At 49.6% G+C, this 112,962-nt stretch carries 123 protein-coding genes, 3 tRNA genes and 1 riboswitch (1 of these 127 only partly in view); of the genes, 90 read left to right on the forward strand and 36 right to left on the reverse strand.

Going from position 1 to position 112,962, the window contains the following annotated elements; translation table 11 throughout:
• Positions 1-9 precede the first annotated feature (9 nt).
• Positions 10-303 (reverse strand): AgrD family cyclic lactone autoinducer peptide, encoded by a 294-nt coding sequence (locus tag RTU96_RS14750; protein ID WP_397356652.1) that lies wholly within the window; start codon positions 301-303, stop codon positions 10-12.
• Positions 304-349: 46 nt separating this feature from the next.
• Between RTU96_RS14750 and RTU96_RS07600 the strand changes: the two genes are divergently transcribed.
• The 3 genes from RTU96_RS07600 to RTU96_RS07610 are packed head-to-tail and all read left to right on the forward strand — an operon-like array spanning position 350 to position 2,950.
• A complete protein-coding gene (locus RTU96_RS07600) occupies positions 350-1,690 on the forward strand; it encodes an ATP-binding protein (protein ID WP_312635957.1) in 1,341 nt (446 codons plus the stop codon).
• Positions 1,687-2,382, forward strand: coding sequence for a LytTR family DNA-binding domain-containing protein (locus tag RTU96_RS07605; RefSeq protein ID WP_312635958.1), 696 nt, complete (start codon positions 1,687-1,689; stop codon positions 2,380-2,382). Before RTU96_RS07600 ends, RTU96_RS07605 begins: the two co-directional genes overlap by 4 nt.
• A 4-nt stretch (positions 2,383-2,386) precedes the next feature.
• A complete protein-coding gene (locus RTU96_RS07610) occupies positions 2,387-2,950 on the forward strand; it encodes an accessory gene regulator B family protein (RefSeq protein WP_312635960.1) in 564 nt (187 codons plus the stop codon).
• Positions 2,951-3,194: 244 nt separating this feature from the next.
• Here the strand turns inward: RTU96_RS07610 and RTU96_RS07615 are convergent, their stop codons facing one another.
• From RTU96_RS07615 to RTU96_RS07655, 9 genes are all read right to left on the reverse strand, one after another.
• On the reverse strand, positions 3,195-3,407 hold the full coding sequence (locus RTU96_RS07615; RefSeq protein ID WP_312635962.1) for a hypothetical protein: 213 nt from the start codon (positions 3,405-3,407) through the stop codon (positions 3,195-3,197).
• A gap of 34 nt (positions 3,408-3,441) precedes the next feature.
• A complete protein-coding gene (locus RTU96_RS07620) occupies positions 3,442-4,377 on the reverse strand; it encodes a MurR/RpiR family transcriptional regulator (protein WP_312635964.1) in 936 nt (311 codons plus the stop codon).
• Positions 4,378-4,711: 334 nt separating this feature from the next.
• On the reverse strand, positions 4,712-5,707 hold the full coding sequence (locus tag RTU96_RS07625; RefSeq protein ID WP_397356655.1) for a hydroxyacid dehydrogenase: 996 nt from the start codon (positions 5,705-5,707) through the stop codon (positions 4,712-4,714).
• Between the two features lie 182 nt (positions 5,708-5,889).
• Positions 5,890-7,041 (reverse strand): amidohydrolase family protein, encoded by a 1,152-nt coding sequence (locus tag RTU96_RS07630; RefSeq protein ID WP_312635967.1) that lies wholly within the window; start codon positions 7,039-7,041, stop codon positions 5,890-5,892.
• 22 nt (positions 7,042-7,063) lie between these two features.
• The gene (locus tag RTU96_RS07635; RefSeq protein ID WP_312635968.1) at positions 7,064-8,590 is read right to left on the reverse strand and encodes a tripartite tricarboxylate transporter permease; all 1,527 of its coding nucleotides are present in this window, start codon (positions 8,588-8,590) and stop codon (positions 7,064-7,066) included.
• Between the two features lie 13 nt (positions 8,591-8,603).
• Positions 8,604-9,074, reverse strand: a complete 471-nt coding sequence (locus RTU96_RS07640) for a tripartite tricarboxylate transporter TctB family protein (RefSeq protein ID WP_312635969.1) — start codon at positions 9,072-9,074, stop codon at positions 8,604-8,606.
• 83 nt (positions 9,075-9,157) lie between these two features.
• A complete protein-coding gene (locus tag RTU96_RS07645; RefSeq protein WP_312635971.1) occupies positions 9,158-10,195 on the reverse strand; it encodes a tripartite tricarboxylate transporter substrate binding protein in 1,038 nt (345 codons plus the stop codon).
• A 62-nt stretch (positions 10,196-10,257) separates the two neighbouring features.
• Positions 10,258-10,959: an RraA family protein gene (locus tag RTU96_RS07650; RefSeq protein ID WP_312635972.1), complete on the reverse strand. Its 702-nt coding sequence runs from the start codon at positions 10,957-10,959 to the stop codon at positions 10,258-10,260.
• A 937-nt stretch (positions 10,960-11,896) separates the two neighbouring features.
• Positions 11,897-12,142, reverse strand: a complete 246-nt coding sequence (locus tag RTU96_RS07655; RefSeq protein WP_294853180.1) for an AbrB/MazE/SpoVT family DNA-binding domain-containing protein — start codon at positions 12,140-12,142, stop codon at positions 11,897-11,899.
• A 207-nt stretch (positions 12,143-12,349) separates the two neighbouring features.
• Between RTU96_RS07655 and RTU96_RS07660 the strand changes: the two genes are divergently transcribed.
• Positions 12,350-12,934 carry a nucleoside recognition domain-containing protein gene (locus RTU96_RS07660; protein ID WP_312635974.1) on the forward strand — a complete coding sequence of 195 codons (585 nt, stop codon included), beginning with the start codon at positions 12,350-12,352 and terminating at the stop codon, positions 12,932-12,934.
• Positions 12,931-13,452, forward strand: a complete 522-nt coding sequence (locus RTU96_RS07665) for a spore maturation protein (protein WP_294853186.1) — start codon at positions 12,931-12,933, stop codon at positions 13,450-13,452. Before RTU96_RS07660 ends, RTU96_RS07665 begins: the two co-directional genes overlap by 4 nt.
• Before the next feature lie 69 nt (positions 13,453-13,521).
• On the opposite strand, the gene cdd is transcribed toward RTU96_RS07665, so the two are convergent.
• Together cdd and RTU96_RS07675 are read right to left on the reverse strand one after the other, a co-directional pair.
• Positions 13,522-13,911 (reverse strand): cytidine deaminase, encoded by a 390-nt coding sequence (gene cdd, locus RTU96_RS07670; RefSeq protein ID WP_312635976.1) that lies wholly within the window; start codon positions 13,909-13,911, stop codon positions 13,522-13,524.
• Positions 13,912-13,932: 21 nt separating this feature from the next.
• Complete coding sequence (locus RTU96_RS07675; protein ID WP_312635977.1) at positions 13,933-15,168, reverse strand: polysaccharide deacetylase family protein; 1,236 nt, start codon at positions 15,166-15,168, stop codon at positions 13,933-13,935.
• A 299-nt stretch (positions 15,169-15,467) separates the two neighbouring features.
• On the opposite strand from RTU96_RS07675, the gene nifS reads away from it, so the two are divergent.
• The 4 genes from nifS to RTU96_RS07695 all read left to right on the forward strand — a co-directional run bounded on the left by nifS (position 15,468) and on the right by RTU96_RS07695 (position 19,357).
• On the forward strand, positions 15,468-16,658 hold the full coding sequence (nifS, locus tag RTU96_RS07680) for a cysteine desulfurase NifS (protein ID WP_312635978.1): 1,191 nt from the start codon (positions 15,468-15,470) through the stop codon (positions 16,656-16,658).
• A 21-nt stretch (positions 16,659-16,679) separates the two neighbouring features.
• The gene (gene nifU / locus RTU96_RS07685) at positions 16,680-17,117 is read left to right on the forward strand and encodes a Fe-S cluster assembly scaffold protein NifU (RefSeq protein WP_294853198.1); all 438 of its coding nucleotides are present in this window, start codon (positions 16,680-16,682) and stop codon (positions 17,115-17,117) included.
• A gap of 217 nt (positions 17,118-17,334) precedes the next feature.
• Entirely contained in the window at positions 17,335-17,847 is a 513-nt protein-coding gene (locus tag RTU96_RS07690) for a putative ABC transporter permease (protein WP_312635980.1), read from the forward strand.
• Positions 17,848-18,037: 190 nt separating this feature from the next.
• A complete protein-coding gene (locus tag RTU96_RS07695) occupies positions 18,038-19,357 on the forward strand; it encodes an HDOD domain-containing protein (RefSeq protein WP_312635981.1) in 1,320 nt (439 codons plus the stop codon).
• Positions 19,358-20,324: 967 nt separating this feature from the next.
• Here the strand turns inward: RTU96_RS07695 and RTU96_RS07700 are convergent.
• Together RTU96_RS07700 and RTU96_RS07705 are read right to left on the reverse strand one after the other, a co-directional pair.
• A complete protein-coding gene (locus tag RTU96_RS07700; RefSeq protein ID WP_312635982.1) occupies positions 20,325-21,020 on the reverse strand; it encodes a hypothetical protein in 696 nt (231 codons plus the stop codon).
• A gap of 345 nt (positions 21,021-21,365) precedes the next feature.
• Positions 21,366-21,441: transfer RNA gene (locus RTU96_RS07705), tRNA-Pro, on the reverse strand.
• Between the two features lie 234 nt (positions 21,442-21,675).
• Here RTU96_RS07705 and RTU96_RS07710 point away from each other — a divergent pair.
• The 3 genes from RTU96_RS07710 to RTU96_RS07720 all read left to right on the forward strand — a co-directional run bounded on the left by RTU96_RS07710 (position 21,676) and on the right by RTU96_RS07720 (position 22,857).
• A tRNA-Ser gene (locus tag RTU96_RS07710) sits at positions 21,676-21,763 on the forward strand.
• A 38-nt stretch (positions 21,764-21,801) separates the two neighbouring features.
• Positions 21,802-21,892, forward strand: a tRNA-Ser gene (locus RTU96_RS07715).
• A gap of 215 nt (positions 21,893-22,107) precedes the next feature.
• Positions 22,108-22,857: a hypothetical protein gene (locus RTU96_RS07720; RefSeq protein ID WP_312635983.1), complete on the forward strand. Its 750-nt coding sequence runs from the start codon at positions 22,108-22,110 to the stop codon at positions 22,855-22,857.
• A 77-nt stretch (positions 22,858-22,934) separates the two neighbouring features.
• On the opposite strand, the gene RTU96_RS07725 is transcribed toward RTU96_RS07720, so the two are convergent.
• The 3 genes from RTU96_RS07725 to RTU96_RS07735 all read right to left on the reverse strand — a co-directional run bounded on the left by RTU96_RS07725 (position 22,935) and on the right by RTU96_RS07735 (position 25,136).
• Positions 22,935-23,093, reverse strand: a complete 159-nt coding sequence (locus RTU96_RS07725) for a hypothetical protein (protein WP_312635984.1) — start codon at positions 23,091-23,093, stop codon at positions 22,935-22,937.
• Between the two features lie 5 nt (positions 23,094-23,098).
• Positions 23,099-24,028 carry a hypothetical protein gene (locus RTU96_RS07730; protein WP_312635985.1) on the reverse strand — a complete coding sequence of 310 codons (930 nt, stop codon included), beginning with the start codon at positions 24,026-24,028 and terminating at the stop codon, positions 23,099-23,101.
• Positions 24,029-24,137: 109 nt separating this feature from the next.
• Positions 24,138-25,136: an FtsK/SpoIIIE domain-containing protein gene (locus tag RTU96_RS07735; RefSeq protein ID WP_312635986.1), complete on the reverse strand. Its 999-nt coding sequence runs from the start codon at positions 25,134-25,136 to the stop codon at positions 24,138-24,140.
• On the opposite strand from RTU96_RS07735, the gene RTU96_RS07740 reads away from it, so the two are divergent.
• Both RTU96_RS07740 and RTU96_RS14755 read left to right on the forward strand, forming a co-directional pair.
• The gene (locus RTU96_RS07740) at positions 25,129-25,581 is read left to right on the forward strand and encodes a hypothetical protein (RefSeq protein WP_312635989.1); all 453 of its coding nucleotides are present in this window, start codon (positions 25,129-25,131) and stop codon (positions 25,579-25,581) included. The genes RTU96_RS07735 and RTU96_RS07740 overlap by 8 nt on opposite strands.
• Positions 25,582-26,120: 539 nt before the next feature.
• Positions 26,121-26,348, forward strand: coding sequence for an IS3 family transposase (locus RTU96_RS14755; protein ID WP_397356699.1), 228 nt, complete (start codon positions 26,121-26,123; stop codon positions 26,346-26,348).
• Positions 26,349-26,494: 146 nt separating this feature from the next.
• Here the strand turns inward: RTU96_RS14755 and RTU96_RS07745 are convergent, their stop codons facing one another.
• Entirely contained in the window at positions 26,495-26,956 is a 462-nt protein-coding gene (locus RTU96_RS07745; RefSeq protein ID WP_312635991.1) for a nucleoside deaminase, read from the reverse strand.
• Positions 26,957-27,034: 78 nt separating this feature from the next.
• Here RTU96_RS07745 and RTU96_RS07750 point away from each other — a divergent pair, with 78 nt between their 5' ends.
• The 9 genes from RTU96_RS07750 (at position 27,035) to tuf (ending at position 33,649) form a co-directional block, all read left to right on the forward strand.
• Positions 27,035-27,298 carry a DUF2508 family protein gene (locus RTU96_RS07750; RefSeq protein ID WP_293009530.1) on the forward strand — a complete coding sequence of 88 codons (264 nt, stop codon included), beginning with the start codon at positions 27,035-27,037 and terminating at the stop codon, positions 27,296-27,298.
• Complete coding sequence (locus RTU96_RS07755) at positions 27,289-27,552, forward strand: pro-sigmaK processing inhibitor BofA family protein (protein ID WP_312635992.1); 264 nt, start codon at positions 27,289-27,291, stop codon at positions 27,550-27,552. The genes RTU96_RS07750 and RTU96_RS07755 overlap by 10 nt, the downstream gene beginning before the upstream one ends.
• A gap of 262 nt (positions 27,553-27,814) precedes the next feature.
• A complete protein-coding gene (gene rplM, locus RTU96_RS07760) occupies positions 27,815-28,246 on the forward strand; it encodes a 50S ribosomal protein L13 (protein WP_293009528.1) in 432 nt (143 codons plus the stop codon).
• Positions 28,247-28,260: 14 nt separating this feature from the next.
• Positions 28,261-28,665: a 30S ribosomal protein S9 gene (gene rpsI, locus RTU96_RS07765; protein ID WP_293009527.1), complete on the forward strand. Its 405-nt coding sequence runs from the start codon at positions 28,261-28,263 to the stop codon at positions 28,663-28,665.
• A 184-nt stretch (positions 28,666-28,849) separates the two neighbouring features.
• Positions 28,850-29,107: a ribosomal L7Ae/L30e/S12e/Gadd45 family protein gene (locus RTU96_RS07770; RefSeq protein ID WP_294853344.1), complete on the forward strand. Its 258-nt coding sequence runs from the start codon at positions 28,850-28,852 to the stop codon at positions 29,105-29,107.
• Positions 29,108-29,209: 102 nt separating this feature from the next.
• Entirely contained in the window at positions 29,210-29,626 is a 417-nt protein-coding gene (gene rpsL / locus RTU96_RS07775) for a 30S ribosomal protein S12 (protein WP_294853347.1), read from the forward strand.
• A gap of 126 nt (positions 29,627-29,752) precedes the next feature.
• Entirely contained in the window at positions 29,753-30,223 is a 471-nt protein-coding gene (gene rpsG, locus RTU96_RS07780; protein ID WP_293009524.1) for a 30S ribosomal protein S7, read from the forward strand.
• 11 nt (positions 30,224-30,234) lie between these two features.
• Positions 30,235-32,343, forward strand: a complete 2,109-nt coding sequence (gene fusA, locus RTU96_RS07785) for an elongation factor G (RefSeq protein ID WP_312635993.1) — start codon at positions 30,235-30,237, stop codon at positions 32,341-32,343.
• 100 nt (positions 32,344-32,443) lie between these two features.
• A complete protein-coding gene (tuf, locus tag RTU96_RS07790; protein ID WP_293009522.1) occupies positions 32,444-33,649 on the forward strand; it encodes an elongation factor Tu in 1,206 nt (401 codons plus the stop codon).
• 183 nt (positions 33,650-33,832) lie between these two features.
• On the opposite strand, the gene RTU96_RS07795 is transcribed toward tuf, so the two are convergent.
• From RTU96_RS07795 to RTU96_RS07820, 6 genes are all read right to left on the reverse strand, one after another.
• Positions 33,833-34,762 carry a nucleoside hydrolase gene (locus RTU96_RS07795; protein WP_312635995.1) on the reverse strand — a complete coding sequence of 310 codons (930 nt, stop codon included), beginning with the start codon at positions 34,760-34,762 and terminating at the stop codon, positions 33,833-33,835.
• Complete coding sequence (locus RTU96_RS07800; protein WP_312635996.1) at positions 34,759-35,715, reverse strand: nucleoside hydrolase; 957 nt, start codon at positions 35,713-35,715, stop codon at positions 34,759-34,761. Before RTU96_RS07800 ends, RTU96_RS07795 begins: the two co-directional genes overlap by 4 nt.
• 33 nt (positions 35,716-35,748) lie before the next feature.
• Complete coding sequence (locus tag RTU96_RS07805) at positions 35,749-36,717, reverse strand: ABC transporter permease (RefSeq protein WP_312635997.1); 969 nt, start codon at positions 36,715-36,717, stop codon at positions 35,749-35,751.
• Between the two features lies 1 nt (position 36,718).
• Complete coding sequence (locus tag RTU96_RS07810; protein WP_312635998.1) at positions 36,719-37,879, reverse strand: ABC transporter permease; 1,161 nt, start codon at positions 37,877-37,879, stop codon at positions 36,719-36,721.
• On the reverse strand, positions 37,872-39,443 hold the full coding sequence (locus RTU96_RS07815) for an ABC transporter ATP-binding protein (protein ID WP_312635999.1): 1,572 nt from the start codon (positions 39,441-39,443) through the stop codon (positions 37,872-37,874). Before RTU96_RS07815 ends, RTU96_RS07810 begins: the two co-directional genes overlap by 8 nt.
• Positions 39,444-39,609: 166 nt before the next feature.
• A complete protein-coding gene (locus RTU96_RS07820; protein WP_312636001.1) occupies positions 39,610-40,743 on the reverse strand; it encodes a BMP family ABC transporter substrate-binding protein in 1,134 nt (377 codons plus the stop codon).
• Positions 40,744-41,080: 337 nt separating this feature from the next.
• On the opposite strand from RTU96_RS07820, the gene RTU96_RS07825 reads away from it, so the two are divergent.
• The 4 genes from RTU96_RS07825 to RTU96_RS07840 all read left to right on the forward strand — a co-directional run bounded on the left by RTU96_RS07825 (position 41,081) and on the right by RTU96_RS07840 (position 45,444).
• On the forward strand, positions 41,081-41,611 hold the full coding sequence (locus tag RTU96_RS07825; protein ID WP_312636002.1) for an isochorismatase family cysteine hydrolase: 531 nt from the start codon (positions 41,081-41,083) through the stop codon (positions 41,609-41,611).
• 94 nt (positions 41,612-41,705) lie between these two features.
• The gene (locus tag RTU96_RS07830; RefSeq protein ID WP_312636003.1) at positions 41,706-43,307 is read left to right on the forward strand and encodes an MBL fold metallo-hydrolase; all 1,602 of its coding nucleotides are present in this window, start codon (positions 41,706-41,708) and stop codon (positions 43,305-43,307) included.
• Between the two features lie 40 nt (positions 43,308-43,347).
• Complete coding sequence (rlmD, locus tag RTU96_RS07835; protein WP_312636005.1) at positions 43,348-44,718, forward strand: 23S rRNA (uracil(1939)-C(5))-methyltransferase RlmD; 1,371 nt, start codon at positions 43,348-43,350, stop codon at positions 44,716-44,718.
• A gap of 399 nt (positions 44,719-45,117) precedes the next feature.
• Positions 45,118-45,444 (forward strand): hypothetical protein, encoded by a 327-nt coding sequence (locus tag RTU96_RS07840; RefSeq protein WP_154523866.1) that lies wholly within the window; start codon positions 45,118-45,120, stop codon positions 45,442-45,444.
• 90 nt (positions 45,445-45,534) lie between these two features.
• On the opposite strand, the gene RTU96_RS07845 is transcribed toward RTU96_RS07840, so the two are convergent.
• Genes RTU96_RS07845 through RTU96_RS07855 form a run of 3 tightly spaced genes read right to left on the reverse strand, consistent with a single transcriptional unit; the run spans position 45,535 to position 47,906 of the window.
• Positions 45,535-45,957 carry a hypothetical protein gene (locus RTU96_RS07845; RefSeq protein ID WP_154523869.1) on the reverse strand — a complete coding sequence of 141 codons (423 nt, stop codon included), beginning with the start codon at positions 45,955-45,957 and terminating at the stop codon, positions 45,535-45,537.
• Positions 45,954-47,483, reverse strand: a complete 1,530-nt coding sequence (locus tag RTU96_RS07850) for a DNA methylase (protein ID WP_154523872.1) — start codon at positions 47,481-47,483, stop codon at positions 45,954-45,956. Before RTU96_RS07850 ends, RTU96_RS07845 begins: the two co-directional genes overlap by 4 nt.
• Positions 47,484-47,525: 42 nt before the next feature.
• The gene (locus tag RTU96_RS07855; protein WP_154523875.1) at positions 47,526-47,906 is read right to left on the reverse strand and encodes a helix-turn-helix domain-containing protein; all 381 of its coding nucleotides are present in this window, start codon (positions 47,904-47,906) and stop codon (positions 47,526-47,528) included.
• Between the two features lie 547 nt (positions 47,907-48,453).
• On the opposite strand from RTU96_RS07855, the gene RTU96_RS07865 reads away from it, so the two are divergent.
• From RTU96_RS07865 to RTU96_RS07980, 24 genes are all read left to right on the forward strand, one after another.
• Positions 48,454-49,386, forward strand: a complete 933-nt coding sequence (locus RTU96_RS07865; RefSeq protein ID WP_154523881.1) for a DNA adenine methylase — start codon at positions 48,454-48,456, stop codon at positions 49,384-49,386.
• Between the two features lie 36 nt (positions 49,387-49,422).
• A complete protein-coding gene (locus RTU96_RS07870; RefSeq protein WP_154523884.1) occupies positions 49,423-49,860 on the forward strand; it encodes a hypothetical protein in 438 nt (145 codons plus the stop codon).
• A complete protein-coding gene (locus tag RTU96_RS07875; RefSeq protein WP_033165229.1) occupies positions 49,857-50,141 on the forward strand; it encodes an AbrB/MazE/SpoVT family DNA-binding domain-containing protein in 285 nt (94 codons plus the stop codon). The genes RTU96_RS07870 and RTU96_RS07875 overlap by 4 nt, the downstream gene beginning before the upstream one ends.
• Positions 50,142-50,144: 3 nt before the next feature.
• Positions 50,145-50,732, forward strand: a complete 588-nt coding sequence (locus RTU96_RS07880) for a hypothetical protein (protein ID WP_312636014.1) — start codon at positions 50,145-50,147, stop codon at positions 50,730-50,732.
• A 52-nt stretch (positions 50,733-50,784) separates the two neighbouring features.
• Positions 50,785-54,840, forward strand: a complete 4,056-nt coding sequence (locus tag RTU96_RS07885) for an S-layer homology domain-containing protein (protein ID WP_154523887.1) — start codon at positions 50,785-50,787, stop codon at positions 54,838-54,840.
• 29 nt (positions 54,841-54,869) lie between these two features.
• The gene (locus RTU96_RS07890) at positions 54,870-55,430 is read left to right on the forward strand and encodes a YodL domain-containing protein (protein ID WP_154523890.1); all 561 of its coding nucleotides are present in this window, start codon (positions 54,870-54,872) and stop codon (positions 55,428-55,430) included.
• Positions 55,431-55,593: 163 nt separating this feature from the next.
• On the forward strand, positions 55,594-55,827 hold the full coding sequence (locus RTU96_RS07895; protein WP_312636016.1) for a SpoVG family protein: 234 nt from the start codon (positions 55,594-55,596) through the stop codon (positions 55,825-55,827).
• Positions 55,820-56,215, forward strand: coding sequence for a SpoVG family protein (locus tag RTU96_RS07900; RefSeq protein ID WP_154523896.1), 396 nt, complete (start codon positions 55,820-55,822; stop codon positions 56,213-56,215). Before RTU96_RS07895 ends, RTU96_RS07900 begins: the two co-directional genes overlap by 8 nt.
• Positions 56,216-56,278: 63 nt before the next feature.
• Positions 56,279-56,509 (forward strand): DUF6133 family protein, encoded by a 231-nt coding sequence (locus tag RTU96_RS07905; RefSeq protein WP_024345959.1) that lies wholly within the window; start codon positions 56,279-56,281, stop codon positions 56,507-56,509.
• Positions 56,499-56,924 (forward strand): A24 family peptidase; A24 family peptidase; prepilin peptidase, encoded by a 426-nt coding sequence (locus RTU96_RS07910; RefSeq protein WP_154523991.1) that lies wholly within the window; start codon positions 56,499-56,501, stop codon positions 56,922-56,924. The genes RTU96_RS07905 and RTU96_RS07910 overlap by 11 nt, the downstream gene beginning before the upstream one ends.
• Before the next feature lie 155 nt (positions 56,925-57,079).
• On the forward strand, positions 57,080-57,907 hold the full coding sequence (gene cpaB, locus RTU96_RS07915; RefSeq protein ID WP_312636020.1) for a Flp pilus assembly protein CpaB: 828 nt from the start codon (positions 57,080-57,082) through the stop codon (positions 57,905-57,907).
• Position 57,908: 1 nt separating this feature from the next.
• The gene (locus RTU96_RS07920; protein WP_154523902.1) at positions 57,909-58,721 is read left to right on the forward strand and encodes an AAA family ATPase; all 813 of its coding nucleotides are present in this window, start codon (positions 57,909-57,911) and stop codon (positions 58,719-58,721) included.
• A gap of 50 nt (positions 58,722-58,771) precedes the next feature.
• Positions 58,772-60,145, forward strand: a complete 1,374-nt coding sequence (locus RTU96_RS07925) for an ATPase, T2SS/T4P/T4SS family (RefSeq protein ID WP_286173402.1) — start codon at positions 58,772-58,774, stop codon at positions 60,143-60,145.
• Entirely contained in the window at positions 60,142-61,071 is a 930-nt protein-coding gene (locus RTU96_RS07930; protein ID WP_312636021.1) for a hypothetical protein, read from the forward strand. Before RTU96_RS07925 ends, RTU96_RS07930 begins: the two co-directional genes overlap by 4 nt.
• Before the next feature lie 8 nt (positions 61,072-61,079).
• A complete protein-coding gene (locus RTU96_RS07935) occupies positions 61,080-61,949 on the forward strand; it encodes a secretion protein F (RefSeq protein ID WP_154523994.1) in 870 nt (289 codons plus the stop codon).
• A 15-nt stretch (positions 61,950-61,964) separates the two neighbouring features.
• Positions 61,965-62,624, forward strand: a complete 660-nt coding sequence (locus RTU96_RS07940) for a hypothetical protein (protein ID WP_312636022.1) — start codon at positions 61,965-61,967, stop codon at positions 62,622-62,624.
• The gene (locus RTU96_RS07945) at positions 62,621-63,016 is read left to right on the forward strand and encodes a DUF4320 family protein (RefSeq protein WP_154523997.1); all 396 of its coding nucleotides are present in this window, start codon (positions 62,621-62,623) and stop codon (positions 63,014-63,016) included. Before RTU96_RS07940 ends, RTU96_RS07945 begins: the two co-directional genes overlap by 4 nt.
• Positions 63,013-63,564: a hypothetical protein gene (locus RTU96_RS07950; RefSeq protein ID WP_312636064.1), complete on the forward strand. Its 552-nt coding sequence runs from the start codon at positions 63,013-63,015 to the stop codon at positions 63,562-63,564. The genes RTU96_RS07945 and RTU96_RS07950 overlap by 4 nt, the downstream gene beginning before the upstream one ends.
• A 99-nt stretch (positions 63,565-63,663) precedes the next feature.
• Positions 63,664-64,242, forward strand: a complete 579-nt coding sequence (locus tag RTU96_RS07955) for a DUF6550 family protein (protein WP_154523916.1) — start codon at positions 63,664-63,666, stop codon at positions 64,240-64,242.
• A 71-nt stretch (positions 64,243-64,313) separates the two neighbouring features.
• Positions 64,314-65,936: a hypothetical protein gene (locus RTU96_RS07960; RefSeq protein ID WP_286173392.1), complete on the forward strand. Its 1,623-nt coding sequence runs from the start codon at positions 64,314-64,316 to the stop codon at positions 65,934-65,936.
• 198 nt (positions 65,937-66,134) lie between these two features.
• On the forward strand, positions 66,135-66,461 hold the full coding sequence (locus RTU96_RS07965; protein ID WP_312636026.1) for a hypothetical protein: 327 nt from the start codon (positions 66,135-66,137) through the stop codon (positions 66,459-66,461).
• A gap of 199 nt (positions 66,462-66,660) precedes the next feature.
• Complete coding sequence (gene ltrA, locus RTU96_RS07970) at positions 66,661-68,547, forward strand: group II intron reverse transcriptase/maturase (protein ID WP_306569692.1); 1,887 nt, start codon at positions 66,661-66,663, stop codon at positions 68,545-68,547.
• Between the two features lie 226 nt (positions 68,548-68,773).
• On the forward strand, positions 68,774-69,235 hold the full coding sequence (locus RTU96_RS07975; RefSeq protein ID WP_154527390.1) for a hypothetical protein: 462 nt from the start codon (positions 68,774-68,776) through the stop codon (positions 69,233-69,235).
• A 90-nt stretch (positions 69,236-69,325) separates the two neighbouring features.
• Complete coding sequence (locus RTU96_RS07980; protein WP_154527324.1) at positions 69,326-69,664, forward strand: DUF3852 domain-containing protein; 339 nt, start codon at positions 69,326-69,328, stop codon at positions 69,662-69,664.
• Positions 69,665-69,833: 169 nt separating this feature from the next.
• Here the strand turns inward: RTU96_RS07980 and RTU96_RS07985 are convergent, their stop codons facing one another.
• The 4 genes from RTU96_RS07985 to RTU96_RS08000 form a co-directional block, all read right to left on the reverse strand.
• Positions 69,834-70,556 carry a DUF5131 family protein gene (locus tag RTU96_RS07985; protein ID WP_154527346.1) on the reverse strand — a complete coding sequence of 241 codons (723 nt, stop codon included), beginning with the start codon at positions 70,554-70,556 and terminating at the stop codon, positions 69,834-69,836.
• Between the two features lie 55 nt (positions 70,557-70,611).
• Complete coding sequence (locus RTU96_RS07990) at positions 70,612-70,818, reverse strand: hypothetical protein (protein WP_154527348.1); 207 nt, start codon at positions 70,816-70,818, stop codon at positions 70,612-70,614.
• 65 nt (positions 70,819-70,883) lie between these two features.
• A complete protein-coding gene (locus RTU96_RS07995) occupies positions 70,884-71,354 on the reverse strand; it encodes a VOC family protein (RefSeq protein ID WP_154527350.1) in 471 nt (156 codons plus the stop codon).
• Positions 71,355-71,357: 3 nt separating this feature from the next.
• Positions 71,358-72,245 (reverse strand): helix-turn-helix transcriptional regulator, encoded by an 888-nt coding sequence (locus RTU96_RS08000; protein WP_312636030.1) that lies wholly within the window; start codon positions 72,243-72,245, stop codon positions 71,358-71,360.
• Between the two features lie 245 nt (positions 72,246-72,490).
• Between RTU96_RS08000 and RTU96_RS08005 the strand changes: the two genes are divergently transcribed.
• From RTU96_RS08005 to RTU96_RS08035, 7 genes are all read left to right on the forward strand, one after another.
• On the forward strand, positions 72,491-73,036 hold the full coding sequence (locus RTU96_RS08005; RefSeq protein WP_154527354.1) for a DUF4259 domain-containing protein: 546 nt from the start codon (positions 72,491-72,493) through the stop codon (positions 73,034-73,036).
• A 203-nt stretch (positions 73,037-73,239) separates the two neighbouring features.
• A complete protein-coding gene (locus RTU96_RS08010; protein ID WP_024345943.1) occupies positions 73,240-74,145 on the forward strand; it encodes a conjugal transfer protein TrbL family protein in 906 nt (301 codons plus the stop codon).
• Complete coding sequence (locus tag RTU96_RS08015) at positions 74,142-74,702, forward strand: DUF4406 domain-containing protein (RefSeq protein ID WP_154527356.1); 561 nt, start codon at positions 74,142-74,144, stop codon at positions 74,700-74,702. Before RTU96_RS08010 ends, RTU96_RS08015 begins: the two co-directional genes overlap by 4 nt.
• The gene (locus tag RTU96_RS08020) at positions 74,699-77,050 is read left to right on the forward strand and encodes a DNA cytosine methyltransferase (RefSeq protein WP_312636032.1); all 2,352 of its coding nucleotides are present in this window, start codon (positions 74,699-74,701) and stop codon (positions 77,048-77,050) included. The genes RTU96_RS08015 and RTU96_RS08020 overlap by 4 nt, the downstream gene beginning before the upstream one ends.
• Positions 77,026-77,292 (forward strand): hypothetical protein, encoded by a 267-nt coding sequence (locus RTU96_RS08025; protein WP_154527360.1) that lies wholly within the window; start codon positions 77,026-77,028, stop codon positions 77,290-77,292. The genes RTU96_RS08020 and RTU96_RS08025 overlap by 25 nt, the downstream gene beginning before the upstream one ends.
• Complete coding sequence (locus RTU96_RS08030) at positions 77,289-77,879, forward strand: hypothetical protein (protein ID WP_312636033.1); 591 nt, start codon at positions 77,289-77,291, stop codon at positions 77,877-77,879. The genes RTU96_RS08025 and RTU96_RS08030 overlap by 4 nt, the downstream gene beginning before the upstream one ends.
• Before the next feature lie 86 nt (positions 77,880-77,965).
• Positions 77,966-78,250, forward strand: a complete 285-nt coding sequence (locus RTU96_RS08035) for a hypothetical protein (RefSeq protein ID WP_154527362.1) — start codon at positions 77,966-77,968, stop codon at positions 78,248-78,250.
• A gap of 67 nt (positions 78,251-78,317) precedes the next feature.
• Here RTU96_RS08035 and RTU96_RS08040 read toward each other — a convergent pair whose 3' ends face one another.
• Complete coding sequence (locus RTU96_RS08040; protein ID WP_154527364.1) at positions 78,318-78,785, reverse strand: GNAT family N-acetyltransferase; 468 nt, start codon at positions 78,783-78,785, stop codon at positions 78,318-78,320.
• A 188-nt stretch (positions 78,786-78,973) separates the two neighbouring features.
• On the opposite strand from RTU96_RS08040, the gene RTU96_RS08045 reads away from it, so the two are divergent.
• The 3 genes from RTU96_RS08045 to RTU96_RS08055 are packed head-to-tail and all read left to right on the forward strand — an operon-like array spanning position 78,974 to position 82,413.
• Positions 78,974-80,803, forward strand: a complete 1,830-nt coding sequence (locus RTU96_RS08045; protein WP_154527366.1) for a VirB4 family type IV secretion system protein — start codon at positions 78,974-78,976, stop codon at positions 80,801-80,803.
• Between the two features lie 37 nt (positions 80,804-80,840).
• The gene (locus tag RTU96_RS08050) at positions 80,841-81,893 is read left to right on the forward strand and encodes an amidoligase family protein (protein WP_154527368.1); all 1,053 of its coding nucleotides are present in this window, start codon (positions 80,841-80,843) and stop codon (positions 81,891-81,893) included.
• Positions 81,894-81,909: 16 nt separating this feature from the next.
• On the forward strand, positions 81,910-82,413 hold the full coding sequence (locus RTU96_RS08055; protein WP_154527370.1) for a gamma-glutamylcyclotransferase family protein: 504 nt from the start codon (positions 81,910-81,912) through the stop codon (positions 82,411-82,413).
• 32 nt (positions 82,414-82,445) lie between these two features.
• On the opposite strand, the gene RTU96_RS08060 is transcribed toward RTU96_RS08055, so the two are convergent.
• Positions 82,446-82,772, reverse strand: coding sequence for a helix-turn-helix transcriptional regulator (locus RTU96_RS08060; protein WP_154527372.1), 327 nt, complete (start codon positions 82,770-82,772; stop codon positions 82,446-82,448).
• Positions 82,773-82,893: 121 nt separating this feature from the next.
• On the opposite strand from RTU96_RS08060, the gene RTU96_RS08065 reads away from it, so the two are divergent.
• From RTU96_RS08065 to RTU96_RS08130, 14 genes are all read left to right on the forward strand, one after another.
• Positions 82,894-83,142: a hypothetical protein gene (locus RTU96_RS08065; RefSeq protein ID WP_024345866.1), complete on the forward strand. Its 249-nt coding sequence runs from the start codon at positions 82,894-82,896 to the stop codon at positions 83,140-83,142.
• A 63-nt stretch (positions 83,143-83,205) separates the two neighbouring features.
• Positions 83,206-84,714 (forward strand): peptidoglycan DD-metalloendopeptidase family protein, encoded by a 1,509-nt coding sequence (locus RTU96_RS08070; RefSeq protein WP_024345865.1) that lies wholly within the window; start codon positions 83,206-83,208, stop codon positions 84,712-84,714.
• An 82-nt stretch (positions 84,715-84,796) separates the two neighbouring features.
• Positions 84,797-85,642 (forward strand): DUF6329 domain-containing protein, encoded by an 846-nt coding sequence (locus RTU96_RS08075; protein ID WP_312636037.1) that lies wholly within the window; start codon positions 84,797-84,799, stop codon positions 85,640-85,642.
• Between the two features lie 19 nt (positions 85,643-85,661).
• Complete coding sequence (locus RTU96_RS08080; RefSeq protein ID WP_024345863.1) at positions 85,662-86,012, forward strand: DUF6103 family protein; 351 nt, start codon at positions 85,662-85,664, stop codon at positions 86,010-86,012.
• 30 nt (positions 86,013-86,042) lie between these two features.
• Positions 86,043-86,924, forward strand: coding sequence for a ParM/StbA family protein (locus RTU96_RS08085; RefSeq protein ID WP_024345862.1), 882 nt, complete (start codon positions 86,043-86,045; stop codon positions 86,922-86,924).
• 4 nt (positions 86,925-86,928) lie between these two features.
• Positions 86,929-87,213, forward strand: coding sequence for a hypothetical protein (locus RTU96_RS08090; protein WP_029695029.1), 285 nt, complete (start codon positions 86,929-86,931; stop codon positions 87,211-87,213).
• Between the two features lie 144 nt (positions 87,214-87,357).
• A complete protein-coding gene (locus tag RTU96_RS08095) occupies positions 87,358-87,537 on the forward strand; it encodes a DUF6103 family protein (RefSeq protein WP_024345860.1) in 180 nt (59 codons plus the stop codon).
• 195 nt (positions 87,538-87,732) lie between these two features.
• Positions 87,733-88,779, forward strand: coding sequence for a hypothetical protein (locus RTU96_RS08100; protein WP_024345859.1), 1,047 nt, complete (start codon positions 87,733-87,735; stop codon positions 88,777-88,779).
• A 384-nt stretch (positions 88,780-89,163) separates the two neighbouring features.
• Entirely contained in the window at positions 89,164-89,583 is a 420-nt protein-coding gene (locus tag RTU96_RS08105) for a hypothetical protein (RefSeq protein WP_024345858.1), read from the forward strand.
• 2 nt (positions 89,584-89,585) lie between these two features.
• On the forward strand, positions 89,586-92,609 hold the full coding sequence (gene mobP3 / locus RTU96_RS08110) for a MobP3 family relaxase (protein WP_312636039.1): 3,024 nt from the start codon (positions 89,586-89,588) through the stop codon (positions 92,607-92,609).
• Between the two features lie 626 nt (positions 92,610-93,235).
• Positions 93,236-94,513, forward strand: a complete 1,278-nt coding sequence (ltrA, locus tag RTU96_RS08115; RefSeq protein ID WP_312636041.1) for a group II intron reverse transcriptase/maturase — start codon at positions 93,236-93,238, stop codon at positions 94,511-94,513.
• A 149-nt stretch (positions 94,514-94,662) separates the two neighbouring features.
• Positions 94,663-96,102 carry a DUF3991 domain-containing protein gene (locus tag RTU96_RS08120; RefSeq protein WP_024345856.1) on the forward strand — a complete coding sequence of 480 codons (1,440 nt, stop codon included), beginning with the start codon at positions 94,663-94,665 and terminating at the stop codon, positions 96,100-96,102.
• 13 nt (positions 96,103-96,115) lie between these two features.
• Positions 96,116-97,933 (forward strand): VirD4-like conjugal transfer protein, CD1115 family, encoded by a 1,818-nt coding sequence (locus RTU96_RS08125; RefSeq protein ID WP_024345855.1) that lies wholly within the window; start codon positions 96,116-96,118, stop codon positions 97,931-97,933.
• 4 nt (positions 97,934-97,937) lie between these two features.
• Entirely contained in the window at positions 97,938-98,204 is a 267-nt protein-coding gene (locus tag RTU96_RS08130; protein ID WP_024345854.1) for a helix-turn-helix domain-containing protein, read from the forward strand.
• A 430-nt stretch (positions 98,205-98,634) separates the two neighbouring features.
• Here RTU96_RS08130 and RTU96_RS14760 read toward each other — a convergent pair whose 3' ends face one another.
• From RTU96_RS14760 to RTU96_RS08140, 3 genes are all read right to left on the reverse strand, one after another.
• Positions 98,635-98,877, reverse strand: a complete 243-nt coding sequence (locus RTU96_RS14760; RefSeq protein ID WP_353655286.1) for a YbaK/EbsC family protein — start codon at positions 98,875-98,877, stop codon at positions 98,635-98,637.
• 115 nt (positions 98,878-98,992) lie between these two features.
• The gene (locus tag RTU96_RS08135) at positions 98,993-99,742 is read right to left on the reverse strand and encodes a hypothetical protein (RefSeq protein WP_024345853.1); all 750 of its coding nucleotides are present in this window, start codon (positions 99,740-99,742) and stop codon (positions 98,993-98,995) included.
• A gap of 300 nt (positions 99,743-100,042) precedes the next feature.
• Positions 100,043-100,924 (reverse strand): LysR family transcriptional regulator, encoded by an 882-nt coding sequence (locus RTU96_RS08140; RefSeq protein ID WP_024345852.1) that lies wholly within the window; start codon positions 100,922-100,924, stop codon positions 100,043-100,045.
• 184 nt (positions 100,925-101,108) lie between these two features.
• Here RTU96_RS08140 and RTU96_RS08145 point away from each other — a divergent pair, with 184 nt between their 5' ends.
• The 15 genes from RTU96_RS08145 to RTU96_RS08215 all read left to right on the forward strand — a co-directional run.
• Positions 101,109-101,687 carry a LysE family transporter gene (locus RTU96_RS08145; protein WP_029695028.1) on the forward strand — a complete coding sequence of 193 codons (579 nt, stop codon included), beginning with the start codon at positions 101,109-101,111 and terminating at the stop codon, positions 101,685-101,687.
• A 101-nt stretch (positions 101,688-101,788) separates the two neighbouring features.
• Entirely contained in the window at positions 101,789-102,817 is a 1,029-nt protein-coding gene (locus RTU96_RS08150; protein ID WP_024345850.1) for an epoxyqueuosine reductase, read from the forward strand.
• 94 nt (positions 102,818-102,911) lie between these two features.
• Complete coding sequence (gene asd / locus RTU96_RS08155) at positions 102,912-103,997, forward strand: aspartate-semialdehyde dehydrogenase (protein ID WP_024345849.1); 1,086 nt, start codon at positions 102,912-102,914, stop codon at positions 103,995-103,997.
• 17 nt (positions 103,998-104,014) lie between these two features.
• Positions 104,015-104,104, forward strand: a riboswitch (cyclic di-GMP riboswitch).
• Positions 104,105-104,523: 419 nt separating this feature from the next.
• Positions 104,524-104,970: a sigma factor-like helix-turn-helix DNA-binding protein gene (locus RTU96_RS08160; protein ID WP_024345848.1), complete on the forward strand. Its 447-nt coding sequence runs from the start codon at positions 104,524-104,526 to the stop codon at positions 104,968-104,970.
• Positions 104,971-105,533: 563 nt separating this feature from the next.
• Positions 105,534-105,920 (forward strand): recombinase family protein, encoded by a 387-nt coding sequence (locus tag RTU96_RS08165; protein ID WP_024345847.1) that lies wholly within the window; start codon positions 105,534-105,536, stop codon positions 105,918-105,920.
• A 60-nt stretch (positions 105,921-105,980) separates the two neighbouring features.
• Positions 105,981-106,352 carry a hypothetical protein gene (locus RTU96_RS08170; protein WP_024345846.1) on the forward strand — a complete coding sequence of 124 codons (372 nt, stop codon included), beginning with the start codon at positions 105,981-105,983 and terminating at the stop codon, positions 106,350-106,352.
• A 33-nt stretch (positions 106,353-106,385) separates the two neighbouring features.
• The gene (locus tag RTU96_RS08175; RefSeq protein WP_024345845.1) at positions 106,386-107,192 is read left to right on the forward strand and encodes an LPD28 domain-containing protein; all 807 of its coding nucleotides are present in this window, start codon (positions 106,386-106,388) and stop codon (positions 107,190-107,192) included.
• The gene (locus RTU96_RS08180) at positions 107,189-107,926 is read left to right on the forward strand and encodes a DUF4314 domain-containing protein (protein WP_312636046.1); all 738 of its coding nucleotides are present in this window, start codon (positions 107,189-107,191) and stop codon (positions 107,924-107,926) included. The genes RTU96_RS08175 and RTU96_RS08180 overlap by 4 nt, the downstream gene beginning before the upstream one ends.
• Positions 107,926-108,693, forward strand: a complete 768-nt coding sequence (locus RTU96_RS08185) for a hypothetical protein (protein ID WP_024345843.1) — start codon at positions 107,926-107,928, stop codon at positions 108,691-108,693. Before RTU96_RS08180 ends, RTU96_RS08185 begins: the two co-directional genes overlap by 1 nt.
• Before the next feature lie 41 nt (positions 108,694-108,734).
• Positions 108,735-109,325: a hypothetical protein gene (locus RTU96_RS08190; RefSeq protein ID WP_024345842.1), complete on the forward strand. Its 591-nt coding sequence runs from the start codon at positions 108,735-108,737 to the stop codon at positions 109,323-109,325.
• Between the two features lie 171 nt (positions 109,326-109,496).
• Complete coding sequence (locus RTU96_RS08195; protein WP_024345841.1) at positions 109,497-109,877, forward strand: hypothetical protein; 381 nt, start codon at positions 109,497-109,499, stop codon at positions 109,875-109,877.
• Between the two features lie 36 nt (positions 109,878-109,913).
• The gene (locus RTU96_RS08200; RefSeq protein ID WP_195841212.1) at positions 109,914-110,075 is read left to right on the forward strand and encodes an SHOCT domain-containing protein; all 162 of its coding nucleotides are present in this window, start codon (positions 109,914-109,916) and stop codon (positions 110,073-110,075) included.
• A 78-nt stretch (positions 110,076-110,153) separates the two neighbouring features.
• The gene (locus RTU96_RS08205) at positions 110,154-111,761 is read left to right on the forward strand and encodes a recombinase family protein (RefSeq protein WP_024345840.1); all 1,608 of its coding nucleotides are present in this window, start codon (positions 110,154-110,156) and stop codon (positions 111,759-111,761) included.
• A 4-nt stretch (positions 111,762-111,765) separates the two neighbouring features.
• Positions 111,766-112,671 (forward strand): recombinase family protein, encoded by a 906-nt coding sequence (locus RTU96_RS08210; RefSeq protein WP_024345839.1) that lies wholly within the window; start codon positions 111,766-111,768, stop codon positions 112,669-112,671.
• A gap of 20 nt (positions 112,672-112,691) precedes the next feature.
• Positions 112,692-112,962, forward strand: partial view of a recombinase family protein gene (locus tag RTU96_RS08215; RefSeq protein ID WP_024345838.1) — the beginning only. It continues 1,373 nt past the right edge of the window; 271 of the gene's 1,644 nt are visible here — the first part of the coding sequence; it begins with the start codon at positions 112,692-112,694; the stop codon falls past the right edge of the window.

The raw sequence follows: 112,962 nt of genomic DNA on the forward strand, positions 1-112,962 counted from the left end.
AATCCGCGCTTACCGCAGTTTCCGGGGGACCTCGGGCTCATAAAAATGGCCACTACAGGGAGCCGCGGCAAAGACTGCTGCCAAAGCCGTCAAAAAGGCCCCGCTCGCATGGAGAATCCGTTTTCTCGCAACCCGCTTAAATTCTTTGTCCTGTCTTCTTTTCATTCGAAACAGCTCCTTCGTTTTAATTTTGAGATTTCTTACATCTCTATAGTCGAAGCTATCACAGAATTTGGAAAAAACAAGAGGTTTGGCGCGAGTTGCCTGTTTTCTGGCGTGAATTGCATCTAACACCCCTGTCATCCTCCGCTTTTTTATGGTAATATAAAAAATGTTACCGGTGGGAGGGGTGGATATTTACTTTATGCAATCTTATTTTTGGGAAATATTTGTCTGCCTGATTGAGGCGCTACTGATTACCTACCTGCTCTATCAAAAGATCGGCTTAAATGCCCGCAGTAAAATCAGGCTGTTTCTTTCGGTGGGTGTATTGACTTGCATACTGAGCTTATTTACCTTTCTGGAGATATCCTCCGGCCTGCGAATCTTACTCGATTTCTCCGCCTGTGTTCTGGCCGCATTTTGGATATTCAACGGGCTTCATCGCGCCATGTGGTATAAGGCGGTCCTGTGGCCGGGTATCTACTTTTTAATCGTGGCTCTGGCGGATAATATTACGTTTTCTGTCGCGGAAGCGATGGTTGGTGCATCGTTTGAGAAGTTGATGGAATTCGGCGACGCCAGAATCCAGTTTACCTTGGTCTACTTGTTTCTGATGGCTGCGATGGTATGGGTGGCTGCTCATCTGGGCGAACCGGATCCGGCGTTTCCATTGGCGGTTACGGTGGTTCTGTTCGCAATTCTGTCCATCGGCATTTTTGCGGAAGAGTCCATTTTAGATCTTTCCTTGGTGCTGGGAACCAACCCCGCAACCGCTGCGGAGGCACGGAAGCTGACGGTATTATGTTATATCCTATTGCTGATTCTTTTTACTCTGTTGGTCACATTTGAATGGCTGGGCGTAATTCTCAGAAAAAACAGGGAGCTGCAGCAAAAGCAGCAGTTGACGCTGGCTGAGCAGCAGCAATATGATCTGATGGTTTCCACAAGCGAATCCTTATCTGAGTGGAAACATGACTATCAAGGACAATTACGGCTGATTTCCGCCCTAATCGAACAGGAGAAATATGCGGAACTGAAGCAATTCTGCGAACAATTGGATTCCGCGCTGCCGGCTTCCGCTTGCATCTTGTGCAGTGGAAACCGCACGATAGACGCCGTCATTTCTCTGCGTATTATGGAGGCACGGCGACACAGCATTCGATTTGATACTGAGCTGTATCTGCCAAATGAGATTCCTTTAAAAGATGTGACATTTGCCTCTCTTGTAGGAAATCTATTGGACAACGCGATTGAGGCGTGCCGAAAAATTCCGGAAAACACCGCAATCCAGTTTAAAATCAGGCCATGGAAACAAATGATGTATCTCTTCTGTTCGAACTCTTCCGATGGAGCATATTTGCAGGGGACACAGGGGAGTCTGCTCTCCACAAAAAAAGAAGATCACCATGGCATCGGGATTCGGCGCATTCGAGAAATTGTCGAGCAAGCTGGCGGCACCTGCCAATTTCAGGCGGAAAAAGACCATTTCAACGTCAGCATCATGATTCCTCTGGAGGACGCAAAATGAAGGTCGCAATTGTTGAAGACGAGATGCCACACGCCGAGGCTTTACAGGAGCTGCTGCGGCAATGGTCTGAGGAACGTCAGGTACTAATCGATGTTGCGCTTTTCGGCAGCGGCGAGGCAATTTCAAGCGCCTGCGGAGATCCGTTTGACCTTGTATTTATGGATATTCAGATGGATGGGATGAACGGTATCTCTGTGGCACGTCAGTTGCGCCAGCAGGATTTTCATGGTCAGCTTGTTTTTTTAACGTCTTTCTCTGAATATGTATTTGACGGATATGAGGTGCAGGCACTGAACTATTTCATGAAACCCGTGCCCTACGAAAAAATTGCAAAATGCATGGACTATGTAGAGCAAAAGCTGCATGACGATCATTATACATTCCGAGATCATGATTTGGTGACGCGCATTGCCTATTCCAAAATCATCTATTTTTGCAGCGCCAACCACTATACGCAGATTATTACCACGGAAGGGGACTTCCGGCAGAGGGAATCGCTGCAAATCGTCTTTTCCCACCTGCCCAGCCGGTTCCTCTTTTGCCATCGGACAATCATCATTAACATGGAGCATATATCCAAGCTGAAAGGACGGGAATTGGTGCTGTCAAACGGCGTAATCGTTCCAATCAGCCAAACCTACTTACAGGATGTTCGATCCGCGCTGATGTCTTATGCGGACATGATGAGGTAATGGTATGATATCTGAATTTTCCAAAAAAATATCGGCGTATCTTATCGAAAACGGAGCCGATCATAATGAGGAAGAGGTCCTAACCTATGGGGCCGAGTGCTTTATAAACCTGCTGATTTCAGACGGTCTTTTGCTTGTGATTGGGCTTCTCACGCATCACGTTGTACCTTTATTGATCTGGGCGGCCAGCTTTTCTCTGTTACGGGCCAACCTCGGAGGACTGCATGCCCTGTCTCATTTTTGGTGTATTTTGATCGGTACGGGGATTGGCGTATCAAGCATGGCCGTCGGTCCTGTCTTGGCAATCCATCCTGTGACCGCAGTTCTCTGCACCATAGCCGCAGCAATGATCGCCATTGTCATAGCTCCGGTGCCACATAAAAACAAGCGGCATATTCAGGCGCACAGAGAGAAAATAAAAGTGAAAGTTGCCGTCACGGCCACCATTGAGTGCGTTTTGATATGTGTTTTCTACTTTGCTAATCCGATATACGCTGCTTATATTGCATGTGGGTTAATCATGGCTGTCGTACTGGGAATCGCAGGGGTCATGTGGAATCCTCGCTGAATAATTGATAATTGCAAGCGTATTTAGCAGCTATTTAAAAGTACAACTTAACTTTAAATAGTTGCTTTTGTGAAAATTCCAAAGAACAAATATCCATCTCGCGTAGCTTTGAAAAGTAACGCTTTAATTTTTTTCTTTGTTTGCAGTGCGGATTTTGAACTCTGGAAACTGCTCTGACCCACACGGAGAAAGGAGCGGGTGAAGACAAAGGATGAGGTCTCCGGCCTGAATTTGGATAGAAGCCTCAAAAGCCGCCGTTTTCTATAGAAAACGGCGGCTTTTTTAAGCTCCAATTAATTTCCTTAAAAATTTTGCCCACGCTGTGCCCAGCGGTGGTGTCAAGAATAATTTGCAAAGTACTTTGCAGCCTGAAACGGAATGGGCTCAACCAGCCAATATAACTTTGCCGGCCATAGCTTCCAAATGCCGCATATTCATATGCTTCTTGTTGCCCCATTGTGTGTCGGCAACATGCCGAAGCCAAGCTTAGCTTATTTATTCTTCAGGACCACATTGGCAACATGGATATCCGATTGGCTGTTACTGTAATTTTTAAGATTTGTCAAATGTAATTGCTTTCTGCTTCGTTCCAAGAGCTGCTGTCGATTTTGCTGCCATACGCCAATTTGCAGTGTTTGAAGAACTGCCAACTGACACATCGCAGTAGTAGAGATATTGAGTGTATTGCTAATATTACGAATGGCTGTAAACAGCACGATATCCGCATATTTACTCAATATAGAATCCTGCGCAGAGGTAATTAGGATTGTTGTCGCTCCGCATTCCTTTGCATAATATAGGCAATCGCCGGTGGATTTGGACGTACCGTTATAGCTTATGCCGATAACTACGTCCCCCTCTTTTAAGCAAGCAGCTGTTCGAAGCTGCAGCAACGTATCGCCTACGGACATCGCCATCATTCCAAGAGATAAAAACATTCCCGCTCCTGCCTGTGCGATTCCACTGGCGCTGCCGATTGCCGTGAACAGGATATGATTGGCGGTGGATAGAGCGTTAATGGCGGCCGCAAAAGAGGCATTGTTTGTATTTAAAATGCATTCCTCAATGGATTTTTGTGTGAACCGGATGGCTTTTTGTTTAAAGGTATTGATGGAATCAGTATCATCAATGCCAATATCATGTTCCGGCAAAACTACGCGTCCCTGCTGAATGTGAAACTTCAGGTCGGCAAACCCTTTGTAACCAATTGTTTTGCAGAAGCGAATAATTGTTGCCACACTGACGCTGATCTCACCCGCCAGATGATGAATGGATTGGGATGCAAATTCATCCGGATGAGCAAGCAGATAATCGGACACCAGAAGCTCCGCCTGACTCATTTTATCATGATTTATGCGGATTCGTTCCATGTACTCGCCGCACTCATCAAACGCAAGAGAGTAGTCTTCCTGGTTTACTCCAGTCATGTGTATCTCCTATCCTTGACCATAAAATATTTAAGTGCCAGCATGTTTGCTGGTATTCTAAAAATCCATTTGTAACATGTTTTACATTTTAGCGTACTTGGGGTCCGCTGGCAACTGTTTTAAAAAAAGTTCAGATAAAAAACACAAGGCATCGGCACAAAAGCAAAATGCTTCGGTTCCGATGCCTTTATCGTGTTATAATTTGCTTTTAAAAAGCAGCCTGTTCTGTCAGGATAAAATATGCTTTTTATTACTGCGAACCGGAATACTGCGTGCACTTATTTTGATAAGAAGATGCAGCCCATATTGTAGGATTTCACGAAGCAGGCATTGATCAAAAGTCAAACATGCCGATTGGCTTGGTACTTGGCTTTTTGGTATCAGTATAGACTGGTGCATTGACATAATCCACGTTGTGAATAGGCCATGTCGGTTCTTTACCTTCGTAAACTTCTTTTATCCCCATGGCCGCGAAATAAGACGCACGATGAGCGGCCTCTATGGTATTGCCCCCGATATGGGGATAGATAATGACGTTGTCTAGTGTTAGGAGCGGATTTGCAGGGTCCACCGGTTCCTTGCAAATAGCATCCAGTCCTGCTCCGGCAATCACGCCGGATTTACATGCCTCGTACAGATCCTCTTCCACCACGCAGGCCCCCCGGGCCGTATTGATGAGGAAGGCCGTGGATTTCATCATGGCCAGACGCTTGCGGTCAATCATATTTTTTGTCACGCTGGTGCTGGGTGTGTGAACAGAAACATAATCACTTTCTTTAAAAATACGATCAAGATTCCGAACGACTTCCACGCCATTCGGAAATGCCTTGGCAGGCTTATAGGGATCATAGGCCAGCACATTCATTTCCATTGCCAGCGCACGAACAGCCAGTCTGCTTCCGATGTTGCCGCAGCCAATAATCCCAATGGTTTTTCCGCTGAGGGTGTTTTTGCGTACCTTCAGCTTGGCCCTGTAATAGTCTTGAACCCATGTATTGTGCAGAACGGTTACATTGCGGCTGCATTCCAAAATTAACAGCAGGGCTGTCTCAGCAACAGAAGTGCTGTTGGCCACCGGCGCATACAGTGCCTGCACGCCATGTTCATGGCATGCCTCGACGTCCAACGTATCAAAGCCCGCCCCGTGCCGGACAATGACTTTGAGATTGGGATTGGCCTCAATCACTTCTCGTGTAATGGAGGTGATGCGAACGATCATAGCGTCCGGTTGATGCTCCTTCATATCTGCCAAAACATCCGCTGTTTCAAATCCGCGCCCATCTATAATGGTGTGGTCCGCATCCTCCAGCAGCTTACGGCCTTCATACATAATTTCTTGGGGGAGTAATATTTTCCAAGGCATAAAAAAGCTTCCTTCTTTTTGTTTTGGGGCAGTCTGCCCATCAATAAAACCCAATTATAATACTTAATAAAATGCAAGTGGTGATTTTAAGAACGACTGGTAAACGGAAGCTGACTTCGTTCGCCTAATGGCGTTTATTCAAATCATCTCTAGAATGAAATGTCACGATATACAACCTCGCCATTTTTGACGGTCAGGACAGGGCGAAACAGCTTCGTTCCTTTTCTCAGTTGGCATGTAGAATCAGGATATGGCCGATCTCCAAATTCCACCTCACCGGAAATCTGTTGAAATACTGCGATATCTCCGTTTGATGCCGGACTCAGGCATCCGATTTTTCCTTGTAAGTGCATATGTCGCGCCGGCTCACTGGTACAGGCGGCAAACAATTGCTCTATAGGAACTCCCAGCATAAAATACTTAGCCAGTTGATTTGACAAATTGAATGCGGTAGGACGCAGGTTCATGCTGAACTTGGTCAGATCTGTGGCAATGAAATCAGGATAAAACTGTTGGGCAATTGCCGGTTCGCTGACAGCAAAAGAAAAGTGTGCCCGCGCGTCGGCGGCTTCAAATAAGACGCCCCGCTCCCGCGCTTTCCAAGCCGCCTGAGAAACCACACCGCTTTGATCCAAAATGGTATCTCCCTTGTTCATATACATATGGGTCAAAACGTCCCCTCTTCGCAAGTAGCCCAAAAGCTCGTCCATTTTGCCGGGGGGATTGGTACAATGAACCATCACGGGCACGCCCAGATGTTCTGCCAGATTCACCGTTTCACGGAGAGGTTGGTATCCCAACTCTCCCACGATTTCACGGCTGGTTCGCAGTTTTAGGCCCTCCAGACGACTGCCATACTGAGCAAACAGCTCCGCTATTGCGTGTGGGTCATAGCTTTCTGGCGCAACCTCTTCCATCTTCTGGGGAAGTGAGGAAAGTCCCGTGGAGCACACATTCAGATAGGCACGAATGGTAAGCTTGCTGTGATCTATAAAGGGCAGATATTCTCGAAACGTCCGACACCCAGTGCTGCCCGCGTCCACCGCGGTCGTCACTCCAGAGCTGAAACACACCGCCTCGGCGGGAATTCCAATATTGGCCAGCGGATATAAATGCGCATGGTGATCAATCAGTCCGGGGGTTACAAGGCATTGCGCGGCATCTACCACCATAATAGCCGGTTCATCTTGATACTGCCCCACTCCGGCAACCTTCCCATCGACTACCGCCACATCCGCTTTTTGAAAAATGTGATTTTCCGGATCCAAAATGGTTCCGTTCTTCACAATCAATTGATACATTGCACGCCTCCTGCTTTTCGTCTCAGCCGTCTTCCTCCGCCGTGTCAAATGAAACTCCTCTGGTTTCCGCCATTTTTTTCTCTTTGAGATTTTTGCGGACGGTAATTGCGCAGAACACTACGGCAATGATTAAGAACGCACAGGAAATGGGACGTGTGAGGAAAATACTCCAATTGCCATGGCTGGCCTGCAGCGCACGACGCAGATTTTCTTCAAACATAGGTCCCAGAATAAAGCCGATAATCAGCGGTGTGCCGGGCAGCTTGAACGCTTTAAAGGAGAGCCCAATCAGCCCGAAAATCAATACACACTTTACATCAAACACCCGGTTGTCGCTGGAAAATGCACCCACACAGCACATAACCATGATAATGGGCAGCAGAATGTGTTTAGGGATATCCAGTAGCTTCGCAAAAACAGGCAGTCCCAGTCTTTCAAAGACAAACATAAAAATCGTGGAGACGATGAGTGCAAGATAAATTCCGTAGACGTATTGCCCGGACTTTTCAAAAATCAGGGGACCGGGGCTGATGCCATGGACAAGCAATCCGCCAAGGAAAACGGCGGCTACGGTATTGCCCGGAATCCCCATGCACAGCAAGGGCACCAGTGATCCGCCGATGACTGCGTTATTCGCTGTTTCTGAGGCAATTACGCCGTCGACAATGCCGGTTCCGAATTTTTCGGGATGCTTTGAGCGGTTTTTTTCTGCTGTATAAGCGAGCAGTCCGCCTGTGGAGCCGCCAATTCCGGGCAAGATTCCAATTCCGATGCCGATCGCGGAGGAAATTGCAAAGTTTGGGATTTTGGTCACAAGTTCTTTGACGGACATGCCATAGCCGCGCAAGTGGTATTTTTCCTTTTCGGCCCCCTTGCTTAAGTCGCGGCGTCCGAACCCAGCCGCAATGATATCCGTAACTGCAAATACGCCGATCAGTAAAACGGTGATATCAAAGCCGGACATCAACTGGTAATTCCCAAAGGTAAAGCGGGTGGTGGCATCAATGGGTGCCATACCAACCATGGCGATGGCAATTCCAAACAAGCCGGACAGCAATCCTTTCAGCATATCCTTGCCGGAGAGAGACGCAATGATGGTAAGAGAGAAGACGGAAACTGCAAAATATTCCGTGGCGCCAAAAAGCAGACAAACCTTAGCCAATGCGGGAGAAATAAACATGAGGGCAAAGATTCCCAGCAGCGATCCAATGGCCGAAGACAGGATTCCAACGCCCAGCGCGCGTCCGGCCTCGCCTTTATCCGCCATGGGCCCGCCATCGAACACCGTCGAGATGGAGGAGGGTGTCCCGGGAATTTTCAGAAGAATCGCAGAAATCAGGCCCCCGGAAATACCGCCCATGTACAAGCCAACCAGCAGCGCTAATCCGGCTGTTGGTTCCATACTGAAGGTTAAGGGCAGGAACAAGACCACAGCCATGGTGGCAGACAGACCAGGAATAGAACCAAAGATAATGCCAATCATGGTACCCGCCCAAATCAGAGCAAGACACAGGGGATTAAAGACGTTGGCAAATGCAGTAGCAAGCATAACGTACCCTCCCTTAGAAACCTAAGATGCCCTTGGGTAGCGGCATCTTGATTACAAACACAAATAGAAGACCAATTACCAGTGGTAAAACTACGCTGATAACGGCGAACATAAGGGGCTTTCGATTTTCCCGATTACTCATCAGCAGTATCTGGGCAAACAGATATACGATGCTGGACAGCAAAAATCCAACGGATTCAAAGCTTAACACATATGCTGCCATCAGCGCCACGGTGCCCACGCCGCCCAGAAGATCGTTGTTGGATGCTTTTGCGGTGGCAGCCGCAATGGGTTTTCCCGTCAGCGTAAGAATTAGCTTTGCGGCAGCAACTACCATGATGCAAATGGCTATAAATCTGGGAACAAAGCCGGAACCTACATCTGTTTCAATCATTTTGTTAATACCGAGTGAAAAGTACGCCATGGTAGAACCAAAAACAAGGAAGATTGTGGAACAGAGAATATCGCTTTTTTTACTGGTCATTCGTATCCCCTTCTCATAAGCTTCCGACACCGCAAATATTTGCGATGTCGGAAGCGAATTAGTTTTTTACAATCTGATTTGCGTTAACCGGCAAGTCCGGCTTTCAGCATCTCTACTTCAGCAGGGTCTTCTGTATTCATGGTGGCGGCATCGCGATAGAGAGGCTTGGCAAAGTAGGAAGCCAGAACATCCGCAAAGCTGGGGTCTGACACAACTTCCTCACAAGCGTCACTCAGCTTATCAATAATTGCCTGATCGGTCCCCTTGGGGAACTTGATTTCATACTTTTTGGCTGTAACTACGTTTGCATAGCCCTGTTCCACAAAAGTGGGGAAATCAATGCTGTCCACAGGTTCTGCCGCCATAACACCGAGGCAAACCAGATCGCCGCTCTCAATGTAATCCTTTACATTCATGTAATTAACCGCCAGCAAATCCACCTGACCGCCTAACAAGGCGGCCATGCGGGTAGCGGAATCGCTCCCCACGTCAATGTTATCAAACGTAACATCCGCGTCACGCTCCAGCATCTGCCCCACATACTGAGTAGTAGAACCAAACACCGTAGAATACCGAACAACGCCGGGATTTGTTTTGGCGTCCGCAATCATATCCTTCAGGGTTTCCCAGCCCCGGCTATACTGGCCATATTCTCCGCCCTGTGCCACAGCCACAAGGCTGTAAGTCTGGTCAATGGCAACTGTGCAGCAATTGGCAAAGTCTTCGGTATAAGAAAAGTCCACCGTACCGGTGGCTTCCTGAACCAAAGCCGCGCCCGTGTGGGTAAACAGCAGATTGTACCCGTCATTTTTCTTACTCATAACTTCCTTCGCTGCTACGACACCCGAACCACCAGTCAGGTTGGTAACCACAAAGGTCTGCCCTAGCTTTTCTCCCACGCGCTGGAACAGTGCGCGGCAATATGTATCCGTGTCGCCGCCGGCACTGTAAGGCAGCGTAACCGTCACCGTACCTGTGGGCCAATCCGTGTCACCCGATGCGGCGGAAGCCACGCCCGAGGCGCCTGCAGTAGAGCTTCCGGAAGATTGGCTGCCGCAGCCCGTCAACACCACGGTGCAGAACATTGCCAGAGCAAGTGCAAAAGACAAATACTTTTTCATGATCATTCTCTCCTCTTACTTTTTTGTTTTTTAATCAATTCTTAATTGCTATTTTAAAATACTTAAGAATGGTAAACGTCGTCAATAATTTCAAAATCCTTTTCATTCAAGGATTTTTCCACCCACGACCGATTTGCTGTTCCATTCTTGGCGGCAACCAGCTTCTTTTCGTCTGCCTCTTGAAACGTCTTTGCATTTTCAAGAACCACCGCCATATCTTTTCGAGGAATGACGATCACGCCGTCGGGGTCGCCCAGAATGATGTCTCCCGGATTGACACTGATGTTGCCGCAGGCAATGGGCACATTGATCTCGCCGGGGCCTTCCTTGTAGGGGCCGCCGGGTGTTGTGCCGGTACAGTAGACAGGAAAGTCCCACTTGCGAATCTCATCAATGTCTCGAATAGGGCCTTCAAGCACAATGCCTGCCACTTTTTTTGTGTATTTCAAATAGGCCATCATTACCTCGCCCATAAGAGCACGGCTGTCATCACCCTCGTTGGAAACAACCAGTACGTCGCCTTCCTGACAGAAGTTTAAGGCTGCATGGAGAGCGAGATTGTCTCCGGCCCGGGCCTTGACAGTGAACGCAGGGCCCACCATCATTTGCTCCAACGGACTGCTGACAAGATGAATGCGAGGATGCATCGCGCAGCTCCGCCCCATAACATCGGCGGTATTTGACGCGGGAATGGACTTGAATTGCATCATAAGCTGTGGATCCGGCAATTGACGCCTAAGGTAAATGCGCTTCCCAACTGGCATACGGAACTCCTCCTAAAAACCATAAAATTTTATATAAACAGCTCATGCTCGTTTATCGCACATATATAATCCCTGAATGTAACATGTTTTTATTTTAAATTAAATTTATGAAACTAATTATTTTATAGGCGATTTTTTATCTAAATGCAAGAGCATTTAGCAGAAATCTTCAAAAATCACAAAATGTTTAATTTTTATTGGAGGAAATGTCAAGGGCTCAATGCTGCTGCTGCATAAGAAGGGCTGCTAACAAAAAGAAAAAAGCCGCCTTAATCCATAAACAGGATCAGGCGGCATACAAATATAAGACGAATGCCTGCCATGCAGGCGTTGCTTTAAGAAAAGCGGACAGCGCCGCACGTTCCGCGCGGCTGCCATAACTACGGACGATATTTTATACTGGCCGCAGGCCACGGCGTTTTAGGGTAAGAACTCTGTGCCGGGAGAAACAGAACGAACCTGCCATAAGGTGGGTGCGCATCGAAAGGAAATCGCGGAACGCCCTTCCGCCGCGCCTGTCCGGCAGGGATATAAATGTCTGCTTTAAATATGTTCTCCTGCGGGAAGAGTTGGTTTACAATCCTGTCAACATAGCCATATGCTTAAGAGAGACGGCACAGGAACCGTGGCTGGCGGAAATGCTTTACACGTGAACGATGGAGCATCAGATGTCACCATTACGCCAAAGCACCGATAATAACTTGACATTAACCGGAAAAGAGCAGATGATGAATGATTATTTCAACATCTGCTTTTTTAATTTGGGGTCAACGGCAGTGCGATTTCCGGTATGTAACCTTTCCCACAAGAAACAAAGAAAATCGCATAGCATGTAAAAATCCGCAGCGACAACCGCTGCGGCTTTTCCGGAAAGGCCGAGTATAGCAAGGGATCTGTCCGTAGAAAGTGGCGGCGAGAGGGCGGATTTAAAAGGACATTACTGCAAATCGGTCAGCTCCCGCAGGCATTTTGGACAAATGTTTTTTCCCTTAAACTGAACAATGTCCTTGTTGCTGTCGCAGAAGATGCAACTGGGTTTGTATTTTTTGAGAATGACGGAGTTCCCTTCCACATAGATTTCCAATGCATCCTTTTCTGCTATGTCAAGCGTGCGACGCATTTCGATCGGAAGCACTATGCGGCCCAATTCGTCCACCTTCCGCACAATTCCGGTTGATTTCATAATTTATCTCCTTTTCTGCGATTGTTTCTGTAATTCTTTGGCTTTCTGACAATAACATAGAATGTAATATTTTGTCAATTCGTTTTAGAAACTTTTACAATTATTCATATTTATTTCATATATTGTCCGCCCTGCAAGGACAAAATTAGCGCATTTAAACACTTTTTCATTTTATGCGATTTTGCAATAAAAAGATGGAGGGAAAAAATGGCAATGGCGGTTCTATGGACCGGAATGGTTCTGCTATCCGTGATATTCGGACTGATCAACGGACGGATGGAAGCGGTTTCCGCCGCTGCGCTGGAGGGCGCGGGAAGCGCGATTCAGCTATGCATCTCCATGGCGGGCGTACTTTGTCTTTGGAGCGGTGTTATGGAGCTGATGAATCAAAGTGGACTGTCCGCCAAACTGGCGCGTGCATTTCGCCCAATTCTAAAGGCGCTGCTGCCGCGCGCAAGCCGGGATGAGAAAACACTGGCAGCAGTCTCCGCGAATGTCTCCGCCAATCTTTTGGGCCTGGGAAACGCCGCCACGCCTCTAGGTATTCAGGCGGCAAGGCGGATGGCCGTGGGACAGGAGGGGGTGGCCAGCGACGAGCTGTGCCTGCTGGTGGTGCTGAACACGGCCTCTATTCAGTTGATTCCCGCTACGGTGGCCTCTGTCCGGGCCGCGGCGGGAGCCGCATCCCCGTTTGATATTCTGCCCGCCGTGTGGCTTGCATCAGTGCTGAGCGTGATTGCGGGGCTGTCGGCGGCAAAGCTGCTGGCCTTTCTGGGCAGGAGGTGGACATGAGTCCCTCCGCCATGGTCATACCGGCCTTACTGGCCGGAACGGCCCTCATTGCCCTGTGGCGGCGCGTGGATGTATACGGCGCGTTGACCGCCGGCGCGGGAGAGGGTCTCAGCGTGGTTTTCCGGATTGCCCCCGCGTTGGTGGGACTGCTGACCGCCGTGGCCATGTTCCGGGCCTCCGGGGCCATGGAGTGGTTGTCTGGACTGTGCGCCCCGCTGTTGGAAAGGCTGGGGATTCCTCCGGAGCTGACGCCGCTGATGCTTGTCCGGCCCATTTCCGGCAGCGGAGCGCTGGCAGTGGGCAGCGAGGTAATGCAAACGCATGGCCCGGACAGCTATGTAGGCCGGGTGGCGGCGGTGATGCTGGGTAGCACAGAAACGACCTTTTATACCATCGCCGTTTACTTCGGAGCGGCGGGGATCACCCGCACCAGACATACCGTTCCCGCCGCGCTGACCGCCGATCTGGCCGGGTTCGTTGCTTCGGCTCTGGCGGTGCGCATTTTCTTCGGCACATAGACAAATTGTCCGGCCGCCTTTTTAGGCGGCCGGACAATGTGCATAAAAGCCTGAAAACAAGAGATGCTTTTACAGAAAGGACTGGTCAAAGCCGTGAGGCAGCAGCTCATCCATAGTAAAGGCCTGCTCTTCGCCCTTTGCGTTGAGGCAGATGACCTCCAGCTTTGGGGCAAACTCCTTCATAAACTGGCGGCACATGCCGCAGGGAACGCAGGGGCCCTCGCTCTTGCCCGCCACCACAATGCGTACAAAATCCCGGTGGCCCTCGCTGATGGCTTTGCCCATTGCGGTGCGCTCCGCGCAGGTACCCACGGGATAGGCCGCGTTTTCAATATTGCAGCCGGTGTATACCGTGCCGTCGACGCACTCCAGCGCCGCGCCCACAGGGAAGTGGGAGTAGGGACAATATGCCTTGTCCAGCATCCCGGTCGCCGCCGCTTTCAATTCCTCCCGCGTCATAAAAACCGCTCCTTCCAATTGTTACTTCCAATCCACCGCCCGTTGAGGGCGAACATCTACATCCATGATATCCTTGGCGTCGTAAAATTGCAGATACCGGTCCCGGGAGTGGCGCAGAGTGGTGCCGTCCGGGTGAAGCCGGTCGCAGATGACCGCGCAGATATCCTTTTTGATATAGCTGAAGCTTTCCACGCCCACGGAGGCGAACACACGGAAGCCTTGGCTCTGAAGATACTGAAACACCGGTCCGGTTTTGTTCCAGTCGTTCCCGTCGGGCCGCTCGCCGTGGGGATAGTACAAAATGGTGGTCTTTCCCACCAGACTGCCCACCTCGTCAAACCACCGCTTGGTGTCGGCCTGGACCGTTTCCAAAGACTTGGTTCCCAGACGGATGTGCCCCCAGGTGTGGCTGCCGAAGGTCCAGCCGGTGCGCTTCAACTCGGCGATAATGGGCTTCACCGCCGTAATTTCCTTTTGCCGCGCAGCTTCCTGCTCCGCTGTCCAGCTTTTGGTGTCCGTCTGGGTGCGATAGCCCAAAATTCCACAGTATCCCGTCAGGGATAAACTCCCCTTGGCCCCGAAGGGGGAGAAATCCGGATGCTCCCGGACAAACTTGTCCAGAATCGGCAGAGCGTCCAAATCCTGAGAGATGACCTCGCTGCCCTGCGGGTCCTTGCCCTCGCTCCAAATCAGGCCATCGTCCCCGATAATCAATTTATATGTCAGCCCGTCCTTGAGCATGTATGGATAATAGTTTACATCGTCATAGGACAGAATCAAAGGCTTTTTTCCCTCGGGCAGATACAATGTGTTGCGCACCATCACGGGCTCGCCGCTCTCATTGGTGGTTTCCCGCCACACGTCTCCGATATCCACCAGCACGTAGCCCTTGTCGTAAACGCTTTGCAAAATTTTGTTATACTCGTTCACAGTGACCATGAAATCGTCCAGACCGTCGGACTGCGCGTCGCCGTCAAAGGCAAGCTCTGGATAGGCGATGACCGGATGAAAAAACAGGTGCTCCACAATGCCGTCCCATGCGGTGTAAGGCACGCCGTCTACCGCGCCGCCCGCAGGCTCTACGGTGGGATCCGAAATGACATACGGCTCTATCTGCGGTGCCTCCGGCTCGGCGGAGGAAGAAGAAGCGGAAGAGGAGGCGGAGCCGCCGGAGCCCGCACCGCTTGCGGTTTGGCCACAGGCGGCCAGAGACGCAAGCAGAGAAAGCGCAAGGAAAAGCGGCAAAATTCGACGCATATAAATGACACCCTTTCTAAACGTTCAAGGCAGAGCCGCGAAATCCGCAGCCGCCGTTTTTTCTTATATTATATCAGTATATCAGGTTATCCGACAAAATAAAACACCAAAAAGTTACAAAATTGGCTGCCGCGTCAAATTAAGCCGTATCGAAGACACGTCTGATTTTTTAGCTTCGGAAAAAGGCGGCGGGGCACATAGAAAAATAGTAAATACCCAATTACCATACTTGACAAATAGGATAACTGTGATATATTCTAATCACAGTAAATTGATATGAATTAGGGGAGGTCCTAATAATGCGTGTATATGCGGATAACGCGGCGACCACCGCCGTGAGTGATACGGCGCTTGCGGCTATGCTGCCATGCTTTCAGGAGTTTTACGGGAATCCGTCCAGCCTGCATACGGTGGGGCAGGAGGCGGCGGAGCGGCTGTCTTTGGCCCGACAGGTATTTGCAAAAAGGCTGAACTGCGACCCCAGCGAAATCACCTTCACCTCCGGCGGCAGCGAGGCCGACAATCAGGCCCTGCGCTCCGCTGCGACCGCGGGCGCCAAGAAAAATAAGCGGCACATTATTTCCACAGAGTTCGAGCACCATGCCATTTTGCACACGCTGGAGCAGCTTTCTAAAGAAGGCTTTGAGGTTACACTGCTGCCCATTCCCAAGTCCGGCGTGATTTCGGCGGAACTGGTGCGTCAGGCCATCCGGCCGGACACCTGCCTTGTGACCGTGATGTTTGCCAACAACGAAATCGGCACCATCCAGCCCATCCCCCAGATTGGGGCGATTTGCCGGGAGCTGGGCGTCCCCTTCCACACCGACGCGGTGCAGGCGGCGGGACATCTTCCCATCGACGTGCGGGAGATGAACATTGATCTTTTAAGCCTGTCGGCTCACAAGTTCCACGGGCCCAAGGGCGTGGGTGTGCTGTACGTTCGGCGTGGGTCTCTTCCTTTGATGAACGTGATTTACGGCGGTGCACAGGAACGTGGCAAGCGGGCCGGAACCGAAAATATCGCTGGAATCGTGGGCGCGTCTGCGGCCTTTGACGAAATCTGCGACCATTTGGAAGAGAATGCCGCCAAGGTCACCGTCCTGCGGGATCGGCTGATCGACGGCCTGACGAAAATTCCCCACAGCATTCTCAACGGCGAGCAGGAGCGCCGCCTTCCCGGCAACGTAAACCTGTGCTTTGAGGGCATCGAAGGGGAATCCCTTCTTCTGCTGCTGGACCAGAAGGGAATCTGCGCTTCCTCGGGAAGCGCCTGCACCTCCGGGTCTTTGGACCCCAGCCATGTGCTGCTGGCGCTGGGCCTGCCCCATGAGGTGGCCCACGGGTCGCTGCGGCTGAGCCTCAGCGAGTACAACACGGCGGAGGAAATCGACCACATTCTGGCGGAGACGCCGGGGATTGTGGAGTACCTTCGGAATATTTCTCCCGTGTGGGACGAGCTGGAAAAAGGCAGTCTGAAGCACGTGATTTGAGCTTGAAAGGAGCGGTTGAATATGCTGTACAGTGAAAAAGTGATGGATCACTTTCAGAATCCCCGGAATGTGGGCAAAATGGACGACGCCGACGGTGTGGGCGAGGTTGGAAACGCCAAGTGCGGCGACATCATGCGGATGTATATTAAGGTGGACAAGGACACGCAGACCATCAGTGACGTGAAGTTTAATACCTTCGGCTGCGGTAGCGCCATCGCCACCAGCTCCATGGCCACGGAGATGATCATGGGCAAGCCGGTGAAGGAAGCCCTGACGCTCTCCAATAAGGCCGTGGTGGAGGCGCTGGATGGGCTGCCAACACATAAGCTGCATTGCTCTGTTCTGGCGGAGCAGGCCGTAAAGGCGGCGGTGAAGGACTATTACGACAAAAACGGAATCGCCTACGGCGACGAGCTGAACATCTGCGACCACGAGTGCGAACACTGCGCCGTGGAATAAGTCCGCACCAGCGGAGCTTTTCGATCAATTGAAGCGGGGGACCGGGATGACCGGCCCCCCGCTTTTTGGCGCTTTGCACGCTGTTATGGCGTTTGAAAAAGAAAACTGCATTCGGGGGGTGTCCTCCGGCATGACGGAGCCGAATTGCGCATAAGAGAACAGCAAGGGCATACCCGCAGCCCGAACCGCGGACAATTGGTGAAGGGGGGGAGCAGTGATGCGCAAGCGTGGAGACGTGATTTTGAGCGGGCTTCTGGCCTGTTTTGTGGGTAGCACGTATTTTTTAATCGAGGTGGTTTGGAAAACGGTTCAGGGCCATCCCGAGGGCATTAGCTGGACCATGCTGGTGCTGGCGCTGCTGCTGGGGCTTGTGCTGGAGCGGATGGGCGCAGAGCTGCCGTGGGATTGCCCCATCTGGGCGCAGGCAATTTTAAGCGGCCTTGCCGTCACGGCGGCGGAGTTTCTCACCGGGTGCATTGTCAATTTGTGGCTGGGTTGGAACGTATGGGACTATTCCCATATGCCGGGAAATATTTTGGGGCAGGTCTGCCCGCAGTTTGCGGGTTTGTGGTGCCTTGCCGCCGGGCCGGTAATCGTGGGGCTGGATTGGCTGCGTTACGCGGTGCGGGGTGGGGAGCGCCCGCAGTACATCTGGCGCCTTAAAAAGCGGAAAGCCCGCCGCCAAAGCGGAGGCCCTTCTGCCGGATTCGTCGGAAAGAAAAAAGAGTAAAATAGGGGTTCAAAACGCCGCGCCGAAAAAAATAAGGGCCGCGGGTTTCAGAAAAACACCGAAATTGCATGTAAATTTTGAAAAGCTATTATTTTTTTGTTGAAGTCTGCCGATAAAATCCTAAAAGACTACTCTATGATAAAGCGGGAGCGGAAAGATTTCGGGGCCGTCCCGCCGGAAGGAGGACACGGTGAGCAATAAGTATATTGTGCGGCAGCCGATCAAGGATGCCGACAGCAGCGTAATTGGCTATGAGCTTCTTTACTACGGCGAAAATCAGGCGTTTGGAGAGGATTCCGCTTCACCCGGCGGGACGGAGGGAGCCGCGCCCAATACGTCCGCCTCGGGAAACGACTTTGCGGCGGCCAACGCCATCTACAATTTTTTAACGCAGAATACCGATAAGGCGCTGACGGGAACGCTGAATTTTATGACCTTTACTCCCACGCTCCTGATGAAAAAAGCGCCCCGGCTCTTTAAGAAGCCTGAGCTTGTCATTCAGATTGAGGACAGCGTAATTATCCATCCTCTGGCCATGCACTTTGTGCAGATGTTCGCCAAGGAGGGCTATAAAATTGCGGTGAACGAATTTCAATTTGCCCCCCGGTATCTTGCGCTGATGGACAAAATTCATTATATCAAGCTGAATTTTGCATCCACCCCGGCGACCACGCTGGCCAACGTCATCGAGCTGGCCCACAGCATGGGGAAGAAATGCATTGCCACCAACATTACCGACGGGGTGCTGTACAACGCCGCCGTGGGATTGAAGGTGGACGCGCTGGAGGGTCCGTTTGTGGCGGAAAAGCTCTCCTGCAAGGCCCATACCAGCGGCTATTTGCAGGGAAACTTTTTCCGTCTCATGGTGGCCGTCACGCAGGACGAGCCGGACATCGACGAGATTGAGCGGATGGTTTCACAGGACGCATCCCTCGTCTTCGGGCTGCTGCGTATGGCCAACTCTGTCTATTTTTCCTCCTCACACCGGGCCACGACGATCCGTCAGGCCATTATGACTCTGGGACTGGGGCAGATTCGCCAGTGGATTTATCTTCTCAGTGCCAGCAATGCGGAAAACGAAATTGACCCAACTTCGGAGGAGTTTTTGAAGCTATCCTTCCTGCGGGCGAATTTTTGCAGCGATTTGATCGACTACACGCCCCGGGGCGTGCTCTCCATCACCAAGGCGGATGCCTACCTCATCGGCATGTTCTCCACTCTTGGCTATCTGGTGGACGCGCCCATGGAGGAGATTCTGGCCGAGGTTCCGGTGGTGGATGAGGTCAAGCGTGCGCTGCTTTACCGCGAAGGCTCCGCCGGAAAGCTTTATTCTCTGCTGCTCAGCTATGAGCGGGCGGATTGGGATCAGATCAGCGTTTTGGCAAACGAGCTGAATATTCCCACCAATCTGCTGACCAGCGTATACTTTGACTCTGTGGACCGGGCGAACCTCATCTGGGCACGCATCTCCGCGCCGGAAGCGCCCGATAATACGGAGGAATCCGTGTGATAAAGCGGTACGCTTAAAGTTGCGGACATAAGTTTTCCCTCCCCAGCAGAACCAGGAGGGCCAGAAGGTAATTTGGGGTTTTCCACTGACGTAAAAGTCTCTGGAAAGCCGCGGAAAAATATGATGCAGAAGCGCTCGAAATCCGTTCAAAACGCGGGTTTCGGGCGCTTTTGTGCGTCAATGATAAAAAAGTCGTCGCAAGAAACCTGCGCGGCGCTTGCGCATTCTTCAAAAAGCTTCGCGCTCTTTACGCATTTGCGTTTCAAACCGGAGCAAATGAGCGCTGGCTTAAAGTGCCGCTGGTTTTGGAGCTTTTTCCTATGGGCTGCTGACCTGCCTGAGCGGAGGCCTATACAGCCCCTATCTGTAGTACTACATTAGCTGCCTACTCATGATGCTCTCCCTGCGGCAAAGCATTCTGTTTACCGGTCTGGGCGTTCTGTGGTGTCTGCTGTGCGAGGCTTGGGCCACTTGGTTGGGGTGCGGGAGTCCGCAGCGGGACAGCCGGTTTATAATTTGGCCACCGGCGGCTACATTCTTTGAGCGGCGAGACGGAAGACTCGGGCTTTGAGGGGACGTACATAGGAAAGACGGCACTTTCCCGGAGCGTGCTGATTCGCCGCGGCGGATTTTGCGCTGAGACTTTCGTTCAGCTGTGCGTTCTCTCTGGAGCTTTCGGGATCGGTGCACATCAACACTGCCCACGGGGAAAGGCAGGAGGACTTTTCTTATGCCGTGGCCCTGCCCAAAATTCCACTTTGTTTGAGCTGCAAAAGCCTGAGCCGGTGAAACGATCCCGAGAAATTACAAAGACGGAGAAAACCCGCCTGACGCCCTCGGTTGAACTGCTGGCCGTCTGATACTGCGCCGATATGCGGGGACTGCCACAGGACGGGCTTTGCTTCGTGGTCACGCCCGAGTGCGTATATGAATACGGACTGCCAATCATCCACCTGTATTGAATGATTCAGCGAATACTAATCGTTGCATCATCCAAAAGGTCATTGGTCCGTGGGGCGCCATCCACCAAAGAAACCTCCATAATTTGCCATGTCATTCCCTCTTCATCAGGACGAAAGTCAGGGTGATAGTAGGAGAGACGAATGCTGTCCAGAGAGAAACATTCCTCCACTGCGGTGATGCAGTCAAGGGCAATCGGAGTGAGAATTGACTTCATCTGTGCCTCGCTGGGAAGGGTTGGGTTGTCATAGTCCGTATAGTCTATCCGCAGGTGGATGATGGGAGTCATCGGGTCAGCATGATCCCAGACAATAGAACAGGAGAGAAAATTTTGTGACTTTCCGGAAACATGGGTGCGAAACAGCTTGGAAATCACTTCCGCCGCTCCGGTGTCCTGCAAAAATGCGTCACTGCGATGACGGTCCCCCACAGTATCTCGATTGGGATTCGTGTAAATGGTAAAAGTCTCTTCTCCCACATAGACATCCGTGCTAAAGGCGTTGTCGACAGGATTAAACACTGTTTTTCCCAGAGATGCCTGAGGGTAAACCACCTGACAATAGTCCTGAACCAACTCCCGCGCCATCATCTTGCCAAAACCCAGCGGAAAGCCAATCACAGTGGACAGACCCAGATAAAGTATCAGGGAAATTGCACCGACGATAAAACGGGCCTTTCGGCCTTTTGCCTTGTGTATCTGCATAGCGCAACCTCTCATTTCTTATAAATCAATTATAAAATTAACTTATTCTGCACCACAATTGTGAATGAAGGTGGTTATTTCCATATTTAATATAACATAACCCATTACCATCGTAAAGCACATGATCATGGGGCCTTCAACCAGCGGGCGCCATTCACGGCAACTGCATCGGCGCGTTCTCGGTGCTGGATCGGGAGGATATTCCCGAGGTAGATGTTCTCATGGAAACGAGAAAAGGTGTAGTAGTCAGCTACATCCCGGAGCGGATTGCGTAATACACATTTTTGAGCACAAAAAAGCAAGGTGTTCTTATAGAATCCTCAGATACTATAAGAACACCTTGCATGGTCCGAGTGGCGAGACTTGAACTCACGACCCCTTGACCCCCAGTCAAGTGCGCTACCAACTGCGCTACACCCGGATACACTTGCTGCAAATCAGCTTATTTAGAATAGCATAGCATTGAAAAATTTGCAAGCATTTTTTTAAAGTTTCTGCAAAAATTTACTGCTCTCTTTCTGCCGCTTTTGCCGCGCCCGATTCCGGTGCAGTCATAAAGCGAGCCACATGCCGTTGCAGGGCAGAATCCTGTTGACAAACTTCTGACAGATGTGCTATGATATTCAGGTCTTCCGGAAAAAGTTGCTTTTCTGATGGAGAGATGTCCGAGCGGTTGAAGGAACCGGTCTTGAAAACCGGCGACACGCAAGTGTCCGTGGGTTCGAATCCCACTCTCTCCGCCACACTTTTTTCCATAAACGAAGGATATAACTTGACAGATGGAGAAGTACCCAAGAGGCCGAAGGGGCTCCCCTGCTAAGGGAGTAGGCGGGTTAAACCGCGCGAGAGTTCGAATCTCTCCTTCTCCGCCAAAGCATTGTAATCCGAACTCATTATCGCCAGTTGGCGAGGAGTTCGGATTTGTGCTTTTTATAGAGTAAAAAATGCGGGATAGCCTGTTACGGTTATCCCGCATTTGCTATTTTCGATTTATAATTATGTGTAAGCAGTTGCAAAACCGCATAAAAAAGCTATAATTAAACTCAAATAATTGCCTTAAAATTGAACCGTGGAGGAGGAAACACAAATGGCACTATATGCATATAGGGATAAAGAAAGAACAAAAGAAATATTGGCTCGTGATGCAGGGAAAGAGGATAAAAATCTGATATTCTATTGTCCCAATCAGAACTGTGGTGCCGAATTGCATATTTGCAATTTAGAGGGTGTTTCATCTTCGTATTTCAGGGCGGGGAAATTAAAAGGACATTGCAAGGGTTGCTCTTTTGGCTCGTCAAACGATTTTGACTCGAGCAAATATAATGAAGTGCAATTCAAGTTTGATAGTGCATTAGAATTACTAACTGTTGAAAGTAAGCAGCAGTCAAAAAAGAAAACACCAGCTGATCATAAAACCGGAGAACCTACGCCAAAGCCACCACATACAATTCTTCAAATATATAGAATGTGCAAATCTCTTCCTTGCAAAGAAAGCTATAACGAAGAAGTTATAGGACAAATGCTGCTGGATAATCGTAGTGCATATATGTATCCAAAGGGTGTATTTGGTTGGCGGCTCATTGAGGGTAAATGCAAAGCAGGCAAATTTTATGACCAAAGCAAAAACGAAATCTACTTAATTTTTGTGGCAGACAAAATAATATATAATTTCATCTTGCACTTTGCAGATAACAGCCCTTTTAAAGATTTAAGGAATAAACTGTACAATAATAGGGATAAATTAATTGTTGCTGCTTCAAAATGGGACAAGACTAAAATATTCAATGTGTTTAGTGCAGAGATTACAAGCAAGAAACAAATTGCAATAATCTCATAGACTTGTTTTAAAATACAGAGTATCATGCTTTTATTGAGCAAACTGCGGGATAGCCTTTTATGGTTATCCCGCAGTTTTTATGTTGTTTTCTTCACCGCCTGTGCCTCTTGCTGTTCCCGCCACGCCTTGAATTGTGCTGGGCTATCATAGAATGCTATTAGAGAGGGGTACAGCACCTCGGCGAGGGCTTCAAGCTCATATTGAGGAATAGCACACTTTTTCTTGTTTTTTGCCATGTGCGTTACCCCTCTGGCGGCTTTGACTTGCGCTTTTTGTTGTAATGGCGATAATTGATGATGCTACAGGTTTTGCCGCTATCATCAACAATCTTGATGGTTTTTTCATAGGTCAAAGCAGCATTGCCAATTTCTCGCATGGCTTCGGCTTCTGTGAAATCCTTAATGACTGGCAGGACTATTCCCCTACTTTTGCGGAAGAGCCGAAAGCCTTTTGGGTAGAGCCTTAACCTTGCGCCCTTTACAATCGCCTTAGACTGCCGTTTCCCGCTCTCGTCAGTAGTTTCTACCACCTTGAAGCTGTTACCGCTTGTGCCAACGCCTAACGCTTCTCCAAGCTCCATATCGCCCAAATACGCCGATAGATACGCCCCGATATTATCAATGTTCTTTAATGCTCGGATTTTTATAAATCCATGTCCCCAGATTTTCGCCAAATCCACGCTTGGAATGAATGGCGCTTTTTTCTGGAAAATAAGTAGCAAGTGAGCGTGTAAGCTGCCTCTTGCCTGTGGCTCTATCGCCACAAGGTATTCATATATCGGCAAGTGGTTTTTGCGAATGTAGTATGCAAGACGCATATTGAACTTGCGGAAATCGTTGTAAAGCCGTTTGGGGTCTTGCATATTTTCCGCATAGGTCAATGTGATAAACAATGCTTTTCGTGGGTCAATCACATTGGTATTGATGTACTCCCGCATATGCTTTACAGACTGCGCTACACTGGTTAGGTTGTCTGTTCTATGTTCGGTATGCTTAAACTCTTTGACCTCGCCTGTGCCAAGCTCTACAAAATAATCCTTGTTGAGCTTTTTAATTGGCATTGTTGGCGTTCGGCTCATAGAGCGAACCTCGTAGATATTTCCCATTTCTTTAAGCCGCACAAGTCCCTCGGCGTGAGGGCGTACATTCTCTTGCAGCTTATCAATTTTCATGAAATTCCCCTTTCTGATGTTATTTTACAATAATCAAGTTAATACCGCCTGCGGCGGTGGACGGTTCGGGCGGCTCTCGTTCCGCTGCACCGCCCGAACCGCCCAATTATCAGCGGCACATTGCTTGCCGAATGGTATCATTGAGGGATTCAAAATCTCTCATCGCCGCAATTTTGACACGCTCTATGCCTTTGCCATCAATGAGCATATACCCCTCACCCACGCTGTTGCGCTCGTTCATCTTATCCTTATAGTCTGAAAACAGCATTTGTCGTTGCTCCTTTGACAAATCCCCAAGACCAAGTATCGCCCGAAACTGGTCACGAGCACCAGCCTTAAAATGCTCACTATCAGCACGCTGCACTCCAATCAGAACACGCATGCCCAAGCTGCGCCCCATGAAAAGCATATTTGCGACCATTGATTTTAACTCATCAGCGGCTTTTTTGTCTTGTGCTCCGATTAGCGCTCCATATTCATCAATGAGCAAAACCCGAATATGTTTGTTACGCTCCTCGTCATTAATTTGCAGCCGTTCCGAAAACTCTTGATAAAACGCTTTTATGCCGTTGGGTACATCTTCATAGCCATAAAAATTGGGTGTATTCTCAAATTGAGCAAAGCTGCTTTTCTTATAGTCACAAACCGTGATACTGACAGTTGGAATGTACTTTGCATAAATGCCGAGCAGTACCGAGAGAGCATAGCTTTTTCCGCTACCAGTTTTTCCTACACAGAGTAGATTTGGCAGCTTGCAAAGCTCGTTTACAAAGGCTGCATTATCGTGTGAAATAATAGTGGGTCTAACATGCTTGCGTGGCGTGACATACAGCCTTGTGCGCGTGCTTTTTTTGCATAGCTCAATACGGTCAATGCGGAGATTTAAGGCTGTTTCGAGTTGTTCCGCTTTATCCTCAAAAGCGGAAACGGTCACTCCCTTATTGTCAATTTCCCAAATCAATCCGTAAAGTTTCGCTTTATCGCCACGAACAGAACGCAAACGAGGGTACTCACCCGAACAATTCTTTATGCTGTTGCGCTTATATGCTTGCTGAAATCGCTTTGAGCAAGTTTGGCGGGTGCTCTTTGATGATACTGCTATGGACAATTTAGCCGATTCCTTGATAGCATATCAGAACAGAGAAAACGTTGATCTGCCATTGCTCCAACAACAGCTTGCAGAAACAGAAAAGGGCATTCAAAATATGCTCAACGCCATACAGCAGGGTATTTTCACCGCTTCGACCAAGGAGCGCCTTGAAGAATTGGAAGATACCAAGAGCAATCTTGAAGTCAGTATTTTGCAAAACCAAATCAAGCAGCAGAATTTTACCAAGGACGAAATCTTGTTTTGGCTATACCAATTCAGAGAAATGGACATTGCCAACATGGAGCAGCGGCAGCGGCTGATTGATATTTTTGTGAACGCCGTATTTGTCTATGATGATAGAATTGTTTTCACGTTCAACTACAAGGACGGTTCAAAAACCGTTAGTTTAAGCGATATTCAGAGTTCGGATTTAGGCAGGGTATCTCCGCAAAAAGTGCTTTAAAACTGCTAAATATGTGGTTTTCAAGCACTTTTTATATTTAATTTGATAGGTATTCAAAATGAATTCTTTTTAAAAAACTACTAAAAAATACTCAAGAAAATTGAAAAAACCAACCTGTAAAGTACAAGTTTTATAAGTTGAAGCGCCACGCATATGCGTGGCGCTTCAACCCAGCTCGCCAGAGTCAGAGTTCGGCGTGCTAAAAGCTTGCAATTATTGATATAAGGTCTACACCGGAGATAACAGCGGAGAATATTCTTGACCGCAAATTTACTGCTGATAATCTCAACGAAAAGTAGCTTACCGATGTTACCGAGTTTAAGTACAACGGCGGTAAAGCTTACCTTAGTGCGATTCTTGATCTTAAGGACAAGGGCATCATCGCCTATGCCATCCGGCTGCAGCAACAATAACAAGCTTGTTTTTGACACATTCGATGCCGCCGTACAAAATATCCTGATGCAACATCCTTGTTCCACAGCGACAGGGGATTTCAGTATACAAGCAGGATGTTTAGAGCCAGGCTCGATGCGCAGGGGATGATACAGAGCATGTCCAGAGTGGGACGATGCATAGGCAACGGCCCAATGGAAGCCTTTTGGGGAACGCTTAAGGCCGAAATGTATTACCTCAGACACTTTGACAGCTATAATGCGTTAGTTCGGGCTATAGCGGACTACATCGCCTTTTACAATAACCGCAGATTTCAAGAGCGCCTGGGAGGATTAGCTCCTGCGGAGTACAGGGACATACTCTCCGCCGCATGAACAAAGACGGCGGCCTGAGCCGGGCTGCCGTCCTTGGATACTTGTTTTTCTTTTTTACCTGCCTACTTGACAGGGGGGAGGTTCGGACAGGATGGCGCCTGCTTTATTTCGTGGAATGCATGGAAGCGGACAAAAAAGAGGAGCCGTTATTTGCCATGATTGCCATTCCGGAGAGATTGGAAAAACGAGGCCAGAAGCGCACGGCACTCCTCTGCCAAAATCCCGCCCACCAGCGCCGGCGGGTTGGGAAAGCTCTCCATAAACAGATTTGTTACCCCGCCGCAGGCCCCAAAGATCCCGTCCCGCGCGCCGTAAAAAACTTTGGCAATCCGGGCGTTTAAGATTGCCCCGGCGCACATGGGGCAGGGCTCCAGCGTCACATACAGGGAGCAGTCCTCCAGCCGCCAGTCTCCAAGGCGGCGATTGGCGGCGGCAATGGCGTCCATCTCTGCGTGGGCGGAGGCAAGGCCGCGTTCCTCCCGCCGATTGCGGCCCTCTCCGACAATTTCGTCTCCCCGGACAATGACGCAGCCCACGGGAACCTCCCCGGCTTCCGCGGCCTCCCGGGCCAGCGCCAGCGCCCGGCGCATAAAATCCTCGTGCTCCATGAAAACCTCCGTATAGAATTTGGAATAATTGTCCAAACTCCCCGTAAGATATAGTGCGCAAAGAAACGGGGGAGTCATATGAAAAACGTATTCTTTACCAAGCGTCCTGTGCAGGAGTCCGAGCTGTCGGTCCTGCAAAGCGAGCTGCGCGCGGCCCAAGGCGAGCTGTCTCTGGCGTATCGACAGTTCGATCTGGCAACGGACCCGGAGCTGGTGGAGTCCTGCGTCTATCAGATCAGCGCGGCCAAAGCCCGGTGCAATTACCTGATCCGCGCCATCAAGGCCCGCTGCCCCGACACGGCGGCGATGACCCGGACAGAGGAGGCCGCCACATGGACTTAAGTCATAAAATTATTCTGGGAGTGCTGGCGGTGTTTCTGCTGGCGGCGCTGCTGCGTATTTTCAGGGCGCCGCTGAAGCTGGCCGTTAAGCTGTTGGCCAACACCTTTTTGGGCTTTCTCGCGTTGTATCTTGCTGGGCTGACGGCCCCGTGGACCGGCATCGCTCTGGGCCTGAACATCTGGAATGCCCTGGTGGTGGGGATTCTGGGCCTGCCGGGGTTTGTTCTTCTGTTACTGGTGCAGTGGATTCTCTAGCGGCTACATATTAAAATCAGGTGCTTGATGAAAGACGGGGGCGGAGAAGCGCCCCCGTTCTTTTTATAAAAATTAAAAATTGAATGAGCGATTTCGTGAGATATTAAGAGAAAAGAGAAGATAATCGAAGGTATTATATATCTAAATCAAATTTGTGTTGACATTGCCGAAATAGGGTGGTATAAATAAACGTGCTTTGATTTTACCCTGATATATCAGGTTTGTAAAGAAGATCAAGAATTTCATATACGGAGGAAACAACATGTCCACTTTTATGGCCAACGCGTCCAATATTGAGCGCAAGTGGTACATCCTGGACGCCGCCGGCAAGCCCTTGGGCAAGACGGCTGTCCGAGCTGCCGACATTCTGCGCGGCAAGACCAAGACCACCTTTACTCCCCATGCCGACTGCGGCGACTTTGTGGTGATCATCAACGCCTCCAAGGCGGTGCTGACCGGCGACAAGGGCAACCAGAAGATCTACCGGAGACATTCCGGCTGGATCGGCGGCCTGAAGGAGACTCCCTATCGCATCCTGATGCAGGAGAAGCCGGAGCTTGCCATGCGCGAGGCTGTCCGGGGTATGCTGCCCAAGAACAGCGTGGGCCGCTCTTCTCTGACCCGGCTGCACATCTATGCCGGCGAAAACCATGAGCAGCAGGCACAGATGCCCGTGGCGCTCGACGCGGAATAAGGAGGAAGAACAGAATGTATCAGTCTAAGAAGCCCTATCTGTACGGCACCGGCCGGAGAAAGTCCTCCGTGGCTCGCGTTCACCTGTTCCCCAACGGCACCGGCTCCATTGTCATCAATGGCCGGGACATTGACGAGTATTTCGGTCTGGATACCCTGAAGATGGTGGTCCGTCAGCCGCTGGAGTCCACCTCCAACACCGGCAAGATGGACGTTGTGGCAACCGTTGCCGGCGGCGGCGTGTCCGGTCAGGCCGGCGCTCTGCGCCATGGCATTGCCCGCGCCCTGCTGCTGGCCAGCGAGGACAACCGGCCCATCCTGAAGAAGGCCGGCTTCCTGACCCGCGATCCCCGCATGAAGGAGCGCAAGAAGTACGGCCTCAAGGCCGCCCGCCGCGCACCTCAGTTCTCCAAGCGTTGATTTTTCACGAAATCCCCGGAACCGCTTGGTTCCGGGGATTTTTGCCTAAAAAAGGCAGATGGAGATTTGTGCGCGAAAAAGGTCCGCCGGAAAGGAAATACTGGGAACAAATGCTTGACTGCGGCAAAAAGTCATGATATAATTCCATTCTGCGCGGATATTCCGCGAATTTTGCCATGCGAATGTGAGGGAGAACCCCGTGCTGGAGGAACTGACAGGAAAATCCAGAGTCGTGGGCGTGAAGCAGTCCCACAGGGCCATTGCGCAGGGACAGGCCGCAAAGGCGTTTCTGGCCTGCGATGCCGACCCGGCGTTGCTGGAGGCCCTTGCAAAAAGCTGCGAAGAGATGGGCGTCCCTGTTGAAGGGAAGCACACCATGGCGCAGCTTGGCGCCGCCTGCCGCATCAGCGTGGGCGCCGCCGTAGCCGTCCTTTTGAAATAGGATGGAACATTTCGGTTTTTTCGGAATAGCTTACCGGCTTTCCGCAAAAAATAAAGGCTGTGCGTTTTACAGTCAACTTATTTGACAAGAAAGGAGAACAGTATGCCTACTTTTAACCAACTGGTCCGTAAAGGACGGGAGCAGGCCAGCTACAAGTCCGCGTCCCCTGCGCTGCAGTTCGGCCTGAACACCCTGAAGAACCGGAGCACCGATCTGCCCTCCCCTCAGAAGAGAGGCGTTTGCACCGCTGTGAGAACGGCTACCCCCAAGAAGCCTAACTCCGCTCTGCGTAAGATCGCCCGTGTTCGTCTGACCAACGGCTACGAGGTCACCGCTTATATCCCCGGCGTGGGTCACTCCCTGCAGGAGCACTCCGTCGTCATGATCCGCGGCGGCCGCGTGAAGGATCTCCCCGGCGTTCGGTACCACATTGTCCGCGGTACTCTGGATGCGCAGGGCGTTTCCGGCCGTATGCAGTCCCGTTCCAAGTACGGCGCCAAGCGGCCCAAGTCCAAGTAAGGACAACTCACTGAAAGCTTTGCCGAATAGGTTTATATAGATCACCTCTTTGGCGGGCATTCACGGAAGGCAGAGATGCCTTTTGAGTACCTATGACATCATATTATTATGAAGGAGGGAAGCATCGTGCCGAGAAGAGGTAACGTTCCCAAAAGAGAGGTTTTGCCCGATCCCGTTTACGGCTCCATTCTGGTGACCAAGCTGGTCAACAGCGTGATGCTGGACGGTAAGAAGGGCGTAGCCCAGAAGGTGGTCTACACGGCCTTCGACCAGATCAAGGAGAAGACCGACAAGGACCCCGTTGAAGTGTTCACTCAGGCCATGGAGAACATCATGCCCAGCCTGGAGGTCAAGGCCCGCCGCGTGGGCGGCGCCACCTATCAGGTGCCCCTGGAGGTTCGTCCCGCCCGCCGTCAGACCCTGGGCCTGCGGTGGCTCACCGCCTATGCCCGCTCCCGTGGGGAGCGCACCATGGCGGAGCGCCTGGCCAATGAGATCACGGACGCATCCAACAACACCGGCGCCGCCGTCAAGAAGCGCGAGGAAGTCCACAAGGCTGCCGAGGCCAACAAGGCGTTTGCGCATTTCCGCTATTAAGGAGAAAGACTATGCCGAGAAAAAACTCGCTCGAAAACACCCGTAACATCGGCATCATGGCCCATATCGACGCGGGTAAAACCACCACCACAGAGCGCATCCTGTTCTACACCGGTGTGAATTACAAGATCGGTGAGACCCATGACGGCACTGCCACCATGGACTGGATGGCGCAGGAGCAGGAGCGTGGCATCACCATTACGTCCGCTGCCACTACCTGCCACTGGAAGGGCTCTAAGAGCCAGTTCCCCGATACCCGCATCAACATTATCGACACCCCGGGCCATGTGGATTTCACCGTGGAAGTGGAACGCTCTCTGCGCGTGCTGGACGGTTCTGTGACGGTACTTTGCGCCAAGGGCGGCGTGGAGCCCCAGTCCGAAACCGTGTGGCGTCAGGCTGACACCTACAAGGTTCCCCGCATGATTTACGTCAATAAGATGGATATCATGGGTGCGGATTTCTACAACGTTCTGCGGATGGTGGAGGATCGGCTCAAGTGCAACGCCGTCCCCATCCAGCTTCCCATCGGCAGCGAGGATACCTTTAAGGGCATCATCGATCTGGTGGATATGAAAGCGGACGTGTATTACGACGATCAGGGCAAGGACATGCGCGAGGAGGAGATCCCCGCCGACATGACTGATCTTGCCAATGAGTACCGGGAGAAGCTGATGGACGCGGTGTCCATGTTTGACGACTCCATTATGGAAGCTTATCTTGGCGGTGAAGCGGTTTCCGCGCAGAAGATCCGCGCGGCAATCCGCACGGCCACCGTCAGCAACGAGATGATTCCCGTCACCTGCGGCACGTCCTATAAAAACAAGGGCGTGCAGAAGCTGCTGGACGCGATTGTGGACTATATGCCCTCTCCTGTGGACATTCCCGCCATCAAGGGTGTGAATCCCAAGACCGAGGCCGAGGAAGACCGCAAGCCCAGCGACGACGAGCCCTTCTCCGCTCTGGCGTTTAAGATCATGACCGACCCCTATGTGGGCCGCCTGAGCTTTTTCCGGGTCTATTCCGGGCATCTGACGACCGGTTCCTCCGTGCTGAACAGCACCAAGAACCAGAGAGAGCGCATCGGCCGCATTTTGCAGATGCACGCCAATCACCGGGAGGATATTGATGAGGTCTTCGCAGGCGACATTGAAGCCGCTGTGGGCCTGAAGAATACCACCACCGGCGACACCCTGTGCGATGAAAAGGCTCCCATCATTCTGGAGTCCATGGAGTTCCCCGAGCCCGTTATCCGCGTGGCCATCGAGCCCAAGACCAAGGCCGGTCAGGAAAAAATGACAATGGCCCTGATCAAGCTGGCAGAAGAGGACCCCACCTTCAAGACATGGACCGACGATGAGACGGGACAGACCATTATCGCCGGCATGGGCGAGCTGCATCTGGACATTATCGTGGACCGTATGCTCCGCGAATTCAAGGTGGAGGCCAACGTGGGCGCACCTCAGGTGGCTTACAAGGAAACCATCAAGAAAAAGGTGGAGCAGGACACCAAGTATGCCCGCCAGTCCGGCGGCAAGGGCCAGTACGGTCACGTCAAGCTCCGTGTGGAGCCCAACGAGTCCGGCAAGGGCTATGAATTTGTCAACGCCATCGTGGGCGGCGCGATCCCCAAGGAGTATATCCCCGCGGTCGACTCCGGTATTCAGGGCGCTTTGAACGGCGGCGTGTTGGCCGGCTTCCCCGTGGTGGACGTGAAGGTTACGCTGTATGACGGCTCTTACCACGAGGTGGACTCCTCCGAAATGGCGTTTAAGATCGCCGGTTCCATGGGCTTCAAAGAGGCCTGCCGCAAGGCTGACCCCACCCTTCAGGAACCCATCATGAAGGTTTCTGTCACCGTGCCCGACGAGTATATGGGCGACGTCATCGGCGATTTGAACAGCCGCCGCGGCCAGATCATCAAGCTGGAGGCCCGTCCCGGCGCCCAACAGATTGACGCTCATGTGCCTCTGGCTGAAATGTTCGGCTATGCCACCGACCTACGCTCCCGCACACAGGGCCGTGGTCAGTATACCATGGAGCCCAGCCACTATGTCGAAATCCCGAAGAACATCCGGGACAAGATTGTGGCCACTCGCAACGGGAACAAGGCTGAATAATTGGGGATTGATTTTCCCCGCATTTTACTGTAAAATGGGGAGCACTGAATATAACTGCGCTGCCCGCAAGGATTTTTGAAATTGACAGGAGGATCATCAAATGGCTAAGCAGAAATTTGAGAGAACCAAACCGCATGTAAACATTGGTACCATCGGTCACGTTGACCATGGCAAGACCACCCTCACCGCCGCTATTACCAAGTGGCTGTCCCTGCAGGGCAAGGCCAAGTTTGAGGCCTATGATTCCATTGATAAGGCTCCCGAAGAGAAAGAGCGCGGCATTACCATCAACACCGCTCACGTGGAGTATGAGACCGATAAGCGGCACTATGCTCACGTTGACTGCCCGGGCCACGCCGACTATATCAAGAACATGATTACCGGCGCTGCCCAGATGGACGGTGCAATTCTGGTTATCGCCGCTTCCGATGGCCCCATGGCTCAGACCCGCGAGCACATTCTGCTGGCCCGTCAGGTGGGCGTGCCCGCCATCGTCGTGTTCCTGAACAAGTGCGATCAGGTGGACGATGCCGAGCTGCTGGAGCTGGTGGAGATGGAAGTCCGCGAGCTGCTGAGCAAGTACGAGTTCCCCGGCGACGATCTGCCCATTATCAAGGGCTCCGCGCTGAACGCGCTGGTTTGCGAGTCCACCGATCCCGCCGCTCCCGAGTATGCTTGCATCAAGGAGCTGATGGACGCGGTTGACGACTATATCCCCACCCCCGAGCGCAAGGAGAACATGCCCTTCCTGATGCCCGTCGAGGACGTGTTCACCATCTCTGGCCGCGGCACTGTGGCCACCGGCCGTGTGGAGCGCGGTATGCTGAAGCTGAGCGAGGAAGTCGAGATCGTCGGCATGGCGGAAGAGAAGCGCAAGACCGTCGTCACCGGTATCGAGATGTTCCACAAGCTGCTGGATTACGCTGAGGCTGGCGACAACATCGGCGTGCTGCTGCGCGGCGTGGACCGCAATGGCATTGAGCGCGGCCAGGTTCTGGCGAAGCCCAACTCCATTCACCCCCACACCAAGTTCAAGGGTCAGGTCTACGTTCTGAGCAAGGACGAGGGCGGCCGTCACACCCCCTTCTTCAACAACTATCGTCCCCAGTTCTACTTCCGTACCACCGACGTGACCGGCGTCATCTCCCTGCCCGAGGGCGTTGAGATGTGCATGCCCGGCGACAACGTGGAGATGGACGTGGAGCTGATCACCCCCATCGCTATCGAGAAGGGCCTGCGTTTCGCTATCCGTGAGGGTGGCCGTACCGTTGGTTCCGGCGCTGTCATCGAGGTTGAGGAGAAGTAAGAATTCTGAAACTCGCATTTGCGGGCTTTTGGAATAACTGAATTACTCAAAATATGGAGCGGTGTGCTTTAGGCACACCGCTCCGTTTTTTTATCGAGAGAGTCCGTTTATAGGGAATTTGACGCAAAGCAAGGCGGTTTTGGAGTCTCCCAAAAGCCGCCTTGCAATATTCCAATGTCGCCCTCAGTATTGCAGCAGCAGTTCCCGAACCTTTGCGGCAAAGCCGTCCCGATCCACATCCAGCACCACGAAGACGTTTTGCTGGGGGAACTGTCTGTCGCTCCACAAATCCGTGACGGTTTTGCCCAGTGTGAGATTCCCTCGGGTTTCCACGTAAACGCCCCCCGTCTCTCCGGAAAACAGTTCCGGACAGGCCAGAAACAGCACTGGGCAAGTGTCGTGGCAGCAGAGGCCGGGGCCGTTTAGCCGCTCAAAGAAGCTCAGGGCCAATTGGTTGCTCTCCCGTACAAAGCGGCACACCGGCGTGCCGTGCGCGCCAATCCTGTCCACTTCCTCAGGAGTGAGATAGGCCTGCATAGTCACGTCCAGTCCGCACATGACTACGGAAATGCCAGAGCGGAAGACCGCCTGCGCGGCATGGGGATCGCCGTAGATGTTAAACTCCGCCGCGGGAGTCACATTGCCGCCTTTCGCCGCGCCGCCCATGATAAGAATGCGCTTTAAAAGAGTTTTCAGCTTCGGGTACTTGCCCAGAGCGATGGCGAGGTTTGTAAGCGGGCCCACTGCCAAAACCTGAAGCTCGCCGTCGGCGGCTTCTGCCGCCTCGTACAGCGCGTCCCACGCGGGTTTGGTTTCCCTGATTGCGGGGGAGGGAGGAAGCTCCACCTCACCCACGCCGTTTACGCCATGGACCAGAGGGGCGGTGTGCAGCGGGACGAACAGGGGCTGCTTTGCGCCCGGATAGACGGGTATCTCAATACCCGCCAAATGGCAGACATTCCGGGCGTTTTCAAAGGTCCGATGCAGCTCTGCATTGCCCGCCACGGCGGAAATGCCCTTCAACTCAAGCTGAGGCAGCCGCGCCAGCACCAGCAGAGCCACCGCATCGTCCACGCCCAAATCGGTATCAAACCAGACAGGAATTTTATTCATACCGCAACCTCCCGTCCGTCGTAGGTTTTTACGGCCTCGGCCATCAGATCCACAAATTTTTCACGCTGAAGGTTTAAGACACACCGGGCATTGGGCGCACGGTGAAGCTTGCCCTGCGGGTCTCCCACTGTCGCGCCCCGGCAGTATTCTCCGCCGGTTTCAATGCCCACGTACATCTCCTGAATGGTAAACAGCTCCGGGTGCAGCAGGGCTGCCACAGCCACCGCGTCGTGGACGGGCGCGCCCTGATAGCCAAGGTCTCTGTGGAACTTGAAAAAGAACTCCAGCCAGTCTGCCACCACGCCCGCCACCTGATTGCCAACGGCACGGATGCGCTCAAAATCCTCAGGGAAAATCAGGGCCTGTTCCGTTACATCCAGCCCGGACATCAGCAGGGGAAGACCGGAGGAAAAGACAATTTCCGCCGCCTCAGGGTCCGCCAGAATATTGAATTCCGCCGCCGGAGTCCAGTTGCCGAAGCCCAGTCCGCCGCCCATGACGGAAATCTGAGCAATCTTGGATTTCAGCTCCGGATGAGACAGCAGCAGGGCGGCAACATTCGTCTCCGGGCCGGTGGCAATGATGGTCACGGGATCGGGACTTTCCCGCAGGGCCTTTGCCATCAGTTCCACTGCGCTTAAAGGGGAGAGCGGGTCTTCCGGACGAGGAAGACTGGGGCCGTCCAGCCCCGTTTGCCCGTGGATATTCCCGGCGGTGATAGGGTCGCAGAGAAGGGGCTTGGGCAGGCCCATAGCGATTGGCGCGGTAATTCCCAGCAAGGCGCACACGCGCCGGGCGTTAAAGGTGGTTTTCTCAATGGTTTGGTTCCCGGCGGCGGAAGTGACGGCAAGAATGTCAAGCTCCGGGCTGGCCTGCGCCAGCATCCAAGCCATGGCGTCGTCGTGGCCGGGGTCACCGTCCAGAATCACAGGGCGTTTTTTCGGACTTTTCATATGCGGTTTCCTTTCAGATAGGCTGTGTGCAGCTTACTTTCCGGCGGTGGAGGCCAACGCGGCGGCAGAATGACGATGCCGCGTGCGGCTCCGGGCCACCAGAGCGAAGATTACAAGCCCCAGAATGGTCACGAGATAGGGAATTGGGGAGACAAGATTGGAGTCCGCTCCCAGAGACGAAACCTTGATGCCCAGCGCCTGGGCAAGACCAAAGACCAGCGCCGCCAGCATGGCCCCGAAAGGCTCACCCGCGCCCATGGCCTGGGCCGCGAGGGCAATAAAGCCACGGCCCGCCACCATGTCTTGGGACCAGCCCATGGCGTAGTACATGGACATATACGCGCCGCCAAGACCCGCCATGGCTCCGGAGAAGCCGATGGCAATATACCGGATGCGCAGCACGCTGACGCCCACGGAGGCCGCCGCGTTGGGATTTTCACCCACAGAGCGGATGTTCAGGCCCAGCGGAGTCCGATACAGCATCACCCAAGTGAGAAACACCAGCAAAAAGGCAAGATAAGTCAACACGCTGTGGCCGGAGAGAATGCCGCCCAGAATGGGAATGTCCTTCAAAAGCGGAATGTTGATGGAGGGCGTCTGAAGGCTTTTGGTAATCAGGGAGGTGGTGGAGGCCATGGCGGAGCCCTCGGTGAGCTGGGTGATGACCTTCACCAGAAACAGCGTGCCGCCCGAACCGATCATGTTTACGGCCACGCCGGTGAGGATAATATCGGTTTTCAGGTTGAAAGAGAAAAAACCCATCAGAAGGGACACTAGAATCCCGATCAGCAGGGCCAGCAGAACGCCCACAAACCAGCTTCCGCTCCAATACGCGGTGAGAGAGCCGAAGAGGGCAGAGATCATCATAATGCCCTCAAGGCCGATGTTGGAAATGCCGGCCTTTTCTCCGATGACGGCGCCCAGCGTGGCGAAGAGGATGGGTGCAGTGATGCGCAGGACGGAGAAAAAGAAATCCATGGTAAAAATACGTTCCAGCAGCATATTACTTCACGCTCCCTTCCGCAGGATTTGCCTTTGCGGCCAGCTCCGCCTGCGTGTTGCGGACCACTAGCTTCTGCCGGTAGCGGGAGAGGAACTGCTCTGCCGCGAAGAATAGGAAAATCAACGCCTGAATAATGTCAATCAACTGGGCGGGAACACCGGAATAGGTGGACATCAGGTTGCAGCCCTTGTTGAGATATGCCATGAAAAAGGCCGCCAAAGGCACAAAGGCCGGGTTGTTTCCGGCGAGAATCGCCACGGTGATGCCGGTCCAGCCGTATCCCGGCAAAGCGCCCCAGGAGAAGGTGGTGTAGCGGCCCAGCATCTCAATGCTGCCGCCCATACCCGCGAGAACGCCGCCCAGCACCTGTGAAAGAATGACGATGCCGCCCACCTTCATGCCAGAGTACATGGCAAAGTCCTGATTGATGCCGATCATGCGGATGGCATAGCCCCAGCGGGTGCGGTACATAAACAGGGCGGTGATCACCACGAAGGCCAGCGCCACCACAAAGCCCCAGGAGAGCTTGGACCCGTTGTCCACCAGCTGGGGAATCGCGGCTCCTGCCTGAAAGGGGTAAGACTGAATCTGTCCCTTGCTTTTGTCGGCCAGATAGGTGTTCAGCAGATATTTGATGAGGTACATCACCACGTAGTTCAGCATCAAGGAGTTCACCATTTCGCTGACTCCAAGTTTTGCTTTCAGCACGGCGGGAATCAGCATCATCACGCCCACGGAGGCCGCCGCAATGAGCACACACACCACAGGCAAAAGCCCTGCGGGCAGATCCAGATAAATGGCGGCCAGCGCACCTGTAAAGGCGCCCAGCATGACGCCGCCCTCCGCGCCAAGGTTAAACTGGTTGGCCGAGAACATGACGCAGGTGGCAAGACCGGTAAAGATAATGGGAATCATGGAAGCCAGAATGTCGGAAAGGTTCTTGACACTGATGCTTCCGTTTGCCCGGAAGGCGGGGCCGATCAAAAGCTGGCGCAGAGCGCCCCCTGTCAGGGAAAGCTTGGCGGAGACAGCCGTGCCAAAAGCGGCGCCGTCCGGCGCATCGGCGGAAATAAAAATCAAGAGCGTTGTCACCAGCAGGGCGATCAAAATAGCCGCGCCGCCCCGGATGAGACTGAAGAGCATGCTTTGTTTCTTATTCATGGCAGACCCTCCCAATCTCTTCAGGGGCCTGCTGCTTCAGGCCCAGCATATATTCGCCCATCTCCTCGTCGGTAAGGCTGGACGTGTCTTCAAAATAGGCGGCAATCCGTCCGCCGTACATGACCATCAGACTGTCGGACAGTTCCATGACCTCGTTCAGATCCGCGGAAACCAGCAGCACGGCAATGCCCGAGCGGGAAAGCTCAACCAGCTTGCGGCGGATAAATTCCGTCGCGCCAACGTCGATGCCACGGGTGGGCTGGTCGGCAATGATGAGGGTGGGGCTGTTGGAAAATTCCCGAGCCACCACCACCTTTTGAATGTTGCCGCCGGAAAGCATTTTCACTTGCTGCGCCCCGGATTTGCACAAAACGGTGTAGTCGGCAATCAGTTGGTCGCACTCTTTGTGGATTGCCTTCATGTCAAACATGGGGCCACGGTTCAACCGTTTTGCTCCGGCCCGGTCGGAAATCAGATTTTCCTCAATGGTGCCGTCTCCCGCAATGCCATAAATCATCCGGTCTTCCGGAACCAGAGACACACCGAGTTCCCGAATTTTCCGCTGGGACTGGCCCAAAACGCTGACACCGCTTACTTCGGCAGAACCGGCGTTTGGCAGGTTCAGGTGGAACAGCATGTCCACCAGTTCCTTCTGCCCATTGCCCTCCACGCCCGCGATACCCAAAATCTCGCCCCGGCGCAGGTCAAAGGACAGCTTGTCCAGCATTTTTTTGCCCCACTCGTTGACGTATTCCAGATCTCGGACCCGCAGCACGGTGGCTCCCGGCTCCGCTTTGCCTTTTTCCACCTTCAGCACCACGTCTCGGCCAACCATCAGGCGGGAAATTTTCTCCGGGCTTACGTCCTTGGTTTCGTAGACGCCCATGGACTTTCCGCCACGAAGAATAGTCATGCGGTCGGTAATCTGCATAATTTCGGTCAGCTTGTGGGAGATAAAGATAATGGTGTAGCCCTGTTCTTTGAGATGGATCAGCTCCTTGAACAGCTCCGCCGTCTCCTGCGTGGTCAAAACGGCGGTGGGTTCGTCCAGAATCAAAATTTTTGCGCCCCGGACCAAAGCCTTGAGAATCTCCACCTTCTGCTTCATGCCCACGGGAATGTCGCATACCCGTGCGCTGGGGTCCACATGGAGATTGAACTTCTCCGCGTATTCCTTCGTAATTTGAACGGCCTTTGTCTCGTCAATCAAAAGGCCGGACTTTTTGGGTACCATCCCCAGCACCATATTCTCCGCCACGGTAAGGCTGGGTACCAGCATAAAGTGCTGGTGGACCATGCCCACTCCCTTAGAGATGGCCACGGCGGGGGCGGTAAGGGACACCTTTTCCCCGTTCAGCCAGATTTCACCGCCGGTGGGCTGCTCCAGACCGAAGAGCATTTTCATCAGCGTGGATTTTCCAGCGCCGTTCTCTCCCATCAGGGCGTGAATTTCGCCTTTGCGGATGTTTAGCTCAACGTCCTGATTGGCGGCGATGCCGTTGGGATAGACCTTGGTAATGCCAATCATCCGAACGACGTATTCCTCTTCCTTGTGCTCTTGCATATATGGGATTCCCCCTCTGCGTTTTTCTGCGGGTGGTTGAAACGGATTCCGGCGGACCGGCCTTCTGTCCGCGCGCGAAACGAGCGGCCTGCCACTCGCTCCGCGCCCGGGCGGGAGAGACAAAGAGGGGGCGAAGGCCCCCTCCTTGTCTAAAAAAGCGGGAAAATTACGGACGGACCGCCTCGCGCAGGGCGGCAACGCCGTCGCTGTCGGTGATGGCGGAGGGAACTGTGACAGCACCGTCGATAATGCTCTGCTGCGCGGCTTCCACGGCGGCCTTCGTCTCGGCAGAGGCATATTTGTCATAGTTCTTGTCGGTGACGATGCCGACGCCGCCCTCGGTGATGCCCAGCAGGATGTTCTGGCCGAAGAGGTCCTCGCCCGCGTCCCACTGATCGAAGAACCAGATCAGGGAGTTGCCGATGTTCTTCAGGCCGGAGGTGAGGGTGATGGCGGCCAGATCGGGAGAGAAGGTCAGCTCCTGGTCGGAGTCCACGCCCAGGAACCACGCCTTGCCGGTTTCCAGAGCGGCTTCCGCAGCGCCGTTGCCGGAGTTGCCCGCCACGCCCCAGATCACGTCGCACTTGTTGTCGTTAATCATGGAGTTGGCATATTCCTTGGCGATGGCGGTATCCACATAGTCGTTGGTATAGCGGGTGTCCACCTTCACGTCGGGGTTGACGCTCTGAGCGCCCAGAATGAAGCCGTACAGGAAGTCGTTGATGACGGGGCTGTCCACGCCGCCGACGAAGCCCAGCACCGCGTCCTCGTTGATGTGGTCCACGGTGGTGTCAACGGTCATGCTGGCGGCAAACACACCCATCAGATAGCCCAGATCGTTTTGCTTGTAGTTGATGTTCACCACGTTGGGCTGGCTGGACTCGGAGTCATAAATGAGGTAGTGCTGGTCGGGATATTTGGCGGCCACTTCGTCCAGATACTCGGGCATCTGATAAGTACCGCAGACAATCAGGTCGTATTCGCCGGAGTCGGACACCTCGTAGAGGTTAGACAGCCAAGTGGGCTGATCGGCATCGGTGCCGCCCATTTCAATGGTGTTCAGAGTGATTCGGCCGTCGGCCTTCAACTGCTCAAGTCCGGCGTTTGCAGAGTCAAAGAAAGACTTGTCCCCCAGATTGCCGTTGACAAGGTTGCACACGTTGTATACCTTTCCGGCGGGAGCCTCGGAGCCGGAGCCGGAAGAGGACGTGGACCCGGCGGGGGGAGTGGAGCCGCCTCCGCAGGCGGCCAGAGATAGCGTCATAGCCATTGCAAGAGCAAGCGCAAACAACTTTTTCATGAAAAGACCTCCAAAATAATTTAGCTCAAAGCTCCCCAAAAACAAAAGAATCTGTGTTAATTAGGAACTTTGAGCTGGCATAATTGTAGCGGTTTTGGTTTCAAAAGTCAATTTGCGAAGAAAGATTTTTCTCTTTTTCACAAAAAGATTCGGTAAATTCGGGCAAAACCGCCGCTTGGGCGGAAAGGGCAATAGATTTCCCTCCCGGAGGATTGGAAAAGGAGCAAGAACCCTTGGGTTTTTTATTGTGCATTTAAGAATTTGATGCTACAATAGCAGGAATAAAAGGTAAAATATAAGCGGCTGCGACTGGCAGCGGGAAGGATCGGGAATCGGTATGGACTGCCTGTTCGTCATCGACTACCAAAATGATTTTGTGGATGGAGCCCTTGGCTTTCCCGGCGCGGAAAAACTGGACGGGGCCATTGCCGCCAGAGTGCGGGCCTATGGTCCGGGCCGCGTTTGGTTTACCAGAGACACCCATTTTGAGGATTACCTTCAAACCCGGGAAGGGGCGCTTTTACCCGTGGCCCACTGCGTAAAGGGGACTCCCGGCTGGGAAAACTATGGGGAGACGGCCAAGGCCCTTGAAGATGTGGGGGCGGTTGGCATCGACAAGCCCGCCTTCGGCATGGATACCGGCGATCCGGCGGTGCTGGCGGCGCTCCCCAAGGAAGCAAAGCGCATCGAGCTTTGCGGGCTGGTGTCCAACATCTGCGTTGTCAGCAACGCGGTGGTGCTGCAAAGCCGCTATCCTCAGGCCCGCATCGTGGTGGATGCCGGGATTACCGCCAGCTTTGATCCCGATCTGCACGAAAAGACCATGGACGTGCTGGCGGGGCTTCAGGTGGAGATTTTGAACCGCTGACAGGTGCTGTAAAGGAAATAACACTGCGGGGCGGACAAGCCTTGCTCTGCAATATTATAAATGCGAAACTCTAAAAAATACGGGAGGACATTCCATGAAGCTGAGTTTTTTTGGCGCGGATCAGAGCGTCACCGGTAGCTGCCACTGTCTGGAGGTCAACGGCAAAACCATTTTAATCGACTGCGGCTTGCAGCAGGGGCGGGATGAGGTCTCCAACGAGGAGTTTCCCTTCAATCCCGCCGGTGTGGATTATGTGCTGCTGACCCACGCCCATATCGACCACTCGGGCCGGATTCCAAAGCTGATTCGGGACGGATTCCGAGGTCAGGTGGTTACCACCCGTCTTACGGCGGATTTGATTAACATTATGCTGCTGGACTCCGCCCACATTCAGGAGCAGGATGCTGAGTGGAAAAACCGCAAGGGCGAGCGGGCGGGCCGCGCGCTGGTGGAGCCGCTGTACACCGTGGAGGACGCCCAGAAGGTGGGGGAGTATGTGCACCCCTGCGAGTACAATCAGATCATTGACCTGTGCGAGGGCGTGCGGGTGAAGTTTCAAGATGCGGGCCACCTCCTTGGCTCCGCGTTTATCTGGGTGGAAATGACTGAGGCCGGTGTGACCAAGACCATTGTTTTCTCCGGAGATATCGGCAACGTGGACCAGCCCATCATCCGAGACCCCTCCACATTCCCGGGAGCAGACTATGTGGTGATGGAGTCCACCTATGGCGACCGGAACCACAAGGAGGTCTGGAGCTATACGGACGATCTGGCGAAGATTATCGACAAGACCATGGCCCGGGGCGGCAATGTGGTGATTCCCTCCTTTGCCGTGGGCCGCACGCAGGAACTTCTGTACTTTATCCGGGAGATCAAGGACAAGGGCATGGTAAAGTCCGTTCCCAATTTTCCGGTTTATATTGACTCGCCCCTTGCCAGAAAGGCGACGCAGGTCTTCACCGGCGACCTCAGGGGCTATCTGGATGAGGACGCGCGGGCGCTGGTGGCCGATGGGACCCATATGTTTAATTTTCCCGACCTGCGCATGACCGAGACGGTGGACGAGTCCCGCGCGCTGAACGAGGACCGTGCGCCAAAGGTCATCATCTCCGCCTCCGGCATGTGCGACGCGGGACGTATCCGCCACCATCTCAAGCACAATCTCTGGCGGCCCGAAAGCACCATCGCCTTCGTGGGCTATCAGGGAGAGGGGACTTTGGGACGGCAATTGCTGGACGGAGCGCAGACCGTCAAGATGTTCGGTGAGGAGATTACGGTCCGGGCGGAGATGGTGAACTACACGGGCCTGTCCTCCCACGCAGACCGGGATCACTTGATTGCATGGATTTCCGAGTTTAAGGCCCCCAAGCCCCAGCAGGTGTTTGTGGTTCACGGCGACCGGGATGTGGCGCCTTTCTTTGCCGAGACGCTGCGGGGAGTGGGCTTCGACGCCCACGCGGCGCAGTATACGGAGATTTACGATCTGGCCGCCAACCGGCAGATTGAAACCGGATATCTGCCCGAGCGCAAGACCAAGACTGTGGACGGGGTGAAGCTGTCGGCGGCCTATGAACGGCTGACGGCTGTGGGCAGGCGACTGGCGGAGGCCATTACCCGGGCCAGAGGCCGGGATAATAAGAGCGTGGGCAGGTTTGCCGACCAGCTCAAGCAGGTTTTGGACAAGTGGGAGGCGTAACGCCTGTCCGTTCCTGCCACTTTACAATAAGGAAACGATTATGGAACGTTTATTGCTGAATCAGGTATATACCGGCACGGTGGAGGGCTACTCCAGCGAGGGCTTAGGAATTGTTCGCATCAACGGCGCGGTGGTATTCGTACCCCGCGCCGTCCGCGGCGAAGAGGTGAGGCTTCGCATTGTCAAGGCCATGAAAACCAGCTACGCGGGGGAAATTGAAGAAATTCTGACCGCCTCGCGGTCGCGGGTGGAGCCGGACTGCCCTTATTTCGGGGAGTGCGGCGGCTGCGTTTACCGCCATATGACCTATGCAGAGGAGCTGCAATCCAAGCTGCAAAAGGTGAACGACGCGCTCCGGCGCATCGGGGGCCTTACGCTGTGTGCGGAGGAAATTTTGGGGGCCGATAACCCGCTTCACTATCGCAACAAAGCCCAGTATCCGGTGGGGGCCGACGGCGCGGTGGGCTTTTATCGGCGGCGGAGCCACCGGGTGATTCCTGTGGAGCGCTGCCAAATCTGCGCCCCCGCCGCGGACGAAACCGCCGGGGCCGTTGGCGCGTGGATGAAAAAATACGGCGTTTCCCCCTATGACGAAAAAACGGGGAAGGGCCTGGTGCGTCATGTTTATGTCCGAACCAACCGGGCGGGGGAGAGCCTTTGCTGCGTGGTGCTGAACGGGAAAAACGCCCCTCGGGAGCCGGAGCTGGCCGCCATGATTCTGGCCGCCGCGCCCAAGACCGTGGGGGTGGTGCTCAACGGCAACGTCAGCCGGGGCAACGTGATTCTGGGTGAGCGGTATCGGACGCTGTGGGGGCAGGACTTTCTGATGGACGAGCTGTGCGGGTTAGAGTTCAAGCTGTCCGTGCCGTCGTTCTATCAGGTGAATCGGAAGCAGGCGGAGGTGCTGTACGGCAAGGCCGTGGAGTTTGCGGGGCTGACGGGGACGGAGACGGTGCTGGATCTGTACTGCGGGGCCGGGACCATCACGCTGGCAATGTCGAAGGCGGCAAAGCGGGTAATCGGTGCGGAGATCGTGCCGGAAGCAATTGAAAACGCCCGGGAGAACGCGGAGCGGAACGGAATTTCAAACGCAGAGTTTTTTCAGGGCGATGCAGCGGATATTGCGGCGAAGCTGGAAAGAGAGGGCCTGCGGCCCGACGTGATCTGCGTGGACCCGCCCCGGAAGGGGCTGGCCCCGGAGGTGGTCGACAGCGTGGCCGCCATGGGGCCGAAGCGGGTGGTGTATGTCTCCTGCGACCCGGCGACGCTGGCCCGGGATTTGAAGCGGTTTGCCGAGCTGGGCTATCGGGCGGAGCGGGCCGTGGCGGCGGACTTCTTCCCGGGAACGGCGCATGTTGAAGCAGTGATAATGATGACGTATTGTGGTTCGGACAAGAATAACAAGGGTTAGACCACAATATATTGTGGTTTTCGGCTCAAAAACGACCGGTTTCAGAGCTCAAAAAATGCGATTTTTGACCCCGTTTTTTGCCCTTTCCACAGATGACATAAATGATTTTAAGAAAATACGATAGTTTTGGGTTAAGAGAAGGTAGCTAAAAAAACTGGAATAATATTCTTCGTAAGTGTGTCATACGACCATAATAAGATGATGAAATCACAAGACGGTTCAGAGCTTACACAACTGTGAAATGAAATTTTATATTGATTTGCAGAAGTGAATATATTATCAGTTAAAAATTAAGAGGCTAAGTTTCAGGTCAACTTTAATGACCTGCAGACTTAGCCTCTTTTTTGTTCCCATTTTTTATGACACAGAAAATATAAAATGTAGGAGGTCAAATTCATCATGAGCAAAATTTTTTCTATCATTGGTCTGGAAACCAATACAGGAATTCGCGATGCTGGAATTATGAGCGGTATTCCGGAGGTAGATGACATACAACGCTCCAATCTATACACGGAGCTTCTTGAGGACTGTGGTGCATCCGAGTACATCGCCGTGACCGTCAAATCTTTTCGTTACGGGCACGGTCCTCCTGAACCTGCCGGTGCGGAGGATTTAAATTGGATTGCTCTGCATCGTGAACTGATTGAAACTGGTGAAGCGGTAGAGCTGCAAACCTCTCGCCTCGCCATTCTCTATCCCGATCTAGGGATGCAACTCAATATGTAGCACCCAACAGTATGAATTGAAACTGAAGGGTGCTTTTTTTATTTCAGAGAAAGAGTGCAAGTCGTTGATTAGACTATCAGGTAGGTGATATTAAAGATATGCCAGAAAAAGTTCACCTTCGATTTCGATAATCGCTTCAATCGGTATCTTTGTCCCATCCATCATGAGAAGAACTCTCTCGTATTCATCGATCTTCTTTATTGTGCCGATTGAATTGATATATGCACCGCCGTCTTTTTTCGCATCGGCTTGGAAGTAAGTGATCTCGACCTCCGGATGGTTAAAAAGTTCATCCGACAGAATCCGCAGCTTCATTTCCAAAGCAGTCTTGGAGTCCTCATCCAGTTCTATCTGTTCATCCGTCAGCCGAGCAGTTTCTTTGACTGCTGCTTCATAACCAGTCAGAGCGGCAAAGGGAGAAAACTGTGCTGCTCGGTCGAGGGCAGGCATACGGGGACGGGTCGCAGAAACATGATGAGGTAAATTGATAATATCGTCATAAGAATTCTTCATGCCTTATGCCCTCCAATCTGGTTATTTCGGTCTATGGTCGTTGCACCTTCCTCCAAGTTGGTGCCTTTCAGGATTGCATTCTTTCCAAACTTTTTTTTGATCGCCAGCATCGCGCTCTGCATTTTCTTTTCCCGTTGGAGCTCGGCTTCTTCTTCCGCTTGCCTTTCACGGACTGCTTCATAGTCCGTAAATAAATCAAGCTGCTCAAAGGCTGCGGGTTTTGGCATTGACGCTTCATCAATCACATGGTTGGCAGTGATGTTGATTCTTCTGATCAGAAGTTTTTTGTCAACGATGCGGTCAAACAGTTCCATAACAGCCTTCATGATCAGTTTTGTCGAGGAAGTGTGTTTACCAAGATTGCCTGTGCCATGGGCGTGCTTTGGTATGGCGCGACCATAATGATCTGTGGTTACCTCGCCATGATAGGACTTCCTCAAATCCGGGTCCTGAAGGTTTTGAATGTCATAACCTATTGTTAAAACCAGCTGGTCGGTCACAAGCCCTTTGTCAACCAGATCCAGTACCAGCAGCTCGGTCATTTCACGAACAATCAGTTTTGCCTTGTCAAAGGAATAAGGACAATGCAGTACCTGACCAGATCCAATGCTGTTTGTGCTGGGCTTATATGCCTTGACGTCGGCCATGGTGCATGGCTCCCACCCCCAGGCATGATCGATCAGCAATTCCGCATTGATGCCGAACAGTTTATATAACAAGGCTTCATTGTAGTAATCAGTAGATCTACCAATGGAACATCGTGCAACGTCGCCCATTGTATAGAGTCCATATTCCTCAAGTTTTTTTGCATAGCCTTTTCCCACACGCCAGAAGTCAGTAAGAGGACGATGCGTCCATAGGGAGCGGCGGTAAGCCATCTCATCCAGTTCCGCAATCCGAACACCGTTTTTATCTGCCTGGATATGCTTTGCCCCAATGTCCATTGCAATTTTGCAGAGGTAGAGGTTTGTCCCAATGCCAGCGGTTGCTGTGATGCCAGTGGTGTCCAGGACATCAAGAATGATCTTCATGGCAAGCTCATGCGCTGTGAGCTGATAGGTATTCAAATATGCTGTAACGTCCATGAACACCTCATCAATAGAGTAAACATGGATGTCCTCGGGTGCAATATACTTAAGATAAATATTGTAAATGCTCGTGCTGTATTCCATATACACAGACATACGTGGAGGAGCAACGATATAATCAAGGGAGAGAGTTGGTGATGCTTTCAGTTCGGCATCATGATAAGATGCGCCAGTAAAACTGCGGCCAGATATTTTCTGTTGTCTTCGTGTATTGGCTTCCTTTACTTTTTGTACGACCTCAAACAGCCTGGCTCTTCCTGGAATGCCATATGCTTTCAGAGAAGGAGAAACCGCTAGGCAAATGGTCTTTTCTGTCCGGCAGGCATCAGCGACCACAAGGTTTGTGGTCATTGGATTAAGACCGCGTTCAATACACTCTACGGAAGCATAGAACGACTTCAGGTCGATAGCAATATAGGTTCTATTTTGTGACTTCATCGTTCATTGCCTCCTTTTAGCGTTTATCTACGCTGATTAAAATCAACCTGTTTTTATTACTCTTGATTCCATATAAACATCCTGCAATGCCTTTATAACTATATGCTTATCCTGCTCAGACAAAGTATCGCCAGCAAATAAACTGGCTAATCCGTCAATGAGCTCCTTCGCTTGCTTCATGCCCCGGCTTCCATACTGCTCAGTGGTGACGACAGTAAGCTCCTGATCCTCGGACAGCAGGTAGTTAACATCCACTCCGAAAAAGCTGGCAATCTTTTTATAGGCATCCCTGGAGCGGGGAAACGAGATCCCGGTTTCATATCGTGTGATCATGCGGCGGTTAATTTGCAGACCGTCTGCTGTTTCCTGTTGTGTTAAGCCAAGCCTGCTTCTTTCCTGCTTGAATTTATCCCCGAAGGTCATCCTGATGATCACTCCTTATACAATAAGAACACTGAACTGCTACAGCTTTCAATGAGCAGTTCAACTGCTCGTATTGTACGCATTATTTCGCTTTTTGTAAAGCGGTAACATTTGCATAGGATGTATGAACCTATGTTATCGTTATGATTTGGCTGCGATAACCCAAAGGTGCAGTGGAACACACCTCAATTTGTAGCGCCTTTTTAGTTTCACCTGAAACTGAGAGGGGCTTTTTCTTTTTCCCGAATCAACTATCATTAACAGAATAAGAAAACATGAGGCGTCGTCTTTGAAAAAAAGGCGGCGCCTTTTTTGTTTTCAGCGAAAGGAGCATAAACCATGAATCAAAAAGCAAATCCATTAGAAAAGCCGGGTGCGGGAGCAACCGGTCCCCCAAAACGTTATGGCGTGCCGCTCCCAGCCGAGCGTTCCCGATGCGATGGCTGTCCCTATCCCCGTGTCGGTTTCATTTGCTGGAGTCCGGATGGAACCTGTATGAAAACGGATGTTGATGCCATCAACCGCCGCAGTAAAGGCAGGTGAAAAAATGAACAGCATCATCAGCTGGGTAGGCGGAAAAAAAGCACTGCGGGAGCTAATCTATCAGCGAATGCCCAAAGAGTTCGGGCGGTACATTGAGGTTTTCGGCGGCGGGGGCTGGGTGCTGTTCGGTCGGCCGGTTGATACCGCCATGGAGGTGTACAACGATTTTAACTACGACCTCACGAACATGTTCCGGTGTGCTAAGGAGCAAACCCTTGCACTGATTCAGGAACTGAACTTTCTGCCGCTGAATGGGCGAGATGAGTTTGGTGTGCTTCGCAGATATTTGGAGAAGCAGGAATTCACCAGTGAGTATCTCGCAAAGGAGTTAGAGCTTGCCGAGCGATATCTCACCCCGCTTGAGCATGAAGACATCCGGCAGATTCTTACAGAGAAAGCAGTCATGAATGATGTGAAGCGCGCCGCCGCCTTCTATAAACTCATTCGATACAGTTACGGAAGCGGATGCACCAGCTTCGGCTGTCAGCCCTTTGATATCCGGAAAGTCTTCCACCTGCTCTGGCAGGCCAATGTTCGTTTAAAGGATACGGTCATAGAGAACAAGGACTTTGAAGACCTCATCCGACAGTACGACAGAGAAAATGCTTTTATTTATTGCGATCCTCCCTATTACCAGACAGAAGGACATTATGCTGTTGAATTCAGAAAAGAGGATCATTATCGTTTGCGGGACACGCTGACAGCCTGCAAGGGTAAATTTCTGGTCAGCTATAACGACTGCGAATTCATCAGGGAGCTGTATAAAGACTTCCAGATCGAATCGGTCAGCCGTCTCAATAATCTGGCGCAGCGCTATGACAATGGCAGTGAGTACGCTGAGGTGCTGATTTCAAACTACGACACTGAGGAACGGCTGCGAGATAGACCAACGCAAATGAATCTTTTTGATCCCGAACTTTTCTTCGGACAATCTTAACCCCGTAAGGGACAACTATGAAGGAGGAACTATTCTATGAAAATTATGAAAACAAAAGCGGTCGTCGATTCCCATGGACTTCTGACGCTTCCTGCAATTCCTGCAGGGCTGACACCCGGTGAACAGGTCGATGTCATTCTTGCATCCCAGGGGGAGGAATCAGCACCCTTGCTTTTACTTACCCAATCCGGCATCGATGTTGCCGTACCATTGTGTGCTTTGTCGGATGAACCGGATGATGAGGAAGAATCAGATGACGAGAACAGTTTGAATCTGCCGGCAGAGCTGCTGGAGGATGCGGGAATTGCTGCCGACAGCGCTCTGGAAATCATCTGTGGGGATGGTGCCATTGTCATTTTAGCCTCTGATATTTTAAATCAGCTGCCAGAGGAGCTGACCGGGCTCTTTCAAGAGCTTGGTATTCACCCCGATACCGTTCGGGAGGTTATGAGAAAGGAGGGTTACTTTGTATGAACGCCAAAAACACATACCGCATTATCGATAGTAAGGGCAGAGTGCTGATTCCCAAGGACATGCGCTCTGCATCCGGACTGGACTATGGCGATATCGTAAAGCTGAATGTCCGTCAAGGTGCAGTCAGCATTCAGAAGGTAGAGCTTATCGAGGTAGGCGACCAGTCACCCGAAGCGGTGGAAGCCTATGTTCGCGCCGCCATTAAGCGTATGCCGGATGACACGCAGCTAAGTCTTATAACCGATTTAACGGAGCTGCTCAAGCAAAGGAAGGAGAATTAATTCGTGGAAGAAAAAAAGCTTTTCACTTCGCAGGACTGCCGGCAGACAGGATATGATATCTCGCTGGAGGGAAAGGTGGTTGTACTGAGCTCAGCCGCACTGCCTGAATCCCATCGCAGTGCAGAGCATCAGTTATATTTCTGTACCGGTGGCTTTGGCAGCAAGCAAAATCCCAGTGGACGTGCGGTCTTTGCCGTATCTCTGGCAGATGGCGAACAGATACGCTGGAACCGCAGTGACATTCTCGGCATTGCGAAGCCTGAAATTCTTACGGACCATGCCAGACTCCAGCTGTCACAGCTTCGTCCGGCAGGAGCGCTGGACTTGAAAAATCATGAGCCTCAGTACAGCGGTTATTGTTTTCTGCCGGATGGTCGCTATACCTCTGGTGTGTGGCTTTGCAACCCCAAGGAGGTGCAGGACTACATCGACCTGCAGAAGGAATATCAGCATCGAATCATGGTCTGCGACAGGGATGATTTCTGCGTTCTTGAAATGGTGGATGGTAAACTCATCTATCCAACGCAGGAAATGCTGGATGCACATCGCAAAGAACAGGAACAAAATGGCGGCATGGAGCTGAAGCTGTAACGCATTGCAGATTTTGGCTCCTTTTATAAAAAACTGAAAGGAAGGTATTCTCATGGCAGAAAAGAAAAAGAGAAAGGTTGGCGTAATCGCCATTCTCATTCTCCTCCTGCTGCTGATCGGCGGCGGGATTTTTGTTTTTATGGAACAGCGACCCGATTTGTTTATCCCGGAGGATGAGATCCTCACCCGTGGTGAATTCGCCACTATTATGGTACGGGATATCCCGCTGGATACAAAGGATGTGGAGAAAGACCCGGCCAGCTTCCCTGATATTGACGGACATTGGTCAGAAAAGTACATTGAGGCGCTGATTGATGCAGGCATCATTGATCCTGCTGACTATCCGGATGGCTTCCATCCCGATGATCCAATCACCCGTGCCGAAATCATCAAAATGCTGGTGCGTATCAGCGGAAAGGATGAGGAAGCGAAAAATACCCAGGGACACAGCGGCTATGACGATGACAAGGACATTAAAGATGATGACAAGGGCTATATCATTATCGGCAAGGAGGAAGGTATTGCCGGAGAAAATTTTGATGGCAAATTGAAGCCGAATGATCCGGTTACCAAGGGTGAGGCCAAGGCTCTGATTGATAAAACGAAACCTCTTCCAACACCTACCCCCACACCGGAAATACCCAAGCCAACACCCGCGCCTAATACGCCCGATCCTGTGAAGCCGACACCTGTGAAACCAACACCGACACCCGGTGGAAATTCGGATGACGATGATGATTCAGGAAGCTCCGGCGGCTCCGGTGGTAGTTCAGGGAGCGGCTCCTATTCCTACCCGGATGCGCAGGTGCGTTTTGAACTTCTTGAAACCGCACATACCGATACTGAAATTAAGGTCATGCCGGTATGGAAATATATGCAGAGCTTTACATGGACGTTGAGTAAAACTGCCGTGGACGGCTCCGAGCAGACGGCAGAACTGACAGATGCCGGCACGCTCAGCCTGGAGGGCGGTATACTCCAGTTTAAGGAGCCGGGTAAATATACCCTGACCGCAACAGCGAAAAACGTCAGAGGAAAGGAAACCGTGCTATCCAAAACGGTGACGGTCTACCCGGTGGTTGACCTGACCTTCGCCCTGCCGGAAACCACTCACACAGACAAATCGGTGACCCTGTTCTATGCACCGGAAGTGCTCTATGGGCATGACATTGTGTGGACAGCAGAAAAAGACGGTGAAACAACAGCTCTTACCGATATGCTGGATGGTGCGCTTGGAAATGAGGGCGGCACCTTTGTGTTCAAGAGTTCCGGACAACAGACACTTACAGCATCCCTGACCGATGAAACTGGCCGCAGCTTTACCCATACGGAAAGTACAACAGTCTATCCCGTTGCAGAGATTACCTTTGGACTTCCTGAAGCAGCCCATACCGATACGGAGCTGGACATCTCTACCACACTGCTAAATGCAGATGATATGCCTGTGGTGTGGAGCCTTATGAAGAATGGAGAAACGGCTGAAATCGCAGAGGAACTGGAAGGCTCCCTGACCGATGAAGGCGGCAAAGTTCGTTTTAAGGACAAAGGCGTGTACCGTCTTACCGGAACGCTGACAGATGAAACTGGCAGAACCTTTGAAGCATCACAGGCCGTTACCATCTACCCGGTGGGCGCAGTTGGCTTCTATCTGCCGGAGATTTCCCATACAGACGAAAGTGTTCAGGTGCAGGCATCATTCCAACATCTTGGGACTGCTGAAATCCAGTGGTCGCTGACCCGAAACGGTGAAGCGGTCACGCTTTCGGATTATGTAGAAGGAACTCTGACCGGTACCGACAGCACCGTGCGCTTTAAGGAAAAGGGCGAATATATGCTGAAAGCCGCCTTTACAGACCCTGCTGGCAGAAGCTACAGCTATACTGCACCTATTAAGGTCTATCCGGTACTGCGTATCACCTACCAGCTGCCGGAAACTGCCCATACGGATACCCCCGTATCCATTATTCCAGAAATCTTGGAATTGGGGGATCTAAAGGTGGAGTGGCTGTTGGAGAACAGCTTTGGATTCCAGGATCTTGCAACTTATCTTGACGGTACGCTTACAAACAGCGGCGGCACCATCCGGTTCAAGCATGCAGGAATCTATGAGCTTATTGCCAGGATCACCGACGAAACCGGCCGTGTGTTCCTGTATGAGGACGGCGGAAGGATTGAAGTCCTGCCGGTGCTGACCCTTTCCTTCGAGCTGCCGGACGCCACCCATACCGACCGCACCCTTGACCTGCGTACCCGTGGCAATAACAATACGCTGCCAGTAGAATGGGTGCTCACAAAAGATGGGGAGCCGGTGGAGCTTACCAATGCATTGGAAGGCAGTTTGAATGCTTACGGCGGGAAAATCCGCTTTCAGGATGTCGGAACCTATACCCTGACTGCCTCCATGACGGATGCTCTTGACCGTGTATTCTCTTTCAGCGCAGCTACAACCGTCTACCCGGTACCTTCTGTTTCGCTGAGTGCGCCGCAAGTATGGTATGCAGGAGAAGCTGGAGCGGTTAGTGTCACCGGTACGGATCTAGAAAACCTCACAGCCAACTGGGCAGTCAGCAAGGATGCAGACGAAGCCAAGCCTTATGCTGCTTATGCTTCCGGTATGTTGACAGAAGAAGGTGGCTCCCTCGTTTTTCCTGCAAAAGGAACCTATGAGCTGACCCTGACCATGACGGACCCTGCCGGCCGTACCTACGAAAGAAAACGGAGCTTAACTGTCTATCCTATCCCAACCATGAACATCAGCGTTCCGGCATTGACCTACAGCGGGGATTCCATGGCAGTTACCGCTTCGGGCTCCGAGCTGGCGGAAACGAATATTGCTTGGCTCCTTTCTGTTGATGGCGGAGCCGCCAGACCATATGCTGAATATGCATCTGGAACTCTATCGTCCAACGGAGGAAATCTGCATATCTCGACCAATAAGACAATCTCTGTAAAGTTGATCGCAGAAGCAACAGATACAAACGACCGCAAGTTTACGTTTGTTTCAAATGCAGGAACAATCAAGCCTGTTGCCAGCTTCCCGTTTACCATTCCGTCCTCTGTTCATATCGGCGCTGGTTTTAATGTATCCCTGCCGGCAGCCACCGGACTGGATGGCAGAAATCTAGTGTGGGCGCTGACTAAGGGCGGCAGTCCGGCAGCTTACACCGGAAGTCTCACCAATAGTGGCGGCAATATCACCATCAGTGCCACAGGCAGCTATGTTCTGACTGCCAGCACCACAGACAGCACGGGACGCGCCTTTAGTTACTCTCAAAATGTCGCCATTACCAACAATGCACCGAACAAACCGACTGGAAGTGCTTCCGTTACCCGCACGGCTCAAAATGCCAAGCTGCGGGTGAATCTTACTGCATCGGCTACCGACCCGGATGGGGATGCTGTCACACTGGAATACTCCGGCAACACCGCCGACGGCTATTATGCCGTGGGAACTCACACCGTGAAGGTCCGTGCCAAGGATGCATGGGGGCTATATTCCGACTGGACGAATATCACCTTCACTGTAAGCAATTCTGCACCCGGCACCCCGGTGATTACCCGCACACCAAACGGCAACAGTATAGCGCCGGGCGTGTCCATCACCATTACCGCTTCCAGCAGCGATCCGGATGGAGATGCCATCACCTATATTTGGGAAGGGCGTCCCGCACAAACAAGTACTGCTTATCCGCTTGGCAAGAACATGGTGCGTGTGAAAGCCGTGGATTCCACTGGAGCCGAGTCGCCCTGGGCAGCAATCGTTTTCTTTGTAGCCGACCCGAATCGCGGCGGCGGCATGACTCTGACAGGCCCGGAATCAGTTATTCTGGAGCAGGGTATTTCCGGTGCGACCATTACCAATTACACCTTTACCGTGCCGCCTGTATCCGGGCATTCCGGCAATGACTACGGACGTGTCCGCGGATACAATACCTTGACCGGACAGTGGGATCAGCTCGACTACGGAACTACCACCAACGGTATCACCTTCAGCCGTTCCCTTTCGCCCGGCATCTACAGTCAATTGGAGATGTTTTATTATACAAATCACGACTGCATGTATAACAAATCAAACATTACCTACAGTGTGGAGTTTTACTTCCAATAATCAGCCTCACCTGGAAAGGAGGGCTTTTCATGAGTAACATTCAGATTAAAAACAACCGCATTCTGTACTACGGAAACACGGCAGGCTATCTCTCCGGGGAAAATGCTGTGGTCGATCCTATGTTCCAAACCGATGAACTGAAATCCTATCTCACAGAAAAAAAGGGACTGGAAGTGGAATGGACACCCGGCACCTTCGAGCGTCTGGCGGCGGGAACCCTCGATCCGGAGGGCAACGCTGCACTGTTAAGGCGCTGCCGTGTGTGGCAGATTGCACCTGAAACGGATGTGATGATGAAATTCATCAGCTATGATGACTTTACAAGACGTTTCGGAGAACCAGACCCTGCCAGCTATCAGGTAGTGTACGACGGCGAGGTGGACACCAATGATCTGGAAGCACTCTATACCAAATTTAATGTCGACCACCCACCCGACTATGAAGGGCACAGTCTGTCTATGTCAGATGTGCTGGAGCTGTATGATAAAAGCGGCAGCACCTTTCATTACTGTGATACCTTTGGTTTCAAGGAAATCTCATTTCAAGCGCCGGAGCAGGAACAAATTGAAGGGCCGCAAATGAATCTGTAGCCATAAACCATACAGCCATAGGGCTGTTTTTTATTGCCTGAAAATGAAGGAGGAAAACACATGAACCAGCAATTAACATCCATCAGAATCGATGCCCGTATCAATAAGATTCACTTAAATGGCAGAGTAAGAGCCTTTGCACCCATTACGCTTGCGGACTGCTTTGTTGTCCGGGGGCGTGAAGGTCATCGAAACACCCACCGGTCTGTTTGCTGCTATGCCCAGCCGCAGAAGTACCTCCGGCGAGTACCGGGACACCTGCTTTCCTATCGTAAAAGAGCTTCGGGAGCAGATCAACGAAGTGGTACTGGAAGCATACCGAAAGGCACTCTTGCAGGCCGGGGAGCAGACACTGCAAGTAGAAGAATCTGAAGAAGGAGGATTCCCCCATGAGTAAAACACAAACTGCACCGAAAGCCGCACCAACCGCCGCTGAACAGCCGCTCTCCATGAAGATCGATGTAAAAATCGGCTCCATTCGTCCGGATGGAAATGTCAGAGCGTATGCATCGGTCAACCTAAACGACTGCTTTGCTATCCGCAACGTTAAAATCGTGGACAGCACCAAGGGGCTGTTTATTGCCATGCCCAGCTATAAGGCGGGCAATGGCGAGTACAAGGATATCTGCTTCCCGGTCACCAAGGAGTTCCGCGAGCAGCTGAATCAAGCGGTTGTCGATGCCTACCAACAGGCACTGACACAGAGTCAGACCCAGGGCAGACAGCTGATGGAACAGGCTTCCCAGCCGGAACAGCAGCCCGGTATGCAGATGGCAGGGCTGTAGTCTTGCCTTGTCACCCATTCACCAATATTAAAAACCAAATCAAATAAAATGGAGGTCATTTCAATGAAAAAATTCGTATCCAAGGTAAGCAATAAGCTCACCACAAAGGCACTGGAAGCACAGGCTTTGCTCCGCAGAAAGGACGGGGAAAATTTCGTCGACACGGCCATCAAGATCCTTATGGCTGTTGTCATTGGGGCTCTGGTGCTGGCCGGACTGTATGCTCTGTTCGGGGAGACCGTCTTACCTACATTAAAACAGCGTATCGTTGATATGTTCAATTATGGTGGCTGATCCGTCGCTCCTGCTGCAGGGCGGCTTTTTTATTGTCCTGCTAACTGCGGTATCCGCTTGGGATATCTGCAAACGGATCGTCCCCGATATGCTGTGCCTATGCATCGTCCTGACCGCTCTGCTTGATTTTACGCCGGAAAAACTGCTTGGACTGATTCCCAGCCTCGTCCTGCTCAGTGCCGCCCTGTTATGGGGCGGCATGGGCGGCGGGGATATCAAGCTCATGGCGGCTTCCGGTCTGGTGCTGGGCTTTTACAACGGAATGACAGCGTTAGTGGCAGGACTTATCCTGCTTCTTCTGTTTCATATGCTGTGTTTTATCATCCAAAAACTGCGTGGGAGGACTGTGCCAAGGGCATACCCCCTCGCGCCTTTTCTATCCATTGGCTGTCTTGCAGCCTATTTTTTATTTTGAAGGAGGACTATCCCATGAAAAAAACATTAGTTACTGTCGCTTGTGTTGCCGTTCCGGTTGCTGCAGTTGCAGCACTGCTTATCCGCAGATTCCGAAACCGCCGCTTTTTTTAATTCTAATCCGAATGTTAATAGAAAGAAGGAGGAATTGTCTCTATGAGTTTTCTAAAAAACCGCACGATGCTGGGGGTACTCTGCATCGTGCTTTCGTTACTCATCTGCTTTGCGCTTACTCCGCTGTTTAACCAAAGCGTATCGCAGAAAACAAGTATTGTTCGGGTGGTAAAGGAGATCAAAGCCGGCGACCAGATCACAAAGGATACTGTGCAGACAGTGGAGGTGGGCGGATATAACCTGCCGGAGAACTTAATGCGCCAGCCTGAATCGGTGATAGGCAAATATGCCGAAGCGGACCTGTTTCCCGGAGATTATATCCTTACCGATAAGCTCTCTGACGTTCCAGCTGCTGAAAATGCCTATCTGTACAGCTTAAATGGTGACAAGCAGGCCATTTCGGTCAGCATCAAAAACTTTGCCCAAGGGCTTTCCGGCAAGCTCATCTCAGGCGATATTGTCTCGGTCATTGCACCGGACTATAAAAAACAGGGAGCCACAGTCATTCCCCCGGAACTGACCTATGTAGAGGTGATCGGCGTCACGGCCAGCACCGGCTATGACACAGATACCGGAGAGATTTCTGAAGAGGAAGATGAAAAGGAGCTTCCCTCTACTGTGACACTGTTGGTATCGCCCGAACAAGCAAAAATCCTTGCAGCGCTGGAAGCGGATGGAAAGCTCCACCTTTCACTTGTTTTCAGGGGGGCAAAGGAAAGTGCCGTTCAGTTTACTAAGCTGCAGGATGAGGTTATCGCCAAGCTGTATCCCGTACCGGTAGCATCGGACGATACTGAAGCGGCGCAGCCCTCCGGCACAGAACCCTCTGCTGAAACGGAGGCTCCTGCCACAGAAGCAGGAGGTGAATAAGATGCTGAACTTTATGAAGGGAAGCCTGTTCTCCCGAGATAAAACGGAAGCCCTGCCGGAGGAACCGGAACAGGATGTGCAGGTGCTGGCAGTATGGGGCAGCCCCGGCAGCGGCAAGACCACCGTTAGTGTGCGCCTTGCAAAATACCTTGCCGAACAAAAAAAGAACGTGGCACTTTTGCTGTGTGATATGACCGCCCCCATGCTTCCCTGCATCTGCCCTCCCGGTGACTTGGAGTGTGAACGCTCTCTTGGCAGTATCCTTGCCGCCACCCATGTAAGCGATCTGCTCATTGAACAGAACTGCGTGACCCATAAGAAAATCGGCAACCTGACCATGATCGGCATGCTCAAGGGAGAAAATGTGTTTACCTATCCGCCCTACAGCCAGGAGCTGGCGGCGGAACTGATCGACCACCTGCGAGACATCGCACCCTACATCATCATCGACTGTGGCAGCTATATTGCTCACGACATTCTGTCAGCGGTTTCTCTTCTGGAGGCGGACTCCGTTCTCCGTCTGGTAAACTGCGACTTAAAATCAATCAGCTATCTGTCCAGCCAGCTTCCCCTGCTGAAGGATCAGAAATGGGATGCAGATAAGCAGTATAAGGTGGCATCCAATGTACGCTCCAAGCAGGCAGGAGAGCATATTGAACAGGTGCTGGGCAATGTGGTATTTCAGCTCCCGCATTCCGATGAGCTGGAAAATCTGGCTCTCTGCGGAAATCTGTTTGGGGAGCTGAGCCTCAAGGATAGCCGGGGGTTTCGCAAGGAGATTGAAAAAATAGCAAAGGAGGTGTTTGGCGTATGAGCCGAAAGAAGCCTGGAAAAGCAGACCGGCAGACGGTATCTGCTCCAGTTATGAAAATAGATAAGACACGAACTGCGGCAGGCTCTCAGAGCCTGTTTTTTTCATCCTCAAATACCCATGAATTTGGTTCCGTCCTCCGGGAGGTGCAGGCGCATATTTCCTCCCATTATGCGGGACTCATTACGGATGGCAGTAACGGGGAGCGAAAAGAGCAGATCAAACGGTATATTGCCAAGTACCTCCAGGATAACCGGGTAGCAGTGGCGGGAATGACCGAGAACCAGCTCACTGACGCGCTTTATACCGAAATGGCCGAGTTTTCCTTCCTGACCAAGTACATCTTCGGGGAGGGCATTGAGGAAATTGACGTAAACGCCTGGGACGATGTGGAAGTTCAGTACAGCAACGGCATCACCAAGAAGCTTACGGAACACTTTGAAAGTCCCGAACACGCAATCAATGTGGTGCGCCGCATGCTGCATGTCTCCGGCATGGTGTTAGATAATGCCAGCCCTACTGCACTTGGGCATTTAAGCAAGAATATCCGTATTGCGGTTCTAAAGTCTCCAGTGGTGGATGAAGATGTTGGCGTAGCCGCCTCTATCCGTATTGTAAACCCGCAGTCCATGCAAAAGGATGACTTTACCGGAGGCGGCACAGCCACGGAGCCGATGCTGGACTTTTTATCGGAATGCCTGCGATACGGGGTGTCCACCTGTGTGGCTGGAGCCACCAGCTCCGGCAAGACCACGCTGGCAGGATGGCTTCTGACCACCATCCCGGATGGAAAGCGTATCTTTACCATTGAAAACGGCTCCCGCGAGCTTGCATTGGTAAGGCGCCAAGATGGGCAAGTCGTAAACAGTGTCATCCACACGCTGACCCGCGACAGTGAAAATGAACGGCAGCGGATTACGCAGACCAGTCTTCTGGATATGTCTCTGCGCTTTAACCCCGATTATGTAGTGGTGGGAGAAATGCGAAGCGCCGAGGCAAACGCAGCCCAGGAAGCAGCCCGAACTGGTATCACGGTATTGACCACTATTCACTCTAACAGCTGTGAGGCCACATGGCGCAGAATGGTATCCCTGTGCAAACGTGCGGTGGATATGTCTGATGAAACCCTCATGGCGTATGTGACAGAAGCCTATCCCCTTGTGGTGTTCTGCAAGCAGCTGGAGAATAAGGCCCGCCGCGTCATGGAAATTATGGAATGCGAGATCCTGCCGGACGGCACAAGAAACTTCCGTCCGCTGTTCCAGTACCACATCACCGAAAACCGTATGGAGAACGGGAAATTCATCATTGCCGGACACCATGAGATCGTGCAGGGCATCTCAGGAAGTCTGCAGAGAAGGCTATTGGAGAACGGCATGCCGCAAAGTACACTCAAGCGCATTCTTGCGATGGGAGGTGCCGCATGACAGGAATCCTTTTAACTGCCTGCATCGGTTTGATTGCAGGCAGTTTTCTCATCCTCGGCCTTTCTCCTCTGGAATTTACAGATGGTCTGTTTGGGTTTCTGACCCGAAAGGATCAAAGCATCCGTGCGCAGATCAATGAAAGCACGAACCGGAAAAAAGCCCGTTTTCTGCGCCGGGAGATCATTGAAGTGCAGGAGATCTTAAAACTCACCGGACGTGCAAGCCGCTTTTCCATGGTTTGCGCGGTATCGCTGTTACTTTTCGCGGCAGGGGCGGCCTTTGCTATTCTGCTAAACAACGTATTTCTTGTGCCAGTGCTGGCGGCGGGGCTGATGTCCCTGCCCTTTTGGTACATCCGGCTGACGTCAACTCATTACAAAAAGGCGGTGGCGGCCGAGCTGGAAACTGCGCTCTCCATCATTACAACCTCTTATCTAAGAAACGAGGATATACTCACCGCAATTGAGGAAAGCGTACAGTATTTGAATCCGCCGGTAAAAAACGTGTTTACAGAGTTTCTGGCACAAACGCAGCTCATTGACCCGGATGTGGAAGCTGCACTCCATGCCATGAAGCCAAAGATTCAGAACGATGTGTTCCACGAATGGGTGGATGCCATCAGCTCCTGCCGTTATGACAGAAGCCTAAAAACCACGCTGACGCCCATTGTCTCAAAGCTCAGCGATATGCGGATTATCAATGCGGAGCTGGAGTATCTGGTATCTGAACCACGCAAGGAATTTATCATTATGGCGATGCTGGTGGTGGGCAACATCCCTATCATGTACATGCTGAACCGGGATTGGTATCATACGCTGATGCACACCATGGTGGGACAGATTATTCTGGCAGTGTGTGCTGCCGCCATGTTTATCTCCACGGCCTTTGTCATTAAGCTGACCAAGCCCATTGAGTACAGGAGGTGACCGGGATGATGACACAGTTATTTTTTACCGGAATCCTTATTGCCGCGGGGTTATTTCTGATATTGGCAGATGTGCTAAAGCTTCCCGCCATGGGAGCCGGAAAGGCCATGCTGGGAGCCGGCAAGGAAAATAAGAAAGCTGCTAAAACAGTGGAAGCGTGGCTGATGACAGGTGCGGTAAAGCTCTCGAAATACATCCGGATGGATGAGTACAAGCGAAGCCGAATGGCAAATATCCTGAAGGCTTCCGGTATTTCCATGACACCGGAGGTGTATACGGCCTATGCCATTACCAAATCCGGAGCCATAGCACTTGGTGCGCTGCCGTGCCTGTTCCTGCTTCCGCTGCTGGCTCCGGTACTGTTGATTCTGGCAGTGCTGACCTATTTTCAGGAAACAAAACGTGCTGACGAGCAGCTTCGGGAAAAGCGAGAGCAGGTAGAAGGTGAGCTTCCCCGATTTGTGGCAACCATTGAGCAGACCCTAAAGGCCAGCCGGGATGTGCTGGCGATGATTGAAACCTACAAGAAGAATGCCGGACCTGCCTTTGCCCATGAGCTGGATGTGCTGACCGCTGACATGCGCTCCTCCAGCTATGAAGCGGCGCTCACCCGGTTTGAGTCAAGGCTTAATTCGCCCATGCTCTCTGATGTGGTCAGAGGTCTCATTGGCGTACTGCGCGGCGATGACAGCGCTGTTCATTTTCAGATGCTGGCGCATGATTTTAAAGCACTGGAGCTTCAGAGACTCAAGGGGCAGGCACAGAAGATCCCGCCGAAGATCCGGATATTCTCCTTTATTATGCTGATGTGCTTTCTTTTTACCTATCTTGCCATCATAGCCTTGGAGATTTTAAATTCTCTTGGAACAATGTTTTAGATTGGAGGTGTAACTTTGGAAAACAAATATCAAGCCCTGCTGTTTGACCGGATACAGGAAAATTACAATGCTTTTACCGCAGAATGGGCGGCACTTGCACCGGAGGAACTGATTGAAAAAGCAGAGGAAATCTATGCGGTTCAGATGACAAAAAAACACCTCATGAGCTATGTGGATGAGCAGCAGGCCGCATGGCTGCTGCGTTTTGAAAATCCGCTGGAGGTCGTGCGGGATAGATGGATAGCAGAGAACGGTATGGAGTTGGTGCATGATGAGGATTTCGCCCATGTGCTATGGGCGGTAATGGACAGCCAGGATACAGAAAAACTCTATGCATTGTCAAAAGGCGCAGAACCGTCTACAAACCGGGATCGCCCTGTAACTGTTCGGGAGTTCATTGAAAAGCACCAAGGCGTTGCCTATGATATGATGACGCCAGGCGGATATGTGTATCTTACACCAGAAAAGGCACAACTTCTGCTGGACGGGCAGAGCACAAAGGGGCATCCGGGAAGCCCAGAGTGTGCTGTGGAAATTCCTGCAGAAGAACTGCTGGAACAGGTGGTTGTAAATGCCCGTTTCAGTGATGGTGCATGGCATCTGCTCAGTGATTATATTTATGAAATGGATATGGAGCAGGAGCAGACACCCATGGAGGGGGTGACCCTGTGCTGAAGAAAATTCTGAAAAACAGGCGCGGTGAAGGTTATATTGACGTAGCCGTGCTGGTGTTGTGCGTAATGCTGGTTATTGCTGTGGCAGTCAGCGTCCTGCCTGTATTCGTTACAAAGAACAAGCTGGACACCTATGCTTCCGAGCTGTGCCGGGAAGCGGAAATTGCTGGGCGTGTTGGAAATGAAACGACACTTCGGGCGCAGGTGCTGACCGAAAAGACCGGAATTAATCCCAATATCTCTTGGTCAAAAAGCGGAAAAATCCAGCTAAATCAGGATGTTACTGTGACGGTGACCGTGCAGACAGACCTTGGATTATTCGGCGGATTCGGGAGCTTCCCTGTCACACTGAAAGCACAGGCCAGCGGGAAAAGCGAGGTGTATTGGAAGTGACAAATGGGAAAAAATATGATATTCTGAAAAATAACAAAGGAACCTCGTTTCCCTTAATTATTGCAGTAGCCTTGGTGCTGCTGATGGTGCTGTGCGGAGCCGCCGAATATATCCGACTTGCAATTATTGCCCAGGGTGTCCGGGACGCGGTTCAATCCGCTGTCATTTCCACCGTGAACGACAGCTATGACGATGTATATCACGGTGTCCGGGAGGGCTATGCCGGAGCATACATGCCATCTGCGGATGAATTTGAGGAAAGCCTCGACTACGGCGACATATATGGGTATCTGGACGAGCTGTTGGGGCTGCGCTACGAAGGCGGATATCATGTAAAATATGCCGGAGATGGCTTGGAATTCAAACTCTCACGACTATCTGTAAACTTAGAAAATATGCCGCTGGCACCGGGCAGCCCAAACAACAGCCGTGGATTTCTGGCTGATGCAGTGATTCGATTGGAGGTTCCGGTACGGTTTGGGGGCAAGCTGCTCCCGCCGATGGTGATTAACCTCAAAGCGCAGGCGAAATATATGCCTTTATTTTAGCTGTTTTCGGATTATCCATAGACTTCCGAAAACTTATGTAGTATGGTGTGTCATTGAAAAACATACCATCAACCATTCACGAAAAGGAGGTCATCCTACATGAAACTGACAGAAAAAACAAAACGCAGACTTACAGTTGCAGGACTCGGTGTTGTGAGCATCGCCCTTGTAATAGCAATTGCCTCACAGTTTAAAACAGAGGTTCCCAACGAACCGGAGATACTGCCAACGCAGGCGGTGTCCAGTGAGGTCACCCCCAGCGTAGATATTCCGGACCCTTCTACGCTGCCTTCGGAAACGCCGAAGATCAGCGTACCATCAATTGATCCGACAGAAACACCAGCAGTGACGGAGGGTGCGGATACCGGAAAATCCACCGGTACCGAGCAGAGTATCCAGGCAGAGCCTACGAAACCACCCGCACCTACAGAAGCACCTAAACCGGAAGCTTCCAAAGAAGAACAACCTGCCGCTAATCCAAGCAAGCCTCTTGAGAATAAGACGGAGGGAACGGTAAAGACAACACCGCAGGAACCCGCAGGTGGAGAAAAGAAAGATGGAAAGATATATGTACCGGGTTTTGGATGGATTGAAGATGAAGGCGGCGGTGTTAAGCAGGAGACTGTGGGTAATGAGGGCGATGAGCTGACAGGAAATAAAGTGGGGCAGATGGATTAGCCCACAAAAAAGAATATAACATAAAAAGCACCGATTATTCGGTGCTTTTTACTGTTTCAGGGAGGTATCATATGAAACGACATCTCAGTATTTTGCTTATACTGGTGCTGCTAGTTTCTGCGTTTTTGCCGAACACCGCCCATGCCGAAGGAGATGGAAACATTGATCATGGAGGTGGCGGCATGGGTAGCGGTACCAGCGAAAACTATTGGAATTCTGGCAATGAGGGTGTTAGAATTACCGTTGTTCGTGAAAGCGATAGAGCTACTGTAACAACCCCTATAGATTTCTCAAACAAAACCCCATCGGTCTCTGTGCATTTTGGAAAAGTTTCGAAAATTGCATATACCAACGGGCACGGGGTTTCGCCAACCACGTCAACGTACACTTGCTTAAAACCAGCTCTTTCCATGCCTCGAATAATAAGTTCAGGCAGTGGGCAGGCAAGCATTGCACAAATTAAAAGTTATTTTACAGATGAACTTGTTATCCGATATATCGCTCAAGTTACCGGTATGAACTATGATGTATTAATTAACGGCGAATACAAGCTTCTGCTGGAACCTATTGCCTATATTACATTTCAGGGTGTAAAAATGGCGATGACAGCCACCGAAGCAGCGCTTTACGATCAGAAGCTAGGTGGTGGACTGCGAAGCAAGATGGTTTCGCTTAGCCACAAAAACCTGCCTTTAGCAATGTTTTTAGAGGTATCGGATCTCGGTTATCCCGCATGGTCAGGCTCAAGATCATCATCGGCCTCTAATGTTGATATCATTTCATCCCTGGGAATCGGTGTTGTCAGGTTTAAGGAAAAACCTAACAAACCACCCGAATTGACTGCATGGGATTATGAGTATCGCGTTAATACCGATGTCATCACCGCAGTCACTGTTCGTGGCGGTCAGTCCGATCCTGACCATCCGGTAACAGTCCGATTCAACATAGGTGGCAGAACTTATACCGTCAGTGGCGTGTACTACCCAGAGGGGGATAGCCAACTGGTATGGGTACGCTGGAGGACACCCTCCACACCACAGACAATGACCATTGATGTGTCTGTATCAGGCAGCGGCTCTGCCAGTAAGGGTACCATTACAGCTAAAATCGTTGACCTATCCGGGAATGATCCGCCTAATCCTGTGGCAGATGACCGGAACGACGGATATACCAAACCATCCGTGCCGAGCAAGGAACAGAAGACCTCGGCCTCTTGGGGTGTCTGGCGCCCGTGGTGGCATGAATATTGGGTTTGGCACAGCGGTGATGAAGATGAAGATGGATGGTGGGAAGACGAAGGATGGTGGGAGTTCGATTGGGACGCTTATCATGCCAGTCTTTCTGCAACCATGCGCATCACGCCCGATGCAAAGATACCGACTGCCTCGGGAAAAACCATGGGAAGCGGTTACGGAATCAATCAAAGCACTACTGCAAATGTCAGTACCAATCAATCCTCTGCGGTGACTGATGCGCAGAATGCCGTTACCTATTTTCCAGAATTTCAATATCAGACGTACTGGCGGCTTTTAGAGCGTACCCAATACGGCTATAGCTCCAGGTTTGAATTTGCTGCCAACAAGTATTCTACCTACAAACGCAGAACCCACTTCACTCCCGTATGGATGCCAAACGGAAGCTACACTCCCTACACATGGCTGATAGATTGCTGGACGCGTGCGACTCGTTCGTAACTGAAAAGGTTACGCACAAGTCTGCATTATCTCTTAATAAAATATGTAATGCAGTTCTTGGAGAAGTGATATTTCAATGAGTGGAATGATGGGGTAACGCCTTGAAACGCTCACCCTGATACTCCGATATGCGTGAGCTTGGCAAAAAGCAAAGCGTATAAAGCTCGGTGAAGTCGGCTGAAAGCTACCGTAGCTTCAATGATTACCATTGAAAACGAAAGCTTCCCAGAGGTGAGAGGTGTAGCTGATAGGTCGGGGGTCTATAAAATGCCTATGGTTAGAATGTGTAAGACTAACACTGACGAAAATCCGAATGTACGGGTCTATAAGGCTGAACATATAGAAATGTATGTGAAACTACGGTTTGGCATATGGGGTAAAGTAAAACTGTCGTCCTATGAAATACCCTATACCGTTACAGGCGGTATCAAGTATGCAGGCTCAGAGGATTACCTAAGGGCATCATGTAAAGATAGGAATATCGGAACGAGGAAAGGTCAGAACGCAGAGAGTTGCCCTCTATGAAGCGTTGTCAAGGAAAGTGATTTTCACATAACTTGGCTTTATCTGACTGAGAGTAGTGGCATGACCTGTGAAGCGGTGATAATAAGCCGTGGAGGAATAGCCACAAGTCACTAAAATTACAAGAAAAACAAACACTAACAAATCAAAGGTTCGAGTATGACTAAGAAAAGCAAATCCATATTGAAAGGATTTACTGACTTTGACAGGACTGCGAGCAGCGAAGAAAGCATATCTGCGAAATGCTGAATATTATGACTTCCAGCAGGTTCTTGATGATTTATATGCAGAAAGCAAAGAGCAAAAGGTATTCTCAGATTTAATGGGATACATTTGTTCAGAGCAGAATATTCGATTGGCATATAGAAATATCAAAACCAATTCAGGGAGTAAAACAGCGGGAGCAGACAATAAAACAATTTCTCATTTAGAAAAATGGGAGACGGCAAAATTAATACAGCATATTCAGAAAAAGCTCGATTACTACCAGCCACAAAAAGTCCGCAGAGTGGAAATACCAAAAGGGAACGGAAAAACCAGACCGCTTGGAATTCCTACTATCATGGATAGGCTTATCCAGCAGTGCATTCTACAAGTGCTGGAGCCTATTTGTGAAGCAAAGTTCTTTGAGAGAAGCAATGGATTCAGACCAAATCGAAATGCAGAACAGGCAATGGCGCAAGCCTACAAATGTATACAGATTCAGCACTTGTATTTTGTGGTTGACATTGATATTAAAGGCTTCTTTGATAATGTCAGCCATGGAAAGCTGTTGAAACAAATGTGGGCTATGGGTATCAGGGACAAGAAGCTTTTATCAATCATTTCCTGTATGCTCAAAGCAGAGGTCGTTGGCATAGGGTTTCCAGAAAAGGGAACGCCGCAGGGTGGCATAATATCCCCACTCCTGTCAAATATTGTGCTAAATGAATTGGATTGGTGGATAGCCAGCCAGTTTGAGCTTATGCCTACGCAACGTAAATATAGCCTGCAAACAGCGAGAAATGGTACTGAAATCAGGGGTCATATCTACTCATCATTGCGGAAATATACAGAACTAAAGGAATGCTTTGTTGTTCGTTACGCCGATGATTTTAAAATATTTTGTCGGTACAGAAGCGATGCGGATAAAATGTTCATTGCAACAAAAATGTGGTTAAAAGAACGTTTGGGGCTTGATATTAGTCCCGAAAAATCAAAGGTAGTCAATCTAAAAAGAAGCTACTCCGAATTTCTGGGGTTTAAGCTTAGAGCCACTCCGAAAGGTAAACAGCCAAACGGAGAAACAAGGTATGTTGTTCAATCGAAATTGAATGAGAAATCCATGAAGAAGATTGCAGAGAAGCTGAAAAGTGCCATTAAGGAGATACAACGTCCTTCAAATGACACGGAAGAATACAAGGCGATTATGCGATACAATTCAATGATAATCGGCTGGCATACTTATTACAGAATTGCTACCGATGTCAATCTTGACCTTAATAAATATGCTTTCTTAGTACACCGAGCCTTAAAAAGAAGACTGAAAGACCGTTTGAAAAAGACCTCTGATGTTCCATTGTCTCCATTTATCAAAGTGAAATATGGTAAAAGCAAGCAGTTGAGATACGTGAAGAAGCACCCAATCCTTCCCATAGGCTATATAAAACACTCAAGTCCTATGTTTAAAAAGAAAAGTATTAACAAGTTTACAACCGAAGGCCGGGCTGAAATTCATAAACAGCTCGGAAATATCAACATGGGTGTTTTGCATTACCTTATGCTGAATGCTGATGCAAGCAAAAGCGTTGAGTACAATGACAATCGACTGTCATTGTACTGCGCACAGCAAGGGAAATGTGCTGTCTCGAAGAAATTGCTTGAAATTGATGATATTCATTGTCATCATAAAGTTTCCCGAAAATCAGGAGGAAACGATAAATACCAGAATCTAATTATTGTGAGTGAAGATGTTCACATACTTCTTCACGCTACCACTAAGGAGATAGTAGAAAAATATCTGAGGAAACTAAAACCCGATAAACGGCAGTTGAGTAAGGTGAATTCCTTGCGTAAGCTTCTAAATTTAGAAGTAATTCAGCAGTCTTGAAAGTTATGTGTATTGTGTAAATGAATTTTAGTGATGGAACGCCGTATGAGCTGAAAGGCTCATGTACGGTGTGGGTCGGGGGAAAAGACGGAGATTATATCAAGGTCTTACCTATCGACATCTTCGGGAATGCTTTCTATGAATCTGACCGACTCAGTAAACATCCAGGGAAGCGTTTGGGATGACTGGCACATTGCGCCTGTCAAACCGGATTGAGAGGTACAATATGGCATATGAACGCATTGAAAAACCGGAGGGCAGCCTATATCATTACACCAAAAAGGAACGGCTGGACAGCATTTTGCAGGACGGCAGAATACGCCGGTTTGGTGACCGGGAATGCTGGTTCTGCACTTCTCTGGAGGATACTTTGACATTGATGGAAAGAACGGTCATGCAGGAGGGTAAGCCCTATTATGATGTAAACGGTATACTCCAACGGTATCCAACCTTTGTGCCGGAGGATTATGTGATTCTCAGACTCACGCACCGATACCAGAATGGTGAATGGGTTCGCTGGAATCAGGAGATATCCCACGGCAGTCCTCCCGAGCTGCTGGCGGCGGCAAAGGAATTCAGCCGGTTAAAGGTCGGTTTCCGTAGTGACTTTAAATTTCAGGCAAATCCGGAGGTGATAGAGGTCGCTCCGTTGCTGGAGCAAAATCAGCAGCCCCGGCTTTCCATGTAGCAAACAACAGCAGAAAAGCAACAAGGCTGTGGAGTGAAAACTTCACGGCTTTTTTCTGCACCAAAACCAATAATGAAAGGTGGTAACCCTATGAAAATGAAACGAATCCTGTCTATGCTCTGTGTCATGCTGTTGATTATCGGACTGTTCGGTACGACAGCGTATGCGGCAGGTTCCGGCGATGTGGCGGGAGCGATTGAAGGAACATGGAACGATGCCTCCGGGCAAATCAAGACCGTGGTGAACAAGGTCGTTTTTCCCGCAATTGACCTGATTCTGGCGGTCTTTTTCTTTGCTAAACTTGCGATGGCGTACTTTGATTACCGTAAGCACGGGCAATTTGAGTGGGCCGCGCCCGCAATTCTGTTCGCCTGCCTCGTGTTTGCACTGACCTGCCCGCTGTACATCTGGACGATTTTAGGGATGTAGATACAGCAAGAGCCGTTGCATCTAAGTAAGGTGCAACGGCTCAATTTCGTGGCAAGTCAGATTTGATTGTGTAGGTGAACTTAGTCACCAACAGAGGGGTTTCTCATTTGGTTCGTTCAGAATATTCATGAAGTAAAATAGGCAATAATGCTTTGCTCCATTGATTTGATCAGAACAATCTTTTCCCATCTGAAATATCAATATCGAGCTCTTTTGCCACACTGTTTTGCTTAAATGGATTTATTTTTTCCACTACACCGTCACGTTTGAAAAGTGAGCCTGTATTCTTGAACCAAAAGGTTACATCTGCTTTTACGCATTGTTCACGGATATTAAGTACCCAATCATAATCGCACATACGGGCTTCTCGTCCTGTTTCGCCGCCAACAGTAACATGGTCTACTCCATGAAGATAGGGTGTTAAATCAATCGCTTCTAAAAGTGGGGAGCAAGCAATAAAACGCCGCTTAATCGGATAGGATAAAAAGAGTGGGAGTCTGTAATCGGCTAATTCTTGATTTTCGACAGTACAGCCAATATTCACATTGTCATAGCCTGACCCCCAATCAGACGGAAGCGATTGGGGGAAGCGGTCAATTCGCTTTGTCAAAATCAAAAAATCAATATCTGTTCTTTCCTTGATGATTGCCCAAACTTCTTTACGCCACTCATCCGCTTCGGGTAGGAAAAAGTCAGTCGCAAAGCAGGTTGCAAGAATTTTGTTTCCTTTAATGTTGTATTCGCCCTTTGCATTTTTCCTTACAGGCCAATCAAATTTATCTGTTTTTTGTATGGTGCTTTGACCGTAGCGTTTCGCATGTGGCCCGTAAAAATAGCAATTTGTACAGCCATCACTTATTTTATAACAGCCTGTCCATGGCTCCCAGTTCATAGTGTTCCTCCTCTTGGATGAGTGAAGCCGATGATAGAAGAAATGCAGCCGCTTGTCAAACGCAGCGTTTAAACGTCACCGTCTGTGCCTTCATGAAGATCTTACCCACCTCATAGCCGTAGGAGGGCAGTTCCTTCTTGAAGTTTAAAAAGGCATGGTCAATGGGAAAGCCCAGAATCTGTTCAATCTCGGCATAGGTCAGCGTGAAGCTGTTTTCCGTGCGTTGACCTATCGCCTTCCAGAGCGGCTCATATTTACTCATTCTCCCTCTCCTCCGATCTTGTTTGGAATAATATAGCGGCTTGGATTTACCAAAGCCGCCATGTGTCATATATCAAAGCACGACCCATACTGTTTTACGACTTCAAGGGGAAACATTGTGCGCTTGGACACTTCCTCAGCTGACATGCCCTGATTTAAAAAGCGTTTGATAACCGTATTCATATCCTCTGCAATCTCTACAATATGCTTATCGGGGTCATATACCCGAATGTCACGCTGCCCCCACGGGTATTCCTTTATTTCATGCACCCATTGTAAGCCGGATATACTTTTCATTTCGGCGTATACTTTGTCTAAATCTTCCACTTCAAAATAGACTTGAAAGTTGTGTGACTGCTCTTTTACGCTATCGACTGCCACACCAACAAGCTCGGCGTATCCTTGTTGCAGAGAAAAGCCCTCAAAGGTTACATGTACGCCAATATCCATTACAGCGTTTTGATGAAGCACATTTTCATAAAAATGCTTAGAAGCGGATATATCTTTAACCGCTAAAAGACAACCATGATATTTCATTTTTCAATCCTCCTTTGAGGATATTGTATCGTATATCTCTGTTCCGTCATAGTAAAAATCCGACATTGTTTTCATATACTTTTGAGGGGTAACACCGCTGATAGCCTTGAAGTCTTTATCAAAATGGGCTTGGTCGAAATATCCGGCTTGTTGCGACAATGCTGCAAAGAAGCAAGGCGATGTTTGAATGTGCTTTAAGACATAGTTAAAGCGGGTTAGGCGTGCAAAGTCCTTAATATTCATTCCTATTTGCGCAAGAAACAAGCGATTTAATTGTCGCTCACTGTAACCCGATTGCCGGGCAACTTCTTTCACTTGTACTTGTCCATGGCTATCAGAAATCACGGTAGACGCTAATAATAAAGCGTCGGAAATAACGTACTTTTCCATACGCCGGTATAAAATCTTTTCACAAATATTTGCTAAATCTGTTGCGGTTTTAGACATTACAAAGGCTTGATACAACGAATGAAATAGCTCGTTGTCAATGTCCTCAAGCGAAAGGCGCTTGTCTGCAAACTCCGCTTGGCTTTGGCGTGTGATTTGATACAAACCATAGGGCGAAAACTGGATAAGCAGCAGGACATGATAACTATTTGGTTCCATTCCTAACAAAACAGGGGTTAAAGATGCTCCCCATAGTTCGGCAATGACAGCGGTTCCATCAAAGGCAAGCGATAATGTTCCACATGCGTTCGGCATAAGCGTATAGTGCGCCGTAAATGTATCCTTCGATGGAAATACAATGTTGTAGTATTGAATATATTTTCTCAGCCCCACATGGGAGGGAAACATATTAAATTGCTTGTCGTTTTTAGTAATCAAATCGGTCCCCCTTATTTTCAGAGTGAAGTTTTCATGATGTTTATCCGCCGAATCCAAATCAAGCAAATATAAATACACCCCTTCGGGGTAATTTTTTCTTCACTGTCATTTCAAAATAGTTTTACTCAGTAAATATATGAAATAAGTTTACCATAGCAAAATAGAAGTTTCAATCAATTAAATATAGACAATAGGGATGAGTTTGGTGCTATGAAAATTAAAATCCGTTCACCGTCTTTATGCAAGCATTGACTGGCAGATCCTTGGTATGTAAGCCTATGGAAATAAAATAAAAAGGAGGAAATTAATTTATGGGATGCTGGGGAATAACGGCGTTCGAGTCTGACACCGGGTTGGATACAGTGGATTTCATCAGAAGTAAAATGCCGGAGAATGGAGTATTGGAGCTTGAAAAAATCATCGAGGAGATGAGGCAGAAAGAATGGTGTGTGGCCGAAGTCACGGATTTAGCATCGCACACTGGACCGATGGCATTGGCTGAAATGATTGTAAAATTCCAGGATGAGGATATTGGCGATATGGACTATGATGGGGAATGGGCGGCAAACCAAAACAAGTTCAGCAAGGTCAAATACTTTACCGTTACCGAGGAGTCCGTTCAATGGCTCCGGAATTATCTTGCTGACGCACTCGGCTGTATCAAGGAGGAAGCGGAGTTGGCAGCCAATTCTGATAGAAAATGGGGTGGCTGGTTTGAGGAAGAAGACTGGAACGGCTGGCAGAAGCATATGTCCATGCTGATCAGCCGTATGGATTCAATTCTTATGTCTCAGGAGGATGAACTGATCCCTTCTAAGGAGCAGACGAGCGGACCGGTTATGGGCGAGATAAGCTGATGAACGGTGGATGGCATTCGCTGTAGGCGCACTGGTTCAAATTTTTACAACTGATATAAGGGCAGGACAGCCACTATAAAAGATAGTTGTCCTGTTCTTTTGATTGGAGGAAAGATATGTTTTCCTCAAGGAACTAAATAAAAATCAGTAAAAAAGGTTTTCGTATTTTATGCGAGAGCCTTTTTTTATTGGAGGTGATGCCTATGTTTATATGGGATTTTGTAGCCGATACGGTCTTGGGCCAAATCCTTGATTGGATTTACGGCCAAATCATCGGCTTTCTTGGAAATTTCTTTTCCGCAATGGGCGGCATGGGAGCGGATCTGTTTGAAATGAGCTGGGTTCAATCCATCGTCCTGTTTTTTGTTTATCTGGCTTGGGCGCTGTATGGAACGGGGCTGGTGGTGTCTGTTTTTGAGTGTGCCATCGAATACCAGTCCGGCCGGGGCAGCATCCGGGATGCTGCGCTGAATGCCATCAAGGGATTTATGGCAGTGGGGTTATTCTCCACCGTTCCCGTAGAACTGTACAAACTGTCCGTTTCACTGCAGAGTAGTCTGACGGCGGGAATCACTGGCTACGGAAGCGGCTTGGATACCCTTGCCGGAAATATCATCAATGAGCTATCCGCAGCCGGTAATTTAGAAAGCGCGGGTAGCTTGAACGTCTTTGGCGGGCTGGGAGTGATCACCAGTCCGATTATGATGCTGTTTATCCTGATTCTGATGGGCTACGCCGTAATTAAGGTGTTCTTTGCAAATCTCAAACGCGGCGGTATCCTGCTCATTCAAATCGCTGTGGGGAGCTTGTATATGTTTTCCGTTCCCCGCGGCTACATGGACGGTTTCACCAGCTGGTGCAAGCAGATTATTGGGCTGTGTCTGACCGCCTTTTTACAAGCCACCATCCTCATAGCTGGACTGATGGTCGTGAAGGATCAGGCTCTGCTTGGGCTGGGGCTTATGCTGGCGGCGGGAGAGATTCCACGAATCGCCGGAGCTTTCGGATTAGATACCAGCACTAGGGCTAACTTTATGAGCGCCGTCTATGCCGGGCAGACTGCCATGAACATTACGAGGACGATTGTAAAGGCGGTGGCAGCAAAATGAAGCTGGTCTATATCTGTTCCCCCTATGCCGGGGAAATTGAACGGAACGTGAGGTTTGCGCAGGATGCCTGCCGCTATGCTATATCGCAGTGCTGTGCGCCGGTGGCTGTGCATCTGTTATACCCCCAACTGCTAAATGATGCTGTACCGGCAGAACGGGAAGCCGGCATTCAAATGGGACTTCGGGTATTGGCGGCCTGCGAGGAATTATGGGTGTGCGGTTCCCAGATCAGCACTGGAATGCGCTGTGAGATTGCGGAGGCTGAGCGGCTGGGGATTCCGGTCAAACGAGTATCCGCAGAACAAATACAAGGAGGACATACCATGGAGAAATACGGAATATGGGCGCGCAGGAGTGCTGCCTCCGTGTGCGGGGCATCGGAAGCCTGGGTAAAGCAGGACGGAGAGCCGCTGACCTTTGATACCTATGAGGAAGCAGCCGCCGAAGCCAGACGGCTGATAGAAAATACCCGCACACCTAATGTAGCCTACTTTGCAAAAGGAATGGACATCACGCTGGAGGAAGCGCCTTTCTCTGGCATGAAGCTGCAATATTGACTGAACCGCTGACCCTCGGCAGCCTGTTTGACGGGATCGGCGGCTTTCCGCTGGCAGGCGTCGGACAGGATTTTACGCCTGTCTGGGCCAGCGAAATTGAACCGTTTCCTATCGAGGTGACCCGGCTGCGCTTCCCTGAAATGTGCCATGTAGGCGATATTACAAAGCTTGATGGTGCGCAGCTTACACCTGTGGATGTGGTATGCGGGGGCTCACCCTGCCAGGATCTGAGCGTTGCGGGGAAACGTGCCGGCTTACAGGGAGAGCGCTCCGGCCTGTTCATGGAGCAGGTTCGTGTAATCAAGGAGATGAGAGCCTATGACAAAGCAAACGGAAGGTCAGCTGACGCTGTTCGACCTCGGTATATGTGCTGGGAAAATGTTCCCGGAGCCTTCAGCTCCTCTGAGTCAGAGGATTTCCGGGCGGTACTTGAGGAAACCTGCAGAATTGCGGACAGTACCGTATCTATACCTCGACCTCCGGGAGGGGTATGGAAATCTGCTGGGGCCATATTGGGAAATCAATTCTCCATTGCTTGGAGAGTATATGATGCTCAATACTGGCCCCGCACCCCCCAGAGAAGAAAACGTATATACCTTGTCGCAGATTTTGGAGGCCACACCGCATCACAAATATTATTTGAGCAAGACCGCCTGTTTGGGGATTCTGCGCAGAGCGAGGAAACGCGGCAAGGAACTGCCGCCTGTTCTGAAACGAGCGCTGGAGATCCAGGCGGAAGCTCCGGAGCCGTTGGAGGAAGATCTGGAGAATGCCTGACGCCATGGGATGTGCAAAGCCGCCGCATTTATGAAGGCGATGGTGTGTGGCCGTCTCTGTATGGCGGCGAAGGTGGAGGACATGGGTATATAACAGAAGAAAAAAGTGAACCTGTAACGATTCCAATCAATACACAGATAGCCACTAGGCATGAGCGTATGGGAGAAGGAACAGGTCTTGGGATAGGAGCCGATGATGATCCCGCTTTTACTCTCCAGGCATCGCACTCCCATGCTGTATTTCATTCTGCACCAGAAAGCGAAACCATCGCCTTTGCCTGTAACCAGCGGGATGAGGTACGAAATCTAAATGATGTATCCGGGGCAATTCAAGCTCAACCCGGCATGAAACAGCAGACCTTTGTGGCGCAGTTTTCGGAAGAATCCGGCGTTCAGCAGCCAAATTGCCTGACCCCATGGGATACCCAGCAGGAACGGATCTTTACAGAGGACAGCATTGCACCAACACTGGCCGGTGCGGATGGCGGCGGTGGAAGAAATCCGGGCGGGCTGGTGTTTTCGGCAGGTGTAGTTACCAAGGGAAATGGCGACTGCTTTCTGACCCCGGAGCAGCACACAACCCTCACATCGGGTGGCGGGCAGGCCGGACAGGGCTATCCCTGTGTTCTGACAGCTGGTTTCTGTGCAGGAGCCGGTCCTGCTGCGGGAGGGATTGGTTACAGTGAGGAAATTTCCCCGACACTGAAGGCATCGGAGAGCGGAACCAATATGGTGCCCTCCATCCTTTGCCTGAACGACCAGGGCGGCGGGCAGATGTACTGCTCCGAAAACCAGACCGGTACGCTACGAGCACTGGAGCATGGGCACCAGCCATTGATTCTGGACTCCCAGCCGGAGCTGTTTGAGAACCATGGCATTGAATCGCGCTATACCGGACCTCACCCGGTAGCTCCGACAATGTCTGCCCGTTATGGAACCGGCGGCAACAATGTTCCCCTGATTTCCCAGCCAGCTGTTCTTGCCGGGGAGTCCAGTGAAGCTTTGGCACATGATTCGACTTACTGTATTGCCGGAAATATCATTGATCGACAGGATCACAATGGGGGCAATGGACTTGGTGTTCAGCCGGACATCAGCTACACCGTGACATCCACCGACCGTCATTGTGTTTTTTCACAGCAGCGGAGCGATGAGTATGCGCCAAATGAGGTAGTCAGCACGCAAAGTGCCAGACAGTATAAGGATGCAACAGACCTTATATGCGAAGCGGATGTGGCCGGACTGGATTGCCGCAATGGAGTGGAAAACGGCGACTTAAGCGGAACACTGCAATCCAAAACGAATGGTGGCTATTCCCTCAACAATGTGCATCCCATCCGTATCGGTAAGCTGATCCGTAGGCTGACACCTCTGGAATGTGAAAGGCTCCAGGGTTATCCCGATTACTGGACGGACATCCCCGGCGCTTCGGATAGCGCAAGATATAAAGCGCTTGGCAATAGTGTGGCGATTCCCTGTGTGGTGCATGTGCTCCGGGGAATCGCTTATTTTTTACGAAAATTTAAATTGGAACAGGAGGAATCAGAATGTACATCTACCCCGACAACCTAAAATCCAAAGCCACACTGTGGCTTTGGCAGCTCCGGGATATCGGCATCATTGGCGTGGGGCTTTTAATCTCTGTGTTTGCGCTGGTGCAGCTGGGATTTTTGCCGCCCATTGTCATCACAGCCCTCTACGCATTTTTGACCATCCGGTTTGACGATACCAGTATCCTTGATTTTATCCAATATGCCTGCGCATTCTTTTTGACAAAGCAGCAGGTCTACGAATGGGGGTATCAGCCGAGATGAGTAAAACAGAAAAGAAAACAGAAAAACAGCGCAAGGTTACTCGCCAGCTCATTGGAACCAGAGAAGTGACAGATTACAGCCTGGATACCTATCGCGGCGACCGGCTTGTGTATTTTATGATCAAGCCCACCAATATCTCCGTGTTATCTGAGGAAAGTATCTCAGCACGGATTTATGCACTGATGACGGTTCTCAAGGGCATGGCGGAGCTTGAATTTCTGTGCTTGAACAGCCGTGAAAGCTACGAGGATAATAAGCGGTTTTTGCGAAGCCGTATGGAACAAGAAGACAATACGGCTGTGCGAAAGCTGTTGGAGCAGGATCTTATCCATCTTGACCGTATTCAGGTGCAGATGTCTACAGCCAGGGAATTCCTCGTCATCATCCGGCTAAAAAACGAAAAGGATAGCGAGGTGTTCCCCTACTTAAGCCGCATCGAGAAAACGCTGCGGGAGCAGGGCTTCATTGCCAAGCGTTCCGGCAAGGAGGACATCAAGCGGCTTCTGGCCGTCTATTTTGAGCAGAATGTTACAACGGAAAAGTTCGAGGACTTTGACGGCGAACGATGGGTTATTTTCGGGGAGTAAATGCGCCGGTTTTTGTTGGGTTTTCCATCTAGACTTATGTGAGGTATTCGTTTATTGTCATGTGTAATACATGGGAGGTGATGAGAATGGAATATGAGGAAATCATGGATATGGTGGTGGGAGAACTAACTCAGCGCGCACTCAGCCAGCAGCGAGAGGAAGATGAAAACCTCGATCAGCTGATTCTGCGGCAAGCTGAGCTAAGGGCTTCGATAGAGCAATATCTGGAAAAGCTTGATGAACCGGATAGACAGATTTTTCAGGAATACCTTGAACTCAATTTAGAGGTTTGGGGATTTCAGGAAAAGCACCTATACCTGCAAGGGGCAAAAGAATGTGTCCGGTTTTTGAAGGAACTTGGTGTTCTATGACCTTAAGCTTGCCACCAGGAGAATATAAAATGGGAAGCCATGGTTGTACATAGCTTTCCCATTTTGCTCATTTCACGAATTTTTTTTCCATAATAAAATTATTAAGTACTATATTACATCGAACCGCCGTGTTTTCTCGAACCACACGATAGCCTCGCTTTTCAAAGAACGGTTTAGCAGTTATTGAGGCATGCGTAGAAAAAAGAGTAACACCGTGCCGAACTGCTTGTTGTTCAAGTTCATTTACAATAGCCGTAGCAACACCTTTGCCTTGATAATCTTTATGAACAAAGAGCTTGTCAAGGTAGCCGTTATCGTCCATGTCACCGAATCCGACAATAGTTGTATTGATTTCGGCAACAAGAGTGTTGTGATTTAAAAAAGATCTATTCCAAGCTGATATATCTACATCACCCGTCGCCCAAGCATCGAGCTGGTCATTGGTATAATCCTTTGAGTTTATGGTATGAACTGTCTGAAAAAAAAGCTCTGCTAACGTAGTACAATCTTCCGATTTATATTTTCTTAATTCCATGAAACCTCCTATACAGAGTATATAAATAATGGGAACACAGCACTTGATTATGTGTGATGTGAAAAAAATTAAAGCGCTACTATAATAATACCATGTTTTCAAATATTAATAAACCGTTTTTACCCAGCCGTCACAAACTGTGGCAGCTTTTTCAATACCCAAAATCAAACTCAGAAAGGAAGAAGCTCATGACAAGAAAAGTGAAACCCAAAGCCCGGCCGCAGGAGGATGTGCGGATACAAGAATTTCTGGATATGATCGCCCCTTCGGTAATCAAATTTAATGGCGACCATTTTATCTGCGGCAATACCTACCGCTGTGCTTGGGCACTCCGGGAATATCCTACTGCAACCGATGAACAGGCTATTCTCCGGCACCTTGGGGAGAAGGATGGCGTCACCCTGCACCTTTATACCCGACATGTCACCCCGGTGGAGGAAAAGAAAATCATCACAAACGCTGCCAACAAAAACCGGATGCAGCGAACCAGTACACAGGATATCCAGCAGACCGTGACAGCAGAGTCAAATCTACAGGACGTGGCCACCATTGTGGCACAGATGCATCGGAGCCGGGAGCCTCTGCTCCATGCCGCTGTATACATTGAGCTGACATCCCATGATTATGACCAGCTGAAGCTCCTGCAGACGGAAGTCCTGACAGAGTTGGTACGCTCCAAACTTAACGTGGATCGGCTGATGCTGCGCCAGCAGCAAGGTTTTATCTGCGTCATGCCCTCCGGCTGGAATGTGTTTGGGGATCAGTTTGAACGGGTGCTGCCTGCCAGCTCGGTCGCAAATCTCTATCCCTTTAATTACTCCGGGAAAACAGACCCCAATGGTTTCTACCTCGGCAGGGATAAGTTTGGCAGCAATATTCTGGCCGATTTCAACCGTCGCGCCGATGACAAGACTAACGCCAATATTCTAATCCTTGGCAACTCCGGTCAGGGGAAGAGTTACCTGTTAAAGTTAATCCTGTGCAACCTGCATGAATCCGGCATGCATATTATCGGGTTAGATCCGGAAATGGAGTATGAGGATCTGACCATCAATCTTGGGGGCTGCTTTATTGACCTCATGTCCGGCGAGTTCATCATCAATGTGCTGGAGCCAAAAAGCTGGGATGAAAGTGGTGATCCCAAGGATATGGACGCACCCCAGGCATTCCGCCAGACCAGCAAGCTCAGCCAGCATATCAGCTTTCTAAAGGATTTTTTCCGCACCTACAAGGACTTTACGGACCGAGAGATTGACACCATTGAAATCATGCTGGGAAAGCTCTATGAAAAGTGGGGCATCACGGACCACAGCAATTTTGACCGCTTAAATCATTCACATTATCCTATTTTATCTGATTTGTACGACCTCATTGAAAAGGAATATAAGGGCTTCGATGAAAGCCACCGCCAGCTTTATACAGCGGACTCTCTTCGAGAAATCTGCCTTGGACTTCACTCCATGTGTAAAGGAGCGGAGTCCAAGTTTTTTAATGGCCATACCAATATCACCAGCAATGATTTTATTACCTTTGGTGTCAAGGGTGTGCTAAATGCAAGCAAAAATTTGCGTAACGCCTTGTTGTTTAACGTGCTTTCCTACATGAGCAACGAACTTTTGACTACCGGAAATACTGCAGCCAGCATCGACGAGCTATACCTGTTCCTGACGAATTTCACCGCCATTGAATACATCCGTAATTTTATGAAACGAGTCAGAAAAAAAGAAAGCGCCGTTATCCTGGCATCACAGAATCTGGAGGATTTCAACGTAGAGCATATCCGTGAGCTGACCAAGCCCTTATTCTCCATTCCAACCCACCAGTTCCTGTTCAATGCAGGCTCCATAGATGCAAAGTTTTACATGGATACGCTCCAGCTGGAGAAATCCGAATATGAGCTGATCCGCTATCCCCAGCAGGGCGTGTGTCTTTATAAATGCGGCAATGAGCGGTACAACCTGATGGTTCATGCACCAGAGCATAAGGCAAAGCTGTTTGGAAAAGCCGGAGGCCGCTAATGACCACCCGAAACATAGGGCGAAGGGAGGATAGTCTATGGACATGAGAGAGCAGCGCTTCGGCATTGAGATAGAGATGACCGGCGTGACCCGCGAACAGGCGGCAAAGGTTGCTGCGGAATACTTCGGGACCGACAGCCACTATGACGGAACATTTTATAATACCTACTCTGCTTTGGATTCGCAGGGACGGAAGTGGAAGTTTATGAGCGACGCCAGCATCACGCCCCAGCGTAAATCCGGGCGTCAAACCATATCAGCTTCGGATGAATACAAAACCGAGATGGTCAGCCCGATCTGCCGCTGGGAGGATATCGAAACTGTGCAGGAGCTGATCCGCAAGCTGCGTGACGCCGGTGCCATTACAAACTCCAGCTGCGGCATCCATGTGCATGTGGATGCCTCCCCCTTTGATGCCAATACCCTGCGAAACATCACCAACATCATGGCTGCCAAGGAGGATATGATCTACAAGGCACTGCAGGTAACCGTAGCCAGACAGCACCGCTGGTGCAAGCCGGTGGACAATCGTTTTCTAGAAGAACTCAATCGCCGCAGACCCAAATCGCTGGAGCAGGTCAGCCGTATCTGGTATGACGGAGAGGATGGCCGCCACGAGCATTATCACGATAGTCGTTATCATTGCCTTAACCTCCATAGTGTGTTCCAGAAAGGTACGGTAGAGTTCCGTTTATTCAACAGCACCACCCATGCCGGTAAGATTAAGTCATATATTCAGCTGTGTATGGCAATTTCCGCACAAGCCCTGAATCAGAAGTGCGCCAGCCGTACAAAGACCCAAAGCACCAATGAAAAATATACCTTTCGCACCTGGCTTCTGCGCCTTGGACTCATCGGGGATGAATTTAAGACGGCAAGGCTTCACCTGCTGGAACATTTGGATGGCTGTATTGCGTGGAAGAACCCTGCACAGGCTCAGCAGCAAAAGGAACGATTAAGGCAGAAAAAAGAAAAGGCTCTGGAGGAAGCAGCACATACACTATCACCGCAATTAGAGCAAACAATTGAAAATGAGCAGGAACAGGCCGGGGTTGATGAGCAAAGCCCCGGCCTTTCTATGTCAATGTAAAAGGAGGTATTCGAATATGAAAAATGAAACCCTGTATATTGCCTATGGCAGTAACCTAAATCTGCCACAGATGTCTTTTCGGTGCCCTACTGCCAAGGTGGTGGGGGTAAGCGAAATCAAGGACTATGAACTATTATTCCGCGGCAGTCGGAGCAGTGCTGTTGCAACGGTGGAACCTCTTGCGGGGTCCAGCGTTCCTGTGCTTCTGTGGAAGGTTCGCCCCAAGGATGAGCTTGCACTTGACCGTTATGAGGGTTACCCGAATTTTTACCGCAAGGAGCTGTTTCCCGTGGAGCTTGGCGGCCGATCTGTTAATGCCATGGTGTATGTGATGAATGACGGTCATCCGCTGGGTGCGCCGTCAGATTACTATCTTAACACGATTCTGGAAGGCTACAAATCCGCAGGCTTTGATTCGGATTTTCTGGAACAGGCGGTGGAAAAGTCTATTCGTCTGGCACAGGAACAGCAGGAAGCCGAGCCGGAACAGGGCAATTTGTTTGGGCAGAGATGGTGGTAAAAAACAAGCCGTACCTTTCGGTACGACCTGTTCTACTTCTCTTCCTTCTGCATTGCTTCCATAGTTGCGTACAGAATGCGCAACTGGCTTTCATTGCATTGTCGCATACGCCGCTCGGTTTTGCGAAAGACTTCATCCTCTCGTTCCGGGAAGAACAGAGCATCCAGCGAAAGGTTCAATGCCTGAACAAGACGATATAGCAAATCAATGGAAGGCTTACGGTGTTCACTCTCAATATGCTTTAAGTGTGTGGGGGTGATGCCAACCAGTTCGGACAGTGCTTCGTGGGTATAGTGCTGCTCCAGCCGTGCCGCACGGATCGCAGCGCCCAACGCCCCCTTTTCTAATTTAGTTTCCATCTCTATCAGCTCCTTTATTTATTAGCTTATAGTTTCCTGTTCTACTTGAAAATAAACTATAAGAGAATTATAATATCTCTTACAGCTAACTAAAAGAAATAAGAATGGAGGAAACGAAAGAATGACATCAAAGGAAAAAGCAAAGTTGATCAAGCAAGCAGGGCGGCTATACCTGCTGGGACACACGGTGGAAAAGCACAGAAGCGAGCTGCGCAGACTGGTAGAAGGAAAGGTACCCTATGATTCTCCGCAGATGGCAGAAGCTCTTGCAAAATTTGAAGAGGCGGACAGCGAATGGAAGCGTCTGGAGCAGGAGCATTTAGACTTTCGCAGCCGGCTTGGTATGAAACAAGATCAATTAATTGAATGAGAAAAACACATATGCCCTCCAGGAATTCTCCGGAGGGCATATGTGTTTGAAAGGAGGTTATCCATGGCAGATCCTGCAACTATCACACTTGCAGTCAAAGCGGCAATTGCGGCCGCCTCTGATAAACGAACATGGAAAGCGGTGGGTGTTCTCATCGCTACCATATTAACGCCCTTTATTCTAATTATCGTCATGATCACAAGTCTTTTGTCAGGAACCGCGAACCACAACAATGCCGCTGTTGCACTTTCCTTTCACGGTGGCGTTATATCCGGACAGGTGCCGGAGGACTATCGGCAGTACATTGAGGACATGCGACAAAGCTTCTCAGAGCTGGACACGGCAATCTCAGAAATCACTCCCCTGATAGAGGATGGAAGTCTTGACTCCACACAGGTCAAGGCCATTTTTTATGCTCTGTATTTCGGCGCAGATTCCCTGCGTGGGATGGATTACCAGGTATTTGCGGACTGCTTCGTCCGTTATGAAGAACGAACCCGCACCTGGACAGACGAGGATAAAGTGGAGCATAAGGAGACCTATACCGTAGCGGTTCCCCTTACCTCCCTGCCGGAAATTTATGCAAGACTGGAAGAAACGCTTGGTCTGTTTATTTCCTACGAGAAGCAGGCGAATGCATCAGAAATCTATTACCGGGCATTGCATGGAACTGGCGCACCCGGTGAAGGCGATGGTTTTGACCAGTGGGCAGACTGGCTGCCGGACCAGCTCTCTGGTCTGACCTATGATTTGCCTGTGGGTGAGACTGGAGCTGGGGCTGTTCAGCTTGCACTGTCCCGTCTGGGAGATCCCTATTCACAGGAGCGTCGTGGGCAGGGCGATTATACGGACTGCAGCTATTTGGTGCAGTGGGTATACCGCCAGTTGGGAGTTAAGCTCCCCGGTACCGCTGCCGAGCAAGGTAAATACTGTGTGAACAATGGACTTACCATTTCAAAGTCCAACCTGGCACCTGGTGATCTGGTGTTCTGGAGCCATAAGGTAAATGGACGTTATCTCAATATTACCCATGTCGGCATCTATGCAGGTGATGGCAAGGTAGTAGATGCCTCCTCCTCTCAAGGACAGGTGGTATACCGGAATTTGTTTGATGCAGATAAGCAGGTGCTGTATGCAAGACCCTATGTTGAAAATAAAGCTCAGGCATCTTCCTCTGGTTTGCACTCCCCGTTGGGAAACGGCTGGCGCTCCATGGTCACTTCGGAGTTTGGCGGAAGAACAGATCCCATCACCGGAGCATGGTCGGGACATTCCGGACTTGACCTGGGGGCGTCTAAGGGGACTCCGATCCGTGCAACTGCCGCTGGAACCGTACAGACGGTTAGCTATGGCAGCACCGGATACGGATATTATTTGACCATTGACCATGGCGGAGGAGTGGTCACTCTGTACGGACATTGTTCGGACTTGCTTGTTACGCAAGGACAGACGGTAAAGGCCGGGGAAATTGTGGCGAAGGTGGGCTCAACCGGACGAAGCACCGGGAACCATCTGCATTTTGAGGTGCGGATAAACGAAACGGCCCAAAACCCAAGAAGCTATCTGCCATAGGCAGAAAAGAAAGGAGTACGCTATGTTGAAGCTACAGGCAATATTTGAACGAAAGGTATCAGAGTTCCCCTTAAGGGAGTGTGTGATTGAAAAGGCAGTGGAGCTTCCGGAAGCGGAATACACCCGTTTCCGTTCCGGGTTGCTTCGGGACGCTCCCTTTATTTCAGAGAGTACCGATTCCATGTACATGGAGAAAAACGGAACATACCATTGTCTTCTGGTGTTGGGAGAAAACCAATCTGATGGTGTTCTTGTTGAAGCAGAGGGATTTGGCTATGCCAGGTATTCCAGTTATCTTCCGGGGGCAAGAGATTATCTGACCACCCAATTAAACGAGCTTGCGAACCAGATTATTCGGGAAGGTACTCAAAGCACCTCCAATGGCACATGGGCCATTTATTTTGATGAGATACAAGAGCAGTACGGTGTGAATCTAAAGGACAGTGAATACATCAGCACGTTGCTCTGTGACCTTCTCTCGGTTCGGCAGGAAATGGCTGAAATTGAACCATTGGAGGACGGTCTCGACATGACCTTCTATCTGGATTACTGCCCAAATCTGGAGAATGACACTTTGAGTGAAGTGGAGGCAGGAGATCAAACCCTGCGCTTAAAGGAGCTGATCCGTGTACCCTTTGAAAACCTCCATCTTGTGCATCACGAGGTGGATATGGACCCTTCCACCATTGTATATCTTGACTCTGCCACCTTGACAGAGGAAGGAAAACAGGCATGGGAAGATGTGCTGAATGCACAGGTGCTTAGAGTGTTTCACGGAATTTATGGCATGCAGGCGGAGTGTGCGGGAGTATCCTCTCAGCGCCTGACTGAATTCGCCCGGATGCTTGCAGGGGATTGTCCCTGTGAGGATTATGACCGCTGGGTCAGAGAGCCGGAGGATACTCCCGGCATGGAACTGAAATTGTAAAAGAAGGAGGAATTAACCCATGAGTACAACCGAATTGAAGCTGTCCTTTCCAACGGAAAAGCTGGAAGCCCTCCGCTTTTTCATGGATAAAAAGGAGCTTACCATTGAACAGGAGCTGCAGGATTATCTGGATAAAACCTATGAAAAGGCAGTTCCGGCGCAGGTGCGGGAATATGTGGAGAGCCGCATGGAGCAGACGCCCGTGTCACAGGAAACACAGGGGTCTCCCCCGGTTAGAGAACGTCCGGTACGCCAAAGCCGCCGCCAGCGGGAGCAGACTGCTGCAGAGTCTCAAATGGACGCTCCCCCTCAAGAAGAACCCTCGGAGGATTCGCCACAGGAAAATCAGTCAATGAACATGAGTATGTAACAACAGAAAAAGAACAAGGAGGTGTTAGCCATGATTAAGCTTGGCATAGACAACGGAAATTACAATACAAAATCCTCGGAGGGGATTCTTTATGCCTCTGGCTTTGCAGTCAGCGACCGGGAATTCATTACACCGGAAATGCAGCTGTTCTATGAAGGCAGCTATTACGCGATTGGAGAACGTCGCCTGCGCTTTCAACAGGATAAAAGCAGAGAGCAGGATACATTTATTCTTACCCTGCCGGCCATTGCGGAAGCCATGAAGCGCATGGGTGTGAGCAGTACCGACATTATGCTGGGTGTGGGGCTTCCCATTGACAGCTACGGCACACAAAAGGAGGCATTCCGCCGGTATTTTCTGCGGGAAAATGTCTCCTTTGTGTTCGAGGGGAGACCTTACCAGTGCCGTATTACAGACTGTAAGGTGTTCGCACAGGGACATGCGGCGTTGTGCCGCTATTATCCTCAGCTGAAGGAATACCGCAGCATTACCCTCGTTGATATCGGTGGTTATACGGTGGATGTTCTTACCGTCCATAATTTCAGACTGGATAGATCCAGCTGTGCCAGCCTTCGGATGGGAACCATCACCTTATACAGCCGCATTCAGGATGCCCTTCAACGAAGCGGCATCCTGCTTTCAGACACCTTAATAACTGATGCTATCCAGGGCAATATTCAGCATATTGCCAGCAGGCAGATCGAAGAAACTGTCGAGCAAGAAGTATCGGCCTACTGCAAAGAGCTGTTTAATGCACTCCGGGAACGGGGGCTTGATCTGCGGCTCCCCACTGTGTTTGCGGGCGGCGGTGCTGAACTTCTGGAATCCCGGCTGCGCGGGGATGGACTCAATACTGTGGCGGTGCTTAACCGGTTTGCAAATGCAGACGGGTACAAGCTCCTTCTGGGTTAGGAATATGCGCAAGCGTTACTATCTGTCCTTTGACATGGACGATCCCAGACACCGGGAGGCGGAGCGGCTGTTCACGCAGCAGGCCAGCCGCCAGCGCACAGAATTTGTGGTGTCCAGTATTCTCGCCTTAGAGCAAAATGTTCAGCTGGAACAAGTGGTGCGGCAGGCTGTTCGGGAAGAACTGAATCAGCTCCGGGTAACAGTCCCTTCTTCGACAAATGTGCCGGAGGCCGCTGTGCATCTGGAAGAGCTCCCTGACAGCCTGATCCACGCGTTGGAGGAATTGTAGCGGCTCCACTTCCCTGCCTAATACCTGTTAAGGTAAAAATAACTTGCACCAATTTGGCACAGTTTTTCGGTATGGGTGTAAACGGTATGCACCAACTTAGCTCACTTATTTATTCAAGAATTCTATGAAAAGGAGATGTTATCAATGAAAACAGCGGTAATTTCTGTTTGTTACAGCACAGAAAGGCTGGAGGCCCTCTGGCAGTATCGGACAGAAGCAGAGCTGCAGGAAGGACTGGAATCGGTGCTTCCCGCGCTTTATGAAAAGTATGTTCCCTCCGATGTGCGGGAACGAATTGAAGCAGCGGTGGAAGGCGGCGCGTAGTGTGAGTGCTGCCTCTTTTTTTCTCTGAGGTTCGCGCTGCGAAAATCAGTGTGTGGATGAAAGGAGGATCAAAACGAAAAGGTCTTTCTATCCCGGATTGAGAGTATCTGTGAATTCGGCTCTTAAGAATCCTCGCAGGGCGAAGAGCAGGTACCTGGCATGAATCTTAAACTCTGAAATGACAGGAGGATTGAAATGGGTGACGTATCAATCGAGCTTTGGCTCAATAAATACCAATATACCGCACTGTCGGATGTCCTTTATGAAAAAGGCACTGACATAAAAGCTATCATGCAGCAAAAGCTGGTGGAACTATATATACAAACTGTTCCCGAGCAGGAGCGAATTGAAATTGAGAACCGGATCAATGCAGAACGCCTTGCTGCTGAGCAGCGCGCACAGGAGATGCGACGGTTTTCCGTATACCATGTGACAGAAAACGGCGACAGCCATTGCTTCGAATCGGATTATTGCTTGGAGCTGATGCAGCTGGCGTTGTTGGTAAGCAGATACCAGCGCGGTGAGCTAAAATATCAGCCGGAGAGCTTTACAGCCCTGTTCCGGAATTCTGTTTCCATCAACGCCGTACAGTTTGAAGAAAACGTGAAAAAGCGGATGGACAATACCGGTCGGATTACCGGCGTGTTTGACATTGACTTTGACCGGCAAATGATTTCCGGAGTCAATATCATGGATGGTTGGAAGGCTTACTCCATGAAGGACACCGGCACTGCAGCCTATTATGCCTACCGTGCCAATTATCTTCCGGAGGATAAGCGCTGGCCTATTTTTCTTGAACGTCTCGAAGGCCGTGAGCTGACACAGCCGGCTCCACTGATCACGGCAGGCTGCCGCAAGCTGAAGGGAGGTGATATCTCCTTTTCAGACGAGATCATGGAAACGGATGGGCGCCTCAATTTTTATATCAATGTCCCCTTCAATGTGGACGAGATATTCGGAACTCATGTGGAAACAGCGAATAACGATGACTGGATCAATGTCTACGCTAACTATGATATCGTTCATGGACAGGTGTGTGATACCCTGGACATTGTCTTAAATCGTGGGGATGGCTCCTGCGAAGAGCTGGCCTATCAGCTGGATGATCATGAAAAGGAGCTTTTGCTGAGCAAAATGCAGGACTACTGCATGAAGCAGGAGGGTATGACGCTGGAGGATTACAGCCTCCAGCTGCAGGAGGAATCCGAGCCGCTGACAGGCACAAGCAATCAGCAGATGTAGATACGCCACGTTGCCGCCCGTGTGCCCCTGTGTTGCGTTCTTCCGGCTGGGGTGGCAGCGTTACACCATAAGAGAGCTGTAGCCCCTGTTGAAGCCGTGTGCGCACAAGCTTGACGGCTGGCGAAACAAGGAAAGTCGTGGTGAACCATGGGGTCGAAAACGATGCGGGTTAAAGGAGCGGGGTCGTAAACGCCCCGCTCCGGCTCACATCTCCCCGCAATGCGGGGAGAAAAGCGGTTTTTCATCGGGGTCGTAAAAACACCCAAGGAGTTGTCTTCGGGGTTGTAAGGAAAACAGAATACCGATAAAGGCAGGAAATAAAGACTTTTCATAGGTGTTGCAACAGGTGTTGCAGCTCTTTTTTGATAGAAATGGAGGTTTGCTATGTCAGAAGAAAAAATCAAAAAGAAGTTCCCTTTGTGGATGTATCCGGAAACCAGACAGCTGGTGGCAGACTGGTACAAAAGAGATAACTGCCAGAGCCAGAGTGAATTCATTGAAAAGGCGATTAAATTCTACTGCGGTTATATCTCAGCAGAGGAAGGTGTCCGGTTCCTTCCTGCCGCCATCACCTCGGCCATGACCGGCATGGTGGATGGTCTGGAAAACCGTATGGCACGGCTTACCTTCAAGCTGGCGGTGGAGATGAGCATGATGATGAATATCCTCGCCGTCAATGCAGATTACGATGAAAACACATTGCGCAAGCTCCGCGGCAAATGTGTGGAGGACGTGAAACGGTCAGTGGGTTCTGTGACCTTTGAGGATGTTGTGAGCTTCCAGAAGCGGGAAAGGCGTGACTGATTATGCCACGAATTATCTTTAAATGCCGCTACTTAAAAAATGCAGCGGCCCATGCGGAAAATCTGGTTACCTATGTTGCCACACGGGATGGTGTAGAGAAGCTTCCGGAGCGGATGCGAAACCGTCATGCCACGAATAAGCAAAAGCTGCTGGTATCAGATATTTTGGAGCAGTTTCCGGATTCCACCGGGCTGTTCGAGTATGAGGATTATCTGGCGAAGCCTACCATGGAAAATGCCTCTGAATTTATCTCCGCTGCTCTGGATCAGAATCTTGACCAACTGGCACACAAGGAAGTCTATGTCAACTATATCGCCACCCGTCCTCATGCTGAACGACTGGATACCCATGGTCTGTTCTCCGATGAGGATATTCCGCTGGTGTTGTCACAGACAGCGAAGGAGGTAGCGGAACATACCGGAAACATCTGGACGCCCATCATATCTTTGCGGCGGGAAGACGCCGCCCGGCTGGGGTACGACAATGCCGCCGCATGGATGGCGCTGCTGCGTAAGCAGCGAAATGTCTTTGCCCAGCAGATGAAAATCGAACCGGAGAACCTGCGGTGGTATGCGGCCTATCACGATGAGGGACATCACCCTCACTGCCATATGATTGTGTATTCGGTTGATCCCCGTGAGGGCTTTGTAACGAAGCCGGGCATTGAAGCCATGCGGAGCAGTCTGGCACGGGAAATCTTTCAGCAGGATCTGCTGCAGATTTATGCAGAGCAGACAGAGCGTAGAAATGCGCTGACATCGCAGAGCCGGGATGCCCTGCAGGTACTTCTGGTACAAATGCAGACTGGTGCCTGTGACAATCCCGTGCTGGAGGAACTACTTTCACAGCTGGCAGAACGTCTTCGGCACACCACCGGCAAAAAGCAGTATGGCTATCTAAAAGCACCGGTTAAGGAACTGGTGAACCGCATCGTGGATGAACTGGCACAGGAAGAACGTGTGGCAGCGGCTTACGGCCAATGGTGCGAGCTTCGCAATGAGGTACTGCGTACTTACAGGGATGAGCTTCCGCCACCACTCCCTCTTTCTCAGCAAAAGGAATTTAAACAGATAAAGAATATGGTAATTGCGGAAGCAGTCCGGCTGGGCAATCAGGAGTTCTCCTTTGAGGGAGATGATCAGGATGAACTTATCATGGAGGAAACGATCATTCCGGAGGATCTCGAAATGATGTCAGATGCGGTGCCTGACGAGGAATTGAATGAGGAAGCAGAAGACTTGCAGTCCGGGTTTGACAACGATCAGGACTTCGAATCGACCACGGGACATTCCGGCAGTGCGGATACAGCGTCATCCAGCGGGAAGCCACATATCGCATGGAACAGCCGCTATAATCAGGCCCGAGCCTTCCTATACGGCAGTGATCTTTTAGAGCCGGACTTTGAACAGGCCCTTGCCCTGTTCCTGCTGGAAGCGGAGGACGGCAATGCACTTGCGATGCATGACCTGGGAAGAATGTGCACAGACGGTCTGGGTACAGAGATGGAAGCAGATACTGCCTTTGACTGGTACGGAAAGGCCCTTGCCGCGTTTCTGGCGATTGAAGCCAAAAAGGAACATCGCTATGTAGAATACCGTATCGGTAAGCTGTATGCAGCGGGACTTGGCACGGAGCAGAACTACGCAGAAGCGGCAGACTGGTTTCAGCAAGCGGCTTCCAAAGGTCACAAATACGCCCAATACTCCCTTGGCGGTTTGTATTACCGGGGACAGGGCGTGGAGCAGGATTTTCAGACTGCATTCAGCCTGTACCAACGCTCCGCTGCGCAGGGAATGCCCTATGCGGATTATGAGCTGGCAAAGATGTATCGGGACGGAGTTGGAACAGCGCCAAACGCTGACGAGGCGGAACTGCACTTTGAGGCCGCCTTCCAGGGCTTTTTGCAGATGGAACGGCAAAGTCGTGATGACAAGCTGCAATACCGCCTTGGACAGATACTTTACACCGGAACCGGAACAGAAAAAGATGTGGACGAGGCTCTTCGCTATTTTGAAAAATCTGCCCGGCTGGGGAATGTCCATGCACAATATATGCTGGGAAAAATTTATCTGGATGCGGACAGCGGGCATTTTAACGCGGAGAAAGCCATCCAGTGGCTCATAAAATCAGCGGATAACGGCAATGCACTGGCACAGTATGCTCTCGGAAAGCTTTTCCGGGACGGAAATCATGTGGAAAAGGATATATCAAAAGCAATTGCGCTTTTTACACTGGCAGCAGAGCCGGATAATTCCTACGCCGCCTATGCGCTGGGAAAGCTCTATCTGCTGGGAGATGACACACCCAAGGATATAGATGCCGCATTAAAGTGGCTGACAAAATCTGCTGACCTTGGCAACCAATTTGCGCAGTATGCGCTTGGGAAGCTGTACATGACTGGCGAGGATGTGCCAAAGAACATTTCCAAGGCGCTGGAACTGTTTCAAAAGTCAGCGGAGCAAGGCAATCAATATGCACAGTACCAGCTCGGTAAGCTTTATCTGAAAGGAGAGGATGTTCCAAAAAACATGGAAGATGCCATTCGTTGGCTGACCGCTGCTGCCCAACAGGAAAATCAATATGCGCAGTACCAGCTTGGGAAGCTGTATCTGCTTGGCGAAGATGTTACTAAGAATATAGAAGTTGCCATACGCTGGCTGACCGCTTCGGCGGAACAAGGTAACCAGTATGCGCAATACGCCCTCGGTAAACTTTATCTGCTGGGACGGGATACCCCCCGTGACCGGGAGACCGCTGTGAGGTGGCTCACCCTTTCTGCGGAACAGGGTAATCAATATGCACAGTTTTTTCTTGACCATCTGGACTCGTTCCGCGACCCTTCCCTATTTCTGGCTGTCACCCGGCTCTTACATCATGCCAGCCGGATATTTCAGGAAGAAGCCAGAAGACTGCCAGGTGTTCCCGGTATGCACACGGACAGCAAACTGCGCAGAAAGCTTCGACAGAAAAAGATCGCCCAGGGCCATGCTCCGGACGATCACGAACAAAAATTCACAGCCTATTAAATATGAAGGAGGTTTCCATGCGAAAACAATCTCATGGGCAGACGAAACAGCTGCCCTCCATGCAGCAAAAACAATTGTATCCCAAGCCGTCCGTTCATCAGCGGGCGGCGTTTTTTTGTTCGCCCAGCATGGGCGAACTCTTACAGGTGAAAGTCCTGAGCATACCCTACGTAGTGGGAAGTGTATAGCCAAAAGCAAGGGTGTCCATCGTGAGGTGGAATCTGAAGGAAGCTGGAGGCAAACCTCTGGTCCGACGTACAGAAATCACATATAAGGCTTTTCTCCGAAGGATAAGCTTGCAAAACAGAGTGAAGTCCAATAACTACGACATTTGTAGGAGAGAGTAAATGTGGCGGATAGATGGAGGGAAGGAGTTCGTTCTTAACTGGGGAGGTCTCACATGTTACACCAAAGGCTTGCAGTGATGTAAGAATGATGTGTGAGAAGTCAGCAGAAGCCGTAGTAGTGATGAAAGCTGGTGAAAGCCAGAAGGAGCGAAGGGCTGAACAATCTTATCAGTTACTAAAATCGTGATTGCGTATCATTGCAACATCAGGTGTATATAGCATTCTACTGAAAAGTATGGCGATGGCAAAGATACCACGAGAAGAATGGAGGTAACGAACGTGAAAACTGATAACCTATTAGAGCAGATACTGAGTTCAGAAAATTTGAATGAAGCATTCCTGCAAGTCAAACGCAACAAAGGTGCAGAGGGAGTAGACGGAATGAAAGTCGGAGAACTCGGAGAACACTTAAAAGCGAATGGCGAAGTAATCAAGGAGCAGATAAGAGCCAGAAAGTATAAACCACAGCCGGTAAGACGGGTAGAAATACCAAAACCGGACGGAGGTATCAGGAACTTAGGTGTTCCCACAGTAACAGACCGATTTATTCAACAGGCGATAGCGCAAGTGCTGACGCCAATCTATGAGGAACAGTTCAGTGAAAGCAGTTATGGATTCAGACCAGGCAGATGTGCAGAAATGGCAATCATCAAAGGCCTTGAGCTGATGAATGAAGGTTATACGTGGATAGTAGATATGGACTTAGAAAAGTTTTTCGACAACGTAAATCACGATAAGCTAATGAACATCGTCTCTAAAACAGTTAAAGATCGGGATGTTATATCGTTAATTAGAAAGTACCTTGTAAGTGGAGTAATGATTGATGACGAATATAAGGAAACAATAATAGGAACACCACAAGGTGGAAACCTATCCCCATTACTAAGTAACATAATGCTCAATGAACTTGATAAAGAACTCGAAGAAAGGAACTTACCCTTTGTAAGATATGCAGACGACTGCATCATTCTGACAAAGAGTGAAAAAGCCGCAAACCGAGTGATGGTAAGTGTAACAAAGTTCTTGGAAGAAAAGCTGGGATTAAGAGTTAATGTAAGCAAGAGTAAGGTGGATAGACCTAATGGAATAAAATACTTAGGTTTTGGTTTCTACTGGGATGTATATAGCCATCAGTTCAAGGCAAAACCACACCAGATGTCAGTAAATAAGTTAAAGGAAAAGTTGAAACAGTTGACATCAAGAAAGTGGGGAGTCAGTACAACACACCGAGTTATAAAACTGAAACAGTTAATAGTAGGCTGGGTAAATTATTTTAAAATAAGTCAGATGAAAAAGCTGTGTATAAAGCTAGATAAACATATCAGATACCGCTTACGTATGTGTATATGGAAGCAATGGAAAAAAGTGAAAACAAGATATAAAAACCTTAGGAAACTTGGGTTAAAGCATCATGAAGCAATTCGATGGGCGAATACCAGATTGGGATATGCCCGTGTCGCTAATTCACCGATTCTGAGCACAACTATTTCGAACGAAAGATTAAAAAGATTCGGTCTAGTATCACTACTAGACCAATATCAGCTAGTTCACGTTTAGTTATAAGATTGAAACGCCGTATACGAGAACCGTACGTACGGTGTTGTGAGAGGACGGTAGGTGAAATAATCATCTACCTCCTACTCGATTGTGTCCGCCATGGGCACATGCGCTGCGGGAAACGCAAGCGATAAAGGAGGTGCTTTGGCATGGCATATGTGTATTTTACTGATGAACAAAAGCAGCGGGCCAATGCAGTGGATCTGGTGGACTTCCTCCAGCGGCAAGGCGAGCAGTTGGTTCGCTCCGGCCGGGAATATCGCTGGAAGCGGTATGACAGTGTTACTGTGCGGGGCAACGAATGGTTCCGTCATTCCCGCAAGGAGGGCGGCCGCGCCATTGACTTTGTTCAGCAATTCTACGATATGAGCTTCCCCGATGCAGTCTCTTTTCTGCTTGGTGGGGAATCCGGTGTGGAATGGAACCAGACAGAGAAGAGTGCCCCTCCGCCTCGTAAGGAATTTGCATTGCCGGAGGAAAACCCGGACATGCGGAGGGTTTTCGCCTATCTCATCAAGCAGCGTTTCATTGACCGGGACGTCCTGTCCCATTTTGCACACAAAAAGCTCATCTATGAGGATAAGCAGTATCATAACGCCGTGTTTGTAGGGCTGGATGAGAATGCAGTTGCCAGGCACGCCCATAAACGAGGTACTTATACGCAGGGTGAGCCTTACAAGGGAAATGTGGAGGGCAGTGATCCCTGTTATAGCTTCCACTGGATCGGGGAAAGTGACACCCTCTATGTCTTTGAAGCTCCGGTGGATATGCTGTCCTTTATTACCCTGAACAAGCAGGACTGGAAGCAACACAGCTATGTGACGCTGGATGGTGTATCGGAGCATGCCCTGCTGCGCCAACTGGAGCTGCATCCACATCTGAAAAACCCGGTGCTGTGTCTGGACCATGACGCGGCAGGGATTGAAGCCACTGGCCGACTCAAGGATATTCTCTGCGAGAAGAATTATTACGATCCTGCCTATATGGACATTTCCGTTCTCAGATCGGAGTTTAAGGACTGGAATGAGGACTTAAAGGCTCTTCATGGCATCGATCCCATTCCGGCACAAGAACATCCGAAGCTGGTGCTTCTGCCACAGATGTGTTCGGCAGTGCTGGAGGTTTGTCGAATGCAGTCTGTAAATCAGGACGCCAATGCCCGCCTGCTGAATGAATGTGAACAGCTGGCGCCCCTGTTGCGCTCAGATAGTCTCCAGCGAAACGTATTAGAGGAACAATGCGGCCAGACAGTGGCTTGTGCTTTGATTTCCATTCAGAACACCTGCCGGCAGATGGAAATTCCGGTATCCATGGAGCGTGTAGCAGGCTGGCTGCAGGCGGAATACAAGCCTCATGAAGATCGGGGCTGGCTGCGCTCCAAAGCGGAGGATATTCGAATTGCCGTGAGGGATGTGTCCAGCCGCATCCGTACTCCTGGTATCCGCACGGCAGACGAACAGAAGCTTTTTATGCGTTCCTGCCTTACACTGGCTCTTAGCTGTATGAAAGCGCAAATGTTCATCGTGCTGGAAGCGCAGGAGCAAGCACCCAGGCAGGAGCAAACTGTAAATTTTACCATGACGATGTGAAGGAGGGATGACTGTGCAAACATCGCAACTTGTAACGCTGCTTGCTGCCGGACTGACCATGTTCGGTGTGATCGGCTTTTTATCACTGCTTGCTCACTATTATACCTTAAACGGTATCAAGTCAAAAACCGTGGGTGATGGTCAGCATGGTACAGCAAGATGGGCCACCAAAAAGGAAATACAAACAGTATACACGGCAGTTCGGTATGAGCCGGAAAAATGGCGGAAGGGAGAGAATCTCCCGACGGCACAAGGGTTAATTGTGGGCTGGCAAAAGGCATCCCTATTCGATAAAACGGCTCCACACGGCTATGCGTTAGTGGATGACGATGATGTCCACTGTCTGATGATCGGTGCTGCAGGTGTCGGGAAGACTGCTAATTTTCTCTATCCCAACCTGGAGTATGCCTGTGCTTCCGGTATGAGCTTTATCACTACCGATACAAAGGGTGACCTTTACCGCAACTATGCGGGTATTGCCAAGGATTACTACGGCTACCAGGTGTCAGTCATTGATCTTAGAAATCCCACCCGCTCAGACGGAAACAATCTGCTTCATCTGGTAAACCGCTATATGGATTTATACCTTGCCCATCCAGAGAGTCTGGCGTATAAGGCCAGAGCAGAGAAGTATGCAAAAATAACCGCCAAGACCATCATCAGCTCCGGCGGCTTTGACAGCTCTGCCGCTGGACAGAATGCATTCTTTTATGATGCCGCAGAAGGACTCTTAACCTCTGTCATCCTGCTGATTGCGGAATACTGTGAACCGAAAGAGCGGCATATCGTGTCTGTGTTTAAGCTCATTCAAGATCTGTTAGCCCCCAGCGGTGTCAAGGGCCGAACACTGTTCCAGATGTTGTTGGCACACCTACCGGACGATCATAAAACAAAGTGGTTTGCCGGCGCCGCTCTAAACAGCGCAGAGCAAGCTATGCAGAGTGTCCTGTCCACGGCTCTGTCCCGGCTTAACGCCTTCCTGGACTCAGAGCTGGAACAGATACTGTGCTTTGATACAGCTATTGACGCAGAAAAGTTCTGTAAGCAGAAAAGTGCAGTTTTCCTTGTTATGCCGGAGGAAGATAACACAAAGTATTTTATCATCAGCTTAATTGTACAGCAGCTCTACCGTGAAATTCTTTCGGTAGCAGATGAGTATGGAGGTAAGCTCCCAAACCGTATCATGATGTTTTTGGATGAGATCGGAACCATACCAAAAATTGAGTCTGCAGAAATGATGTTCTCGGCCAGCCGCTCCCGCCGCGTGTCCATTGTCGCCATCATCCAGAGCTTTGCCCAGCTAGAGAAAAACTACGGAAAAGAAGGTGCCGCCATCATTATCGATAACTGTCAGGATACCGTATTCGGCGGATTTGCTCCTAACAGTGAATCGGCGCAGATTTTATCGAAGGCTCTCGGCAGTCAGACCGTTATGAGCGGTTCCGTCAGTCGGGGAAAGAACGATCCCAGCCAGTCCCTGCAGATGATTGAAAGACCACTAATGACACCAGATGAGCTGAAATCCATGCCAAAAGGAAGATTTGTTGTAACAAAGACCGGAACCTGCCCCATGCGAACCCGGCTAAAACTGTTCCTAGAATGGGGCATCACCTTTGGTCAGGCTTATGAAATTAAAGAGCAAGCTGCAAGAAAGGTAGCCTATGCCGACCGTCGCAAGGTTGAGGAAGAAATTATCCGGCGCAATGCTTCCTTTGAACCGGAGCCGGAGGAAACAGAGTATACATCGCCTCCTTCGGCAGGAATGGCACATACTCCGGCTCCCCCCATTAATCTGGAACCCATGGAGCAGAAGCAAAGGCCAGGGAGGTGAACCTGTGGCTTATTTTACATCAGTATACAACTCAGAGCTGCCGCATCGGGCAAAATCCGTCTATATGTATTTGCATGACAGGGCTGATAGGGATGGTAAATGTTATCCGGCTATTGGTACCATTGCCAGGGAACTGAACTTATCCCGCAGCACAGTAAAACGAGCCCTTACCGACTTGGAAATACAAGGTTATCTTCGCAAGGAACAGCGGTGGAGGGAAAATGGTGGCAAGAGCAGCAATCTCTATTTTTTGATTGCCCAGACGCAGTAATAAGAAAAAGGCAGACTGTTCCGCCAAGGAGCAGGTCTGCCTTTTGGGTGGACTGTGGCAGGGGTCACGATGAACCATGAAGGTTAAGCCCCCCACTCTAAAAGATCTAAACTCCAGAAAAAGAACATAGGAGTTATATGGATAATTGCTGAGTGAAGCGTTGCATCTATGCAGGATAAAGAACATCGCAGGAAGGTGGCTTGAGTGATTGCTTGTTTTTCTGAAAGTTCAGTTTGTTAATTTCTGAAGCAGAAACGGGTAGACGTAGTTACGGCATTATAAAACTTTGCATACATGCACTCATTCGATTGCATGTCCGTATTGAAATATCTCATCCGGAGATAGCTCAATGACATGACATGGGCTTGCGCAAGCCGGAAACAAAGTATCATATTGCCTGACTGAGATATCAATATAAACAGAAACAGCATCAGGAATAGCGAAGGTAGATACGCTGCCCAATCCCCGCATTGCCTGCCATAACCAACATCATACACCAATCTTCTTTGCGCAGAGTCAGGGTTTTTGCTATTCTTGAAGGTGCAACGCCAATGGTTTGTGCCGCTTCCTCGACTGTGGCGCAAGAATCACTGAATTCTTTGATTCGGTCACTTATACCAAGATTAAAAAATATTCTTTTACAATTTAAACTGTCATAACAACCTCCGTAGATTTATGATTTTAATATTTTACCGCAAGGCAGTTGCAGCAGCAAAAGTCTGCAGATTTGTTCGGCGTAGCTAGAAAGCCTGGGTGGAATAAAAACAGAAGAGGATAACGCCATTTGGCTATTCAGCAAAAGGTGGTTCATTTGCTATGGCACGAAGAATATCTCCCGCGACATCTACTTGCTCCTCAGTTCCGGATATACCAATCCAGCAGCAGCCCTCGGCACCTTTAATTCCTCCCGCTGCAATGAGCTCTGCAGAAACGCCGGTTAATAATTTGATCGCTTCTAATTCTGTAATAATGGTACCGCTAACTGGCAACATCCGTAAACCAGTGGAAGTCGGATCATTTAATTTGGCAGCGATTTCCCCGATGTTTCCGAATATCCGTTTTTCCAAGCCTACCGGAATAACCAGTTCTGTGCGCCTTCCGACAACAGCGGGCAGTATTGCTGCGCTGGTACCAAGGGCAGGATTACCAATTTGAATACCTGCCAGTTTTCTCTCAGGATCTACAGCATTGGCACCTTTTAAAATGATGTCATGCTGCCCTAAGAACGAAGCGACATCAAAAATTGTCTTCCCTTTTTGCCAAATTCCTTTTTCAATAACAATATCGGATTCGGAGTAATTTCCAGCTGTCGCTTTTTTATCAGGGCCCAAGTTAATGCCTCGCATAAACGACGCTTTTGAAAAATCTCCCGCTTGTCCAATTCCAGACAGAAGCTCTTCTGCAATGTACCCGTTGGTACTTCCTGAAATGATGACAATCGTGTGGTTCTCCAGTGCATCCTTGATTTGCGGTAACGACACGACAGCCTTAGCAATCAGTCGTTTACCTGCGGGTATTGTGAGCATATACTGTTTCATATCTTAATCTCCTTTATGTTTTTTCTAATAAGGATTTCCATCGTAATATTTTTATCAAAGCTTTGACTTAAAAACTTAGCTAAATATTGCTACAATTTGTTTTTAATGTTTATTGCAAATAAAATCCTTGTCAGTTAATTTTTCATTCTATCTTAGGTTGATATATTTGTTGTTTTTCTCAGTAATGGATTTATCTACAGGTAACGATCAGTTCATCATATTTCAATTCTGTAATAATTAAGCAGGAATAGCTAGTCATATCAACAGCAAGAGTAGGGGTGTTAATAAATTATTTAATGGCTATTTTGTAATGCATAAATCTATAAATGCTTGCATAAGTGGACTAATCCATTTGTTCTTATGATAACCGCATACAGCAGAGATTTGTGCACCGGATAAATCTGTTGGGATTTCCACCAATTCACCGCTGTCAAGTTCTTCTTGAACGGAAAATCTGGGGAGAAAGGATATGCCTACAGTGCTCTTAACTAAATTTTTAATTGTAGGAATACTCCATAATTCAATTGTGTGGTCAAGAAGAATAGATTTTTCACATATGTACCGTTCAAAAATCTGCCTAAAAATACAATTAGGTTCATTGATGATGAAAGATACAGGAATTTGTTGGTCAGGAGTGATAAAATCCGGATAGATTTCCTTTGTTTCAGGAGAAGCAACTAATATGACTGGAAATATTCCCATTGGCTGGGTTATTAAATTAGAACCATACCCACCTACGTCTTCATAAAAGATCCCTATATCAAGAGTTCCATTTATAAGCTCGTCGCGAATGTCATAGCAGTTCATGGAGCGAAGGAATAGACGAGCATTAGGAACTTGCTGATGAAATTCCTTAAGAATTGGCGGCATTTTATAACATAACTGTGTTTCTGCAATTCCTATATGTAAATCGCCTTGACATTCTGCTAAGTCATTTTCAAAGTAGCGCATTCTGTTGATAGATGTAAGAACATCATCTACATATGGTAAAAGCTGCTTCCCAGCTTTCGTCAATACCATTCGCCGACCGATTTTTTCAAACAGTTTTGTTGATAATTCTTGTTCCATCTGTCCCATCTGAAACGTAATAGTAGACTGCGTATAATTAAGTTTTGCTGCTGCTTTTATGAAACTGCCTTCCTCCACAATTGTCTTAAATGTATTAAGATATTTGAGATCCAAAGTCATCACCTCGCTAATTGTTCAGAAATATCGAATTCTAAATTCAAATATTTCAATTTGAATGAACTTTATTTAAATGTTATCATAGCACTGTGAGGACATAAATGCAACAGCGCATTTCTGAATTTAATGTCTTAAAATGCTGTATACATACAGTAAATTTTGCTTTTGGAGGGTACATATTATGAATTTCTCATCTTTTTTTTCTTACACATTTTTAACAGCCTATACGCCTGGGCCCAATAACATTATGTCTATGACGAATGCTGGGCGCGATGGCTTTAAGCGCTCTATTCCGTTTTTTTTTGGAATTTTTTCTGGGTTTATTATAGTAATGTCAGCCTGTGCCGCCTTTTCTACGTTGTTGTACGAGTATATTCCCTCCATTAAGCCGGCAATGATTTATATAGGAGCGGCTTACATTCTTTATTTAGCATGGACAGTATGGAGGGACAAGCCACATAAAAGTAACGGCATAACGCATGCTAATTCTTTTTTATCGGGAATGCTCCTCCAATTTGTTAATGTAAAAATCATACTGTATGGAATTACTGCAATGTCATCATACGTTTTGCCACATTACCACGATATAGCTACAATTGAGATGTTTGCATTATTGCTTGCAGTGATTGGCACCTCAGGCTGTCTTTGCTGGGCTGTATTTGGTGCAGTTTTTGAAAAATTATTTAACAAATATCGAAAAACTATTAATGCAATTATGGCCTTATTGTTAGTATATTGTGCCGTTTCATTATTTTTATAAAAACAGGAGACACTCCATTATAGCAAATGAGACAACGCCTTAGAGATAGCATTAATTTGCTTAATGGGTGAGACAATGGTCAAGGAAGGTATGAATCTAGCATGGAGATAGCACAGTTAATACGTCAAAAAGCTCTTAAGCTTGGTTATGAAAAATGCGGCATTATTCCCGTCGGTATGATGTCTGAATATGAGAACAAATTGAATGAACGGACGCAAAAGATACCGGAGTCGCAGCTCTTCTATCAAGGACAGCAGCGTCTTGTAAAATTTAAAGAGGAGTTTCCTTGGGCAAAATCTGTTGTAGTCTTGACGGTACCATATTCGAAATATCATGTTCCAGAATCAATGAGTGGGCATATTGCAAAAAAGTATTTATTAGATACCCGCATTGATGAAAATACAAAAGAATATCAAAATAGTGTGGAATTGGAGCAATATATAAGAGCTCTTGGGATGCGAACTTCCACCAACCGAAAGTTCGGTTTAGTTGGGCTGCGCTGGGCAGCTATGCAGGCCGGGCTTGGTATTATCAGGAGAAATAATTTTTTCTACACCGAATCTGGCTCGTATATTAGTATCGAAGCATTTTTGACTGATTATGAAATGAAACTGGTTGAAGAGCAGAAACTTTCCCCTTGCCCCAATAACTGTGACCGCTGTATTAAGGCTTGTCCTACCGAATCGCTGTGCGAAGCGTATACGATGAATCCATTGAAATGTGTTTCTTTTTTAACGACCTTTGGGGGAAGAGATCTTTTAAAAGATTCTTTAGCCACGCAATTTGGGGAGTGGATTTACGGCTGCGATGTTTGTCAAGATGTATGCCCGATGAATCGTGGAAAATGGATAGGAAAAGAGAAATTTCCTCAATTAGAAGCGCTGTCAGACATTTTAACTGCAGAAAGCATTTTAAAAATAGATGAGAAAACCTACAAAGAGAAAGTTCAACCCAAATTTTTTTACCTTACTCCAGATGAGCTATGGAAATGGCAGGTAAATGCACTAAACTTTATGGATAATCACTTTGATAAAAAATATAGGTCCTCTATTATAGAATCCTGTAATAGCAGCTACTCCAAAGTGCGGGAAATGGCAACTGCCATATGCATCAAAAGAGGACTTAAATAGAATTATTAGAATTTATTATAAATGTAATTGTATAAACTATTTTCATTTCATAAAAATTAATAATGTGTTAATGCGTTTATTGGAGGGAACTATTATGGCTGATAAAATACGAGTTGGTATATTAGGTGCTACTGGTACCGTGGGACAAAGATTTGTATCTTTGCTTTCTAATCATCCATGGTTTGAAATTTCTGCGCTAGCTGCCAGTGAACGATCTGCTGGAAAAACGTATCAGGAAGCTTTGAGAGGACGTTGGAGCATGGACACACCTCTATCGGAGCGGTTAAAATCTATGAATATCTATAATATTTATGATATAGATTGTATTTCCAATCAGGTGGATTTTGTGTTCAGTGCTGTTAGTATGCCAAAGGAAGAAATTAAAGTAATTGAAGAAGAATATGCAAAACATGAAACACCTGTTGTTTCTAATAACAGCGCTCATAGATGGACGGCAGATGTGCCGATGATTTTACCGGAAGTTAATCCGCATCATTGTGAATTAATTATAAAACAGAGAGAGCGACTAGGCACACAGCGGGGATTTATTGTTGTAAAACCAAATTGCTCTATTCAAAGTTATACCCCTGTATTAACAGCATGGAGAGAATTTGAACCATTTGAAGCGGTGGTGACAACATATCAGGCAATTTCCGGGGCGGGTAAAAATTTTAATACGTGGCCTGAAATGATTGAGAATATAAATCCGTTTATCCCAGGTGAAGAAGAAAAAAGCGAACAAGAGCCTTTGCGGATATGGGGCGGTATTGAAAACGGATTAATTGTGCCAGCAAGGGAGCCGAGAATTACTTGTCAGTGTATTCGCGTTCCTGTTTTGTATGGACATACTGCTGCAGTATTTCTTAAATTTCGCAATAAACCAACAAAGGAGCAATTAATTAATAAGCTCTTGGAATTCAAAGGTGAGCCGCAACTCATGAATTTGCCCAGCGCACCAAAACAGTTTATTCAATACCTCTATGACGAGAATCGACCGCAAATTAATTTAGATGTAAACTACGAAAATGGTATGGGAATAAGCGTTGGAAGAATCCGCCCAGATAGTATATACGACTGGAAATTCGTTGGACTTTCCCATAACACCTTACGTGGTGCAGCTGGGGGCTCTGTTTTATGTGCTGAACTACTTACGATGAAAGGCCTCATTGGAAAGCATTGAGATAAAAATAACTTGAATACAATTTAGGGCAAACCCATTGAAAGATGGGGGCGCAAAGCCACAGGGTCTAAGGTGCTTTCAAGTACTATGATAGCCTGGATGCCAAAAAACGAGCAGGAGCCTGCCCTCTTTATTGGGCAGGCTCTTGCTCATTTTATCGGCTTTTTACGGAATATTGGTGTATCGGGATACAGGGCTTTTGCCGCTCTCCATGATAAAGGAGGACACTGTATGACCCCATGTCCCTTTTGTTTCGGGAGGTCAAACTCATGACAACTCTTTCCGGACACAGCACCCGATATTCACACAATTTCATATCCGGAAACCTATAAAGTCAGTATTTTGCTTACAGCAACGTACTGGCTTTTTTCTTTCGACAAGAAAACAGATACAACGACGGAATTTTCCAAAAATCAGATACCGAACTGATACCTTAAATGTAAGTAAGATAAAACCACACTGCCGCTCCCCGCCGCTTGTTCTTCATTTTTTGATTTCAAACATCACGAAATGGAGGACAAGCCTTATGGCAAAACGAATAAAAATCAATTATCGGAAGAGGTACCCTGAAGCAAGCGATATGGTCATTGAAGTCTTAGAAAAAAGCGACCGTAAAATGGAATATCAGCAATATGACCTAAAGGTTGAGCGATGTCACATTGACAGCTTAAATAGAACGGTCACCTACATACCTAGCCGGGAGGATTCCTATGAACGGTTGATGGGAGAAAATCGACAGTTTGTGGCAGATCAAGAAAGTGTAGAGGATGCAGCTGTCAATGCTTTATTGATTGAAAAGATGCTTTCTAGTTTGAAATTGCTTACGCCACAAGAACAAGAGCTGATATCAGAATTGTTTTTTATTGGCAAAAGTGAGCATCAACTGTCAGCTGAAACAGGTATTCCACGTATGACGATCCACAACCGTAAAAGACGAATACTGGCTCACCTGAAAAAACTTATGGAAAAGTAAAAATAATTTGGTCCAACCCCCTCGCTTAACGTGGAAGTAAGTGAGGGGGTTTTTTCTACTCTCCCTTTTGCTCCTTGAAAATTTTATATCCGGCAGCATCAATACATGATCTGTCCAGCCGTGTGAAAAGCGGCAGCGACCTTGACGGGCGCGCCAAAACTGCCTGCGGATTGGATAAGGTGGTATATATACCATTTTATCCGTCCGTCGAACCGATGGCATCGAAGGTGACGAGCGAGAACGCCCGGTCATAAAACAGCTTGTGGTGAGCTGTATCGCAATGAAATGGACAGTGCTAACGCTACTTCCGCCCAGCCACAGACATCGCAATGGGGGCGGCTCGCAGAGATCCTGGGAGAGGTGAAATTCCTATGAGACCCGCTTAACCGGCAGGTCGTTGCTGTTGCCGCCCTGGCTTCGGGAAGTTGTGTCAAATAGAAGCGTAGAACCAAAATGAAGAACAAGCAAAACATCTCATTTTAGAGACCATGCGGCGGGACAGTTATGCCCCGCCGCATTCCTGTGAAATGAAACCGATCAAACTTTAAAGGAGGTTTTTGATAATGAAACAGAAAAAAAGAGCATGGCTGTATTGCCGTATCGATGCACCGGAGGATACGCATGGCACATTAAAGGAACAGCAAAAGGAGCTGTGGGACTATGCCGAGCAGCTTGGATTGGAGGTTACTGGCGCATCGCAGGATATTGGAAGCGGTTTGACTCTTGACCGACCTGGACTTAACGTCTTGAAAACTGCCGCCGCAGAAGGACGAATGGATATGGTGCTGGTAAAAAGTCTTTCTAGTATCGGACGAAATATGGAACAGACATTGGAGCTTTCTCAACAGATTAATCAGATGGGGATCACCCTATGCTCCCCTCTTGAAGGAGAAATCCAACTTTCATCGGATACGCCGCTTTGCCCGGAACCGTTTTTGCATCTGAGCTAGGGCATTCATACGATGTTCTGGATGCTGCTCATGAAATAAACCATCGAAAGGAGAGTTGTTATGACTAACGAAGAAATAGGTAAGATGTTTGAAAACAACAATGTAGTCAGGGGGTATGTCTATCCCTATGAAGGAGGTCGAAGTGAATATTGGTTTGAGAATTCGCCCTCGAACATTGCTAACTTTATCATGCAGCATAGGGATGCGAAAGAAATCATTGTCACCGATACCGTAGACAGAAAAATATTAAACACCATTGGCGAATTTATCGACCGCTGCCCGGATCAAGGGCTCCTGCAGCAGATTCTGCCGCACCTGGTTCCGATACAGATGGGAGAGGCTGAGTCACAGGAGATTCCCGTTGCGACAGATGCAGAGGTAGAGGAATACTTCGAAATGCGTGATGAGCCAGGGATGGGGCTTGAGCTATGACAACTATAATGTCATTTGTCTGGAGGGAACCAAATGAGCGTAAACGCCAGAAAAGAACAATACGAACATGTCGAACTATTCGGGAAGCCAGCGCTTTTCACTGATTCCCGAATTGATCGGAGTACGGTACCAGATGGCTTTCACTGCTACGATCTTCGAGGGTCTGACTATGATCCCGGAAAGCCTATTATAGTGGAGGATCATGTTGTTGTAAATCATGCCGGTACGGTCCTCACATCAGAACCGGTTATCATGCCCAAAGAGGGCCGCCGCAGGCTGAACGGAAAGCTGAATTTTCTTGATGAATGCTTGACTCTTGAAGGCTTCTGTGAAGAACACGGAATCCCCCTTGCACCGGAGAACCATAAATTCACCCTGCGTCCTGCTTTGCCAGAGGAAGTGGGGAATTTTTATGCGCTCCCCAAAGAACAGGATACAGTGCTAGGAACCGTCGGGCATCTGCGTATCGATTTTGGCGGCAATGGACATGAGTTCTGGCACACCTGGTGGCCGCGTGATTATGAAAAATATCATGGTTCCGCTTTTGAAATGGAGTTAAAGGCGGTCGTGGATGAACTGCGGGAAATAGGTCCTCTTGAAAGCCTCGGAGCAATGTCGAGGTACTGCAATGCTCATGGCGGCGAGATTGCAGGAGGATGGCAGCAGAACTATGGATACATCGTAGAAACAGAGAACTACCGCTACTGTTTACGTTGTAATCCGGCTCCCGGAGATTATCAGGCATACCTGACTGTTTTTGATCTGCGGGTACAGCAGCTGAATATGACCGAGAATGACATGCCCGATCAGGGCATGGGGATGGGAGGAATAAAGCTATGAACTATAATCCGTCACTTTTAAAATTTATGAGGGAGAAATACCCGCCAGGAACACGCATCCGGCTTGAAAGTATGAACGATCCCTTTGCGCCGGTTCCGCCCGGTACGGAGGGCACGGTTGATCTTGTTGACGATGCTTGTGGAATACACATGAAATGGGACAACGGCCGCACTCTGGCGCTAATTCCTGGTGAAGACAGTTTTACGGTTATTCCTCAGCCATTTCATACACTCAAGCTTTATATGCCATTGGCAGTTAATCTTTATGAGCGTGATGAATACGGAAGCTTGGACGATGACCCCATAGAGCTTGGCGGCCGTGAGGTTCTGGAGTACGAGGACAGCATCTTTTCTGCTATTCTTCGTGAACGAAGGCCAGACGAATCGGAGCGGGGGCTCATGCAGTACTATGGAAAAAATGACACCCTGAACCAGAAGGTACAATCCTATGTGTTTACTGTGGAGAAGGTAAATGGCAGTCTCATGGGTGTGGCAGAATGCCGTATTCAAGGTAAGCTGACTGACAACGAGCTTGAGATGCTGAAGGACACCATCAGTGGGCAGGCATCCGATGGCTTTGGGGAAGGCTTTGAACAGCGTTACATTAAAATTCCGGATGGTGAGATTTGTGTCAGCCTTTGGAGCAGTGAAAAAAGCTGGAAAGTCCAGACGCAGGACGAGCTGGAACAGCAGGGTCAGCAGATGGGTGGAATGACGATGGGAGGGTTGAGCTAATGCCAAATCATGTAACCAATATTTTGCGGGTATCCGGTGATCCCACCCAAGTGAAGGCCATGTTTGAAGCCATTCAAAGTGATGAAATCGGCCTTGGCAGTATTGACTTTAATAAAGTGCTTCCTATGCCACCCTCTCTGGATATGGAATATGGCAGCCGGGCAGAGCGTGGGATGAAGCTTTATCAGGACTTTTCTGCTGAAAGTACTGCGCTTGCAATGGCAAATGTGGTAAAACCGGACGCTGACCATGAAAACCGTGTCGCTGCGTTAGTAAAAAAATATGAAGCACTGACCAAAGACGATCCCGAGCTGCTGAAGCTGGGAAAGCAGTGCTGCAACAATATAAAAAACTATGGTCACCCCTCATGGTATCAGTGGTCAGTTGCCAATTGGGGAACCAAATGGAATAGCTATGGCTACGATAAGCTGGCAACTCCGAGGGAGTTTGATGGTGAGCACATCGAGTTTCAAACAGCATGGAGCCGTGCAGAGCCTGTCATCAGTAGGCTTGCCAATCAGTATCCTGATCTTACCTTCGAGTATCTGTGGGCGGACGAGGACTTTGGACATAACACAGGAAAAAAAGAGTTCCAAAACGGAGAGGAAATATTCAGCGATATTCCCCGCGGTGGATCAAAGGAGGCTCTTGATCTGGCAGCGGAGGTACACGGCATGGATTTGTCGGAGATGGGCTACCAGTATAATGAGAAATCCGGTACATACGAGTACCACAGTCAAAGCGAGTCAATGGAAATGGAATTGTAGTCTTATAAACCCTTTTAAACTAATTGGAGGTGTATTAGAGAATGGAAAACCCGGATTTACAGGCAGTCTATATAGAACGGCTGAATGCACTGCTGCCCACGTTGGATTTTAAGAAACTGGATCGCTCCTGCAATAACCAGGACAACATGTATGCCAAGGAAGCCCTGAAGAAAATGCACGATTTATTTATAGAAGTTTACGGAACAGATGATCTGGATTACGGCGGTTATGAGTTTGTCGATGTGCCGGCTGTTATAGTGGGACGTAACACAGGGCATATGGGACTTGGAATTGTGACGCTTGACCTGCAATCCTCCGGGGAGCATTACGGTACCTTTTTTCTGACGCCAAAGGGTATCATTGATCAGGGATTTGATGAAATGAAGCCTGAAGATACCAAATATCTGGCTGACACTTATGTTCCCTACGATTACTGGTACACCGTATATATTCAGCGGGATCATCATGTGGATTTTGAGCATATTCCCGAAAAGGTGGTGGAAATGCTGGAAGCCTGTCAGCCTGGACAGCAGGAAAAGATGACCCAGGAAGCTTCGAAGCAACAGGGTAATGAGCAAACCACCGATTCTGAACAGGAAAATGCGTGTGAATCGCCTTCAATGGAAATGTAGAGTGCAGAAACCCTGTTTTTCTCTTTTGAATTCGATTATTTTTTTATTAACCTCTGCGAACAGCGTTTTATTTTATCTTAGAAACTATGCGGCAGAACCAGATTCCCTTTTTTCTGCCGCATCCTTGTGGGAAAAAGCATTAATTAAGCAATAAAGAAAAGGAGGAACTATATGAGTAATCATTCTTTAAATGAGTTGCTGGAAAAGGATTTGGTGGTGGGCTGTGTCTGCAATAGCAACGGCTCAAACAAAACCTATTATTTTGAAAACACCCCGGAAAATATTGCGAGTTTTATTATGAAGCATCAGGAAAGTACGAATCAGCTGCTTCTGACCAGTCTGTCGGACCGTCTTATTCTAAGTACCCTTGGAAGCAGCATCAGCCATTGTCCCAATCAGAAACTGCTGCAGAAGGTACAAAAGGAGCTGTGTTCACTGCAGAAAGGAGAAAACTCACCGGCTCCCATGGTGGTTGCCAGTGAGAAAGAATTTCAAAGACTTTTATATGAAGAGGATCAGAGAGTAACGGCTGCTGAGCTAAGGATGCTTTAGGTAAGGAGCAGATATGTCGAAGAAGGAGGAAATGCCATGGAAAACAAAAAGGAAGCAAGAGAAATGCAGTATAAGCTATCGGTAAAATTGCTGGATATTATGGTGAATAGTGGCTTTTTACTGCCAGAGGAATATGAAAAAATTGATGCACTGAACCGGGAAACATTTTCTCCGGAGCTGGCAAAAGTATATGCGTAAAAACACTAGCTATCTATGAAAAGGTGTGGTAATGTGTGTTGCTAACAGGAGAAGAATCTTCTGGGAAAGGAGAAGTATATGGAAAAGAAGACAGTAAAAAAGGTAATAAAAATTGAGCCTGTTAGCACAGTTTCAAACATGGAAAAGCCACTTGTGAAACGAGTATGCGCCTATTGCCGGGTGAGTACCGGATCGGCAGAGCAAATCAGCTCCTTTGAGTCTCAGGTGGAATATTATGAGCGGCTCATTAAGGAAAAGGACAACTGGGTATGTGTCGGTATTTATGCGGATCAGGCACGAAGCGGTACGAAAACCAGAGGACGGGATCAATTCCGACAGATGATGCAGGACTGCAGATTAGGCAAAATCGATCTGATCCTTACGAAGTCCGTCACCCGCTTCGCCAGAAATACTGTAGACAGCATCAAGGCGATTCGGGAGCTGAAGCGTTTAGGTATCGAGATCTACTTCGAAAAGGAGAGGGTCAGCACCCTGTCCGAGAAAAGCGAACAGCTGCTTACAATCCTAAGTTCCATAGCACAGGGTGAAGCCGAGAGTATCTCGACCAATTCCAGATGGTCCGTTCAATATCGTTTTCAGAATGGAACCTTTATCATCGGCTCCCCTGCTTATGGGTACATAAACGATGAGAATGGAGAGCTTATCGTCCAGCCAGAAGAAGCCAAAATTGTCCGTAGAATTTTTGACCAGTACCTTGGTGGAAAAGGTTCCTACGCCATAGCAAAAGAATTGAGAAAGGCGGGAATTCCTACCATACGGGGATCGAAGGGATGGCAGGACGGTGTAATCAAGGAGATTTTGCAGAACCCAGTGTATGCAGGTGACCTGCTCTTCCAAAAAACCTACACGACTGAGGGGGTACCCTTTACAAAGAAGCATAATCGCGGTGAGATGCCGCAGGTTATGATTACGGATAACCATGAACCCATTATCAGCAGAGAAGAAGAACAGGCGGTTCGAGAGCTATACGCATACCGCAGACAGAAGCAATGTGTGGAGAATGTCGAGGTCTACCAGAATCGATACGCATTCAGCAGTCGGATTATCTGCGGGGAATGCGGCTCAATATTTAGGAGACAGAAGATATACATCGGAAAGCCTTACGAAAAAGTACAATGGTGCTGTCACCAGCATATTGAAGATATCTCGAAATGCAGTCAGAAATCAATTCGGGAAGATTGCATTAAACAATCCTTCATAACCCTGTGGAACAAGCTGGCCAGTAACTATGAAGATATCCTTTATCCCCTTCTGGCGATATTAAAAGCGGTACCGGATGATCCAGAGCAGGTACAGGAATTGCTGGAGCTGGAGAATAAAATACGGGAATTAAAACAGCAGAGCCATATGTTGCAAAAAGTCCTTACGGGCGGCGACATTGGCTCTGTTGTTTTTATAGAGAAACGAGGTCTTATAGACACGGAGCTGGAAAAGGCATACCGCCGACAGCAGCTTCTCAAGGAGCAAAAATTATTTGATGAGCAAATCAGCCAGACAGAATATCTGATGGCGGTATTCAGGAACCGACCTGCCATACTAGACGATTATGACGAGGAGCTCTTCCGAATGATTGTTGAAACGGTGACAGCTTACCCCGGAGGGCGGTTAGTCTTCAAACTGAAGAACGGGCTGGAGCTGGAAGAAACCTACGGAAAGGAGCTGTAAGCAGATGCAACGACATACGCCTCTTGGATACCGGATCGTAGATGGTAAGGCTGATATCGTACCGGAAGCCGCTCAGATAGTAAAAGCTGTTTTTCAGGCATATTTGGGCGGAACTTCTACCTATCAGATTGCAAAAGACTTAACGAAACAAGGAGTCTTAAATGCCAGTCACAAGCCCTCTTGGAACCACGGTTCGGTAGGAAAAATATTGGAAAATAGAAAATACATTGGAGATGAGTTTTATCCTCCACTGATTGAAAGCGAAATTTTTGATCAGGTACAAAACCGCAGACAGGAAACAGTAAAAAGCCTTGGCAGACACGTACAACCAAACAGCTTCCGGAATCAAACACAATTCAGCGGAACGCTGTACTGCGGTATCTGCGGACAGCCATACCGGAGATATGTGGAACACTGCAATCAACCCAGCGAGAATGTGAAATGGAAGTGCAAGCATTATATCAAGTCCAATCGGGTATCCTGCCAAAACATTTTTCTGAATGATGAACAAATCGAAAGAGCTTTTATAGATGCCATCAACCAAATCATAGCGACACCAGTTATGTTGGAACAAAGGCGTCCGATAAAAACACCGGTTCCCTGCCCTGTCGGAGAAAAGCTGACCCGACAAATAAAAGAAACTCTCAATGCCAGTCAGTATAAGGTAACCGAAATAAAAGAGCTTGCTTTTACACGAGCAGCCGCACAATATCGGGTGTCAGTTATTGATGACAGCGCTTACCGGACAGACCAGATAAAGGCCGTTATTTTAGGCAAAGAAAAGCAGATGGATTTTGATGAAGGACTTTTTCAGCAGGTAATCCGGAAAATCACAGTAAACCCGGATGGCAGACTCCAGTTTGAACTGCTTAATGGTCTGCTTCTTGATAAGAGCATCGGAGAAAATTAGCGAGTAGGAGGAAAACAAAGATGCAAGCAGTAAAGAAGAATATTTCGATTATCCCTGCAACACGAGGATACGACAGAACAATTCGTCCACAAATGAAAGCCATGCGGGTTGCGGCTTACTGCCGCGTCAGCACTCTGCAGGAACAGCAGGAAACCAGCTACGAAGCACAGGTAAACTACTACACAGAAAAAATCGAGAATAATCCTAGCTGGAAGCTGGCAGGAATCTATGCGGATGACGGAAAAAGCGCAACCTCAACAAAAAACAGAAGTAACTTCCAAGCCATGATTG

This window comes from Oscillibacter sp., assembly GCF_032018205.1.
GTDB lineage: Bacteria > Bacillota > Clostridia > Oscillospirales > Oscillospiraceae > Oscillibacter.

Excerpts from the sequence above, each read along its gene's own strand:
- RTU96_RS14750 (WP_397356652.1), bottom strand. The coding sequence starts at position 303 with ATGACAGGGGTGTTAGATGCAATTCACGCCAGAAAACAGGCAACTCGC.
- RTU96_RS07605 (WP_312635958.1), top strand. The coding sequence starts at position 1,687 with ATGAAGGTCGCAATTGTTGAAGACGAGATGCCACACGCCGAGGCTTTA.
- RTU96_RS07610 (WP_312635960.1), top strand. The coding sequence starts at position 2,387 with ATGATATCTGAATTTTCCAAAAAAATATCGGCGTATCTTATCGAAAAC.
- RTU96_RS07615 (WP_312635962.1), bottom strand. The coding sequence starts at position 3,407 with ATGGGGCAACAAGAAGCATATGAATATGCGGCATTTGGAAGCTATGGC.
- RTU96_RS07620 (WP_312635964.1), bottom strand. The coding sequence starts at position 4,377 with ATGACTGGAGTAAACCAGGAAGACTACTCTCTTGCGTTTGATGAGTGC.
- RTU96_RS07625 (WP_397356655.1), bottom strand. The coding sequence starts at position 5,707 with ATGTATGAAGGCCGTAAGCTGCTGGAGGATGCGGACCACACCATTATA.
- RTU96_RS07630 (WP_312635967.1), bottom strand. The coding sequence starts at position 7,041 with ATGTATCAATTGATTGTGAAGAACGGAACCATTTTGGATCCGGAAAAT.
- RTU96_RS07635 (WP_312635968.1), bottom strand. The coding sequence starts at position 8,590 with ATGCTTGCTACTGCATTTGCCAACGTCTTTAATCCCCTGTGTCTTGCT.
- RTU96_RS07640 (WP_312635969.1), bottom strand. The coding sequence starts at position 9,074 with ATGACCAGTAAAAAAAGCGATATTCTCTGTTCCACAATCTTCCTTGTT.
- RTU96_RS07645 (WP_312635971.1), bottom strand. The coding sequence starts at position 10,195 with ATGAAAAAGTATTTGTCTTTTGCACTTGCTCTGGCAATGTTCTGCACC.
- RTU96_RS07650 (WP_312635972.1), bottom strand. The coding sequence starts at position 10,959 with ATGCCAGTTGGGAAGCGCATTTACCTTAGGCGTCAATTGCCGGATCCA.
- RTU96_RS07655 (WP_294853180.1), bottom strand. The coding sequence starts at position 12,142 with ATGAAATCAACCGGAATTGTGCGGAAGGTGGACGAATTGGGCCGCATA.
- RTU96_RS07660 (WP_312635974.1), top strand. The coding sequence starts at position 12,350 with ATGGCAATGGCGGTTCTATGGACCGGAATGGTTCTGCTATCCGTGATA.
- RTU96_RS07665 (WP_294853186.1), top strand. The coding sequence starts at position 12,931 with ATGAGTCCCTCCGCCATGGTCATACCGGCCTTACTGGCCGGAACGGCC.
- cdd (WP_312635976.1), bottom strand. The coding sequence starts at position 13,911 with ATGACGCGGGAGGAATTGAAAGCGGCGGCGACCGGGATGCTGGACAAG.
- RTU96_RS07675 (WP_312635977.1), bottom strand. The coding sequence starts at position 15,168 with ATGCGTCGAATTTTGCCGCTTTTCCTTGCGCTTTCTCTGCTTGCGTCT.
- nifS (WP_312635978.1), top strand. The coding sequence starts at position 15,468 with ATGCGTGTATATGCGGATAACGCGGCGACCACCGCCGTGAGTGATACG.
- nifU (WP_294853198.1), top strand. The coding sequence starts at position 16,680 with ATGCTGTACAGTGAAAAAGTGATGGATCACTTTCAGAATCCCCGGAAT.
- RTU96_RS07690 (WP_312635980.1), top strand. The coding sequence starts at position 17,335 with ATGCGCAAGCGTGGAGACGTGATTTTGAGCGGGCTTCTGGCCTGTTTT.
- RTU96_RS07700 (WP_312635982.1), bottom strand. The coding sequence starts at position 21,020 with ATGCAGATACACAAGGCAAAAGGCCGAAAGGCCCGTTTTATCGTCGGT.
- RTU96_RS07720 (WP_312635983.1), top strand. The coding sequence starts at position 22,108 with ATGGCACTATATGCATATAGGGATAAAGAAAGAACAAAAGAAATATTG.
- RTU96_RS07725 (WP_312635984.1), bottom strand. The coding sequence starts at position 23,093 with ATGGCAAAAAACAAGAAAAAGTGTGCTATTCCTCAATATGAGCTTGAA.
- RTU96_RS07730 (WP_312635985.1), bottom strand. The coding sequence starts at position 24,028 with ATGAAAATTGATAAGCTGCAAGAGAATGTACGCCCTCACGCCGAGGGA.
- RTU96_RS07740 (WP_312635989.1), top strand. The coding sequence starts at position 25,129 with ATGGACAATTTAGCCGATTCCTTGATAGCATATCAGAACAGAGAAAAC.
- RTU96_RS14755 (WP_397356699.1), top strand. The coding sequence starts at position 26,121 with ATGATACAGAGCATGTCCAGAGTGGGACGATGCATAGGCAACGGCCCA.
- RTU96_RS07745 (WP_312635991.1), bottom strand. The coding sequence starts at position 26,956 with ATGGAGCACGAGGATTTTATGCGCCGGGCGCTGGCGCTGGCCCGGGAG.
- RTU96_RS07750 (WP_293009530.1), top strand. The coding sequence starts at position 27,035 with ATGAAAAACGTATTCTTTACCAAGCGTCCTGTGCAGGAGTCCGAGCTG.
- RTU96_RS07755 (WP_312635992.1), top strand. The coding sequence starts at position 27,289 with ATGGACTTAAGTCATAAAATTATTCTGGGAGTGCTGGCGGTGTTTCTG.
- rplM (WP_293009528.1), top strand. The coding sequence starts at position 27,815 with ATGTCCACTTTTATGGCCAACGCGTCCAATATTGAGCGCAAGTGGTAC.
- rpsI (WP_293009527.1), top strand. The coding sequence starts at position 28,261 with ATGTATCAGTCTAAGAAGCCCTATCTGTACGGCACCGGCCGGAGAAAG.
- rpsL (WP_294853347.1), top strand. The coding sequence starts at position 29,210 with ATGCCTACTTTTAACCAACTGGTCCGTAAAGGACGGGAGCAGGCCAGC.
- fusA (WP_312635993.1), top strand. The coding sequence starts at position 30,235 with ATGCCGAGAAAAAACTCGCTCGAAAACACCCGTAACATCGGCATCATG.
- tuf (WP_293009522.1), top strand. The coding sequence starts at position 32,444 with ATGGCTAAGCAGAAATTTGAGAGAACCAAACCGCATGTAAACATTGGT.
- RTU96_RS07795 (WP_312635995.1), bottom strand. The coding sequence starts at position 34,762 with ATGAATAAAATTCCTGTCTGGTTTGATACCGATTTGGGCGTGGACGAT.
- RTU96_RS07800 (WP_312635996.1), bottom strand. The coding sequence starts at position 35,715 with ATGAAAAGTCCGAAAAAACGCCCTGTGATTCTGGACGGTGACCCCGGC.
- RTU96_RS07805 (WP_312635997.1), bottom strand. The coding sequence starts at position 36,717 with ATGCTGCTGGAACGTATTTTTACCATGGATTTCTTTTTCTCCGTCCTG.
- RTU96_RS07810 (WP_312635998.1), bottom strand. The coding sequence starts at position 37,879 with ATGAATAAGAAACAAAGCATGCTCTTCAGTCTCATCCGGGGCGGCGCG.
- RTU96_RS07815 (WP_312635999.1), bottom strand. The coding sequence starts at position 39,443 with ATGCAAGAGCACAAGGAAGAGGAATACGTCGTTCGGATGATTGGCATT.
- RTU96_RS07820 (WP_312636001.1), bottom strand. The coding sequence starts at position 40,743 with ATGAAAAAGTTGTTTGCGCTTGCTCTTGCAATGGCTATGACGCTATCT.
- RTU96_RS07825 (WP_312636002.1), top strand. The coding sequence starts at position 41,081 with ATGGACTGCCTGTTCGTCATCGACTACCAAAATGATTTTGTGGATGGA.
- RTU96_RS07830 (WP_312636003.1), top strand. The coding sequence starts at position 41,706 with ATGAAGCTGAGTTTTTTTGGCGCGGATCAGAGCGTCACCGGTAGCTGC.
- rlmD (WP_312636005.1), top strand. The coding sequence starts at position 43,348 with ATGGAACGTTTATTGCTGAATCAGGTATATACCGGCACGGTGGAGGGC.
- RTU96_RS07840 (WP_154523866.1), top strand. The coding sequence starts at position 45,118 with ATGAGCAAAATTTTTTCTATCATTGGTCTGGAAACCAATACAGGAATT.
- RTU96_RS07845 (WP_154523869.1), bottom strand. The coding sequence starts at position 45,957 with ATGAAGAATTCTTATGACGATATTATCAATTTACCTCATCATGTTTCT.
- RTU96_RS07850 (WP_154523872.1), bottom strand. The coding sequence starts at position 47,483 with ATGAAGTCACAAAATAGAACCTATATTGCTATCGACCTGAAGTCGTTC.
- RTU96_RS07855 (WP_154523875.1), bottom strand. The coding sequence starts at position 47,906 with ATGACCTTCGGGGATAAATTCAAGCAGGAAAGAAGCAGGCTTGGCTTA.
- RTU96_RS07865 (WP_154523881.1), top strand. The coding sequence starts at position 48,454 with ATGAACAGCATCATCAGCTGGGTAGGCGGAAAAAAAGCACTGCGGGAG.
- RTU96_RS07870 (WP_154523884.1), top strand. The coding sequence starts at position 49,423 with ATGAAAATTATGAAAACAAAAGCGGTCGTCGATTCCCATGGACTTCTG.
- RTU96_RS07875 (WP_033165229.1), top strand. The coding sequence starts at position 49,857 with ATGAACGCCAAAAACACATACCGCATTATCGATAGTAAGGGCAGAGTG.
- RTU96_RS07885 (WP_154523887.1), top strand. The coding sequence starts at position 50,785 with ATGGCAGAAAAGAAAAAGAGAAAGGTTGGCGTAATCGCCATTCTCATT.
- RTU96_RS07890 (WP_154523890.1), top strand. The coding sequence starts at position 54,870 with ATGAGTAACATTCAGATTAAAAACAACCGCATTCTGTACTACGGAAAC.
- RTU96_RS07900 (WP_154523896.1), top strand. The coding sequence starts at position 55,820 with ATGAGTAAAACACAAACTGCACCGAAAGCCGCACCAACCGCCGCTGAA.
- RTU96_RS07905 (WP_024345959.1), top strand. The coding sequence starts at position 56,279 with ATGAAAAAATTCGTATCCAAGGTAAGCAATAAGCTCACCACAAAGGCA.
- RTU96_RS07910 (WP_154523991.1), top strand. The coding sequence starts at position 56,499 with ATGGTGGCTGATCCGTCGCTCCTGCTGCAGGGCGGCTTTTTTATTGTC.
- cpaB (WP_312636020.1), top strand. The coding sequence starts at position 57,080 with ATGAGTTTTCTAAAAAACCGCACGATGCTGGGGGTACTCTGCATCGTG.
- RTU96_RS07920 (WP_154523902.1), top strand. The coding sequence starts at position 57,909 with ATGCTGAACTTTATGAAGGGAAGCCTGTTCTCCCGAGATAAAACGGAA.
- RTU96_RS07925 (WP_286173402.1), top strand. The coding sequence starts at position 58,772 with ATGAAAATAGATAAGACACGAACTGCGGCAGGCTCTCAGAGCCTGTTT.
- RTU96_RS07930 (WP_312636021.1), top strand. The coding sequence starts at position 60,142 with ATGACAGGAATCCTTTTAACTGCCTGCATCGGTTTGATTGCAGGCAGT.
- RTU96_RS07935 (WP_154523994.1), top strand. The coding sequence starts at position 61,080 with ATGACACAGTTATTTTTTACCGGAATCCTTATTGCCGCGGGGTTATTT.
- RTU96_RS07955 (WP_154523916.1), top strand. The coding sequence starts at position 63,664 with ATGAAACTGACAGAAAAAACAAAACGCAGACTTACAGTTGCAGGACTC.
- RTU96_RS07960 (WP_286173392.1), top strand. The coding sequence starts at position 64,314 with ATGAAACGACATCTCAGTATTTTGCTTATACTGGTGCTGCTAGTTTCT.
- RTU96_RS07965 (WP_312636026.1), top strand. The coding sequence starts at position 66,135 with ATGATTACCATTGAAAACGAAAGCTTCCCAGAGGTGAGAGGTGTAGCT.
- RTU96_RS07975 (WP_154527390.1), top strand. The coding sequence starts at position 68,774 with ATGGCATATGAACGCATTGAAAAACCGGAGGGCAGCCTATATCATTAC.
- RTU96_RS07980 (WP_154527324.1), top strand. The coding sequence starts at position 69,326 with ATGAAAATGAAACGAATCCTGTCTATGCTCTGTGTCATGCTGTTGATT.
- RTU96_RS07985 (WP_154527346.1), bottom strand. The coding sequence starts at position 70,556 with ATGAACTGGGAGCCATGGACAGGCTGTTATAAAATAAGTGATGGCTGT.
- RTU96_RS07990 (WP_154527348.1), bottom strand. The coding sequence starts at position 70,818 with ATGAGTAAATATGAGCCGCTCTGGAAGGCGATAGGTCAACGCACGGAA.
- RTU96_RS07995 (WP_154527350.1), bottom strand. The coding sequence starts at position 71,354 with ATGAAATATCATGGTTGTCTTTTAGCGGTTAAAGATATATCCGCTTCT.
- RTU96_RS08005 (WP_154527354.1), top strand. The coding sequence starts at position 72,491 with ATGGGATGCTGGGGAATAACGGCGTTCGAGTCTGACACCGGGTTGGAT.
- RTU96_RS08010 (WP_024345943.1), top strand. The coding sequence starts at position 73,240 with ATGTTTATATGGGATTTTGTAGCCGATACGGTCTTGGGCCAAATCCTT.
- RTU96_RS08015 (WP_154527356.1), top strand. The coding sequence starts at position 74,142 with ATGAAGCTGGTCTATATCTGTTCCCCCTATGCCGGGGAAATTGAACGG.
- RTU96_RS08025 (WP_154527360.1), top strand. The coding sequence starts at position 77,026 with ATGTACATCTACCCCGACAACCTAAAATCCAAAGCCACACTGTGGCTT.
- RTU96_RS08030 (WP_312636033.1), top strand. The coding sequence starts at position 77,289 with ATGAGTAAAACAGAAAAGAAAACAGAAAAACAGCGCAAGGTTACTCGC.
- RTU96_RS08035 (WP_154527362.1), top strand. The coding sequence starts at position 77,966 with ATGGAATATGAGGAAATCATGGATATGGTGGTGGGAGAACTAACTCAG.
- RTU96_RS08040 (WP_154527364.1), bottom strand. The coding sequence starts at position 78,785 with ATGGAATTAAGAAAATATAAATCGGAAGATTGTACTACGTTAGCAGAG.
- RTU96_RS08045 (WP_154527366.1), top strand. The coding sequence starts at position 78,974 with ATGACAAGAAAAGTGAAACCCAAAGCCCGGCCGCAGGAGGATGTGCGG.
- RTU96_RS08050 (WP_154527368.1), top strand. The coding sequence starts at position 80,841 with ATGGACATGAGAGAGCAGCGCTTCGGCATTGAGATAGAGATGACCGGC.
- RTU96_RS08055 (WP_154527370.1), top strand. The coding sequence starts at position 81,910 with ATGAAAAATGAAACCCTGTATATTGCCTATGGCAGTAACCTAAATCTG.
- RTU96_RS08060 (WP_154527372.1), bottom strand. The coding sequence starts at position 82,772 with ATGGAAACTAAATTAGAAAAGGGGGCGTTGGGCGCTGCGATCCGTGCG.
- RTU96_RS08065 (WP_024345866.1), top strand. The coding sequence starts at position 82,894 with ATGACATCAAAGGAAAAAGCAAAGTTGATCAAGCAAGCAGGGCGGCTA.
- RTU96_RS08070 (WP_024345865.1), top strand. The coding sequence starts at position 83,206 with ATGGCAGATCCTGCAACTATCACACTTGCAGTCAAAGCGGCAATTGCG.
- RTU96_RS08080 (WP_024345863.1), top strand. The coding sequence starts at position 85,662 with ATGAGTACAACCGAATTGAAGCTGTCCTTTCCAACGGAAAAGCTGGAA.
- RTU96_RS08085 (WP_024345862.1), top strand. The coding sequence starts at position 86,043 with ATGATTAAGCTTGGCATAGACAACGGAAATTACAATACAAAATCCTCG.
- RTU96_RS08090 (WP_029695029.1), top strand. The coding sequence starts at position 86,929 with ATGCGCAAGCGTTACTATCTGTCCTTTGACATGGACGATCCCAGACAC.
- RTU96_RS08095 (WP_024345860.1), top strand. The coding sequence starts at position 87,358 with ATGAAAACAGCGGTAATTTCTGTTTGTTACAGCACAGAAAGGCTGGAG.
- RTU96_RS08100 (WP_024345859.1), top strand. The coding sequence starts at position 87,733 with ATGGGTGACGTATCAATCGAGCTTTGGCTCAATAAATACCAATATACC.
- RTU96_RS08105 (WP_024345858.1), top strand. The coding sequence starts at position 89,164 with ATGTCAGAAGAAAAAATCAAAAAGAAGTTCCCTTTGTGGATGTATCCG.
- mobP3 (WP_312636039.1), top strand. The coding sequence starts at position 89,586 with ATGCCACGAATTATCTTTAAATGCCGCTACTTAAAAAATGCAGCGGCC.
- RTU96_RS08120 (WP_024345856.1), top strand. The coding sequence starts at position 94,663 with ATGGCATATGTGTATTTTACTGATGAACAAAAGCAGCGGGCCAATGCA.
- RTU96_RS08135 (WP_024345853.1), bottom strand. The coding sequence starts at position 99,742 with ATGAAACAGTATATGCTCACAATACCCGCAGGTAAACGACTGATTGCT.
- RTU96_RS08145 (WP_029695028.1), top strand. The coding sequence starts at position 101,109 with ATGAATTTCTCATCTTTTTTTTCTTACACATTTTTAACAGCCTATACG.
- RTU96_RS08150 (WP_024345850.1), top strand. The coding sequence starts at position 101,789 with ATGGAGATAGCACAGTTAATACGTCAAAAAGCTCTTAAGCTTGGTTAT.
- asd (WP_024345849.1), top strand. The coding sequence starts at position 102,912 with ATGGCTGATAAAATACGAGTTGGTATATTAGGTGCTACTGGTACCGTG.
- RTU96_RS08160 (WP_024345848.1), top strand. The coding sequence starts at position 104,524 with ATGGCAAAACGAATAAAAATCAATTATCGGAAGAGGTACCCTGAAGCA.
- RTU96_RS08165 (WP_024345847.1), top strand. The coding sequence starts at position 105,534 with ATGAAACAGAAAAAAAGAGCATGGCTGTATTGCCGTATCGATGCACCG.
- RTU96_RS08170 (WP_024345846.1), top strand. The coding sequence starts at position 105,981 with ATGACTAACGAAGAAATAGGTAAGATGTTTGAAAACAACAATGTAGTC.
- RTU96_RS08175 (WP_024345845.1), top strand. The coding sequence starts at position 106,386 with ATGAGCGTAAACGCCAGAAAAGAACAATACGAACATGTCGAACTATTC.
- RTU96_RS08180 (WP_312636046.1), top strand. The coding sequence starts at position 107,189 with ATGAACTATAATCCGTCACTTTTAAAATTTATGAGGGAGAAATACCCG.
- RTU96_RS08185 (WP_024345843.1), top strand. The coding sequence starts at position 107,926 with ATGCCAAATCATGTAACCAATATTTTGCGGGTATCCGGTGATCCCACC.
- RTU96_RS08190 (WP_024345842.1), top strand. The coding sequence starts at position 108,735 with ATGGAAAACCCGGATTTACAGGCAGTCTATATAGAACGGCTGAATGCA.
- RTU96_RS08195 (WP_024345841.1), top strand. The coding sequence starts at position 109,497 with ATGAGTAATCATTCTTTAAATGAGTTGCTGGAAAAGGATTTGGTGGTG.
- RTU96_RS08200 (WP_195841212.1), top strand. The coding sequence starts at position 109,914 with ATGGAAAACAAAAAGGAAGCAAGAGAAATGCAGTATAAGCTATCGGTA.
- RTU96_RS08205 (WP_024345840.1), top strand. The coding sequence starts at position 110,154 with ATGGAAAAGAAGACAGTAAAAAAGGTAATAAAAATTGAGCCTGTTAGC.
- RTU96_RS08210 (WP_024345839.1), top strand. The coding sequence starts at position 111,766 with ATGCAACGACATACGCCTCTTGGATACCGGATCGTAGATGGTAAGGCT.